We start from the raw sequence: 115,343 nt of genomic DNA on the forward strand, positions 1-115,343 counted from the left end.
CAAATATCAGTTCATAGAGCCTGAATAAGATTTCTAACTTCATGTCGCCTTCAATTTTAAAAGCACCCAAGTTAACACCAATAATCGAAAAATAGCTTGATAGGAGGAAGGCAAGTACAAAATAGTTGAAAATATTGACAATTATATGAAATTTTTTCTTGATGGAAAAAAATAAGATAAGGAAAATCAGGTATACATCAATGACAAATTCCATTGTTCTTTTCATTCCCTTATAAAATGTTCTTTATGATTTCCGGTGGTTCGTTTAGATTTTTCGAGAATTGATCCAAAAAATTTTAATAAAGGATTTATTTTAGATAAAAAAGTTGGCTGAATAACCCGCCAAATACTATAAAGCTTATAGGGTATTTTTTCATTTTTATTCCTATTTTATGCGGAAATAATCCGATAACTTAGTTTTTATGTTTACTTTTGAACAGAAAGAAAAACCACCATATGAACAGGAACAGATACCCTATAATTGAAAAAATAGCCCAACTAGCACCTTTTTGCAATTGACTTACTAAATGTTCAAATTCATTCATTTCTTCTGCTCTTCCAAGACTGTTAATGAAGGCAACTATTGGAATGGTCACAGTGAACACAATGGTTAGAAAGGGCAAAATCTTTCCTTTCTTTTTCACTATGCTGTATATCGCCGTTCCTAATGTTGATAAGAGAAATAAGTAATATAATACCCAGAACCAATTTGGCAAAGTTTCCCAATACATAAATACCCTCCTTAAAAATTTCAAATTCATTTCTGTAAGCTCACTTTAACAGAAATATAACTTAACATAAATGTATATGACAAAAACAATAATCTATTAAAAAGGATCCATTACCTGTCCATGAATGATGAAGGATTAATCAAATAACGAAAATGGAATATGAATGAAAAACGATTATTGATTATACTTGACAGTCGTAGTACTATGGCTTACAATAATTAAAAAGGTGAGGAAAGAATACCTCGCCTAAAAAAAGCAAAAAACCTACGACAGCCGTAGTACTTTGATAAGCGAAAAGATGGTGAGAGTATGGGAGGACAAATATCAAGTGATATGCTGCGCGGACACACGGATACAATTGTGTTAGCGAGTCTCTTGGATCGTGACCGCTACGGGTTTGAAATTTATAATCGTGTGTTGCAGAAAACCAATCATTTGTACGAATTAAAAGAAACAACACTTTATTCCAGTTACAAACGTCTTGAGAAAGAGGGTTACATCGAATCCTATTGGGGTGATGAAACACAAGGCGGTCGCAGAAAGTATTATCATATCACCGAGCGGGGGAGGGAACTATACCGGCAAAAACTCGAGGATTATGAGTTTACCAAGAAGATCTTGGAACGATTATTTATGGAGGTATAAATTATGGAACTAAAAGAATTTATTGATAAAGCATTTGAAAAATATGAAGAGTCACCGGAACTGATTGATTTTAAAGAGGAATTATTAACAAATCTTCAAGATCGTTTGAAGAGTTTAGAAGCGAACGGAATCAAACGTACAGACGCATTAAGACAAATACAAATAGAATTTGCAGATATTAACAAAATTGCTGATGAAATGAGTTTAGAGAAAAAGAAAGAGGTATTTGAAATGCGATACATGTCATTGCGAAATTTTGTTACAAAGACACGTGCCGCCATTTATACCATTCTGGGCGTCCTTACTGTATTTGCAATCATTATTTCCTGCTTTAGTTATCTTTTTTTAGGCAAAGTTGATGCTGTAACAGGTGTTATGATGTTGTTTTTAGCCGTTCCTTTAGCAGGGTTTGTCTATATGGGCTTAACACAGGAAACAGCAACTCGCAACCCAATGCGACCAATGCGTGCCGCAATTTATGCTGTTGCAGTCTTTGTTTTCTTATTTGGAGTCATTCTTGTACCAATCGGCCCAATGTCAATATTCGGTGAAGCTAAATCATTAGAAGGTGCTTTAGCGGTTTTAATTCCTTTTGCCTTACCAAGTCTCGGTGTGATCACATTTTTAGTGATTACAGAACCCGAACATCGGAAGGCATGGGTATTAAAAGAAGCCGAAAAACAAAATGAATGGGCAAAGAACTTTGAAACATCCGGTAATGCGCAAACGTTTGGCATCATGACGGCAGCGCTTTGGATTTTAGCGATTGGTGCCTTTATTCTTTTACTGATTATGAAATTATGGGTTTTCAGCTGGATTCCATTTGTTGTAGCACTGGCTCTGATGATGGTCCTACTCGCATATTATATGAAAAAATAAAAAAACAAGCTGAAGGAAATGAATTTGTCTGAGATTCATTTCCTTTTTACACGTTAATATATAGAAAGCCTGCTGAAATTCGGCTGGATTATTGAAAAGGTATTTCTTATATGCTATATTATGAACATACTTATTAAAGATGTTTAATAAGTTTTTTGCTGGAGACTTTTTAAATACATTTAATAAATGGACGTAAGGTGGTGACAGTTGTGAAAGTTACTCCAAAATCGTTAAGCACGGTTATTCTTCCCGCTATTCGAAAATCTCTTTTAGAACTTGGGAGTGCAACAAAGGTCGAGCTTAGCGAACATTTACAAATTAGTTTCCCGACTATAAGCAAGTTTTTGACCCAGATGGAGAAGAATGGAGAAGTTATTTCAGTTGGTTTAGATAAATCCAGTGGCGGGAGAAGAGCAAAAAGATATCGATATAATCCTGATTACATGCTTGGGCTGGCTATTTTCTTAGAAAGGACCGAGACAATTTATACTATTTTTAATTGTGCGGGAGAAATAAAGAAACAAGGAAAGGCACCAAGTGTATTAATCGATAATGGGATATACACATTAACTAAGTTCATCGAAAAAGTAATAAAGGCTAATTCGTCAAAAATAAGTTCAATTGCCATCGGGGTTCCGGGTTCGGTTGAAAATGGTCGAATTTTTTATATACCGGGATATGAGCAGTTTCAAAATCTTGATCTAAAAGGGTATATTGAAGATTCTTTTTCGATACCTGTCGTTGTTGAGAACGATATGAATGCTGCTGTACTAGGGTTTAGCTATAATAATCGAATTGAGGAGAATCAATCTCTTGTCTATTTGTATTCCGGGCAAAATGGACCGGGTGCAGGATTGATGATTAATGGTGATGTCGTGCGGGGAAGTACCTTTTTTGCAGGAGAAATTTCATTTGTCCCTCAGTATGATGAACGAAATTTTAGTCAGGCGTTAAAAGATGGAAGTAACTCTAGTCAGTTTACTAATTTTGAAAGTAATCAGATTGATGCTATTAGTAGGTTAGTAGCCACATTTACCGCAATTATGAATCCACATACGATTATTTTTTGTAGAGATGAAGTTGAAAAAGAGGTTATAGACAAAATTGCCATTGATAGCGCAAAATATATCCCTTCTGAACATCTTCCCGAGCTAACAATCAGTGATTGGAAACAAGATTACTTGTATGGATTACAAAAGCTTTGCCTTGATCTTATGATGAACAAATAGTGTATATGTTTTCTCAATACTTTTTAATGTCATTTAATAAGTGTATCTCTTTTGGTAGATTTTAAGCAGGAAATAAACGAAATTGGGAAAAGGTGAAAAAATGCATAAGCGAGGGTTACATGATGACAACATTTCTTTTAATCATTATTTATTTGGCTTTTATCAGCCTGGGCTTACCTGATTCCTTGTTGGGAGCAGCATGGCCGGTAATGCAATCGGATTTTGGCGCACCAATTGAGACGGCCGGATACCTGTTTATGACGATTGCAGGGGGTACGATTCTCTCCAGTTTAGTTAGCGGAAAGGTGTTGAAACGATTTGGCACAGGCAAAGTCACATTTGTCAGCGTATTAATGACTGCTTGTGCGTTACTCGGCTTTTACTTTGCTCCATCCATTATTTGGCTTTTTCTTTGTGCCATCCCACTTGGTATGGGAGCGGGTGCTGTTGATTCGGGATTAAATGATTATGTAGCGACCCATTATAAAGCCCATCATATGAGTTGGTTGCATTGTTTTTGGGGAGTCGGTGCAACACTTGGTCCTGTTATCATGGCCCAATATATTTCAAATCAAAATTGGGGTAAAGGGTATCTCACTATATCAGGACTTCAATTCATATTAGTCGTCATCCTTTTGTTCACCTTGCCTTTATGGAACAAAGTAAATAGCCATATTACTATAAATAAAGAGCCGGAAGAGCCAAAGGGAGTTTCTTTTAAGGAAAACGTTGAGAAGGTAAGACCTTTACAAACGAATGGTGTTAAATTAGCCTTGGCATCCTTCTTTTTTTATTGTGCGGTTGAAGCGACAGTGGGTCTGTGGGGAAGCAGTTTCTTGGTAAATGTGAAAGGGTTAACAGCGGCAACTGCTGCCGAATGGGTTTCCTTTTATTATGCAGGAATCACGATTGGTAGATTAATAACGGGCTTTGTCACCTTTAAAATGTCGAACCAGATGCTTATCCGGATGGGGCAAATCATCGCATTAACCGGTGCCATTCTTCTCGTTTTACCACTGCCATCCTTCTTCTCGGTTGCAGGTTTTATTGTTGTGGGATTGGGACTAGCTCCAATCTTTCCGTGCATGTTGCATGAAACACCGGCACGTTTTGGGAAAAAGCATTCACAGGCCATTATGGGTTATCAAATGGCGGTTGCTTATACCGGAAGTACATTTATGCCACCACTCTTTGGGTTCATTGCATCACATACAACAGTCGCACTTTTCCCGATTTGTACGGTTATATTTGTGGTAGCAATGGTTCTCAGTTCCGAAAAATTGAATCGGGTACTGAAAAAGAAACTATTAATAAATAACAAGAATAAAAGTTCAACGGCAATCTAGTCATTGATTGCGAGATGGTTATGAAACACTGAAAAAGTGGTTGCTCTGATTAATGAATTTAGGTTTTAAAAATATAAAGTAAGTAGAAGAAGGGGGTTGTCAACATACAGTAGAAGATTTCCTTCATGATGTTCAATCATTAACTTTTTCAGCTGCTTTGAGGGTTATTTAAAATTTGTCACGGAAGAGGTACTGATATGATTAAATTAGTGCTAACGGATATGGACGGAACATTCTTGAACAATAGCGGTGACTTTAACAGGGAATTATACAAAGATGTCAAAAAAATCATGGAAGAAAAAGGAGTCATTTTTGCCCCGGTTACCGGCAAACAATGCGAGCGTGTAGAAGAGTTATTTGGTGATGATGCAAAGGATTTTTGGATTTTGGGTGATAGTGCAACTCGGATCAAGCATAATGGGAAATTTGTTTATGAATCGTTGCTTAGTAATAAATTAGGACTGGAAATGATTCGTTTGCTTGAGAAAATAAGTTTGGAACATACGATAATTGCATGTACAAGAAACGGTGCGGTCATAAAAGATAATATTCCTCAAGAAGAAGCGGCTATTGTGAGAAGATCCTATGCCCAAGTAATGCAAGTGTCTGATTTGAATGAGGTGACTGAGGACTTTGTTAAGATTACTGTTCATGATCCGGCGCATAGATGTTTTGAAACTAGGGAAAAATTATCTTGCTTTTTTGAGTCAGCTTATATTGTCGCATCAGAAGCCGCTTGGATTGACATAGCCAATGTGAATGTTCATAAGGGCACAACCGTTGCACATTTACAGCAGCTATTGAATGTAACTCCGGAAGAAACAATGGCATTTGGCGATGGTTACAATGATATCGAGCTTATGGAGCGGGCCGTCTATAGCTTTGCAGTCCGAAATGCTGTTCAGGAATTAAAAGATGCTGCAAATTTCATTACCCGTTCCAACGAAGAAGATGCGGTCATGAAAACAATCATGCAAATTTTATCTTTACAGAAATGATAAAAAGGGGGAAATGAATCTTGCTTATTTTACGGATTTGAGAAGGAGGGGGTTGACTTCCCCTCTTTGTCTCGTCGCCATTTTGGGGCGGGGAATGCCCAATTTTGGAGACGAGGCCTGTTCTCGTCACCGTTTTGAGGTGAAAAACACTCAATTTTGACGACGAAACGTATTCTCGTCGCCAATTTGAGGAGAGAAATGCTGTTTTTTGGCGACGAGGCCAGTTCTCGTCACCATTTTGAGGTGAAAAACGCTCAATTTTGACGACGAAAGGCATTCTCGTCGCCAATTTGAGGTGAAAAAAGCACTATTTTGGCGACGAGCCTCTTTCTCGTCACCGTTTTTGGTCGGGAAACTTCATTTTTTGGCGACGAGGCCAGTTCTCGTCACCAATTTGAGGTAAAAAACGCTCAATTTTGACGACGAAACGTATTCTCGTCGCCATTTTTAGGTAAAAAACGCCCAATTTTGACGACGAAACGTATTCTCGTCGCCATTTTGAGGTAAAAAGCGCTCAATTTTGACGACGAAACGCGTTCTCGTCGCCGTTTTGAGGCAGGAAACGCCCAATTTCGACGACGAAACGTATTCTCGTCGCCAATTTGAGGCGGAAAACACTCAATTTTGACGACGAACCCCAATCCCGTCACCATTTTGAGGTGAAAAGCGCTCAATTTTGACGACGAAACGCCTTCTCGTCGCCATTTTGGGGCGGGGAATGCTGTTTTTTGGCGACGAGACCGAATCTCGTCACCAATTTGAGGAGAAGAAAGCCAATTTTTGATGACGAAACCGAATCTCGTCGTCGTTTTGAGGCAGGAAAGGCCCAATTTTGACGACGAAACGTATTCTCGTCGCCAATTTGAGGAGAGAAATGCTGTTTTTTGACGACGAGGCCGAATCTCGTCACCAATTTGAGGTAAAAAACGCTCAATTTTGACGACGAAACGCTTTCTCGTCGCCATTTTGAGGGAAAAAACGGCCAATTTTGACGACGAAACGTATTCTCGTCGCCAATTTGAGGAGAGAAATGCTGTTTTTTGGCGACGAGGTCCAATCTCGTTGCTAATTTTGACCGAGTTTACAACGATAAAGTTTCTTGGTATTAGGTGGCTGAACGTTTTCTAATATGATAAGGTTAAAAATGAAAACAGTTTACCAACTCCCATCAATCACTTCCCCTTTTTAAACCCTTCCTGCTCCAAATAGTTCGTAGCGCCATTATAGGTTGGGAATGTACCGTCCAATAGTTCACCGGCAAAGGTATTCCAAAGGTCCAGTTCTGCGTCATACTGGAGTGTCAACGTATTACCGTGCTCATCTTTCCATATTTCTTCATTAAACGGTTTTGCCGATAGCGATTGTATTGATAAGCGAATGATATTGCGCAGTTCTTCTTCGGTAAAGTCCCGAATATTAACCATTCCCTTGTCATCCATTGGATAATCATGAGGGAAAAGTCCTGCATAAACAAAACCATTGCCGTTCGGATGCAAATGATAAACGACTGTCTTTTTTTCTTGGACACTCTCCTCATAATGGAAATTCACTCGTTTTAGCGAAACATCCTTCCTTGTAAGTTCCGGGAAAGATTCAATAATCGCAAGTTTTTCTTCAAATGTAAACATAGGCCCTCCTGAATTTTTTTCTTTTATCATTCCTGTAAAATATAGCACTTAAACATATATTTTAACAATAAATGGAAAATTAAACTATTTTTCACATTAAACTGTAATTTTAAATCAGGCATAATTTTGCCATAGAATATCCTTTCAAATTATTAACAGTGGCTTTCTTTATTATCAATAGTTAATCATTTATCATTATGTTAAAAAACCAAAAAGTAGTTTAAGCTTTAAGTACCATATGATGTGTCATACAAATCATTCCTTCCGCTGAACAGATGCTTGCAATGAAAATATTATCGGCTAGACCGGAACCATATTAAGATTTTGCGATGCTGAAATTCTTATCCGGTATCTTCAATTGAAACTTTAGAAGAAGTTATTCAAATATTTGATGGAAGGAAGTTTTTAGGTGATCGGCAAAAATGTTTCTCAATTATGTTGGAAAGGATTTGAATAAGCATTGGAGAGAATTTTCAATATAATTCATGCAGAAGACTTCAACCTTGCCCTAACCAATTTGCTATTGACTTTTATTCAAGTAATTACGAAAAGTATTTCGAGGAACTAATATTCACTGAAGAAGAGATAGAAAAATTAAATAAGGAAGAATTAGAGAAATTAACCAAGGTGGTGGCAATTATCGAATATATTGGGAACAGGCAACCAAAGGCAAAATTATATGATTGGATTTATTCGGATAAACTAAAACTGGAAGAACCATATACACCCGGATTGGAAAAAGAAACATTTGAAAGGGTTAGAAGGATTATTCAGCACCGAAAGAATTTGCGTCAAGAAATGTCTTTTATGATGAGAAAACCTTGAACCCATTTTAAAAACGGATGGTGCATTTCGCCCATTTAAGATGAGGAAATGCACCTTTTTTGAACAACTAATTCTGATACTAAAATTCTCTGTTTTTATAGAAGGTTAGTGATAATAAATAGGATAGTACGAAAATGAATATAGTTGGTAAAAGAATCACAAATATGGCTTCTATATTCGATAAACTTGATAAGATAAATAGAGACCTTGGATTATTTTCGGTCATATAAGAAATCAATGCTGAACCGCCAAAAATCAGGAGAAAGAATAGCAGTGAATTAATCATTCTCGATTTCAAAAAACCATATTTAAAAATTACCGGAAATGAAATGGAACAATATAAAACAGAAACGATAATTGAACCTGCCATTCCGGTAAGTGAAAAAGGAATAGGTTGCAGCGGTAACTTTAATATATCAACGACTAGATAGATGAGTAAATTTATCAAGATGGCAAAGGCTGCAAATACAATTACAGATAAATATTTAGCCAATACAATTGTATTTCTTTTAATCGGTAAGCTAATTAACATTTTGTCGCTATTATTTTTATCATCTATTGCACTTGAACCTAAAGCCAACAAATAGGTTACACCAAGTACCCCGATTAAAAGTCCGGGTGCACCTATTTTGGAAAAGAAAAGTGAAAAAAACAGAATAAACACAATGGAAAGCAAAACAGATTTTTTTTGAACAAGAAGGTCCTTTTTAATAAGATGATACATTTTGTCCACTCCCTTTCGTGGAAAATAATAAAATATCTTCTAATGTTGGTTTTTCAATCATCACTTGATTCCCAAATCGGTCCAGTAGTTCTTTTTTATCATTATAGAGCCCTTTAAAGCCAAATTTATTTTGTTCGACTCCGATGAAAGAAAGGTTTGTCGCAGTTTCAAGAAATTCTTTATTCCCTTTGACAATGGCATACTGTTCCAACAATTCATCCATTGGTTTGCTTAAGATTATTTCGCCATTATTTATAATGGTGATATAGTCGGCGATTTTTTCCAGATCGGATGTAATGTGTGTAGAGAAAAATATCGCTTTGTTTTCATCTTCCATTAAAGAGCGTAAAATGTGCAATAATTCACTTCGGATCAGAGGATCGAGGCCGGATGTAGGTTCATCCATAATCAGCAGTTCTGCGTGATGGGACAAGGCGATGGCCAGTGAAAACTTCATCTTCATTCCTTTTGATAATTGTTTTATTTGCTTATTTAACGGTAAACCAAACTTTTTCACATATGTTAAAAACGCATTTTCATCCCAATTTTTATAAAATGGACGAATGATATTTTTCATTTCTTTAACGGTTAACTCTTCGTAAAAATGATTTTCGTCATAAACAAACCCGATTTTTTCTTTAATTTGTAGTTCATCTTTTATATGATCGAACCCAAAAATTTTAATTTCGCCGCTATCTTTTTTAATTAAGTTCATGATTAATCTAATGGTTGTGCTTTTTCCTGCACCGTTCGGACCGATAAAACCCATGACAAAGCCACGATCTAAAGAGATATTTATATTTTTTAATGAAAAATCCTTGTAATGTTTGGAGACATTGTTTATTTCAAGAATCTTATTCAAGTTGTTCACCCCTCGTATAAAAGTTCTAAAATTTTTTTCAATTCTTCCAGCGACATCCCGATTAACTTTGCTTCTGTGATTGTCTCGCTCAGTTTTTGTTCGATCATTTTCATTTTGTTTTCTTTTAAAATATTTGCGTTAACTGGTGCGACATAAGAACCTTTCCCTGCAACAGTCACTATAAATTCATCTTTCTCTAATTCGTCATAAGCGCGTTTTGTCGTAATCACACTGATTTCCAGTTCTTTCGCCAAGCTCCTGATGGATGGTAAAGCCTGGCCTTCTTTTAGGTCGCCGGTAAGAATTTGACTTTTGATTTGGTTGATAATTTGAAGATAGATGGGTTCGTTTGCGGAATTTGAAATAATAATATTCACAAAAGAGATCACTTCTTTCGTTATTACTGTATATGTACAGTATATACAGTTTGAGTTAGTATGTCAAACTAAAAATGATCGAACATTTTTATGCAAAACTTGGAGACCGTAAAAGAGTTTTGATACTTATTTCTAGTTAGTTGCCCCATCAAACAGACCACTTTCCATAAAGCAATATTCAACTGTTATGGTACAATATAATAAAAGAATATAATGGATTTCCAAGGGGATTAAAGTCGATGGATGCAATTAATCAAAGTCCAGAAAAATTAACCTATAAAGAATATGCAACATGAGCGGAAGGAAAAAGATGTGAAGTTTTAGATGGGGTAATTATCAGTATGGATCCATCTGTTTCACCAAAACATCAAGAAGTATCGATGCAACTTTCAATTGAATTTGGTTCTTACCTTCGAGGAAAGTGTTGTAAAGTTTTTGCAGGAGATATTGATGTATACTTATTTGAAGACAAAAAAGGGTAGGATAGTGAAAAAGTAAAGAATTGGGTCATACCTGATATGGTTATTGTATGTGACCCGGATAAAATAAAAAAGCACGGAATTGTTGGTGCCCCCGATTTTGCACTTGAAATTCTTTCCCCGTCTTCAGCAAAAATTGATCATATGGTCAAAAGATGGGCCTATTCAAAAGCGGGCGTGAAAGAATATTGGATTGTAGATCCGGCCAACCAACTGGTCGAAGTCTATCTATTAAAAGAAGCTGTTTTAGAATTAGAAAATGTCTATACAAAAGAGGACTCAGTCCATGTTCACGTCCTGGAAAATTTAAATATTGATTTAGCCAATATTTTCCCTGAAACATAAAACTTCTTAAACATTATACTTGAAAATGAATCAAAATATAGAAGAGAGACACCGCGAATGAAAAGGGGTGTGTTTTCTAACCCCTTAAATGTACCGAAAATTAAAAATGACAAATTTCGTCGATATGATGAGCCAATATCGAGATAATCTGCTCTTTTGTCAGTCTTGTTGGGTTCAAGATGGCGTGAATAGCCAATCCGTCAATTAATGCACACAATCTCTCCGTTTCCAAATCTTTGTCGATCTCTTTTTTTAGAAATTGCGCCCGATCCAGTGAATCCAACAGCTTTTGAATCCCCTCCAAAATCCCATCATTTTGGCTTTCCCTGTTTCCTTTATTGCGGAAAAATAATACAAATTCAAGCCAAACCTCCATTTCAGCTCTTGTCGTTTCATTTGTCGGAACAATTTCCAAAAGCATCTGTAAAACCATTTCCTTTGGCGGCAAGTTTTTTAAAGCAATTTTTTCAACCCGTTCAGACACTCTCTCTTTCACCAAATCCATTGCGTAAATTAACAATTCTTCCTGGGTGGAGAAATAGTGTCTGAGAGCGCCTAATGATAGCCCCGCTTTCCTTGCAATATTTCGTACTGTCGCCCCTTTCATTCCTTGCTCTAAAATAACTTGCCAAGTCGCTTCAGCAATTGCTTTTTTTCTATTATCATGATCAACAATTTTTGGCATACTATCAGTTTACCATAAAAATTTAAATAATACACTTGTATTAAATAAAAATGTTTGTTATGATTTATTTAGCACATCTGTATTAAAAAATGCTCGTGCCCAGTGCTTGGGAAAAATCGATTTCAAAATTTTTCCCCTGTATTTTTATTCTTATTTTGTAAAAAAGGTGATGGAAATGAATTGGATAATTTGGTTAATAATTGCTTGTGAAATCGGCTTTTGGGTTTTTATTTTACTTGGGTTGAGTTTCCGTTATTTATTGAAGAAGGAGAAGCTGGGTTTCATCTTTTTGGCACTAACACCTGTTGTAGACCTGATCTTGTTAATTGCTGCAACTTTCGACCTTTATAGCGGGACGCCGGCAACAAAAGCTCATGCACTCGCAGCTATCTATATTGGTATTTCTGTTGGATTTGGAAAAAGCATGATTCGTTGGGCTGATGAGCATTTTCAGTACTATATCACAAAAACCGGACCAAAACCGGTTAAATTATATGGATTACAATTTGCCAAACAGAATTTGAAAAGCTGGGGGCGTCATCTTCTTTCGTACTTAATTGGGGCAAGTTTAATTGGAATTATTTACTATTTTATTAATGACTATGAACGGACAAAGGCGCTTATTCAAGTACTGGGGATTTGGTCGCTTGTTTTAATCATTGATTTACTTATTTCCCTTTCCTATTTTGTATTCCCAAGACAACCAGGAAAACCAACAATATAAAACTAATCTAATGACACTTTTAGAAAACAAGGAACCCCTCCTAGAGGACAGTTCCTTTTATTTTTGTAACCGTTTTGTCTGCAAATTGTCGGAATGATTTTACGGAATGATAAAATCACAACGTATGAATTACCAAATATATGCACCTTCACAAGTATTTGCCTGTGGTTCGTAATAACAATGTTGTTTATATTGTCCCGTAAATGGCTGATTATACCACGTAGGTGGACATGGGGCATAGGGATTAAAATACCAAAGGGCATATTTGGAAGGATGTTCTCGCCAATAGTCTAAGGTTAGTTTGGCTAATCTCCTTTCTACACTTCTTGCCGGATTATAAAATACATTTCCTTTTTGAACGGCTTCAAAAGAATAATTTCCACCCTGCACTTGAAAAATTACTTGTCGGATTGTTCGCAAACCTCGGAAATCTAAACAGTTTGCTTTTAACCGATTGACAATAACATTACCAACCATCAACATCCCGAGTCGACCTTCCCCCTCTGCTTCCGCCCTCATCATCCTTGCCACTAAATCCACATCACTGCTTGTATACTGTACTCTTGGCACTCTGATCACCTCTAAAAAATTGTATGAAAAAAAACAACAAACATGCGGATTTTCATTTTTTCATAAGGAATGCTTTTTATTTTTGGTGATAATGTGATTTTCAATAAAAATACAATGAAAATTAATAAATATTTATTGAAAAACAATAAATATCATGCTAAAATCAAATTCGATCATAAATATGTGAGGTGTTTTAAATGAATCGAGGATCAACACTCTTTTTAAAGGTAGCGGTTATTCTTATTGGAGTTCCGGTTCTTACTTTGTGTATATTTGGCTTGTCGTGGTTACCAAATCATCCGGTAAATCCGGATTACAACCATATCCTATATCCGATTATTACCGGCATATATGTATCCGTTATACCGTTTTTCATTGCTTTGTATCAGGCTTTAAAACTTTTAGGTCATATTGACAAGAATCAAGCTTTCTCTGAATTATCGGTAAGATCGCTCAAGAATATTAAATTTTGTGCCATGACAATCAGTGGTTTGTATGTAGTTGTCTTGCCATTCGTTTATCTTTTAGCAGAATTAGATGATGCGCCGGGTCTGATACTCATTGATATGGTCATTATTTTTGCTGCAATGGTGATTACTGTCTTTGCAGCGGTTCTCCAAAGACTTTTACAAGAAGCGATTGATATAAAAACAGAAAATGATTTAACGGTCTAGGGGTGAAAACAATGGCGATTATTGTAAATATTGATGTGATGCTGGCGAAGAGGAAAATGAGTGTTACAGAACTTTCAGAGCGGGTTGGAATAACGATGGCAAATCTCTCTATTTTAAAAAATGGAAAAGCAAAGGCGATTCGGTTTTCAACTTTAGAGGCGATTTGTAAGGCTTTAGATTGTCAGCCCGGGGATATTCTCGAATACCGAAGTGATGAAGACACTCAAAATGAATGAAGAAGGAATAGAAAACGAAAAACCTAAGCAGAAACAAGAATTTGACTAGCCACTAGACTTACAGTTATTTACACCATTTTCAATATAGACTTACGATTGTTCGGAAACAGCCAAAGGAGGCACCGGTGATGAGAGCCCTAAAACAATTGATTCGTTTTGGTTGGGAACAAGCCCTATCCTGTATATTTCCTGTTGTCATTTTTTCCTCTTTAGCGATTACCCAAATGCTGCCCTTACCGTTTTTACCACGGTATGACTGGTTGCTGATTATCTGCCTCCTCATGCAATGGTGGATGGTACATTCCGGACTCGAAACAAAGGATGAACTAAAGGTAATTACCATGTTCCACTTGATTGGACTTGCGCTGGAGATTTTCAAGGTACATATGGGCTCGTGGTCTTATCCAGAGGAGGGCTATGTCAAAATTTTTGGCGTACCATTGTATAGCGGATTCATGTATGCCAGTGTAGCAAAGTTATCTTTGTCAAGCGTGGCGGAGATTGAAGGTTGAACTGATTAAGTGGCCGCCGTTTTCGGTCGTTGTCCCTCTTGCTGCTGCGATTTATTTAAATTTTTTTACCCACCATTATTGGGTTGATGTTCGGTGGTGGCTGTCCGGGCTTGTCCTAATCGTCTTTTGGCGGTCATGGGTTATGTTTCAAGTGAACGGAACCCGCTACCGTATGCCACTCACACTTTCTTTTATACTCATCGGATTTTTCATTTGGATTGCTGAGAATATTGCCACGTTCTTTGGCGCTTGGCAATATCCAGACCAAACAGATGCTTGGAGTCTCGTTCACCTGGGAAAAATCAGCTCATGGCTGTTATTAGTAATTGTCAGCTTTCTGATTGTTGCGACGTTAAAGCAGGTGAAAGGAAAAAGCTCCACTAGTATAGGCACAAATCAGTATTTTTAAATCAAAAAAGATATACCTTACTTTTTTGTAAGAAATGGAATGAATATGTAAGGAAAAGCAATGGCTGACTAAGAACGCTACCCCTTATAATCGATATGAAATGATTTGTTCAATCTCATTTAAAGAAGAAAACAAATTCAAGAGATATGTAGGGTGTTCAAAATATAAGACTAACTGCATGAGAATGAGTCAAATTCAAAAATGGTATTCCTTAAAAGAGGTCTGGACCTTATTTTTTAACGTAAATGAAAGATCAGTTGTAAAATTACACCAAAGATTCCATTGATTATAAAATTCCATTCCATTGACAAATCGTTTTTTTAAAATAAAATAGAAAATATGTGGCTTTTGAAAGAGAGCGGGTCGGGCGAGGGAAAACTGAATAGAAGGAGTAAAATGTTTCAATTAAAACAACATGATACGACTGTTAAGCAGGAATTAGCAGCAGGATTAACCGGTTTTTTTACCATTGTTTATATTATTGCTGTGAATTCGCTCATTTTATCAGAGGCTGGTATTCCACTGGAAGGGGCAATGTTGGGTACGATCCTGACCTCATTTGTCGGGTGTTTACTGATGGGGATTTGGGCTAATGCACCGATATTAGTCGTTCCGGGCATGGGGATTAATGCCATGTTTACCTATACACTTGTACAATCCATGGGGCTAAGTTGGCAGGAAGCTCTCGGCGTAACAGTCATCTCTGGACTCATTTTTGCACTGATTTCATTCACTTCCTTAACGACGATTATTAGTAACGGAATTCCCGGAATATTGAAGGAAGCAATTAATATCGGAATCGGTCTTTTCCTCATGCTTATTGGACTGGAAAAAGGTCATTTAGTTGAACGTGGAGACCTGTCAATCATTTCTTTAGGAAACTTGAGTGATCCCAATGTTATTGCTACGATCTTAACATTAATCATTGCGTTAATTTTATTTATTCGCAATGTAAAAGGGAACTTTTTATGGACAATCCTTATTGGAACAGGCATCGCATTCTTATTTGGTATTTTGCCTTCAGGGACTAATGATTCTTTATCATTAGAAGGTTATAGTGAAGTGTTCGGATCATTTTCTTTAGAGCATTGGGCATCTTTTCCGTTTCTAATTGCCGTATTTTCTGTAACGATGGTTGTCATCTTTGAAAATATTGGCTTGATTTCCGGTCATATGAAACTGGCAAATCACCCGGAAAAATTTAAAAAGGCATTTCAGGCAAATGGTATTTCAGTAATGTTGTCTGGAATCTTTGGTTCAAGCCCAACTGTATCGACTGCTGAATCTACTGCAGCTATTGCAGCAGGTGGACGGACAGGTTTAACTGCGATTACAACCGGATTTTTATTTTTGGGAGTAACTTTTTTCATTCCGTACATGAATATGGTTCCTTCCAATGCGATTGCACCTGTACTAATTATCATTGGTGGTCTAATGGTGCAAAATATTCGTAACTTAGACCTTCATGATTTAACGGAGTCTTTTCCGGCAATTTTTATTATGATTATGATTCCTTTCACATACAGTATTGCAGATGGTATTGCCATTGGCTTTATTTTTTATGCGATTTTGAAATTAACTACAGGGAAAGCAAAGCGAGTTTCAGTGACGCTTTATATAATAGCCGGTTTATTTCTTTTAAATTTTATCTTTCAATTTGTAAGTTAGACCTCCGAGATTTCGGAGGTTTTTCTATTTGACAAGAAACCGTACAATCTGTAGTTGGGTATAAATTACTCTCACATCCAAATTTTTATTGAAATCAAAAACTCAGTATGGTAGGATACTAGATGTAGTTTGTTTTCCGTTCGTATAATACTAAATATAGTGATTTGAGTTATGGTGACAGTATTTGTCTGAAAAGGGAATCCAGTTCGAATCTGGAGCTGCCCCCGCAACTGTTCGTGTGGACGAATAAGCAATCCACTGTATCACTCATCTTTTGCGGTGATATGGGAAGGGCTTTAGTAGGAAGAAGCACAAGCCAGGAGACCTGCCGTAACTTGACGTTTCGTTTCTTCGGGGTGTGAGAAGGTGAAACGATGGAGAAGCTTATTTCATGCTGCCTTTCTATCGTTTTTTACCGCCGTTCATCCCGAGCGTGAACGGTTTTTTATTTACCCAAAACTAGCGATAGACAGGAGAGCATAGAAAATGAGTATAAGAAACAAACAAGAGACTGTTTGCGATTTTCCTTTACATTCGTTAAATGAGATTGTTTTTTCACGCAATCATGATCTCATTCAAGAAAATGCAAATATGGACGGTTCTTCACCGATGGGACAAATGTCAAAAATCTCATCTGAGGTCAGTAAGTTTTATGCAAAACAAATGATGCTAAGTGAAGAGGTAACAAAGGCGATTGATGATAATTTTATTTATCCCCATGATCTTGACTTTATGGTGACGGGTACGACCACCTGCTGTCAGATTCCGTTGGGTGAGGTATTAAAGGGTGGATTTAATACCGGTCATGGTTATATGCGTGAACCGAATGATATTAGCAGTGCCATGGCATTAGCGGCGATTATTTTTCAATCAAATCAAAACATGCAGCATGGCGGGCAAAGTTATCCGATGTTTGATTATGACCTTGCGCCTTACATTGATAAAACATTCCAAAAAAATATCAACCGTTTGAAAAGTTATTCCACCTGCTATACAGAAGAAGAGCTTGAAGCATTGGCCTGGAAAGAAACCAACCGAGATGTGTACCAAGCGTGTGAAGCTTTCATCCATAATTGTAATTCAATGCATTCTCGTGGAGGCGGACAAGTTCCGTTTGTATCTATTAATTACGGTACTGATACATCCAGGGCAGGCCGCTTGCTAATAAAAAATATGTTGTTGGCAACGAAAGCCGGACTCGGCAAGGGGGAGACACCAATTTTTCCGATTCAAATTTTTAAAATGAAAAAAGGGATCAATTTCGAGCCCGGAGAACCAAACTATGATTTATACAAATTAGCGCTTGAAACGACAGCAAAACGCTTATTTCCAAACTTTAGTTTTATAGATTCTACGTTCAATTGCCCATACTATGACGGAACCCCGGAATCGGAAATTGCCTATATGGGTTGCCGTACCCGAGTGATGGCAAATCGTCATGGTGATGAAAATAGTATTCGTCGCGGAAATTTATCTTTTACGTCTATTAATCTTGTAAAAATTGCGTTGATTGCTAAAGATGAATGTGATTATTTTAACATACTGGATCACTATATCAATCTCGTAATTAAACAACTGTTAGAGCGGTTTGATTTTCAGGCAAAAAAGCAGGCAAAGCATTTCCCTTTTTTATATGGTCAGCATATTTGGAAGGATAGCGAAAACTTAAAACCTGACGATGAAGTAGGAGAAGTATTAAAGCATGGAACATTAAGTGTAGGTTTCATTGGATTGGCTGAAGCACTGGTTGCATTAACGGGCAAACATCATGGTGAATCAAAGGAATCCTATCAATTAGGGTATCGCATTGTTCAGCATATGCGGGCAAAAGTAGACGAAGCAAGTGAAAAATACAATTTAAATTTCTCCTTAATTGCCACCCCGGCAGAAGGGTTATCAGGGAAATTTACCCGGAATGATCAAAAGGAGTTTGGGAAAATTCCCGGAGTGACGGACCGATCCTATTATACGAATTCATTCCATATCCCTGTTTACTATAAAATCAAGGCGATTGATAAAATAAAAATTGAAGGCTCCTTTCATAAACTATGTAATGGTGGCCATATTACTTATATTGAGTGTGATGGAGATGTATCCAAAAATATTCATGCATTAGATCGATTAGTAAAAGCCATGGCACAATATGATATTGGCTATGGTGCCATTAATCATCCGGTTGACCAGTGCGGCGTCTGCGGTTATTCGGGAATCATTGATAACGAATGTCCGGTTTGCCATAATTCGGATGAAAATAAGATTGGGCGGATTAGACGAATAACCGGTTACTTAGTTGGCGATATGAAAAGATGGAATTCAGCTAAACGGGCAGAAGAAAGCGAAAGGGTTAAACATCAATGAAAGTCATGAATATTATCCATGATTCCGTTGTTGACGGTGAAGGTTTACGGACAGTTATCTTTTTTGCAGGCTGCCCGCACTTCTGCAAGGGATGCCATAATCCGAGAAGTTGGAATATCAATAATGGAACAGAGATGTCAGTTGAAGAAGTAGTTGAGGAAGTGGCCAGTAATCCACTGACCGATGTAACCTTATCCGGCGGGGAACCCTTTTTTCAGGTGGAAGAAGTGTGCAAAGTGGCGAAACGATTAAAGGAATTAGGAAAAAATATATGGATCTATACAGGCTTTACATTCGAACAACTCCTCGCATCGCGTGACCCGTATATACATGAATTACTCGGTTATTGCGATGTTCTTGTTGATGGACCGTTTATTCTGGCAGAAAGGGATTTAACTTTACCATTTCGTGGAAGTAGAAATCAGCGTATCATCGACTTAACAAAGAAGGACGAGAGGAAAAGAAAGTAGTATCGTCATTAGGTTAACATGGGGGCTCCGGGCTCCTATTAAGTTAGCTGTTTTGATTGTAGGTAACTTCCATTTTCCTTGATTGGAGCCCCTCTTTAAATATCTTTTGATTATTTGGGTATATTTTGATTGAGAAAACTAGTTTTAATTATTAAGGTTTAATTCTTTTTTTCATATTGATTATCATGACTTCTTGGTGGTGTTACTTTATATGGACGCATCATTTCATAATCTTCGTGTTCCAAAATATGACAATGCCATACGTAATCACCATCGTATGGGGCAAAACGCATAATGATGCGAGTAATTTGACCTGCTGGGGCCATTACTGTATCTTTCCAGCCTCTTTCATTTGCTGGAGGTGGCACGGCGGGACCTGTGAATTGAATTTCCCCTGTTTGATTGTACAGATTCAAATCAAATGGTCTACGATCAAGAATTTGAAACTGTACTAAATGGATGTGAATAGGGTGAGCAAATGCCGTCAAGTTCATCAATGACCAAATTTCCGTTGCATGAAGATGAGGAAATTCAGTTACAGGATCTGACCATCTTTTATTATTAAGGAGTAGAACTGGACGACCAAATTCATCAGTTTGGGCTGTTAATTTCATCGTTCGGATTTTTGATACATCGAACGGTGAGAATCTTGGAACCCTTGATAAAACTCTTGGAATTTTTGTCTTATCTGGATTGGCTATTGGTTTTGTTACACGAAATTGCATAATCTCATTTGTTTCATCATCTGGATCAGCATCCGGACCAAGGTCATTTTTTAATGTTATGGTTTGTCCTGTAAATTGTGAAAAGTCAATAATTAAATCTGCGCGTTCAGCAGGCTCAAGGGCTAGCACATCAAGACGAACTGGGTTCTGTAATAATCCACCATCCGTACCAATTTGAATCATCGTTGCTCCATTATCGAAATAGAACTGATAGGCCCTTGTATTGGAGGCGTTCAATAGACGAAAACGGTATTTTCTTGGTTCTACTTCAAAATAAGGCCAAACTTTTCCGTTAACTACAATTGTATCACCAACAAAGGCAGGGACAACGGAAGGATTTGGTAAGTTTGCGGAAGGATTATTTGGCTGGATTGGATAAAATAAGGAACCATCTTCATTAAAGGTTCGGTCTGTGACAATAAGCGGAATTTCATATGCTCCTCGTGGTAAATTCAGCCTTTTTTCCTCGTGCCCCCGGAGGATGTACATTCCAACAAGGCCAGCATATACATTGAGTCTGGTAATACCTGAAGCGTGGTCATGGTACCAAAGGGTTGCTCCCCTTTGTTTATTTGGATAATCGTAAATTTTCTTTTTAAAGACAGGACCAACCTCTTGAAAATGGTTTGTAAACCAGGCATCCGGATAGCCATCACTCTCAGGTTCCGTTTCACTTCCGTGTAAATGCACGACCGTCCGCACTTCCGGCATATTTTCATGATGAAGGATGGTTTTATCTACCGGAAGAAAATGCTCGTTAGGTAAGTTATTTTGCCAAAGAATACGTATGTTTTCTCCTTCATAAGCCTCGATAATTGGTCCCGGGAATTGACCATTATAGCCCCATAATCTTGTCGGTGGTAAATCTCGGTGAAGTTTTTGGTAAAATTCTTCCATTGTAATTTCATAATAAAAATGAGCATCTTTTTGCTCCCTTAGTTGCAAAAATTCCGGAACCGATAGCGGATCTACAAATTTTTCTAATCTGCTTGTCATTTCGACACCAGCCTTTACACATTTTTTACATAAATATGTAATGCAATGATAGGTGGACTCCGGCGAATAACTTGGATTGAAGATATTTTTATTTTAGGTCGGATTTAATTTGTAGGTGATTATGAAAATTCCATGGATTGTTTGGTTAATCTCTTGCTAAAAACTGAAAATGGTTACTTTGAATTAAAAATCATTTATAATGTAAGTTATCAAGGTCAAGATTTAGGTGGTGGGAGAAATGGGTATTTGTAAAGAAGTCTTTTATAATTTGTTAGATTCCTTAAATAATAAATATCAGAATTTAGTCGTTTAATCTTTTATTTACAAATGATACCACTTTGACAAACTTTTTGTAAGGGGAGAGTCAAATGAATAGTGTATTCTCAATACTAGCTGCTATAGGCGTAGTAATCCATTTCATATTCAAATATGATGACATACTTTCGAAACTAAGCAAAAGGCAAAAATTTGGCGTTTTTATTTCTTATTTCTCTACGATACTACTTGCAGGAATTTGTATATATTACGGAGGTGCATTTTTAACGGAACCTATTCAAAATGGGGTCATAAAATTTTTCATTCGTCTTACAATCGTTTTGGTTACACTATGGCTGGCCGTCTCCATATTAAACCAGGTATTACATAAGATTACAAAAGGAATTTTTCCGAAAATCACATAAGGGAATTTATGAGTGATGTTTCTATTTTTAGTGGAAACGTTTTACATGATTAAAAAGAGTGAAACCATAATAATTGAAGTTTCGTAGATAAGTAATGAAACATATAGTGAAATTTCCATCAGTGAGGATCTTACTGCCCAAGGTGGGATAAATAAGGGAACATAGGAATCACTTATAAGTCAAAATGCTTGAGAGGGGATATGTAAATGGATGAAAGAATACAAGAATTGATTGATTTTACAAAGGCGAAATTTGGGTTAGATGATTACTACTTAGAACGACATGGCATTTCTCGTAACGTCAATATTTTTAATGAAACAATCTATACATTTGATATGGAGTGGTTTCCGAAACATATAGCCAAACCGGACGACGACTCTAATCCGGATGGGACAGCAGTCATTGAAATTAATTTGAATACAGGTAAGTTTGATAGTGTTATTTTTGTCATGGGAAAAACCTATGCAAGAGACGGAATTGCTTTTCCCAATATGGATTCCAATGAAATCATCAAATGGATTGAAGAGGAAACAGGATTGATATACGGGAAACAATTTCAATTACGAAGGCAACAAGAAAGGGAATTTTATTTTGAAGGATGCATTGATGGTATTGCTGTTTCACCAGGTGCATTTATTGAGGTTAATCTGGATCAGGATGGAAAACTAACCTTGTTCTCTGTTACGGGACCATTTCCTTCCAAAAATATGGTCATTGAAGAGACTTATCACCTTTCCCTTGAAAAAATCGAACATTTGGCAAAAGAACAATTGAAGCTGATTGAATATCCTTCCGACGAACAGAAAAAAATAATCCCTGTTTATGGAGTGGAAGAAATCTTTGTTACGAATGACGGCAGATCAACTATACCATATGGACTGGATGATTCCCCCTATGTAAGGATCGATGAAATTATCGTTTGGGATGAACCAATGAATGAACCGTTTGAAAGAAAAGAAATACGTTGGTTTGAGGATATAACAGCAGAGCAAGCATTTTCAAATGAGCCAAGTCCTGATTCATTCCCAATTACAAAGGAAGAACAAGATAGATGTGTACAGTCTGTAAAGGACTTTTTACGTCAGGTTTACCCGAATGATACGGGAAAATGGCTGCTTAAAACACTTAAACGCAATAAAGGATATATTCATGCAACAGTTAGGGCTAACTACCGGGACGACGGTGTATTTCAAAGAAAATTAGAAATCATCATTGACGCAAATCGTTTTCAAGCCGTCAATTACTTGGATAACGAAATGATGTTGCGAATTTTCGATCAATTTCAGGCACCTGATGAAGTAACGGTCACGAAAGAGGAAGCTTTTGAAAAAATCAAAGAATGGTTTGAGTTAAAGCCTGTTTATATCTATGATTTTGAACAAAAACAATATGTTTTATGTGGGAAAATAGATTGTCAATATGGAGTAAACGCAGCCAGTGGTGAAGTGATATTGTTGGATGAATTGATATGAAGCCAAAGATGAGGCAGTTGAATGATTGATTTGACGGAAGTCCCTCTTGAATAGAGCAAAATGAGCTGGATATTTTTTAAACGAATTGATTTAACCCTGCTACTTGGCAGGGTTTTTGGCGCGGAGCATTTGTTGTCAATAAAAAGTCGATCCTCGATAGTTGTCTTTTTTGCATTCATTCATGTAAAAGAATAAGCCATCAGTATGACTAAAAATTCCGGTTTATTATAAAAATAAGTAATACGAACAAAAATAATTGAAAAGGATCGAATATTTATGAGAGCTGTATCCGCTTTATTTTCAATCCTTATGCCGGGGTTTGGACAAATTTATAATGGTCAAATTAAAAAGGGTATCTTTCTTTTAGTAGTAGAACATTTTGATAATATGTTGGGGAAAATAAATCGTTCTATTCAGCTGGATTTTAACGGTTTTCATCAAGAAGCATTGGCTACAGTCATTTATGATGCTATGCTATTTTATCCGGGTTTTTATGTTTATACCGTTTGGGATGCTTGGTTTTATGCAAAAGAGGGGGCTGATAAGGGGAAAACTGCCATTCCATTTATAATTGGCGGTTTTTTAGGGGAGTTTGGGGCGATTTTTGCATCAAAATTGCCATTCCCAACCCTTATCTGTGGTCTACTTATGATTATTCCTATGCTAATTGGGATGGTCATATTTCGAAATCAATAACAAATCTCATTCAAGAGTTAAATGACATTTATTAATTCAACTTTTAACAGTAAGTCTTATACTTCCATTTTCAAGGTCTTAAGGTAGGTTGCCTTGTTCATCATCTACTGTCTTTCCGTCTGTTTTCATCGAGTTAACGAAGTCCGAATTATTTAAGAGGGAATCTATTGGTTATATGTCAGAATAAAAAAAATTTCTTATATAGGGCGATAAATTTGTAAATGTCCAAAACTAAAAATATTCCTTGACCCAGAGAAATATAGGTACTAAAATTAAATTAATGACCGGTCATAATTTTAGAAGGGGAGGAAATTGAATGAGTCTTAGGAAAAATATTATTCAGTCGTTTTTGTTGTAGCGATGTTAATGTCATTTATTTCAGTCAGTGCATTGGCTAACAATTCCAGTGATACTAGTTTTGTGTTCAATTTTCCAATCGGAACTAGTGTAACCTATACAGATGCAAGAGCAAAGGTAGATAATTCATCAGCTTACATGAAGTTGCAACGACTTGTAGGGGGGACATCGCCGTCATACACTGCCTCTGTCGTACGCGAAAACTATAGTAATTTTTCAAAGGTTTGGTATTACACTTTTAACAAAAATAATATGCTTCCTCGCTATTTAATGTTTAGTTTAAAGCTTCCCAAAGCTGTCTATACTGGGTAATACTACTAAATTACCTGGGGTGATAGTCTTATGAAAAACTTTGAAGAAGAGTATAATGTATTCCAAGATGCGTTAGAAATACCTAAACCTTGGTATGTTTTCCATAATGAATTAGCTAAAGAAGAAAATACCTTACACATTTATATTGAATATCAATCAGGAGCGGAATTTTCTTGTCCTAATTGCGGTAAAACGGGATGTAAAGTTCATGATATACAAGATCAAGACAGGACTTGGAGACATCTAAATTTTTGGCAATATAAGACCATTCTCCATGCCAGAATGCCACGAGTAAAATGTGAGTCATGCGGTAAAATACGTACGGTTGAAAGTGTTAAAGGATGATAAGCAGTTATTCCCGCCATATCAGGGTGCACCATTATTACGCGAGGAAACGGCCGAACGGTATCCGGAAATTGTAAAGGCACTAAACAAATTAGCCGGAAGAATTACCGATGAGGAAATGAGAGAAATGAATTACCAAGTGAATGTTAAAGGGAAAAATCCGTATGAGGTAGCAAGGAGTTACTTGGAAAAAGAAAATCTATTAAAGTAAATACTACAATCCTATAGAAAAGGGTATTCTCATATGGGGGAATTTTTAAGGGCAAGTAGATGAAGAATGTTTACTTGCCTGTGTTTTTTTATTTTGGTTGCCAAAAAATGGTAATTCTCGGCCATAATGATGACGAGAAAGGATCTCATCGCCAGAAAAATGAGTTTCCGGCCAAAAAAAGACGACGAGAACGGGTTTCGTCGCCAAAAATGAGTGTTTCCCGGCTCAAAAAGCCGACGAGAGAGGATCTCGTCGCCAGAAAAATGAGTTTCCAGCCAAAAAAAGCCGACGAGAACGGGTCTCGTCGCCAAAAAAGTGAGTTTCCGGCCAAAAAAAGACGACGAGAACGGGTTTCGTCGCCAAAAATGAGTGTTTCCCGGCTCAAAAAGCCGACGAGAGAGGATCTCGTCGCCAGAAAAATGAGTTTCCAGCCAAAAAAAGCCGACGAGAACGGGTCTCGTCGCCAAAAAAGTGAGTTTCCAGCCAAAAAAAGCCGACGAGAACGGGTTTCGTCGCCAAAAAAAGAAGTTTTCCGAGTAAAAAAGACGACGAGATAAAAAGAGAATTTCTTGCCCAAAATTAGTGATAAGAAGGAATGTTAGTCGCTAAGGATTCAGGACGTACATTTAGTCCACACCATTCTTGCAAAAGGATGGATTTTTTTCCTTGAATAAATAAGTTATTTGGCTCTTTGCTCATAATTAAGCGCATGTACATTATTTTTTCGATGAACTCCATATAAAATGAATAAAAGAATGAACCAGACCGGGGTCAGTAGTAAAGCCATTCGAGTTACTTCGGAAAAATACATGATAACTAAGATGATAGCAAAAAAAGCTAAGACAACGTAATTTATGAATGGTGTTAATGGCGCTTTAAAGATAGACTTATTGTGCAAATCCGGCCGTGATTTCATATAGCGAATATGTGAAATTAAAATGATGCTCCAAACCCAAATAAAACAAATGGCGCTAATCGTTGTTACAATGCTAAATGCTTGTTGAGGGATGAGCTTACTCAGAAGTGCACCGACGGAAAGAACGACTGCAGAGATCCATAAAGCATTACTAGGCACATGATTTTTACTTAATTTTGCAAAGGTAGCCGGTCCTTGTTCATGTCTACTTAAGTTGTACAAAATCCTGCTGGTAGAAAACAACCCACTATTACATGCAGAAGCTGCTGATGTTAATACAACAAAATTAATAACGCCTGCTGCAACCGGAATTCCTACCAAACTGAATACTTGTACAAAAGGGCTGTTCGATGCATTTAACTGTTCCCAAGGGTTAATGGTCAAGATGATAAAAAGGGCACCGACATAGAAGAATAAAATGCGTAACGGGATCTTATTAATAGCCGACGGAATATTTTTTTTCGGATTGCTCGTTTCCGCAGCTGAAACTCCGACTAATTCTACGCCAACAAAGGCGAATACGACCATTTGGAAGGAAAATAGAAATCCGCTGATTCCATTTGGAAATAGGCCGCCATGTTCCCAAAGATTTTTCACGGTAATTGCCCCGTTATCCGATTCAAAACCAACGACGAGCATAACAATACCAATAATAATTAATGCTAAAATTGTAATGACTTTAATTAATGCGAACCAAAACTCCAACTCTCCAAAAAGCTTGACTGTCAATAAATTCAATCCTAGTAAAATGATTAAACAAATTAGTGCAGGAACCCATTGGGGAATATCAAACCAATACCGGATATAGACACCAACCGCAATAATATCCGCCATCGCTGTCATAATCCAACAAAACCAATAGGTCCAACCGGTAACATAACTTGCCCATGGTCCAATATAATCATTGGAGAAATCCGTAAACGATTGATATCCGGCATTTGATAATAGAAGTTCACCCAAAGCTCTCATAACAAAGAATATCGCAATTCCAACAACTAAATAAGCAAAAATGATGGACGGTCCCGCCAATTGAATTGCTTTCCCCGATCCTAAAAATAACCCTGTTCCAATCGTCCCTCCAATTGCAATTAGTTGGACATGTCTGTTTTTCAAGTCTCTCTTTAGTTCTTGTTTTTGTTCAGCCACATTTCATACCTCCTGAAAATTACTTTCGTGAAATAACTCACACCAAAATCTATTAAAAAAATACAATTAAGAGGGTTGCTACAAAAAACAAAAAGAGATTGGATTTCTCCAACCTCTTGGCAAATAGAAAAGAATAACAAATAGTCATTACTCGTTACCCTTCTGTCCTTTTGCCTGAGATTGTGAACCCTTCGGCGCCGCTAATTTAGCGATCTCTCCAGAAGCTGCTCCTGCTTTAGTGTGACCCAAAGCATTCTTCGCTAGCTTACTATTCATTTGTATAAATTTGATTTGACGTTAGCTTTTCACTCAATGCACAAACTTCAAATATACACAGAGCAATTGTTTACCTCTACACCTAAAAATATCTTAATATAATTTAAAATTTTACTAGCAATATATTAATTGTCAATAAAAATGGAAACTTGACACAAAATGTTGCGAAATGGTTATCGGAGGTTAGAGGCTTATGGATAAAATTACATGAACGTTTCACATATTAGCGTTTCAGGCTATTGTTCTATCAGGTTGGAAATGATTTAGAAAAATCATTCTTTATCATGAATAATAATAAACAAACGTTTCAAGATGGGTTACAATTAATTAATGAAAGTAGAGAGATATTTTTTGCATAAAGATTAATATGAAATGTTTGAGGGAGGAATTGTTTTGATTGGTGCGATTATTGGCGATATTGTTGGATCTCGTTTTGAGTTCAATAATCATCGAAACAAGAATTTCAAACTTTTTGCAGAAGATTGCCATGTAACCGATGATAGTATTATGACGCTTGCTATTGCTAAGGCGATTATGGAGACAGAGAGGGCCATTAATAAAGATTATGAAAAAAATGGCTACTACTCTCTCCTTGAGGAAATGTCGGTACGGTATATGCAGGAAATCGGACGGAAGTATCCTGATTGTGGTTATGGATATAGATTTAATCAATGGGTTTTTTGTGCGAATCCTGAACCTTATAACAGTTTTGGAAATGGGGCTGCCATGCGGATAAGTCCGGTGGGATTCATTGCAAGGACAGAAAGTGAAGCGTGCAAGTTATCTGAAATTGTCACAGGTGTAACTCATAACCATGAGGAAGGATTGAAAGGTGCTGAGGCTACAGCAGTGGCAATCTTTATGGCATGGAATGGATGTACTAAAAGTGAAATACGAAATAAAATTAACAGTTCCTATTATCCTTTAAATTTTACTATTGGTGGAATCAGGGACAGCTACCAGTTTAATGAGACATGCCAAGAAACAGTCCCTCAAGCTATCGCAGCTTTTTTAGAATCCGGTTCCTTTGAAGATGCCATTCGTACTGCGATTTCAGTCGGCGGTGATAGTGACACGCTGGCGGCTATTACCGGTGCTATAGCAGAAGCTTATTACGGAGTCCCGGAAATTCTTAGAAAGAAAGCGTTAACTTATTTAGATGATGAATTGCGTGCGATTTATGATGAATGGTGTGAATTTACCGAAGCTGGGCACCCACATAGCAAGTTTAAAATGCTCACGAAATATATCGGGAAACTATCTGATCGTGCGTATTTTGGTGATTGGGTTTTTGATGATGAAAATGATGGGAGTTCTGAACACCCGAAACAAATGCCGTTTGTAAAATATGATGAGCTGGTAAAAATGTTTGTTGATGAATTCTATCAATTTTCACAAAGTCATCCGGAATATAAACTGATGAAATATCATTTAATTTTAGAGGATTACGGGGTTCAACCGAATACAGCGGGTTTGCGAGATGCAAAGGTAGAATTACTAGATGCGCAATGTATCTTAGCAATGATTATGTGTATCATTCGGTTTGAGCGATTTGGTGAAGGATTACTACTTAATTTTTTTAAAGAAGGTATTATATTAAAATGGTTGAAACGTCTCAAAACAATTGACGACTCTGACATTGATTCGAACCCGGCAAATATTCCTAATCAATCTTCCAAGGATAAATGATTTTCGTTATTTTTATAATCGTAGCTAATTTGGTACAATCTGTTTCCGAGAACTGTTCTCATGGGCAAAACCATCTGAAAAAGGGTACGAACAGCCCCCGGAATTTCTCTCTCGAAGACAAAATAAACCTTAATAATCATATCTCCAACACAAATTGCATAATTTAATGTTGTCATCTTAAAAGTATGCTAAGGTTAATATTTATCAATTTCGAAAACTAGGATAATATGATATGATGTTTAGCACCCAAAAAGCTCATTTTTCAAAAACATTTACGCTCAAATGACAATATATTGTGTCTTGATAAAAATTGTTAGTACTATATTTGGCGCAAATCTTTCCTTAAAACCTTTTTGGGTGATAACCATATGATTGGTTTGAAATATTTTTAATTACAACGAAGGGGATAAGGGGGTACTTGTTCTTGGAAAAATTAATAAATAAAGTAGCTGTTGTTACAGGAGCAGCACAAGGAATTGGCGCAAGCATTGTTGAGCGGCTTTTTGCAGATGGTGCTACTGTCGTGTGTCTTGATGTAAACTTGGATAAGTTGAAAGAATCTATTTTAAAAATAGATAAAACGGGTGAACGTGCCATATCGCTAAAATGCGATGTGTCCAATCAGGAAGAAGTTAATCAAGTTTTTGATCAAATTTATGAAAAACTCGGCAAAGTTGATATTCTAGTAAATAATGCCGGCATTGTCAGGGATGCGTTTTTTCATAAAATGACACCGGAGCAATGGCATGCGGTCATCAATGTCAACTTAAATAGTATGTTCTATACATGCCAAGCCGTCATTCCAAAAATGAGGAAACAAGAATATGGAAAGATCGTAAATATTTCATCAACCTCAAGCTGGGGGAATATGGGACAGGCAAATTACAGTGCAGCAAAAGCCGGTGTCATCGGTTTGACAAGAACGCTAGCGAAAGAAAATGGGGCAAAAAATATTACAGTAAATGCAATTGCGCCGGGTCAAATTGATACCGATATGACAAGAAATATTCCGGAAAATATTAAGATGATGGGTATTATGTTGACGCCTGCCGGAAGAATGGGAAATCCATCTGTAGTGGCATCGGTCGTTTCGTTTTTAGCATCGGATGATTCCAGTTTTGTTAACGGAGAATGTATTAGTGTCAGCGGTGGGTTTTTAATGCCGTAATGAGTGAATGTTCACTCATACCAAATGGATGAAAACGCGATATAGGGGCTGATTAGGTTGGTTCAAAAGGGGTTATCTATAAAAGGTGCGGAATTTTTAGTGGCACAAATAGAGGGCGAATCTATCTTTACACCAGAAGACTTAACAGACGAACAGAAGATGATTGCAGCCACGGCAAAACAGTTTGTTGAAGAAAAAGTGATTCCCAAAAATGCAGATATTGAGAGTCAAGATTTTGATTGTGTCGTAAAGTTAATGCGCCAAGCCGGGGAATTGGGGTTGCTGGCTCACAGTGTACCGGAAAAATATGGCGGACTTGGTCTTGATAAAATATCAAAAGGAATTGTCGGAGAATATGTCGGACGGACCGGTGCTTATGGGGTAGCACATTCCAACCATACGTGCATCGCGACTTTACCGATTACCTATTTTGGTACGGAAGAACAAAAGGCAAAATATTTACCAAAGTTGGCGTCCGGTGAATATATTGGTGCGTATTGTTTAACGGAACCTTCCGCCGGGTCCGACGCTTTAAGTGCAAAAACAACAGCCGTACGAAATGAGGCAGGGACGCATTATATTTTAAACGGCAGTAAGCAATTTATTACGAACGCTGCTTTTTCCGATACGTTTATTGTCTACGCAAAGGTGAATGATGAAAAATTTACAGCATTTATTGTTGAAAAGGATTTTCCCGGTTTAATCATTGGTCCTGAGGAAAACAAAATGGGGATAAAAGGCTCCTCAACTTGCTCGGTAATATTCGACAATTGTCTTGTCCCGGTTGAAAATGTACTTGGTGAAATTGGGCGTGGTCATGTAATCGCTTTAAATGTGTTGAATCTTGGCCGTTTCAATCTTGGAGCGGCATGTATGGGTGGCGCCAAATCGACATTGGAGCTGGCTCTTAAATATACAAATGAACGAATTCAGTTTGGTCGGACGCTTTCTTCATTTTCGGCCACACAGGAAAAACTGGCTACGATGGCAGCTCGTATTTATGCTGCGGAATCCGTACAATATCGGACAGCGGGTTTGTTAGAAGATGCACTAGGTGACCTTTATGATGAAACAGACCATAAAGTGATTGAGAAGCGGTTGTCAGAATATGCCGTCGAGTGTGCCGTTTGCAAGGTATTCGGCTCGGAAACATTGGATCAAGTGGCGGATGAAGCACTCCAATTACATGGCGGTTATGGTTTTATAAAAGACTACCACATTGAACAAGTGTACCGCGACTCCAGAATAAACCGGATTTTTGAAGGAACCAATGAAATCAACCGATTGTTAATTCCGGGATTTTTATTTAAAAGAGCAGCTCAAGGCCAGTTCAACCTTGAAGCACTGATTAACCGAGTGATTAAAGAAGCAACAGGCACGAAGAAAAAGCTTGATGGACCTCTTGCCCGTGAAAGAGAAATGATTCAATCGATTCGGCGGGTGTTTTTGCTACTGGCCGGGGGCGTTTATTTGAAATATGGGCTGGAGTTGGAGCGCGAACAAGAGTCGATTATGAAATTGGCCGATATTGCCATCTATTTGTATGCAGCCGAATCAGCGGTACTCAGGACTTTGAAAGCGGTAAAGAAAAATGGTTTGCCAAAAGAACAACTAAAAGAAAGTCTCGCTGTTTGTTTTGTCGATGAAGTGCTTTTGAAAGTAGAATCATTGGCACGGCAACTCATGGGTGGAATCGGGGTTGATGCCGAAAAAACAGCTGAATTGATAAAAAAAGAACTCGCTCAATATCCAATGCAATTAACTTTTGAAAAGAAGCGAGAAATTGCAGCCCGATATATCGAGGCTGAAAAATATATTTCATAAGGGGATGTTTAGTAATGAGTGAACAGGTGACAAACGCTTCACTGGCAGAAATTAAACAGTATATTGAAAAAGAATTAAATGAAAATCCGGCGCCGATTGCTGATGTAAATGTCGTTTATCAGTTTGACCTTACCGGAGATGAAGAGGATTCCTTCCAACTTAAGCTAAACGGAGGACAGGCCATAGTTGTTCCGACAAGCGAAACGACAGCGGATTGTACATTAGTTATGTCAGCGGACAGTTTTCGGAAATTTTTAACCGGGAAGTTAAGCGGAACAGTCGCCTTCATGACAGGTAAATTAAAAATCAAAGGCGAATTAGCCAAAGCGATGAAATTGGAGCAGATTTTAAAACAGTATAATATAAACGGATAAGCTTCTGGTGGAAGTTTCAAAATAAAATCTGTAAACCCAAGGATGAAGTAAAGCCATTCTTGGGATTTTTTACGTTAAGAAATCAATATGGAGGCTTTATCAAAATCAATGTGCTTAGGAAAAAGTACTCGTATTGAAGGGCTCTCTATATATTAAGTGGACATAACCGTGCTATTTCTAGAGACCGCTGAAAAAGTCCTGAATTGCTTAAAACCATATTTAGATGTATTTTTGTGGTCTATCCTACTATTGAGTAAGCGAACTTGTTCGAATCGTTTTTCAGTGGCCTCCAATTTTTAATAGAAATTTTTTTAAAAGCAGAAGGATTTTTGGCGAAATTGGTCGAATAAATCATTAAATCCGCTCTCCATCCGAAATTCCTTGCTCTTTTCTCCTGAATTTGTTTTACTTTCATCCTATTTTGTACCAAATCCAACAATAGAATTTTTCTTCTAAATTAAGTTTTAAAAATTCAGTTAATAGCTTTATTAGATTTTAAAATTCATGTATAATTATATTAGTTGAAAGGAATGGTTGCATTAAAATATGGTACGACAAACGCCATTTAATTGGTTAAAGCCAAAAAATGATTTTGTCTTAAAATTGATACTTGGCAGTGAGAATGATCAATCAAAAGAACTGTTATTAGCGTTTTTAAATGATTTTCTATATGTGCCTGCGTTGCAAAGTTTTACTTCTGTAGAAATATTAAACCCAATCATCAATAAACAAAGTATCTATGATAAAGGCTCTATTTTGGATATTAAGGCGAAAGTTCCCGGCTATGGATATATTAATATTGAAATGCAATTAACGAACCATAATAATATGCATAAACGCTCTCTGTATTATGCGTCCAAATTAATTGAAAATCAATTATTTGTAAGTGATGAGTATACTAAGGTAGAACGGGTTGTGGCAATTAATTTATTGGACTTTCCATTTTTTTCTTCTACTCCTTATCATAGTTGTTTTCGGTTAATGGAAGAAAGACGGCATGAGCTATTCCCTGATCTTTTGCAGTTACATTTTACTGAAATGCCGAAGTTTATTCGACAAGATCAAGCGGGGAAAATCCCAATGAATGATCGAAAGGCAAAATAGATACGCTTTTTGACAAATGAAGATGATACGAGGTGGTTTGAGATGGCAAAACAAGACCCGGTAATGGAAAAGATGGTGGAATCATTAAGAGTAGCAAGCCTGGACCCGGAAGCAAGGGAATTGTATGAAGCCCGTGCAAAAGCATTGAAAGATCTCAACTCAATTCGCGGAGAAGCGAGGCGGGAAGGGATAGCGGAAGGGATAAAAGAAGGACTAGAGAAAGGGCTAAAAGAGGGGAAAAGAGAGGCAAGTCGAGAACTAGCGAAAAAAATGCTAAGAAAAGGATTTGAAGTATCCGACATCATGGAAATGACAGAGTTAACAGAAACGGAAATAGAAAAACTAATGGTTGAGATAAATAATCACTAAGTACGGAAGCAAAGGCGTGTGTAAATGCAAAGCACAGCCGAGGGAATTGAAAAAATGAGCTAAACAGTAATTACAGTGGCGTTAATTTAATGGCTGAATGAAGTCCGGAAGCATAATGAATTGTTTGACATCGGGCTTCTGTGGGTATGTTTCCTAAGTTAAGAATCTACCTGACTTATGGGCTGGCTTCAACCAACCAAGGCTATTTTTTCTTCACCCCGTTGTCAAGCTGTACTTGATATTGGATACCGGAATGATAATGAAAACACAATCAGAAATTAAGGTTGAAGAACGTCTTAATTTCTTTTTCACTCTTTTTCTCCTTTTGATTATTGATGTATCTGAACTTTTAATACAACCGGACATTTAAATAATAGGGAAATTATTGCTCTCGGTGAAAGATAGTTTAGACTCAAATATAGGATACCATATCATCAGGTTAATTTCACGTTTTTTTTGGAATTTTCCAAACAACTTATTTGAGGTATTCCCATTAAAATAAACGCACTTCAATCGGTTACGCATAACAAATAACCGTGGGACCATGATGTTTCAATGAAGTCTTACGGTTACGTTCAATAATTCTCTCCTATCTACTTATAAATCCTTGAAATTAGAAATGAAATTCCGATGATCCACTTTAGCACAAATTTCACGTCAACGACTTAGCTATCTGAGGTTGATTTCCTGTTATACGGAAGGACGTGCAAGATAACTTTATTCAAATAAGTGATTTTGCTCTGCGATTTTTAATCGGTTGTATAAAAGCATTTCGGTTTTTCCATAAAAGAATAGAGAAGTTGCCTAACCAAGTCCAAAGCATAAATTTCGGATAATGTTTATAAAATAAATAGAATAACAGAATAAAGAATCCAACGGTTGTCTGAATCCCGTCCTCATTACTTGATGTTTTCCCGCCTTTTTTTATTATTTTTGTTAGGATAAAAAAGAAGGCTAAGATAAGTGCATAAATGAAGGAGGCACGAAATTGAGTTAAGGCGCTCCATACGCCAAAGGTAACGGCTAAACTTTTCCCGCCGCTAAATTTTAAAAACGGGGAAAATGCATGCCCTAGGATTGGTGCCAATGCAATCGGAATCAGCTCAAACCCTGTTTCGTTGCCCGTTTGTAAAATAAAATAGATCGGTACATAACCCTTGAGAAAATCAAGAGCAATTCCTAACAAACCAAATTGAAAACCGGCCTCTTTCCACAAATTTGCCGCCCCGGGATTACCATCTCCTGTTTCTCGTATATTCATTTTCAATAAACAGCCAATCCAGTAAGAAAACATGAGTGAGCCACTAAAAAATCCGATGAGTGTCCAAACAACTGTCAAGATTGATCACCCCTTCCAACCTGAATGTACCTGCCCTTCCAGATCACTTTTTTACGAAATACAGATTGGTACAGAGAGTAGACAATGACTGCAAGGAAAAAGAGCATCGATAGAAAATGAAAGCATGGATGGACGATGCCAAAGCTTCCAATATAATGGTTGATATAGAATATTTGAATGGCAAAACAAATATAACCGATCAGTAACGGAATGAAATACTTGGATCCGAAAAAAAGGAAACAAAATTGTGATGATACCAGCCCAATAATCCATAGAATAATAGAGGAGAGTGTCAATGGATGAAGAGAAGATGTACTTAAGATAGCCCCCTTGGCAAACCCCTCCAGTTCGCTTTTTATCCCGTTTGGGTACATACGAAAGGAAACAAGATCAGTCCCAATATAGTTGGAAACTTTTATTCTGGCATTTTGAAACAAGGCGCCCAAATTCAAATCGTCCAGCATTTCAGACCGAATCATTTGGTGACCGCCCACTTTCTCATAATCGTCTCGAGTCGTTACAATACAAGCGCCATAGAGTCCTTTTTGAAGATTGTTTTTTTCAAAGGGGGAAGTGAAAGAAAATGCCCCTAATATATTTAGCACCATTGCAAATTTTTCATAAAATTTTTCTGCCCTGTGATAAGGGACAACAGATAAAACACCACTCTGTCTCTTTTGTGCTGATATAAGAGATTGTATGGCGTTTTCAGCAAGTTGAATATCGGCATCAAGAAAAAGTAAAATATCTCCGCTTGATCGTAAATAACCATTCCAAACGGCCCAATTTTTCCCTGTCCAACCCGCTGGCAGAGGAGGTGCTGTAAAGGTAGTGACACCATATTCTTCAGCGATATGTTTAGTCTGATCTTGTGAATGATCATCAATAACGATAATTTCATCCGGTTGAACAGATTGGTTAAATAGAGAATCAAGTAAATTTGGTAGATTCTTTTCCTCGTTTCTGGCAGGAATAATAACGGAAATTTTTCCATGCTCGATATCACTATTCTCGTTGTAGGGAATGGTACTTTTTTTAAATAGAATCATGCCGGATATCATCCCGATTGGAAGGATAAGGATACATAAAATTAGTCCTAACATGTTTTTCCACTTCCTAAAAAGTTAATTTGTATAATAATATTCTACACCATCCAAAAGTTGGCAGCCATTCCGCTTTTCCCCACCATATAGTAAAATAAACCGCTGAGGCAAAAAATGTCCAGCGGTTAAAACTTAGCTCTGATATTTTTTAATTAAATCAACAAAAGCATCGACAAATGATTGAAGAAATTGAATCGTATCTTGCTTGTTTATTTTGCCATTTTCATCAAATAGAGTGGCTACATTAGCGATATAGGCTTCCGGTTGTTGAACAGTCGGCATATTTAAGACAACGAGTGATTGGCGTAAATGATGGTTGGCACCAAATGCACTTAAGTTACCCGGAGATTGACTAATAACAGCAGCCGGTTTTCCGTCCCATACACTTTTGCCATAAGGACGGGAACCAACGTCTAATGCGTTTTTCAATACAGCCGGCACAGAGCGGTTGTATTCAGGAGTTATAAATAAAACTGCATTAATCTCTTTTATTTTATTACGGAATGTCGTATATTCAGCCGGCACATTGTTATAATCGTCAAAATCTTGATTGTACAACGGCAGATTTCCAATTTCAACAATTTCCGTTTCATAACCTTCAGGAAATAGAGCGGACACATTTTCAGCTAATTTCCTGGAGAAAGATTCCTTCCGTAAAGATCCAATTAAAATCCCTATTTTTACCATTTTGTGTTCCTCCTTTTATTTCTATATCGAAATAATTATATTTAAGTTTATCCTAAAATGTCAAAAAACATAACTTATGTAAGAAAAATAAATGCAACCAATTCTAGACAATATAATATCGAAAAATGGTAGAAACCACTTTCAATATTTCTCCTTCATTGGTAAAATAACATTATAGGAAATATTTTTTCAGTAATTTTATTATAAAAAGTAATTTTTTTTCACAAGATTTTGGATAAACTACTTATTATATATGTTCGTAGAGGAGATCGAAAACACATGACAGACACAAATTATTATGTAGGTGTCGATATTGGTACAACAAGTACAAAAGCGGTATTATTCGGTGAGCATGGCAAGGTAATCCAAATGCAACATGTAGAATATCCGCTCTATAGTCCGGCCCCGTCGATTGCCGAACAAGATCCGGATGAGATTTTTCAAGCGGTTCTCCATTCGATTAGAGAAGTCATTCGTCAAGCTGCAATCGATTCTGCAAAAATTCAACTGGTATCCTTTAGTTCCGCCATGCACAGTTTAATTTTAGTTGATGACAAAGGAAAACCATTAACCCGTTGCATTACCTGGGCAGATAGCCGGGCAACCAAATGGGCTGATAAAATCAAAAAAGAGCTGAACGGGCTTGAAATCTATAAAAGGACAGGTACGCCAATCCATCCGATGTCTCCGCTCGCAAAAATTACCTGGCTCAAATCTGACCATCATGAACTTTTTGCAAAGGCAAGCAAATTTATCGGAATCAAGGAGTACGTTTTTTATAAACTTTTTCATGAATATATTATTGATTACTCAATTGCCTCTGCGACCGGTCTTTTTAACTTGGAACAACTGGCTTGGGATAAAGAGGCGTTACAGGTCGCCGGCATTTCAGAAGCACAATTATCCAAACCGGTACCTACCACTTTTGTGAAACGGGGACTTAAACAAGAACTGGCAGCTGAACTGGGCTTATCTTCTGACACGCCATTTATCATTGGAGCAAGTGATGGTGTTCTATCCAATCTCGGTGTTGGTGCGATTGATCGAGGTGTTGTTGCTGTTACAATCGGGACGAGCGGTGCCATTCGGACAGTTACGAATAGGCCGGTGACAGATCCGAAAGGCCGGATTTTCTGTTATGCACTGACGGAAAACCACTGGGTCGTTGGTGGACCGGTCAATAACGGCGGGATGACTTTCCGATGGGTACGTGATGAACTTGCTTCCAGTGAAGTGGAAACTGCGAAACGGCTGGGTATCGACCCGTATGATGTTCTGACGAAAATCGCATCACGGGTCAAACCGGGTGCGGACGGACTTCTCTTCCATCCTTATTTGGCCGGCGAACGTGCACCACTGTGGAATGCCAATGCCAAAGGATCGTTTTTTGGTCTCGGACTTCATCATAAAAAAGAACATATGATAAGAGCTGTCTTGGAAGGAGTTATTTTTAACCTTTACACAGTTATGTTGGCCCTTCAAGAATTAATAGGGGTACCAAATAAAATTCATGCGACAGGGGGTTTTGCCAGATCGGATTTGTGGCGGCAAATGTTGGCAGATATTTTCAACCATGAAGTAATTATTCCGGAAAGCTTTGAAAGCTCTTGCTTAGGGGCCATTGTTCTCGGTATGTATGCGTTAGGTAAAATCGACGACTTCTCGATTATTTCGGAATGGATCGGAACCACCCATGCCCATCAACCAAAGGAAGAGAATGTTGAAATTTATGAGGATCTTATCCCGATTTTTATCCGAGTATCCCGTTTGTTGGAAAGTGAATACGACGAAATAACCAAGTTCCAGCAAAAATGGGTGTAGAAATTAATACGATATGTGCTGTGTTCCTCAATACTTGTCCTTCATCTATACTTAAAGATTTGGTGAAGGACTTTTTGTTTGAGTAATTTTTTTTCGAGAAATGTGTGTCTCCGTTACCTCCACATTGCTATTTTGCTGCAAATATGCATTGAGTAGTCCATTGCAAATACCGGTGGTCGGTGTCGAAAAAGAAGTCAAAACATTTATATTATAAGGGTTTATAAAATCTATGCGTAAAATTTGCGTAAAATGATCAAAAATAAGCAGGTAGACTCTATCTTAGCTGTTTTAAAAATATTAAAATAGTTGAATTCAACAAAATGTCCCATTAAATTCCCTAATTAAAAGCAATATTAATTATGTGACATAATATTTCTCTTTTTCAAAAACCATGATAAAATTTATTATATGATTAGCACCCAAAAAGGTTTTAAGGAAAGATTTGCGCCAAATATAGTACTAACAATTTTTATCAAGACACAATATATTGTCATTTGAGCGTGAATGTTTTTGAAAAATGGGCTTTTTGGGTGATAACCATTATATTGAACAAAGAGAGGGATATCTGTGAATTGGGATATTATTACAACAATTGTAGTACCTTTATTAGTTGGGTTAGTACCTGCAATAATTTCATTTTATTCCGCAAGATATCAAGCAAATAAATCATTAGAAGCAGAAATTAAAAAAATAAAAGAACAACATAATTTTGAAATGCGGAAAATTAAAGCTGATTTGATGCCGAAATAAAAAAATTAAAAATGGAATTAGAAAAGCAAGCGGAACTTTATGAAAAAAATGCTCAATCTGATATTGTAAAAGAAATCTTTACTCAAATGCTTAAAGGCGACAATCCTTTTGAAAATCTTGCTGTTGGATTAAATGAATTCGAAAGGATAAAAAAATTGAAATGGCACCAAATCAAAGTAAAAGTAATGGTAAGTATAAACGTCATTCTAAACGAAGAAAAAATAGACATCTCAAATATGAGAAGTCATTTTTCAAATAATAGTATTTCAATATTTATATTAAATTAGGATAATCTTAAGAATGCTAACCGAAGACCATTTGGGTTTTTCTGTAAAAACTTGAAAGAATTATTTAAATAGAATTTTTCTATTTTATCAATAGGTTCATACTCTACACATACAATTCTCATGCCTATTGTTCTATAAACGATCTTGCAATTTTCTAATGCTAATCTTAAAATTTCAGATCCTGGAATAATACCTTTATACTGATCTGCCCTACCTAGTTGTGCAATTAAAATGGTACTGACTGATAAAGCGTGTTTATTAAAGGCAATCTTTTGTCTTACAGATTTCGAAACACCTTCTGCAAATTCAAACTGCTTATTCATCAAAGTAAAATAACCAATTATGTCGTTGTTATTCTCTTCATCAATTATAATGAATGTTCGAGTCATTCCCCTTTTTTCATTTTCAATAGATTGATTCTTTAAGAAGTTTTCCACCCCAGAGTTTAATGAACACGAAAAAGAGGAGAGATAATCTCGTACCTCGCTCTCCTCACCAGCTTCTATAAGACTTGATAAACTTATTACTTGCATTTTCTGCTTTTAAGTACGTTTGAAGCATGAGCAATTCTGTCTTTATCACTTAAATAAAGATCATTAAACTCATTACTTTTGGGTAATTTTATTGGAGAGGCGGAAATAATTCTTTTAGCTGCTTGTTCATCCAATATATACTGTTCAGTAAGAGCTAAAACAGCCATTTCATTTTCCTCCTTATCATTTTCCATAAACCTCACCACTTCTCAAAATAATGTAGTGGTATAGTATAGGACCATTCTTAATTATATTATACATTCATACAAAGTAATTTACAACAGAGTCATAAAATAGGTATGTGGCAAGTTTTTCTCGATAGTATTTAAATATTGGGTTTTTCAAGACACTCTTTTTTGTACGCTTTTCGGCTACTTCGCTTCGCTTGCTCTCCTGGATAAGTGGCAATAATTTTTCAAATTAATGCCCAGACTGAAATTAAAACCCAAGAATTTTGCTTAAATGCCCCATTGCCGATGATAGGCTAATGCTAATAAAAAATAGAAAACATGCCATTAACTTTTTCATGGTAAATTCCCTTTCTGTCTATATCATACGGGGAAAAGGGGGGAAAGTTTCATGTATCCTATGAACTCCTAAATACAAGGGAGATCTCTTTCCAAAAGAAAGTGTGTATTTCTAACATAATACTATTAATACAATAGCAATACCTTTTCCACTTGTTTTACTATTGAGGTTATGTTAAACTTTAAAAAAGTTTAAACTTCTTTTTGACTAAGTTTAAAGGGGAGACTTCTTTTGGGGGATACACAAACAATAAAAGAAACGATTGAAATGTGTTTTCATTCACTATCAAAAAAGCAGCAAAAGGTTGCAAGTTTTGTACTAAATAATCCGACATATGTTGCTACACACTCAGCAGCTGAGGTTGGTATGAAGGCGGAGACAAGTGAAACAACCGTTATCCGTTTTTGTTACGCACTTGGATTGACAGGTTATGCTCAATTACAAAGGGAAATTACCTTATTTGTTTTTAATCAAACAACGGCTAGTACGCTTGGTAATTACTTTTCATCCAAAAAAGAACTTTTTAATGACCAACAACTAATCGAAAAGGCAATAGGGAAAGATATAGTTAGAATTAACAGAATATTTGAACAGGTCGATAAACAAATGTTTTTTAAAGTAACCAAGCAATTACATGAAGCAAAAAATATTTATGTGATGGGAGTTGGTGCTTCACGATTCGCTGCAGAATGGTTGCATTTTACAATGAGTATTCTTCGGCCAAATGTATCGATAATCCAAGCTAAAACACCTGAATTTACTCGAATCATGCAGGAAATAACGGACGAATCGACTGTCATCGTGATCTCACTACATCGTTATTTTAAAGAACCGCTTCAAATAGCTGAAGTTTTACACAAACGGGGGATTCCGGTTATTGGGATTACTGATTCAAAGTTAGCACCGATTCATGAGCATTGTTCACAAGCTTTCGTATTAGAACAGACAGAAAAATCAACCATTGACTTGATGCCTGCACTAATATCCTTCCTCAATTTATTAGTAACAGGGATGATGTCATTTGATCCTGAATATTATAACGAACAACGATTACATTATGATGATCCTAACAACAGTTTTATCGCAGAATAATGGAGTTGAAAAAAATGTTGGTACAAAAATTAGCGGAAAGGTTACAACCTATTTTTAACCATTTACATGAAAACCCAGAAATCAGTTGGAATGAAGTAGAAACAACAAAATACATTAAGAGTTTTCTCAAATCGGAAAACTTAAAACCAAAAACCTTTGAAAATATGACTGGATTATATGTGGATATTGGTAAAGGAACACCTCGAGTTGGATTCAGAACAGATATGGATGCTCTTTGGCAAGAAGTCGATGGAAAATTTCAAGCAAACCATTCTTGTGGTCATGATGGACATATGACGGTGGCACTTGGCGTAGTTCTTTTATTAAAAGATTTGGCGCCAACACTTCCAGGGGCAGTCCGTATTATTTTCCAACCTGCTGAGGAAAAAGCGCAAGGAGCAAAAGCAATGGTCGAACAAGGTGTTGTTGACTCGTTGCAATTTTTATATGGTGCACATGTCCGTCCTCTTGTTGAACTTAAGGATGGAACGTTTGCACCAGCCTTACATCACGGAGCAGCTAAGCTTTTCTCAGGTAAAATTCAAGGTGTAGAAGCGCATGGGGCACGGCCGGAAGAGGGGAAAAATGCGATTGAAATAGCATCTGCAATCATTGATGGGCTAAAGCGTATTTGGATTAGTCCTACAGAGCAAGCCTCCATCAAAATGACTCAGCTACACGCTGGTGGCACCGCGACAAACATTATCCCAGCAAATGCCACATTCAGCATTGATGCACGTGCACAAACCAATGCCACCATGGAGGTATTAACAAGCGGCTTCGAAAAGGTTATTACTGCAGTAAGCATGATGTATGATGTATCCATTCCTTATCAAGTTGACGCACATGTTGCTGCAGCTCAGGTCGATGACACAGCAAAAATGATTTTAAAGGAAGCCATTATCGATGTAATAGGGGAGGAAAACTGTGCACAAGAAGTAATTACACCTGGTGGAGAAGATTTTCACTTTTATACCTTCTTGAAGCCACAACTAAAAACGACGATGCTAGGGATTGGCTGCGGTGTTACACCAGGACTACATCATCCAAACATGGTGTTTAACCAAGATAGACTATCAACAAGTTCAGTAATTATAACGCGGGCACTTGTGTTAACACTAGAATATTTAGAAAAGGGTGAAAAGTTATGATTAACATTTGCGAACTAAAAACAATGAATGAAATGGAACAAGTTCAGGAACTTGAACGAAAGGTTTGGGGAATGGACCCCGTTTTACCAACGCATCAAACACTGACAGCAGTAAAAAACGGCGGTATAATCATTGGTGCCTTTGACGGAGAGAAATTAGTTGGTTTTAGCTATGGATTTTCCGGATTTCAAAATGGGAAGAGTTATCTATGTTCTCACATGCTTGGGATTGATGAAGCATATCGTTCACAAGGCATTGGTGAAATGCTGAAGCGAAGTCAATGCAAAGTTGCTATAGAAAAGGGCTATTCCTTGATAAAGTGGACTTATGACCCACTTGAGACAAGAAATGCTTTTCTCAATCTAACGAAATTAAATGGTATATGCAATACATATATTGAAAATTGCTATGGAGAAATGAATGATAACCTTAACCAAGGTCTCCCATCCGATCGCTTTGAAGTTCATTGGTATGTAAAAAGCCCGCATGTAGTTGAAAAACATGTTCCAAACATACAAAGTATCTTACCTCTGAATACACTAGCATTTAATGAAAAGGGACAACCTGTCTGTATTACAGAGCAAGAAAACGAATTAACAGGCCAAGCATATTCCATAACTGTCCCAAAGGATTTTCAGGGTTTAAAAGCAGTCAGCGAAGATCTTGCGCTGGATTGGCGACTAAAGACACGCAGACTTTTTCAAAAACTTTTCCATGCTGGCTATGCAGCGGTACAATTAGAAAAGCATGATACAAATGGTAAATATATTTTTATTAAAAAAGACACATTAGAACTTGGAGGAGAATAACTGTGAAAATTACAGATATCACGATTCGTCATTTAAAAATGACGATGAAAAGCCCTTTTACGACTAGCTTTGGAACATTTAAGGATAAGGAATTCTTACTGCTGGAAGCAAAAAATGAAGATGGAACCGTTGGCTGGGGGGAATCTGTTGCATTTAATGCCCCTTGGTATAACGAAGAAACCTTAAAAACAAACTGGCATATGTTGGAGGATTTTTTAATACCACTGATCTTAAATAAGGAAATAAAACATCCAGATGAAGTGAATCAAATGTTTGCTCCGATTCGCAAAAATAACATGGCAAAGTCCACAATTGAAGGTGCCATATGGGATATATACGCTCAACAAACGAACCAATCCCTTGCTCAAGCCCTGGGAGGAACGAAAGATAAAATTGAAGTTGGGATCAGTATTGGTATTCAAAACTCGATTGATGAATTACTGCGTGTTGTCGATGGTTTTTTAAAGGAAGGTTATAAACGGATTAAAGTAAAGATTAAGCCAGGTTGGGATGTAGACGTGATACGTTCCTTACGTGAACACTTCCCAAATGTACCAATTATGGCTGATGCAAACTCTGCTTATCGTTTAAAAGACATCGACCTTTTAAAACAGCTGGATGAATTTGACTTAATGATGATTGAACAACCGTTAGCATCAGACGATATTATCGACCATGCACAGTTGCAAAAGGAATTGAAAACTCCAATTTGTTTAGATGAAAGCATCCATTCTTTGGAAGATGCGCGAAAGGCTATAGAGCTGGGAAGTACAAAAATAATTAATATTAAAATTGGACGAGTTGGAGGACTCACAGAAGCGAAGAAAATTCATGATTATTGTGAAGAAAAGGGTGTTCCCGTTTGGTGCGGTGGTATGCTTGAATCAGGTATTGGGCGTAGCCATAATATTGCTTTAACAACTTTGTCAAACTTTATCCTACCGGGGGATACAGCTGGTTCTAACCGCTATTGGGAAAAAGATATCATTCGCCCTGAAGTTGTTGCAACAGATGGGTATATTGATGTTCCACAAACACCAGGTATCGGTTATGAAGTAGACCGCGAAACGGTTGAAGCCTATACCGTAGCAAAAAAAGAATATAGATCAGGAGGAACCACCGTATGAAAAAAAGCTTTCAAATTGGTAGTGCCTTTGTCGGATTAATCGTTGGGGCTGGATTTGCCTCTGGACAAGAAGTCATGCAATATTTCACAAGTTTTGGTATTTGGGGGACTGTTGGTGGTTTACTTGCCACCCTCCTTTTCATTTTTTTAGGGTATACATTTGCTCAGCTGGGAACAGATTTACAAGCAACTTCACATAAAAGTGTCATTTATCATATTGGCGGTCGCTATCTTGGTCCTATTCTTGATATTTTAATTACATTTTTCTTATTTGGTGTAGCCGTTGTTATGTTTGCTGGATCTGGGTCTACCTTTCAGCAAATCTTCGGTATTGATACAAGGGTTGGTAGTATGATAATGATTGTCCTCACTATTCTAACGCTATTATTAAATACGACAAAAATTATTAATATTATTGCGATGATAACACCATATTTGTTGACGATTATTTTTATCATTTTAATCTATTCGATTTTTACTATGGATCTATCATTTCCTGAGGCAGATACAATGGCAAAAGTTCAAGCTTCTGCAGCACCCAACTGGATTATAGGTGCCTTTCTCTATGTATCTTATAATTTAGCTGCAGGTGCCGCATTACTCATCGTGATGAGCGGCGGAGTTAAAGACAGAAAAGTTGCTGGGATGGGTGGTATTCTTGGTGGTGTGATGTTGGGAGGATTAATTATCCTTATCCATATTGGAATGTTTGCGAAAATAGATGTTATAGCGGGAGCAGATATGCCGACATTGGCACTTGCGGAACAAATTCATCCAGTCGTTGGAATATTAATGGCTATAGCTTTACTAGGCATGATCTATAATACAGCTGTCGGGATGCTCTATTCCTTTATTGTACGATTCATTGCACCTGATAGTAAGATGTATAAACCTAGCGTAGTGATTATCGGTTTACTTGGGTATGTTTTAAGTCTAGTTGGTTTTACAACACTTGTAGGAAAAGTATATGCAACAATGGGGTATTTAGGATTCGCTTTAATGATTGCAGCAGTGATTGCCTGGTTCAAGAAAAGAAAACCAGAAAAGATAGAAACAAGGGTAAGTCAAAATTTCTAAATAATTTAAAACTTCATCTAATTGAAAACTAGTTCTAGTGTCCGGATTACCTAAACTTTTATCCCGCCTTAACGGGCAGTAAGACCCTTAACGAGAAATTTTGAGCGGGGTACTCAGCTGCCTGATTCTGGCGGGTTACTATTTTAGTGGGGAAGGAAAGGAAGCCCCACTAAATGAGACCACTGAAAAAGTATTTGCTTTTCGTAATTAATGAGCACATTTATCGATATATCGTAAATCAAAAAAGTCAATTGTCTACATATAATAGGTAATTGGCTTCTACTTTTCTATATACCAATTTTTTCAGTGGACTCCCACTGAATAGCGTTTCACTTAATTAGATTTTAATGATTTTTTTGTATGTAAGTAAATCTACTTAAAAATAAAATAATTATCAAATTTTACTACCAATATTTTATTTTTCAACTTCATGGCCGCCGAATTCATTTCGTAATGCGGCGACAATTTTTCCTGCGAACGTATCTTCTTCCAACGAACGATAGCGCATCATTAATGCTAGGGTGATAACCGGAGCCGGGACTTGAAGATCAAGGGCTGTTTCCACCGTCCATTTTCCTTCCCCGGATGAATGCACGATTCCTTTTATTTCGTCTAATTTCGCATCTTTTGAAAAAGCATCTTCTATAAGTTCCATTAACCAAGAACGAACAACCGATCCATTATTCCAGTTTTTTGCCACCTTTTCATAATCATAATTAAATTCACTTTTATGCAAAACTTCAAACCCTTCTGCAATAGCCTGCATCATACCGTACTCCACACCGTTATGCACCATTTTTAAGAAATGCCCGCTGCCGTGTTTGCCACAATATAAGTAGCCATCTTTTACACAAGCATCTTTAAAAATTGTTTCAACCGATTGGAAAACTGATTCCTCACCGCCAATCATCATACATGCACCATGTCTTGCACCGGAAATCCCGCCGCTTGTCCCGACATCAAGAAAATGAATGCCAAGCTTCTTTAATTCTTCAGCCCGGGCGATGGAATCTTTGTATTTGGAATTTCCACCATCAATAATGATATCATTCTCCTTCAATAATCCTTTTAATTCATTGATAACATTGGACGTTATTTCACCAGCCGGAACCATTACCCAAACGACTTTTGGGCTGGACAGCAGGGAAACTAGTTCAGAGATCGAGTTTGCCCCCGTTCCACCATCCTTTTTAAAATTTTCAACTGCTTCTGAATGAATATCATAAGCAATCACATCATGATGATGATCTCTTAAATTTAATGCTAAATTATAACCCATTTTTCCTAAACCAACTAAACCAATTTGCATTTTTTATTGCTCCTTTCAATGTTTGTGAGTAAAAATTTTTGTAAAATATAATTACTAAAAGAAATATTTTTTCATTAACAAAATGTGTTATACTATAGGCAAAATATCTTATTGCGAGGGATTATCCATGTCAAAAAATTGTTTAGGACAAATCCGCTCCCATTATGCACGCTTAAGTGAAAAAGAGAAAAAGATTGCGGATTATATTTTAAATAACCCTGAAAACATTATTCATAATACAATCAATGATGTTGCCGAAGATTTAAATGTTGCCGATGCTACAGTCTTTCGCTTTTGTAAACGAATCGGATTTAAAGGCTTTCAAGCAATGAAAATCACACTTGCTGCTGAAATTATTGAACCGATTCAACAAATCCATGAAGAAATTAGTGAATCAGATGATGAAAGAACAGTCATGGAAAAAGTTTTTCAATCAAATATTCATACATTAAAAAGTACGTTAAACTTAATTGATGAAACCGCTATTGAGCAGGCTGTAGATTTACTGCTAAATGCCGGTCGGGTTGACTTTTATGGTACAGGCGGGTCAGCCGTCATTGCCATGGATGCTTACCATAAGTTTATTCGTACCGGTATCAAGGTATTTACCTTTATGGATTCCCATTTTCAAATTATGTCAGCCTCCCAACTGACAAAACATGATGTGGCCGTTGTTATTTCACATTCCGGTACAAATAAAGATACGATCAATATTTTAAAAACAGCAAAGAAAAATGGAGCGAAAATCATCGGGATAACCGGTTACCCGAAATCGCCGCTTGCCAAAAATTCTGATGTCGTTCTATATACGAGCGCTGAAGAAACGGAATACCGGTCAGAAGCCTTGTCTTCACGGATTGCCCAATTGAGTCTAATTGATGCCCTCTACGTCAATGTTATGAAATTAAATAAAGAAAAAGCGAAAAAATCTTTAGACAAAATAAGGGAAGCGATCGTCGTTACAAGATTATAACGGATAGAATCAAGTATTGTTAATACCAAAGTTCCTAGCCTCGCCTTATATACGCTGTAACAAAATTATAATGGATAGAAGTTAATTCCGTTTTTCTTTTACCAGAAAGAAAGCGCAATAGCAATGGACAAAATCCCTTCGTTAACAAGGGATTCTATCATTTTCAAGCGGCTGCTTATGGACTTAAATAAATATGTCTAAAACGAAAGCACCGATAAAAGCGACAAATGAGAGAATTGTTTCTAGGACTGTCCATGTTTTAAACGTTTCTTTAATCGATAAGCCTAAATATTCCTTTACCATCCAGAAACCGGCATCATTGACATGAGAGAACATGAGCGATCCGGCACCGGTAACAATAACAAGTAATTCTAAATTAACACCTGTCATATTAGCGATGATCGGGGAAACAATTCCGGCTGCGGTGGTCAATGCCACGGTAGCTGAACCGGTTGCAATCCGGATTAACCCGGCAATAAGGAAAGCTAACACAAGCGGTGATAAAGAGAGATTTTCTGCCATCTTTCCGATAGTCTCACCTACACCGCTATCAATCAAAACTTGTTTAAATCCACCTCCAGCACCAATAATTAAAATAATTGAGCCAACCGGCAAAATACATTCATCAACAAACTTCTTAATTTGATTACGTCCTATTCCTTGACGAAAACCGAGGAAATAGAAAGCGGCAAAGCATGAAATTAACAAGGCGATTAATGGACTTCCAATGAACTCAAGAAATTTCACACCGTTTTCAGGCAACTCTATGAACGGTGCAAATGTTCCTAATACCATTAAAATGACCGGCATTAAAATGGATAGGAAAGAAATACCGACACCTGGTAATTTTTTTGATTGTGATTCATCCACTTGAATTAAGCCGGATTCACCGGATGGGGTCACCCGTGTACTAATAAATTTTGCATATAAAGGTCCACCGATGATACCTGCCGGAATAGCGATGAATAGGGAATATAACAGAACTCTTCCAAGATTGGCATCATAAATGCCGATAGCTGCCACTGCACCCGGATGTGGCGGGACAAGCCCATGAACGATGGATAATCCCGCAATGGCCGGCAAACTGATTAATAATAGATTTTTCTTTGTTGCTTGTTGAATCGAGATCACTAAAGGGAGCAAAATTAAAATGCCGACTTCAAAAAATACCGGTATCCCAATAATAAATCCTGAAGCGAACATCGCCCATGGCAATTTCTTTTCCCCAAAGATTTTCACAAAATAATTGGCGATTTGCAATCCGGCTCCTGATTCCGACAACATTTTTCCCAGAATGGTTCCAAGTGCCAAAATCCCGACTAAATGGCCTAAAACGCCACCAACCCCGGTTTCGTATGCTTTAACAATTTTATCCCAAGACATTCCGGTAAAAATGGCTAAAAACAAACTGGCAATAGTCAAACTGATAAATGCATGCCATTTAAACCATGAAACCACTAAAATAACGATAACAATCGATAAAAGCGTAATGATTAATATATATGCATCCATGAATAAGCCGCCTTTCTTGTTGAAAAATGTGAAAGCATCTTCAGTACATCCTAAGTATACGAAAAAATATTTCACAAATCAATTACTTTTATGAAAAAAATTTTATTAATTATTAATTGGCATGAGTAGAATGGGTTTTTAGATAGGATGCCCGTTTCAGGCTAAATTATGTCTATGAACTAGTTATTTGGCACAACATATGTATACTATTGTATATAGAAGGGATGGCGAAAATGCGAGTGAAAGGAAAAAAATGAACCTTCTCTCATCGCTAATTTTGGACGAGGGAGCCCTTTTTTTGACGACGGGATTTGTTCTCGTCACCAATTAGAGGCGGGAAATGCAAATTTTTGGGCGAAGAGCCCCAATCTCGCCACCGTTTTTAGGCGAAAAATACTCTATTTTGACGATGAGATCCGTTCTCGTCACCATATAGAGGTGAGTAACCTTCTTTTTTGACGACAAACCAGCCTTCATCACCAATTCGAGGTGAGAGAAAGTAATACTAACGGAATTTGGCAAATCCCCTCCTCCTGACAGCAAGATTTCATATGAACTTGACTGATAGTATCATAAATTTATATAATAAGGTCAATCGGTCTAATTGTCTGAAATTTTGGAAATAAATTGCAGAAAATAGGGGGGATTTGATGAAATATGATGTCATTGTCGTCGGGGCAGGGTTGGCCGGTTTGGTTGCAACCGTAGAAATGGCAGATGCCGGAAAAAAAGTTTTACTACTGGACCAAGAGCCGGAAAATTATTTAGGAGGTCAAGCTTGGTGGTCGTTTGGCGGATTATTCTTAGTAGATTCTCCGGAGCAAAGGCGGCTGGGGATAAAAGATTCCAGAGAACTGGCTTGGCAAGACTGGCTTGGTACTGCCGGATTTGATCGGGAAGATGATCAAGATTATTGGGGGAAAAAATGGGCTGAGGCTTACGTCGATTTTGCCGCTGGAGAAAAAAGGTCTTGGCTTCACAAAATGGGCGTGCGTTTTTTCCCGGTCGTTGGGTGGGCTGAACGTGGTGGACATTTAGCTACCGGTCACGGCAATTCCGTCCCTCGCTTTCATATTGTATGGGGAACCGGACCGGCGTTGGTTGCCCCTTTTGAGAGAAAAGTTCGGGAATATATGAAATCAGGTTCGGTTCATTATTTTCCTCGTCATCAAGTCGATCATCTTTTAAAAGAAAATGGCGCTGTTGTAGGTGTAGCCGGTTCTGTTCTGATTCCGAGCACAACAGAGCGGGGAGAAGACACCGAAAGAGAGATTATTGACTATTTTGAATATCGGGCCCAGGTTGTATTAGTAGCTAGTGGAGGAATTGGCGGGAACCATGATTTAGTTCGTAAAAATTGGCCTGAGCGACTGGGATCTCCGCCTAAACATATGTTATCCGGCGTTCCTGCTCATGTAGACGGAAGAATGCTTGCCATTACGGAAGAAGCGGGGGGACGGATTGTGAACCGGGATCGGATGTGGCATTACACGGAAGGAATAAAAAACTGGAACCCAATTTGGTCCAACCACGGAATTCGAATTTTACCCGGACCTTCCTCCATTTGGCTTGACGCAAAAGGTAAGCGTTTTCCTATCCCTAATTTACCGGGATTTGACACGCTCAGCACACTGGAAGCTATTCAAAAAACCGGCTATGATTATTCGTGGTTTATTTTAACGGAAAAAATTATTGAAAAAGAGTTCGCACTGTCAGGCTCGGAGCAAAATCCGGATCTTACAGATAAAAGTATCCGGAAAGTACTGGCCAGAGCTTTGCCAGGTGCCCCCGAACCCGTCCAAGCTTTCATGGATAAAGGAGAAGATTTTATTATTGCCAATAATTTGCAAGACCTTGTAGCCGGGATGAACCGTTTGACTGGTGAAAATCTATTAAACTACAAGGAAATTGAATATCAAATGAAGGCAAGGGATCGGGAAATGGATAATAAATTTACAAAAGATTTACAGGTAACGGCTATCCGGGGACACCGCAATTATTTTGGCGACAAATTGATTCGAGTAGCTCCACCACACAAAATTCTTGACCCGAAAAATGGCCCGCTCATTGCTGTACGGCTTCATATTTTAAGCAGAAAAACATTAGGCGGCCTGCAAACTGATTTATCTGGAAGGGTTTTAGATTCCTCGGGTCAAGCCATCCCCGGTTTGTATGCAGCAGGGGAGGTCTCCGGATTTGGCGGCGGTGGTGTCCATGGTTATCGTGCTCTTGAGGGGACTTTTCTTGGTGGCTGTCTTTTCACGGGGCGAACGGCTGGCAGGGCGATAGCAGCTGAACTAAATTAATCATGTAAAGTAATATTCCATCGGCCATCAAACTGTATTCAAGGAGCGGCAACATAGCAGCTGACCAAAGTTAATCGTAATTGTGCTAAATAACATTTGATAAAAATAACCTGACCCGGTTCTATTTTTCAGCCGGGTTTCTTTTTGAAAAAATTTACTGTAAGGGGTAATTAGCAAATTATCAATTGGTAAAATTCTAATGCTTTTCGATTATTTTTTTGTTGGTAACCAGAAACATGACGCACAATTTTTTGAAAAAACCAGCTATAAAAATACCAGATTTAAAAGGGTTTTCAGCCGTACATATGGAATATATTTAGTAACTGGGACTTTGAATTAAACTGAAATCAGCGAGAAAATGGAATGGGGGAAGTAACGATGCCGAACAAAGAGATGTTATTAGTACCGGGGCCGACTCCGGTGGTGGATTCAATCTATGAAGCGATGGCGAAAGAAACATGGGGACATACAGATCCGAGGTTTGCACATATTTTTAAGCGGGCCATTGAATCGACAAAAGAAATGCTAAAAACAGATGGGGATGTTTTTATTGTTGCCGGGTCTGGAACCCTCGCAATGGAAATGGCACTCGTAAACACAGTGGCGGCCGGGGAAAAATTATTAGTCATTAGTCACGGTTATTTTGGCGACCGGTTTATCAAACTAGGGCAAGCGTATGGGATTGATATCGATGTGTTACAAAGCGAATGGGGGAAGCAGGTGTCCCCGGAAGCTGTTGAAAAAAAGTTAGCCGGGGCAAATTATAAAGCGGTAACCATTACCCATGCTGACACTTCAACAGGAGTAGCTGCGGATCTGGATACACTGCTGCCGATTATCAAAAAGCATGGAGCACTTGTCATATTGGACGGTGTTTGTGCAACCGGTGCAATGGAGGAGGATATGAGCAAATCCTACGGTGGTCCTGATGACAAAATTGATGTTGTTTTGACCGGTTCGCAAAAAGCAATTGGTGTGCCACCGGGACTTGCCATTGTTGCCTTTAATCAAAGCGCATTAGCCGCACGTGAAAAACTGGCGAAGGTTCCTGCTTATTATTGTGACATCTATAATTGGCTACCAATTATGGCGGATCCGACAAAGTATTTTGCCACACCACCAGTGAATATGATTTATGGTTATGCCGAGGGAATCCGTCTTGTTTTGGAAGAAGGTATGGAAAAGCGGTACGCCCGTCATAAAGCATATGGAAAAGCAGTCCGAGCAGCTTTAACAGCATACGGGATGAAGCCATTAGCCGAGGAAAAAGCGGCTGCCGCAACATTAAGCTGCATCCTTTATCCGGATGGAATAAAAGATAGCGAGTTCCGCTCCAAACTCGCCAGTAAAGGGGTTGTCGTAGCAGGCGCACTGGCTTACCTTTCCGGAAAAGCATTCCGTATTGGCCATATGGGTAATACTACGAAAGATATGTTGGAAGAAGCAATCAAGTTAATTGGAGAAACTTTGATTGACTTAGGTCATCCTGCAAATATAGAAAAAGCGCTAACATTATTTGCAGAGCATTTTTCAACATCTGTGCGATAAGTATTGGTTTAATTTTGCGCTTCCGGTCAGGAAATCTCCGGCCAGGATATGTCCTGTGATATTGAAGATAAACAGGCATTTTCACAGTTTTCTCTACTTATACACATGAAGTATTTAAAAATAGGGAAAACTTTTCTTTGATTATGAAAGGAGGAAGTTTCATGACAAAGAAATACAATAAAGGAAGTAACAATCAAAATTCACCAGAATTACATGGACAAACGCCGGTTAGTGGAGATAATAGCAAGGGAAATAAACGGAATGTAAAAGAACAAATTGATAAAACGGATGATGAAAATTAAATTATATTTGCTTATTTTTTGCTAATAGCAGAAGTAATGCGAAAAGCCGACTTTCGAAATAGGAGTCGGCTCCCTTAGGTTTCAAATAAGAAAAGTAAAATTTTATAGACACTAAGAATAAAAATAACATAACGCCATATTCGTTAGCAGCCTTTTTTTGTATAATAAACTTGATTTTCTAATACATAATGATTGGATAGGTTTGTATCTTTTGTTATCAACTTTCCTCGGTTTCGTGGTTAAAGCAATAACTGGGTTTGGCAATACTTTGTGATGGGGTCGTTGTTTTCCTTCGCTGTGCCTAACCGGGTAACGACTTATTCCAACAAAATTATTTTTACTAGGGAAAAACTTACGAAGCCGATGATTTTATAGGTGGTATGAAAATGAACAAGTTTACCGAAAGAACAATTAAGATTATTCTCTCAATACCTGCAGGCAAAATAATGACATATGGTCAAATTGCCAGACTTGCCGGAAATCCGCGGGCAGCTAGGCAAGTTGTCCGTATTTTGCACGCAATAAGTCATATCCATCATCTCCCATGGCATCGTGTAGTCAATGCAAAAGGTGAAATTGCAATTAAAGATGACGAATCAAGATTTATTCAAGTTGCATTGTTAAAGAAAGAAGGGGTCGAGTTTGATGGGAATGGCCGGATTTTAATGGAAAAATATCTCAACGAACCGGACGAGATTGATTTCAGGGAGAAAGGCTCTTGAAATTAGTTTTGCACATAATTCCATACTCAATGTACTGCCTAGATTGAATTTTTAATATAACCCCAAAATTTAAAGAAGAAACAGCAATGCACCACTTAGATTGACTTTCGAATATAACCCCCATATTCAAAGAGGAAACAGCATTGGACTGCTTGGATTGATTTTTTGAACTTAATCCCACACGCATTAATCACAAACAGAAAAAACCGGGAACAATGCCCGGTTCTTCTTTTGTCAAAAAAACTTCTTTTTCCAAAAAATAACTGCTGTCACTGAAGATAAAACAAAAGACAAGATGATCGCAAATAGGAATGAATGTTGGTAATTTTGGAAGGGAATTGCAACGTTCATCCCATAAAAACTTGCAACCATTGTCGGAATTGCCATGATAATCGTTATGGACGTCAATAATTTCATGACATTATTCACATTATTTGATATGACTGAGGCAAATGCGTCCATCATACTGCTTAAAATATTCGTATACGTATCGGCCATTTCGATCGCCTGTTGATGTTCAATAATGACATCTTCCAACAGTTCTTGATCATCTTCATACATTTTTAAATAATTGCCTCTGAGTATTTTTTGCATTACATAATTGTTTGATTTCAAGGAAGTTGTAAAATAAACTAAGCTTTTTTCTAAGTTTAATAACGAAAAGAGTTCTTTATTTTTCATCGATTCATGCAGTTGTTTTTCAATTGTGTCTGATAGTTTGCTGATTTGTTTTAAATACTTCAGGTAAGAGGTTGCCATGAAATACAGGATTTGTAAGGAAAATCTTGTTTTTTTGTAAGTAAAGAAGTTTTTAAGTTTATTTTTTGTGAAACTTTGTAAAATCGGATTGTCTTTTAAACAAACAGTGATGAAGCAACCTTTTGTAAAAATAATGCCCAATGGAATGGTGTCATAAATCATATTATTATGCTCATCCATGGAAGCGAGGGGAATATTGACAATAATCAAGATGTTTCCTTCATCCTTTTCAATCCGGGAACGTTCCTCTTCATCCAATGGATCCTTTAAAAATTCAATTGGTAAATCTAATTCGTTTGATAGTTTAATAATTTCATCTTCTGTAGGTGAAATTAAATTGACCCAACATCCTCGGGTAATTTCATTTTTTTCCTCCAGAACGCCAAGTTCATCGGATAAATAAATTTTTAACATTTTCTTACCTCCTCATTTTCGAGAAAGTCAAAAAATGCCCCCAAGTATAGTTGAATTTTTATCAGTATTCAACCATGGTTGGACCGGGCAATTCATGACTTTCCCGTTAATCTGTCCGGGTCTGGGGTCGTCGCTTATTTGACTACTCATAAAAATTCAACTCCTTTTTTCATCGATACGAAAGTACTATACTATCATACCCCCATAAATCTTGGTTGTAAACAGTGGGTTTAAAAAGAGGTTTTCAATTACAGAATCGGTAGCGCCTTGCCAAAAATTAACGACGAGAAGGGATCTCGTCGCCAAAAAATGCGGTTTTGCGACTCAAAAAGACGACGAGAAGTGGTCTCGTCGCCAAAATATAGTGTTTTCCGTCTAAAAACGACGACGAGAAAGGGTTTCGTCGCCAAAAAGTGAGGTTTCGTGGCTCAAAACGACGACGAGAAGTGGCCACGTCGCCAAAAAAGAAGGTTTCCCGCCTCCAAACGACGACGAGAAGTGGTCTCGCCGCCAAAAAGTGGAGTTTCTCGACTCAAAATGGTGACGAGAACAGGTGTCATCGCTAAAAATTGCCATTTCACGCCTCAAAAATGCCGACGAGAACTATATTATACTTTTACCGTTCCTCTCATATAGTCAATCGTTTGTTTCAGTCCATCATAATAAGATGTTCGAGGTAGCGGGCCGATTCGTCTTTCAAATTTTTCGCCTGATAACACAACCGGATCTTCATTCAAGTAAAACAATTCAACTACTTCACGCATCATTGGGTTAAATAATCCGAGCATTTGAATCATTGATTTTGTAACCGTAAAGACTTTTTTATTATATCCGGTTAACTCTCGAATAATCTTGACTATTTCCTCTCCTGTAATGACACTGTGTCCGGGAATATTCCACTCTTCCCCATAGCTTGTTTCATTTAAGGCAAGTTCCACCAGCGCTTTAGCACCATCCGGGGTGAAAATGAACTCTCTTGCAATCTTTTGATTCCCTATGTAGATGGACGGTTTATTTGCCAAGGCCCTCTGTAAGGTATAATGAAGAAGTGTATTTTCAGCATTTGGTCCATAAAAATCAGGAAAGTGAGCAATAAAAGATTTATTATTTGCTTGCATGACCATGTTTGCCACTTGAAGTCGAATATTTCCCTTCTTCGTATGTGGATTTTTCGGTGTTTGTTCATTTACCTTTATACCGGGATTCTTCCCATATGCATAAATATTATCAACCAAGGCTAATTTAATGTTCTTCGTTTCGGTAACTTGAACAACTTGACCGATAAAGTTGACAAGTTTTTCTTCCCACTCAGGATAGGGAATATTTGCTGCTTGAAAAATAATGTCCACATTTGCTGCAGCTTCCATCAAATCCTCTAATTTAAAAATATCACCTGTAAAAATCGTCACATTTTGCTTAGCACTGAAAAGTGTCTCTAGCTTCTTTTTTGTCCGTGCAAAAGCGATAACTTCGATTCCCCTGTCAGTCAACTCGTTCACAATAGAATACCCCATACCCCCGGATGCGCCCAAAACTAATGCTCTTTTCATAAAGATTCCTCCTAAAATTTTATTAACCACTGGTCAAATGTTATTAAAAAAATTTGTAATCACCCCAAAAGCCCATTATTCAAAAAAGAACGCTCAATTTACAATGTATTGAAACTCGATAAATCTAAATAACATTATTTTTGACGGAATTTTCCGATAAAATCTTTGGGGGTGCTAATCACAAAATTGATTTCAACAAAAAGTTGACATGAAACTGAGCTAATTGTTCCACTTCATTATAAGAAACAACATGGCGAATATAATGTGTCACAAATCCGTGTAAGGAAAGGAAGATACACCAAATTTCTTGAATCGATAATTTTCCATCACTTAGTAGAGATAATGCTTGGGCAAATTTATCATAACTTTTATTTGGTCCCTGATTAATAAAGTTTAATACATCTTCTTCTTTAATTAAAAACATGATTTCGTAATGATTTTGATAAGTTAATCCAAATTTAATAAACCCTAACATAATTTTTTTCAATTTTTCTGTGGAATGGAGATCTTCATTCATAATATGATCTAAAACCTGGTCTAACATTTGAAAATGTTCTTCGACGAGTGCATAAAATAGCTCTGCTTTATTTTTAAAATGATAGTAAATTGCCCCATGACTGCAATTCAATTCTTTCGCAACTTGTCTCATTGATACATGTTGATAACCTTTTGTCACAAATAATTCCCGTGCCCGGTCCATAATCATTTCCCTTGAAAGCTCTTGTTCAGCGGATTTTCTTGGCGCCATTAGTATCCTCCTTATTAACCACTGGTCAATTAAAGTTTAGTTGAAAATATGAAAATTGTCAATTAAATAAATCGATAACCTTTTACTTTGGTACAGCCAATAAGTAAACAATTTTCTTCTCAACCGCAAAGACTATGCTTTGAAGGACCCAACCAGCTATACGTAAAACCTAAAATATGAACGTATAAGAAAGTCAGCAACTATAGTCATAGATGCTGACAGCCCCATTTCAAGAATCAAATTAGTTACGGACTGATTGTGTTTGGTTTTTTGATTGGAAAAACCATTTCATCATTGGGGGTGTAACAACGGTCGTTATAATAACAACAGCGATGGACGAAGCATATAAATCTTGGGTAATTAAATTTGCTGATAAGCCCATTGTCGCTACGATTAATGCAACTTCACCCCGGGAAACCATTGCCGAACCAATTCCCATTGAGCTATTCCAACCAAATCCGGATAGTTTAGCACCAAGTCCCGCACCTACAAATTTAGTTAAGATCGCCAATATACTAAGGAGAATAATCGTACCTAAATGATCGAGAATACCTATAAACTCCGCCGAAATACCAATATAGGCAAAAAATACGGGAACAAAAATCGAGTAACTAATCGTTTCCACTTTTTCAAAAACTTCATGCTTGAATTTGGTCAGGCTAATGGCTATACCGGCAATATAAGCTCCAATAATATTAGCAACCCCCGTGTATTCAGCTGCAAATGAATAGACAAAACAAATAAACAAAGCAGTTGAAATTACCGTTTCACTAACCGGTAACTTTGTAAAATGATTCATTACCCATGGGACTACTTTCCAAGCAATTACAATAGCTACAGCAAAGAACAATACTTTCTTTATTACTAATGTTGTTAACGATATATCCCCGCCACCAACAAAACTCATTAAGAAGGCTAAAATGATCATGACAACAACATCATCAATAACGGCTGCCCCTAATATAGTCGTACCTTCAGGAGTTTTTAACTGATTCAGTTCTTTTAGGGTTTGAACAGAAATACTTACACTTGTCGCTGATAACATAACACCTAAAAACCAAGATTGTAAGTTCGTTAAATCCATTATTGCTCCTGCAAGATATCCTAAAAATAACGGGACGATAATTCCGCTGAAACCCACAATGGTTGATGACTTACCGGAACGTTTAAATTCATCAAGATCCGTTTCTAGTCCGGCGATGAACATGAGCAGGATAACACCAATTGTACTAAATGTTGATAGTGTATCTGACGCGCTGATTAATCCGAATACAGAAGGCCCTAATAAAATCCCGACAATGATTTCTCCCAATACGGAAGGTTGACCAAACTTTATACTCAGGCTTCCCGCAAGTTTGGCTGCAAAAATAATGAGTGCTAATTGAAGAATAAACATAAGATTCCACCTTTCCCTATTTTATTAAAATTCCCATCTACCTTTTTTGTAAACCCGAAATCTTGCGCAGGGGGCTTAAGATCAGGATAAAAACATACAAAAAGAGCCTGTTACTAAGGGTATACTTATCCCTTGGTGACAGACTCCTCCTAATTGTACTTCTACATATTCAATTGTATTTCTATATTCGTTTCGTTTATATATTGGTATCCTATCATAAAAAATCAAGGAAATAAAGTAAAAAACAATCTCTTTAATGGATGCTCATGAAAAATCTGGATTACAATCGGTATAGTGAAAAACATTGACTAATCAACCAAAGTAATCCTCGTTTAGAACAAAGACAATGGTCCATTATTCGCGGATCTGAACGCCCACCACCTCCTTAAACAATCAGAGGAGTGTAGGAGATAGGCTATTTGTCACTTTTTATATAATTACAACTCATCAAACCCGTTCAAATCCCCGACTTTGGTGTATTGGCGGGATTTTTGTTCAAAAAAGTCGGTTTTTGTATCATCGAAATTGTCAATATAGGCACGGATCCATTTCATCGGATTTTCGGTATGATCCGAAAATAAATCACTTAATCCTAATAAACGAAGCATTTTGTTGGCTCGGTATTTAATATAGCCCTCCATTTCCACTAAATCAATCCCGTCAATGTCGGACAAAACATAACGACTCCAAATCGTTTCTTGCTCAACGGCATATTGAAACTGTTCATAAACCCAGTCGGTAAATTGCTCTGTATTATACGCAGGGTTTTCCGCCAGTGTTGCTCGAAACAGCTCACTTATAAATTTACCGTGCTGCAATTCATCCCGATTTATATAAGAAATCATTGTCGATGTACCGACCATTTTTTGCTGTCTTGCCAAATGATAAAAGAAGGCAAAACCGGAATAAAAGAATAAACCTTCAAGTAAAGAGCTGTAAACCATCGTTTTTAACACATGTATAATGGTCGGTTCAGCCGCAAAGGTATTATATACATCCATAATTCGTTCATTCCGTTTTAATAAAACCGGATCCCGCCGACCGGTTTCAAATGATTCCAATTGCCGGTCAAATGTCGTAACCGATGACAACACATAGGCGTAACTGTGATTATGCTCGCTTTCTTGGTCGGCAATTGTTGCCATAATTGATTTTACCGATGGATCGGTGGCAAAATCGGCAATCCGCATCGCAATATCGGTTTGCGGTCCGTCCAATGTAGCCAATAAGCCAATAATCTTCAAAAAAGCTTCTTGTTCGGCCTCGGAAAGTTGGGGAAATTGTTTAATGTCATGCGTCATATCGACTTCACTTGCCCGCCAGAATAACGCGCGAATTTGTTCCCGATAATCATAGAAATGCGGATAAGCGAGATCATTCCAATTTAATATTCCGCTTGCTTTTCCGCCAAACAAAGCCGTCGATTTATTTGGATTTTCCGGTTCTAAAACTTTTACTTTATTAAGTATTGCTGACAATAGTTGACAACTCCTTCTGTCCATTGGATTACTTTCCCTTCTTGGGTACCCCGCGGACTTTGTTCAATTTTTAACGGAGGCAGGGGGGAAGCATAAAACTTCGCCAATTTGTCCGCAGCTTTACAAAACAAATCATCCCCGCCAAATTGTGTGTCACCGGTGCCAAAAACAAAGACATTTTCCGGTTTATAGCCCAGTTGATAAACAAAGTCCTTAACGATTTTGGGAGTAGCTCCTTTTGCCCATGTAAAACTCCCCAAAAACAGTGCATCAAACATGGAAGGGTCCGGTATCGAGAGGTTTCGATTTGTGATTCGATACATGTCTACCGTTGCCCCTTCTTCCGATAAATTGCCGGAGATTAGTTCAGCCACTTCTTTTGTATTCCCGCTGAAACTTGCATAGCAAACCATAGCGCGCATTCATTGTCATCTCCTTCAATGTTTGTCAATATGATTCAAACAACATTTAGAAATTAAGAGGCACACCATTCGCACTCCTCGATATCCGTGGCAGTTGAACGGACGTAATAGGTTGACTTTATCCCTGATTTCCAAGCTTGTAAGTGTAAGTCCAGTAAAATTTGCGCTTTAATTGTATGTGGTACATAAAAATTAAATGAAATTGATTGATCAATATGGCGAGTGCGCGCTGCATTTTGCTTAATTGACCAGCGTTGATCGACAATATATGCGGATCGCCGATAAATATCATATGTTCGATGGTCCAAGTCAGGGGCAACAACCGGCAATTTATAATCTTTCTTTTCCTCATAGTAAAACGGTTTAAAGATCGGGTCGATACTCGCTGTAGAGCCGGCGATAACCGAAGTACTTGAGTTGGGTGCGACTGCCATCAAGTAACCGTTACGAATGCCGTATTTTTTCACATTAAGCATAATGTCGTTCCATTTCCCGGCGTTGTCTCCGGTCAGATAGCCTCGATCTTGGAAATAAGCTCCTGTCTGCCAATCACTACCTTCAAAAAGTGGATACGCTCCTTTTTCTTTTGCTAAGTCTGCGCTGGCCTTTATTGTCAACATGGCAATTTTTTCATATAATTGATCAGCCAATTGAACAGCTTCATCTGATTCCCAATGAATCCCTTTAAGCGCCAATAAATGATGCCAGCCAAATGTACCGAGTCCGATAGAACGATATTTTTTATTCGTGGCCGTGGCCTGTTTGACTTCAATTGTGTTCAAATCAATGACATTATCAAGCATCCGAACTTGAATCGGAATGAGTCGATCAAGTACATCGTCCGGAACGGCTTTTCCCAAATTGACTGAGGATAGATTACATACAACCATATCGCCAACTTTTTTATAGGTAATGATTGTATCGCCGTCAATCGTTTCATTATATTGAACGGTTGGTGACATATTTTGCATAATTTCGGTACAAAGATTGCTGGAATAAATCATGCCGGCATGTTTATTTGGGTTTTTTCGGTTTACCTCATCCCGATAAAACATAAACGGCGTACCGGTCTCAAGTTGTGACTTCATCATTCGTATCATAATTTGGATCGCCGGAACTTTTGTTTTCGAAAGGGCATCATTTTCTACACACTGAAAATATTTTTTTCGGAATGAACCTTCTCCTTTTTTCTCATCATAAAAATCTTCCATGCGAAATCCCATGACTTTTTCCACTTCAAGCGGATCAAATAAGTACCAGTCTCCTCTTTTCTCCACTTGTTCCATAAAAAGGTCAGGAATACAAACACCGATAAAAATATCGTGGGCACGCTGTCTTTCGTCACCATTATTTAATTTCAGGTCTAAAAAGGAAAGAATATCGGCATGCCAAACATCAAGGTAAACGGCAACAGCTCCTTTTCGCCGCCCAAGCTGATCGACACTAACCGCTGTGTTATTCAGCTGTTTAATCCAAGGAATAACACCGGACGATGCTCCTTTAAACCCTTTAATGGAACTTCCTCGACTCCGTACTTTCCCAATATAAACGCCAATTCCACCACCACTTTTTGAAAGTCTTGCTACATCGGTGTTTGAGTTATAAATATCAATCAATGAATCTTCTACGGTATCAATAAAACAACTGGATAATTGACCGTAAGAGAGTCCGGCGTTTGCCAAAGTCGGGGTTGCCACAGTCATATACAGATTCGATAATGCCCAGTAAGCTTCACGTACGAGTACAGAGCGTAATTCTTTCGGTTCGTCTTGCATAAGAAATAAAGCAATCGTAAGCCAACGTTCCTGAGGTAATTCATACGTATTTTTCTCATGGTCCGTGACTAAATATCTCGTAGCTAATGTGTGTAAACCAATATAGTCAAAAAGAAAATCACGTTCCGGCTCAATGATTTTTGCTAATTCCATGATTTCTTGTTTTGTATATTTTTCTAGTATTTTTGGAGAATAAATGCCTTTATCAACGAGTATTTTTTGTAAATGGTAATAGTCTCCATATTTTTGTTCTGCCGGATAGCCGCGGTTCTTGCTTGCTTTTTTATACAGCTGGTCAAGATAAAATCGTGCAGCTATATAGGACCAGGCACGATTTGCTTCATCAACGTTTTCAAGCGCAGTGGTAATGAATAATTTCGTTAATTGATCGGAGTTTATATTTTTCTTGAATTCAACACTTCGAAAAATTTTTTCTTTATACTCGGTTGTGTCAATGGCGGGAAAAGGGTTTGTCATTTGATCAATGATGGCCGCCAATTCTTTTTGATTGATTCCTTCATGTTCTAGTGTAGTTGTTGCCATAAAATCATCCTCCAATTAAACTAAAAAAATCCGCTCAAGGGAAGCGGATTAAACGATAGAAAGAAGCATACATAAAGTATCTTACTATCGTTTCATCTCCTTATCCCCCGAAGAATTGAAACTTGAACAAGTTATGGCAGGTCTCCTGACTTATGCTTCATCCTACTTAGATTCCTTCCCGCATCAAAGGAGATGCAGTGGTTTATATCCTTTCGTCGCAGTTACAGTTGCGGGGACAGTTCCGGATTTTCACCGGATTCCCTATTAAGCTTCTAAAAGCACCTTAACTTGCTAGTTTTCAATATATTGTGTATTTAATGGACTGGTTAATACTTTATATAGTATTGTAATGATAATAACATGAATTTGAATTGAAGGCAACAACTGGAAAACGAATGATAGAAAAATTCTTTTCCTGATTGATGGGCAGTCTTTCGCATACATAATATTTGTATTTAAGATAAGCTACACTAATTTCGAGTCATAGTTTTTACAGACAAAACAATTATTCGAACGGAGACCACTGAAAAAGTGCGTAATAATCTTGCTAAACACCGTATTTAGATATATTATCGGGTTTTATCATACTATATATGTTAGTATATCTTTTTAAATAGTTTTTCAATGGCCTTATTCGAACGTCTCTTCCGGCTTTAAATACTTGGCAAGCAAACCATGTTTTGGCGATAATAAGTAACTGGCTAAAAAGATAAGCCCGGTTGCAAATGCCATAGACCCGGAAATTGAAGTATCAATCCAAGCAGCAATAAAATATCCGATGACGGCGGAAGCGACTCCAAATAATCCGCTGATAACAAGCATCATGTGCAGTCGATCGGTCCAAAGATATGCGGAGGCTGCCGGGGTAATTAACATCGCAACGACCATAATCGCCCCAACCGCGTCAAAGGAAGCCACCGTTGTAATTGAAACCAGACTCATAAACAGATAGTGCATAAAAAGAACCGGTATCCCGACACTTGCGGCAAGTCCGGGATCGAAAGTGGTAATTTTCCATTCTTTATAGAAAGCGATAATAAATAATAAAACAACAAAAAACACGAGAGTTAAGATGGCTGCAGCTTTTGGAATGCTTCCCACGATTGGCAACGTAATTCTATTCCAGGGAATAAATGTGATTTCCCCCATTAAAGCATGCTGGACATCCAAATGGGCATTTCCGACAAAAGCTTCAATTAAAATAACCCCGATGGCAAAAAGGGTTGTGAATACAATTCCAATGGCCGCCTCTTGCTGCACATCTAAAGAGTTGAGCCATTGGACAAACAAGGCGGTCATAAGTCCTGCAATAATGGCACCGATGAGCATATGGACTCCGGTCAGTTCTTGCGTAATAATAAATGCAACAACAATACCAAGTAAAACGGTATGGCTAATAGCGTCAGCCATCATGGCCATTTTCCGTAAAATTAAAAAGACACCGATCAAACCGCATGATAAACCGACTAAAGATGCTGTCAAAATAATCCAGGCGGTGTATGTCATTCTATTGAACCTCCTTTTTCAAAACAGAGGTGGGGATTGATTGGATGATTTCCTGTTTTTTATGGTGCTTCATTTGCCAATATTGAACAAGAATTCCTTTTTCTTTTCCAAAAATTAACGAGATGATAAAAAAGCTCGCTGCCAAAACAACAATAAATGGTCCTGTTGGCCAACCGTTGCCGATTGCACTAATAAGCGTACCAATCGTACCGGATGCACCGCCAAATAGGGCTGAAATGATAACCATCGCTTGAAAAGAATGTGTCCAATAACGGGCACTGACTGCCGGAATAATAAGAAGTGCTGCGATAAGGATAACACCGACTGCTTGAATACCAACGACAATGGTTGTTACCAGAAGAATCGTATACACAACATCCATTCCTTTTAACGGCAAACCGAGCCCACTGGCAAACTGGCGATCAAATAAATAGATTTTCCATTCCTTAAATCCAATAACAACAATTGAAACAACCAAAATGGCAAGAATGGACATTGTCCACACATCTGATTGCACCATGGAAGCGGATTGACCCAGGATAAAGTTATTTAAGCCGCTTTGGTTCCCGCTTGTTCGGTTAGCGATCGTTAAAAGCATAATCCCAAAGCCGTAAAAGATTGATAAAATCATCCCCATTGCCGTATCTTCTTTAATTCTTGTTGAAGAGCGAATGCCTTGGATAAAAAATGCTCCGATAACTGCACTAATCGCTGCCCCGGTAATTAGAACAAATAAATGTTTTACTTTAAACAAGAGAAAGGCAATGATAACACCGGGAAGGGCGGCATGGGCAAGGGCGTCGCTCATTAAACTTTGCCGTTTCCAATAAGCAAGGGAGCCGATCGTCCCGGCTGCAATCCCTAATATTGCTGTACTCAATAAAACCCATTGTGTATTACTGTTTAACAGGATGGACCACATTTCCTATTCTCCCCCCGATCAAACGGATACTGCCGCCATAAGTAGTGGCTATATTATCCTCTGTATAAACGTCATTTGTTTTGCCATGCTTAATGACCGTGCGATTTAAGAAAAGTACATGGTCAAAATAATCTGCAACAGTCTGTAAATCATGATGAACAACCATCACTGTTTTCCCTGCCGCTTTAAGTTCATCCAGTATTTTCATAATGGCCCGTTCGGTAGCGGCGTCGACTCCGGCTAACGGTTCATCCATGAAATAGATGTCTGCATTTTGTACTAACGCACGGGCTAAAAATACCCGCTGCTGTTGTCCCCCGGAAAGTTGGCTGATTTGCCGGTTGGCATAATCAGCCATGCCCATTTTGTCCAAAGCCTCAAAAGCCATTCTTTGATGGGTTTTCGTCGGGCGTCGCAGCCAACCGATTTGACCGTATAATCCCATCATCACTACATCAAGTGCAATGGTCGGGAAATCCCAATCAACAGACCCTCTTTGCGGGACATAGCCAATCCGTTTTTTCATTTTTTTATAAGTGGAACCAAAAAAATGAACTTCGCCGGATAAAACCGGATGGAGCGCTAACATCGTTTTTATTAAAGTCGATTTCCCGGCTCCGTTTGGCCCAACAATACCCGTTAATGAACCCGCCTCTACTTGAAAATTGACATCTCGTAAAACCGTATTTTTTTGATAAGCGGCCGTTAAATTTTTGACTTCAAGGACGACTTCATTCATTTGTATTTGAGCCTCCTTTTAATGCGGTGTAAATTGTATCGATATTATGGCGATACATTCCTAGATACGTTCCTTCTTCCGTACCGGCTTTCCCCATCGCATCCGAGAAAAGTTCTCCTCCTAATTGAATAGGAACTCCTTGTTTTTTGGCTCCTTCAATAACAGCTTTGATGGAGCTCTCATTAATACTACTTTCAACAAAAACTGCCGGTACTTTATACTTAACAATGGTATCGATGGTATTTTGAATATCGGATATCCCGATTTCTCCATCTGTGCTAAGCCCTTGCAAGCCGACCACTTTCATATGATGCATACGTCCGAAATACCCGAAAGCATCATGTGCGGTCACAAGAATGCGCTGCTCTTCAGGAATTTCCGTAAGTTTCTTAGCGTCCTCTTTCAATTGCTGCAGTTTTTCAAAATACTTCACCTTATTTTCCTCAAAATAACTTGCATTTTCAGGAGAATATTCCTTTAATTGATCCACTGCTGCATCTAAAGCTTGTTGCCAAAGATCAATGTCAAACCAAATATGTGGGTCCACAGCATTATTTTCATCATGCAAAAGTTTCGATTTATCAATTGTTTCTCCGATGGCCAGTACAGATTTGGATTTTTCAATTTCTTCAAATATGTCAACCATATTTGCTTCCAGATGAAGACCGTTATAAAAGACGACATCGGCATTCTCAAGCGTCTGAATATCCCCGTGGGTTGCCTGGTATAAGTGAGGGTCAACAGAAGGCCCCATCAAACTTTTGACTTCCACGCGGTCTCCGCCAATAACGGAAAGTGGCTCACCAATTTGTGCAATCGTTGTGACAACAGTAATTTTTTTATTGTTATCCTTCCCTGCATTTTTTTGTTCGTTGTTTGTTGCTGACTTGTCGTTACAAGCAGCAAGTAAAAATGTGCAACATAATAAAATAATCCCCCAAAATTTTTTAGAAAAAGTAATCATGTTTCCTTCCTCCCCATTTTTTGCATTAGGCAAACTTTATTTATTATATACAATATATATGTGTACAACCAATTTTGTCAACGCTTATTTTTATTAATTCAAATATTTTTACCATAGGAAACTTGTAAAACAGTTTCATTCAAGGGTTAAACGAGAATAATCATTGACCTTGAACATATATTTTTGATCGAAACAAGATTGAGGCCTATTTTTTACCATCTTACTTGGAACCGGATCAATTAGCGACAGCAGGGAAAAAATTTGTGAAAAAACCGGTGTTTGGACGGGAAGGAAACACGGTGGAAATTTATGGGCCGAACGGAACGAAGATAATGGAGGATGCCGGGAAGGATTATACAAATTATCCAAGTTTGTATCAGGAATTTGTTGAACTGCCTGTGCGGGAGTTTCAATCGCTGAAAGGAAGACAGCTGGGACATTATATCATCGGCAGTTTCCTATTGAACGGCAGGGCAGGAGCTCTCGGGATTCGTATTGGGAATGCCATTACCGATAACCTGTCCTACTTTTTGCCGGTGGGGATGGGAACCTAAAAGTTATGGTTATTTAAGCGACTGGATACAAATAATATGGTTTCCTTTTATTCGTACTCCTATAAACATTTTGCAAAAAGTAATTTCAATTCGACATTTTAAAACACCCCAGAGGCTGGTTATAGATAAAATTAATATAAATTTAACTTTGCGTTTATGGTAAAATTGAACTATCAAAACAGTCGTGGTAGGAGCGCTCAGTATAATGTCTAAAGGAATTATTGATAACAAACAAACCGGTTTAGTCGGTACAATCCAAAAGAAAATTTTTTAAATAAAGTAGAGTTGCTGTATAAAGAAAATTCACCGGAATTTATATATTGCGTAACCCTTTATAATCTATTCAAGGATTTTTTGGATGGTAACCGGGATTTTCGTGCGTTACAGGGAAAAACCGGATTTGAAAATACTATCATTTGGAATAAATTCTATAACTTCCAAAAAGATGGTGTAGTAAGGGCTATAAATAAAATTGAAACATATGGTGGTTGCATAATTGCGGGTAGTGTAGGTCTCGGGAAAACATTCGAAGCCTTGGTAGTACATGAAGCAGCTGAAGAATTATTGAATTATATGCATTATTCAATAAGGAAACAAACAAAGGAAGAAAAATGGAGTATTATAAAGAACTACTTGTTTGGGGTAAACCTATCGTTTCTGATTTCCTTCAATCCATACAATACAACTAATCAAATTAAATTTCAACAACTTTTATGAATTCTATAAAGACATTGATATAGCCGTAGAGGCATTTGAAAACACGAAAACGATTGGAACCTTCAAGATCATTAAAGATGCTAAACAAAGAAAAGCCCAACAAGCATTAATCCAGCAAATCCAAGAAATTGAACAAACAATAACACGATTAAAAACTGCAATAAAAAAGGAATCGCAATTTAATAAAAAGGTTGAGTTAAATATTAACGTTCAACAATTAATAAAAGAGTTGGAACAGATAAAGAAGCAATTATTGAGGTAAAGGAGAAATGAGGCATGGAAAAGCTTGACGGTAAATCACTTGATCTTACAAAAGAAAATATCAATGCATTAAAGCAACTGTTTCCTGAAGTGATCACAGAAGGGAAGGTTGATTTTGATAAGTTGAAGCTAGTTTTAGGGGAAGAAATTGAAACGAATAATGAAAGATACGAATTCACATGGCACGGTAAAGCACAAAGCTTGAAATTAGCGCAAACACCTTCAACTGGAACATTACGACCAGATAAGGAATCAAGTAAGAATTGGGATACAACAGAAAATCTTTACATTGAAGGGGATAATTTGGAAGTATTAAAACTTCTTCAGAAATCCTATTTTGGTAAGGTTAAATTGATATACATTGACCCTCCATACAATACAGGAAATGATTTTATTTACCCAGATGATTTCCGAGATAATATTCAAAATTATAAAGAAATAACCAAACAAAATATGAAAGCAAATACAGAATCTAATGGTAGGTACCATACTGATTGGTTGAATATGATGTATCCCCGTTTAAAGTTAGCACGAAATTTGCTTTCAGAAGATGGAGTTATTTTTATAAGCATCGACGATAGTGAATAAGAAAAGTTAAAAATGATATGTAATGAAATTATTGGAGAAGATAACTTTCTTGCTCAAGTCATTTGGGAAAGAGCATATGCACCTGTAAATTTAAAAAAGAATTTTTCAGTAAGTCATGACTATATACTTGTCTATGCCAAAAAGGCTCGGACGCACGAGTTTTTTAATGGAAAAAATATCTAATGCAATTCCGCAATTAGTTTTGCGGAAAATTGCAAATAAGTTTGCGGTGAAATTTATGGAAAAATATGCAAGAATTTAGTATACGACCAAGAACCCTCTTGATACTCCATCATAGAACTTTTCTGTCTCCCATCACTTTAATAAACCGAGGAATAGGCCACACAAATGGAGGAAATCGAATGGATTCACAGTTAAAAGAACTAATTGATTTGGCAAAAACAACATTTGGATTAAATCACTATTATTTACAAAGATATGAGTTCTATCGGAGTGTAAATACCATTAATGAGACGGTTTATACATTATCCATGGAGTGGTTTCCTAATCATATAACTGTACATGAGGATGATGAGACGAACCCAAATGGTGCAGCCGGTATTGAAATAAATGTGAAAAGTCGTAAATTTACGCGTGCCATTTTTGCAGGAGGTATTTCATATGCAGAGGATGGAGTTAAGTTTAGCCATCTTAATATGGAAGCCATCATAAAATGGATTGAGGATAAAACAGGACTCATGTACGGAATACAATTCCAATTGAAAAGAGAACAAGAAGGCGAACTTACTTTTATGGCATGCCTTGATGGTGTTGATGTTTCACCGCCAGGATATATTGACATCAAATTTAATGAAGAAGGAAAGCTCACTTTATTTTCTATAAATGGTCAATTTCCTTCAAAAGAGCCGGTAAAAGAAGAAAACTACTCCCTTTCTCTTGATCAATTAGAAGATTTGAAAATGGAACAATTGAAATTGATTGAATACCCCTCCTATGAACAAAAAAAATTATATCCTATATATGGATTGGAAGAGATTTTTGTTACAAATGATGGGGGAGCTACGATTCCATTTGAATTTTTTGCGGATGAAAGATATTTTTTGACAATGGAACAAACGATTTTTTGGGATGAACCTATTAATGAACCTTTTCAAGCGAAAGAGATAAAATGGATTGAAGATATTTTAGCAGAACAAGCATTTTCATGTGAGCCTTCTCCCGATTCATTCCCCATTACTGGGGAAGAACAAGAGAAATGTATAAAGGCAGTTACAGATTTTTTGCGGCAGGAGTATCCAAGTGATTCAGGAAATTGGGTACTAAAACATCTTTATCGGGATAAAGGGTATATTCACGCTACACTGAAAGCCGTTAAACAAGAATATCAAGTGTTTCAACGGAAAATAAAGGTTTGGATTGATCCAAAGAGCTTTCAAGCTGTAAATTATATGGATAGCGAACTGATGCTAAAACCCCTTGACGACTTTCAACGGCCTGATAAAGTAACGATTTCAAAAGAAGAAGCGTTTGAAAAACTGAGAGACTTATTTGAGCTGAAACCTTACTATGTATATGACTTTAAACAAAAACAATATGTTTTATGTGGAAAATTAGATTGTAAGTACGGAGTGAATGCAGCGAACGGTGAAGTCATTGCATTAGATGATTTATAGTTAATTTTGGGGCTTTTTCTCCAGCGCGTTAACACGTTAAAACTTAATACATTGGGAGACAGGCACTTGTTAAAGTTTAATGTTGATATTAACGATAAAATAAGAACTCCAATTATCTGGAAGTTTTGTTTTGTAGTAGTGTCTTATTCGACTAAAGCCCCGTTAGTTCAGTAAAGTTATTAAATGATTCCACTATTTTTCCCGAATTCTATAAGTGCACCATATGGGTCTCATTCCAACCCTAATGCTTTACAACACCATGTTCCGTTTTCACTCTTTTTTTGAGAAAATATCTGAAGTAATTCCACAATTAGTTTTGCGGAAAGTTGCAAATAAGTTTGCGGTGAAATCTATGAAAAAATATGTAAGAATTATAGTATACGGGCAAGATTTCTCTTGATACTCCATCATAGAACTTTTTAAAAGAAGATTAGTGGTAAAGTTTAATAATTGAACTGTTACCGATCCACAAACCGTTAAGCAAGGGCTGCTGAATAAACAAAAAAATAATAGGTGAAAGATTTTCGGGGTTTTTGTCGAATAGAATAGTGTAAGAATTTAACTAAAGGCCTTTGGAGGTTATTATGGTGTTTTAAAAGAGCCAAAGTCAACGAACATGATTTTTTTACCAAAAACTTAATATAAAGGAGCGAATTAAATGATTATAAAGGCACTGGATTATTTAACACCTATTTTTCTTATTGGTGTTGGTGTTTATCTATTGATCAAAAACGAATCTACAGCGAGTTCGTTAATGGTCATTGCTGGAGGTGTAATATGTTTAGCACTGGCAATATATAGAAATAATTCGAAAAATAAAGGATGACCGTTTACACACTGTTTTAAAAATTAGTGTCACTGAATTTATTTTAATTAAAAAATCAATGAGATATAACTCAGAACCATGTATGAAACACGTTTCACAATATCTGAACTGACGGAGAAAGAAAACACATAAGAAAGAGTGTGAAAATGAGCAAGCTTTTTAATTTTAATAAATCCATTATATTTGAAAATAATAATTTCAGAAATTTGTGGTTTGCGCGAACAATTTCTTACTTTGGTGATTCGCTATATAATATCGCGCTTATGTGGCTGGTCTACGAGAAAACATGATCTGCCTTCCACGTAGGACTAATATTAGTTGCAAAGTTTCTACCACAATTATTATTCAGTATGATATTTGGCGTATGGATTGATAAATAGAATCGAAAATGGTTAATGCAAATCTCGGACTTCATCCAAGCTTTCACAACTGGTGTCTTTGCGGTTTTACTATTCGTAGATGTTTTCGAATTACAATATATTTATTTTATTACAATTATCTTATCCTTATGTAATAACTTGTTTGGCATTTCAAATACATCCATACTTCCGGAATTGGTCAAAAAGGATTTGTTAATTACCGCGAATTCTTTACTGTCAACTTCTCAACAAGTAGCAAGACTTGTCGGTTCCACAGTTGGCGGTATATTAATTGCGTATACAGGTGAAGCTACCGTCATTGCCATTAATGCCATAACATTTTTTGTATCACTCGCTTTTATTCAATTCATTCGATATGAATATACGCCAAATCAACAAGAGGGAGTGAAGCATTCATTAATTAACGATATTGTCGAAGGGTTCACTTGGCTCAAGAAAGAAAGAGCGCTAGTGACTTTAATTCTAATAGGTATGCTAAGTAATGTTGCGTTAGGCCCGACCAATGTACTCCCTCCAATGTTAATAAAAGAAGACTTTAATGGAACGGCTGCCGCTCTTGGGGTATTTGATTCATTTATCGGAATTGGATTGCTGGCTGGGGCTGTATTTGTTGGTATCGTTTCTCCTAAAAAAATCGGGATGTGGTTTTCTTTCGGTTTGGGTATGCAAAGTATAGGGATGTTCGTTATATCTTTTTCTCCCAATTTAATTTTTGCTAATTTAGGCAATTTGATATTGGGTATCGCTATCATTATAACCAACATACCGATGAGTACATTTTTTCAAGTTATGGTACCGACAAATATGCGTGGTCGTATCAATAGTATAAGTTCTGTTTCATTCAATTTTTCAATACCTATTACATATGGGGTCGTAGGTATTTTGGCTGATAAAATAGGTGCTCAAGAAGTTTATGCAATTGGAACAGCTATTCTATTTATATGTGTTGTTTTGGCATTTACAAACAAAGAGCTGGTGAAATCATTTATTGGTGCGGATGAAGGAAAGAAGCAGGAACAGGTTGAAAGGAATCTATAAAAATTTTATCCTGATAAATTAAACAAGGTTATTCATCATTTTAAGAAGGCGTATTTTTAAGGCAAAAGAATGGTGTTTCGTGGCTATTCAGAAAATGAAGCTTTTCCTATATGGGTTCGCCGTAAATCAACGCAAACCAGGCGCTTTTTGGTGTATAAAATTTTCGTGTCAGCTAATTATCACTATCTATAAGGCTGATATATCCCTGGCAACCAGCTTGAAAGTGAAAAGCAATAGATTTAAAATTAAGAATAATATATACTTATGAATAAATGAAAAGGAGGGGGACGCAATGGAAGATCTTTATCGGTTTCGTCACCGGCTGCGTGTTCGTTATTCCGAAATTGACGGTCAAAAGATTGTTTTTAACGCACATTACTTAACGTACCTAGATATTGCGATTGCTGCGTATTTTGAAGAAGGTTTAGGACTTGATTTACATGGTATGGCAGAGGAAGGCAAGTTTGATTTTGTTGTAGCAAAAACAACATTGGAGTATAAAGACTCTGCTAGGCTGGGTGATTGGCTTAATATTTGGGTTCGGTTAAAAAAACTTGGCCGCACCAGTTTCACAATGGAATTTAAAATTACGAGAGAAGGGGAAAATAATCCGATTGTTTTAGCAGAAATTATTTATGTCAGTTATAATCCGGAAACAAAAACTTCGCAGCCTGTCCCAACATTTTTACGGGAAAAAATGGAAGCATTTGAAAGCGGTGTTATAGCCGACTAGGAAAAAACAAAATAGAAAAAATTGTCTTTCATGAATGATTTGCACATTATCATCTTTTATAAATTTTGGACTATCGTATCATCATAGAATTATTGGCTTTTGTTAGGGTTACCGGTTCATTTTATCTCATTGAGCAAGGAGTTCCCATAAAGGATTATTGGCTTTTGTTAAGTTGACCTTTCTATCCAAATGTGGAGGAGATTCTACCGGTATGGGCTTTTGTCAGGGATTTGCCACGGGGATTCAAAGTTTCATCTTGGGTGGTGCCGAGTTAGAAGCAGCAAGGACGGCTAATGAATCTATCTTAAGTGCATAAAAATTAAGAAGGCTGCCACCATTATTTTCTGCTGTTTAATGCAGTATGAATGGGTAAGCCTTCTTATGAGTCATTATAAGTTGGTTAGTCGATCGGGCAAGTTGTTGATTGATTGGATGACTTGATCGAGCTTTGTTTCAATTCGGTAAAGGAGAATCAAGGTCACAACAATCGGAAAACCGACTTCCCCGATTAATGAATACCATTCAGTCATTCTCTTTCCCTCCAAAATTTAATAGAAAGGAAAGCCGAGGAAGTACGCAATGTACTAGACCCGGCTTCCGTCAGATTATAGATTCCAGGCTGTTTATAAACTGAATACTTCTGTGTTCTTGCTAATTTTTCTTGCTTCTTTAATCGATGCTAAAGAGGCACCGCTTGATGTTTCAAAAACATTGGCTGTCAAAATTTGATTCATAACATTGCGAATGATTTCCTCGTTTAAATCGTCTTTCGGGTCATTTACTGTAATGCGAACCGTTTTTCCATCAGTCGCCAAAAAAACAAGTTCTAAATTTGTCTCCATCTACTTTCCTCCTCGCTATTTTGTTGTTTTTTACTATTAAGCGTAAATTTCCTTTTTGTCGTCGCGTTCAACGGTATAAAACGGCAAATTTGACAGGGAAGCTAAGGCTGTTGCTGCTTGGTGAATTTGATCATCCGTGCTGGTTGTTTTCACGTTATTATAGCTTTTTGCTTTATATACCGGTTCCCCTTTTTGATTCAGGCCATTTTCATAAAGGACACGGAAGCTTGTTTTTACAATATTTGCTTTTGCCATCTCTATCACCTCCTCCCTTCATTTTTGTTATAGAAGGTTTTGCAAAAAATGGTCATCGTTTTTAAAAAATTTTTTTGAAGTAGCATAAAACTTTGATTAGTGGGAGGTAATGCTTGTAGTAGTACGAACGGCATGTTTAGAGGTTGATCGGTACCGATTGTTCTTGAGAGCGAATCTCGTGGCCGCTTTTTCATCACCGCTTAATTATATTTTTACAGTAAAAAAAGCCGGCTCAATAGAACCGACTTCCAACAAACTTAATCAAAATTATCCTTTTAAAAATCCCGGTTGGGCAAAACTGGGGTTCGGATACTTATAAAAGCCTTCTCCTGTTTCGCGCCCAAGTTTTCCTTTATCAATGTATTCCCTCTTTAATAATTCAGCAAGCTTCATAAACTCTTCATTACCCGTTGCTTCGGCTTTTGCCAATGTAATATTATACGCTGTTCTTATTCCTACTACATCGAGGATCGCAAATGGTCCAAGTGGAGCTCCGGTGGCAATCATCCATGTTTTGTCAATTGTTTCAGGATCGGAAACTTCTTTTACCAATAACATTTGAGCAGCTTCCAAAAATGGAACTAATAAAGAATTTAAAATATAACCCGGTTGTTCCTTATATAAAGGTAAAGCGACCATTCCAATTGCTTTAGCAAATTCAATTATTTGATCAAAATATTGCATGTCTGTACCGGGATGTTTCATAACTTCTGCGGTATTATTTTTCCAAATTTCATTGGCAAAGTGCAGAGCCAAGAATTTTTCCGGACGTCCTGTTGCTTCAGCAAATTGGCTCGGTAATAAGGTTGAAGAGTTTGTCACAAAGACAGTTTTATCGGGTGCAACCGCCGCCAATTTTTTATAAAAATCGACTTTAATTTCAACTCGTTCCGGAACAGCTTCAATGACAAGATCAGCATCTTTAACCGCTTCAGCTAAATCACTATAAAATGAAAGACGATCGTAAGCAGCATCGACTTCTTCTTGAGTTGCCTTTAAATCTTCTTGATAACGAGGTTTTAGTTTCTTGATTCTCTCTTTTGCCAGTTCCAATGCTTCATCGTTAATATCGTAGACAGAAACTTGAAATCCGTGAAAAGCAGTTTGGTAGGCAATTTGGCTGCCCAATACTCCACTTCCGGCGACTGTAATATTTTTGTAGTTCATCAGAATGCCCCTTTCTGTATAGCCGAGATTTGTATATTACTAGAATTGCAAGTGCTTACAATTATGTGATTAAATGGAATCAACCACTATAAACATTGTACAACTTTCACATTCTTTTTGTCTATTATTCTGTTTGGCGATAAAAATGAATAGGGAATCTGGAAAAATTCGGCAACGGGAACAGCCTCCAATATAATGAAACCTTGAAGAGATTTAACCGTATATATGTTAAGAATTGATGATTGAGGTGGGGACCTGTGTCTAACTTTCAACGTCCAAAAATACGTATTCCGAAAACAAAAAGTGAGTGGGTTTGGGATGTCATCGGTTATACTGCTTACATTGGTTCAATCGTATTTTTGTTGACCATCTGGAATCGGCTTCCGGATCAAGTGCCGGCTCATTTTAATTTAGCCGGTGAAGTGGATCGGTGGGGGTCAAAATGGGAGTTAATTATCTTACCGATTATTGGCGGGATAACACTGATTATTATGCAATTTTTGGAAAAACATCCGGAAGTGCATAATTATCCGAGCCGGTTAAATGAATCCAACGCACCGCAATTTTATTTACTAAGCAGAAAAATGTTGAATCAGGTTAAGAATATGTGTTCGCTTATTTTTACTGCGATTATATTAGAATCTGTAACCATCGCATTAAAATGGGGTAAGGGATTTGGTGTATGGTTTTTGCCCGTTCTTATCATTGCTGCCTTCATCCCGCTCATTATCGGGTTAATACAACAGCGTAAGATTAAGTAGGACTATCTTCTTGGCTAATCAAGAAGATAGTCCGACAAGAGGTGGATTATGAGAATAGTTTGCGAATTTCCTAGCTGTCTCGAACATAGCGCCACTTGAATGAACAGAATAGTTTGCGAATGTCCTAGCTGTCTCGAACAGCGTCACTTGAATGAACAGAGCAGTTTTGGAAATGGCCATTCCTTCTCGACCATAGCGTCAATTGAATGAACAGAACAGTTTTCGAAACGCTCTTGCCGCCTCAACCATAGCCTCACTTGAGTAGTTTCCGATAGGCTTTTGCCACTTCGAACGGGTCATTTGCTTTCATAATCCCGGAAACGACCGCAATGCCGGCAATGTTTTTACCGCCTAGCATTGAGACATTTTCTAAGTTGATTCCGCCAATGGCTACTGCCGGAATTTGAATTGTTTCTAAGATTTTGTCCAGCATTCCGGGTGGGAGCACCTTTGCATCTGCTTTTGAAGTAGTTGGAAATACAGCGCCAACTCCGACATAGTTCGCCCCGTTTAATTCTGCTTCACGAGCTTCCTCAGGATTGCCGACAGATACGCCAACAATCATTGATAAGGGAATGATTTTTCTTATCGCCGGAGCGGGGAGGTCGCTCTGTCCGACATGTACCCCATCTGCTCCGACAGCCAAGGCAATATCAACGCGATCATTTATAATTAGCGGTATTTGATATTTTTCCGTTAACTCCCTCAGTTTTACAGCCTTTTCATAAAAGACTTTACCGTTCCCGGATTTTTCCCTCAGTTGGACAATGGTTACCCCGCCTTGAATAGCCAACTCCACTTTCTTAAGCAGTTCATCTTTGGGCAGTGTTTCATCGGTTACTAAATAGAGACGATAATCGATAGTCATAAGATCACCCCGGTTAATTTGGAAAGATTCATATGTTTATATAATGAAAGATTTTCAAAATTAGAGACGGCATCGATTAAGTTTACTCGAAAAGTACCTAGTCCCAAATGACCCTCCAAGTTATTTTTTGCTACCTCTCCTGCAATCCCCATAACTGCCATCCCGGCGATACTTGCAGCTAACCAATCATCGGTAACGGCTGCAAAAGAGGCAATGAGCGCAGTACTCATACAACCCGTTCCGGTAACTTTTGTCAATAAAAGATCGCCATTACGTAACCCGTAAGTCGTTTTTCCATCAGAAATAATATCTGTTTCGCCGCTAATCACAGTAGTCACGGAATACATATTAGCGGTAGTTTCTGCGATTACCTGTTTACTTTCGGCGACATCCCCGGCATCGACGCCCCTTGTTTTGACCTCGTCATTTATAAGGGCATTGATTTCTGAAACATTTCCGCGAACGATGGCGACATCAACTTTTTCAAAAAAATCACGAATCACTCGGGTTCGGTATGGCGTCGCACCCGCTCCAACGGGATCAACAACAACCGGAATTCCTTTCTTGTTTGCTGTTTTTCCTGCTATTAACATGGCTTCATACATTCCATCATTAATTGTGCCAAAGTTAATCACAACCGCATCTGCTAAGTTTGCCATATCACGAACATCGTTTTTTCCTGTTGTCATAACAGGTGATGCCCCAATTGCCAATGTCACATTTGCACAGTCGTTAATTGTTACATTATTTGTCATTTGGTGGATTAGCGGATTTTTTTGCTGAACCTTGGTTAATAATGCTTGAAATTTTGATATGTCCATTAAAAAACCACTCCTCGTATAAGTAATAAGGGTTGCTTCACTGAATATTTGGTGAACACCAATTAATCTATGAATAAGTTGCGCCACCTCGCTAACGTTCCATACCTTTACCGCGGTGAACACTTTGAATAAGGCCGGCTACCTAAGTTTTATTGGTTCATAAGATGGGCTCGTTTATATAATTCATAAAAATGGTTGGTTGGTCCATGCCCGTTTCCGAGATCCAAACTATGCTCAATTGCCACTTCAATATAGGCTTTTGCCAATTGCACAGACGTTAATAATGTGTTCCCTTTGGCAAGGTTGGCAGCGATGGCACTGGACAAAGTACAACCGGTTCCGTGCGTATTTTTTGTATGGACACGTTTGCCTTTCACCCAATAGAAATTTTCTCCGTCATAAAAGAGGTCATTCGGGTCGGTGCTTAAGTGTCCGCCTTTTAGCAACACCGACTTTACGCCCAGTTTTTTAAAGGAAATACAAGCACTCTTCATATCCAGTTCGTTTAAAATTTTTTGCTCTGTTAAGATTTCCGCCTCCGGAATATTTGGTGTGATGATATCGGCAAGCGGCATCAGTTCTTCCTTGAGAGCAGAAATTGCATCTTCCGCCAGTAATCGATGTCCACCTTTTGAAACCATGACCGGATCGAGAACAATATGGTTTGGTTGATATTTGGCAAGTGTCTCAGCAACCGTTGTAACAATCGATGGGCTGGACAACATCCCAATTTTGACCGCATCCACTTTAAAATCATCAAAAACAGCCTCAATTTGATCTTGAATGATTTGTTCATCAATATTTTGGACAGAGCGGACTTCAACCGTGTTCTGTGCGGTTATTGCAGTAATGACGGACATTCCGTATACACCGTGTGCGGCAAATGTCTTTAAATCGGCTTGAATTCCCGCCCCGCCGCCTGAATCAGAGCCGGCGATGGTTAATGCTGTTTTCATGGATGATTCCTCCCCATGCTTTATTTTTTTGCAATGCTTTTAATAATACATAGCCGAAGAACGCCCCTGCAAAAGAACTTAACGTGAAGGCAGGGATAAAACCGAAAAGAGTTGCCTCTTGACCGAGTAAGAAAACGGCGATGGGATAACAAGCCAAGGCCCCGAGAATCCCTGTGCCAATAACCTCACCGGCTGCGGCAAAGATAAGCTTATTTGTTTTCGTATAAATATAAGCTGCCAAAAATGCCCCGATCATACTTCCCGGAAAGGCGAAAATACTTCCCGTTCCAAGCAAATTTCGTAAAAGTGAGGAAATAAAGGCTTGTGCAACCGCATAACCGGGCCCGAGCAAAACTGCCGATAGTAAGTTTGCAAAATGTTGTATCGGAAAAATTTTTGCAAAACCTACCGGAATATAAACTAGGCTACTTGAAACAGTTGTCACAGCTGCAATTATTGCGGTTATCGTCATTTTTTGTGTTTTTCTCATGGAATCATCCTTCCCGTTTTTTAGGACGCGAATAAAAAATCAGATTGGCCAGTCTTGTTTTTTCTCATTCATTTCCCAAAATAAATATTCATATTTTGAGGTGATTTGAAAATGCTGCTCTATCGTATGAAGTTCCTCTTCTGATTTTTCGATTGTCAATTCATCGATTAAGTCAATTAACCACTGGGTCCCAGCGCCGAACGTTTCCGAAGAGTAGGTTTCAATCCATTTTTTATAAGGATTTGTCGCCAGCGTTTCTCCATAAGTTGATTTTAATAGTTTCCCAATTTCCCAATAATCCCAAGCACACGGCAATAGACAGGCAACGAGTTCAGCAAGGCTTCCATTGGCTGCCACTTTTCGCATATAACTCGTATAGGCAAGGTTAATTGGTGTTGGTTCAGTTGCTTCTAAATCAGCGCGGGTAATTCCAAACTCGGCAGCGTATTGACGGTGTAGTTCCATTTCGAAATGCAAAGTTTCATGGAGAACCGCAGCAAATTTTGTCATGATTTTAAGGTTATTTGCCTTCTCTACCCCGATAGCAAACAACTTCGCATAGTCAATTAAATATACATAGTCCTGCTTCAGATAAAAGATAAATTTTTCCCGGTCTAATGTTCCGGTTCCCAACCCAACGACAAAAGGATGCTGATGGTTTTTCTCCCAAATCGGTTGAACGTTTTGATAGAGTCGGTTTGAAAAATTTTGCTTCAACAATAATTCCTCCTTGTTTACCGAGGAACCGATTGCTTTGAACCAGCGATCTGTAGGGTCAGTGTAAGTAATGATAAAAATATTGGTAATGAGCTTTATTGTTTAGTTTCCGGTGTCCCTCACTTTTTTAATGAAAAAGGGTCCTGGAAAACTAATCGATCTGAAGGGGAAATAAAAAACCGCCCTCCATGATCGGAAAGCGGTTTGGTAAATTACAAAAATATGTAGATTGTAATTTATTAACCTACTTCCCTCCGCTAGTACGAACTAGATCAGGTTCAAAGGGTACTTCTCAGCCAACCGGCGCCCCTAGTAGAGTTTTATGAATATTCATTTTCATTACTTTTAACATATCATAGTCGGGGACTTTGTGCAACAGGAGATTTATTTTTGATTTCTTGATTTAGGTCAATTTTTTTTGAAAAGGGACATCTTATAATCAACTTGTAAGTAAAATACAGGAGGTAAGAGAAATGAGTATCTTAAGTCCCGAAGAAGCATTGAAAAAAGAATTAGAACAAGATCAAGTGGAACATGATCATCATCATCCGACTGCTGCAGCTATGACGAATCATGTCGTTGCAAATTTGGCCATATTGTGGACAAAGCTTCATCAATATCATTGGTATGTGAAAGGTTCAGAGTTCTTAACACTTCATGAAAAATTTGAACAATTGTATCGTGAAGCGGCAAACTGGTATGATAAAATTGCAGAAACCTTACTTGCAATTGATGCCAAACCTTTTTCGACAACGGAACAAAATATGAAGTACACTTTTTTAGAAGAAAGTGCGGCAAATAAATACTTACCGGCACATGATATGGTTGCTAATATTGTGGATGATTTCCGCATGACCCGGGATGTTGTTCAACGTGCGATCAAATTAGCTAAGGAACAAGACCAACCGGTTTTGGAAGATGTATTAATTGATTTTAAAGGTTATCTCGAAAAAGAAATCTGGATGTTGCAAGCTTTTCTGGGTAAAACGGCCTTAGAAGATGAAGAAGAGTAATCTTATTTTTTATGGGAAATTATGGTAATGATGTTATTATGTGCGACGAGGGAGCCTGTTTTTCACTGGGAACATATTAAACCGGGCTTCCTGTGCGATGAGGAACAGTGAGTTTATTTTTCACGAGGAACAGGTTAATGATGTTATTAAATCAAGCTTTTTGTGCGACGAAGAAGAGTAATCTTATCATTCATGAGAAAGAGGGGATTCAATGGCACATGAACACTGTCATAACCACGCCTCTTGTATCCGGCTCGTGCCCATATTCAACCATTTAGATGACGAACAAATGGATAAAATTGCCGAATCAGCGAAAAAACTGGACTTGAAAAAGGGAGAAATGCTTTTCCATGCCGGTGATGAAGACGACACCTTGTACATCGTCAATAGTGGGAAAATTAGGGTATACCGCCTATCCGACACGGGTAAGGAACAGCTGGTAAGAATTTTGAATCCGGGTGACTTTACCGGGGAGTGGGCCCTTTTTCATCCGGGAGAGGTACATGAAAATTATGCCGAGGCCGTTCAAGATTCATCCGTATGCTTGATTAAACAAAAAGATTTGCAACGGTACTTAACGGAATATCCGCAAATATCTTTAAAAATTATTTCGGAAATGTCGGAGCGGCTAATGAATTCCGAAAAACAAACGATGCAAGTGGCCATTGAAAAGGTAGAATCGCGAATTCTTTCATTTTTAGCTGATTGTGTGGAAAAAGGGGCAGGAAATAGTCCGGTGATCACACTACCAATGGCAAAAAAAGATCTGGCCTCCTATTTAGGTACAACACCGGAAACGATAAGCCGAAAGTTTACTGAGTTGGAGAAACAAGGTTTGATTGAGCAATTGCCAAAGCGGAAAATTAAAATCAATGACTTAGATCAACTTTTGTTATATGGGGAATAGAGGTCCTAAGAACAAATCTTAGGGCTTTTTTCTATATAAAAAACCATTTTCAGTCTCTGCGGTGTGGCCTGACGCTACATGAGGGACCTCAATCGTGCCCTATCCGAATTCAACAGTCCCCCCAGTAATTCACCAATTCCCCCTTGAAATCAACAGTAAAAAAGGAAAATTCAACAGTACTCGGGTATAAATTCAACAATAAAATTGAAAAATTCAACAGCTCACCCAGTGAATTCAACAGTAGAAAAGGAGAAATCACCAGTGTACCCAGCGAATTCAACAGTAGAACCCCTGAATTCACCAGCCCTCCCCTCAAATTCACCAGTCGCCACTTTTAGGCAAGAAGCCTCATTTTTATCGACGAAACATGTTTCACCAATATTGATGAAGGTCAATTTTTTTTCGTCGCCGATTCTTTAAAATAAAGACAAAGATAAATATTGGAGGGATTAAAATGACCGCAAAAATAAATCAACATAAAAACCAGATTACGTGGATTTCGGGAACTTTGATTATCGCCGCAATTCTATCCAAGTTATTTCACTTGAGTGGATTAAGTAACAGTTTCCTCATTATTGCAACTGTAATCGCCATTGTACCTATAGCGATTAAAGCATGGCAGGCAATGATAATGAGAACTTTTAGTATCGAATTACTTGTCTTCATAGCAGTAATTGGAGCGGTTTTTATTCAGGAATATACAGAGTCAGCCGTCGTTACATTCCTATTCTTATTAGGCGACTATCTGGAAGCAAGAACTTTAGAAAAAACACGTTCATCATTAAAAGAACTTGTAGATATGGCACCGCAAGAAGCAATTTTACTACATGCAGACGGTTCTCGGGAGGAAATAGATATTGACTTGGTTGAGGAAGGAAATCGCTTAGTCGTTTTACCCGGCGGAAAAATTCCGGTGGACGGACGTATTGTAAAGGGACATGCACTTATTAATGAAGCTGCGATCACCGGTGAATCCATACCGGCGAATAAAGCGGAAAATGATCGTGTGTATAGCGGTTCTATTCTCGATAACGGGTATATCGAAATCATTGCTGAGAAAGTCGGTGAAGATACGACTTTTGCAAAAATTATTGAACTCGTTGAAGAAGCACAAGAATCAAAATCGAGTGCAGAACGTTTCTTGGATCGTTTTGCCAATTACTATACACCGGCCGTTGTTATTTTATCATTATTTGTTTTCGCATTTACTCGTGACTTACATTTGGCCATTACTTTTCTTGTTATCGCATGCCCGGGTGCTTTAGTAATCGGGGCACCGGTGTCAGCCGTTGCAGGAATCGGGAACGGTGCAAAAAATGGTGTCCTCATAAAGGGCGGTGACATTATGGAGAAATTTGCCAAAGTTGATACCCTTGTCTTTGATAAAACCGGTACCTTAACAAAAGGAAAACCGACAGTAACCGATTTTCACAATTTGACCTCAATGCCGACAAGGAAACTATTAGCGCTTATTGCAAAAGCAGAAACCATTTCTGAACACCATTTAGGTCAGACAATTGTTAAAGAAGCAGAAAAAAACGGAATTGATTTGTCTCGTTTTCAAATAACGGAAAGTGAAGCAATTAAAGGGAACGGGATTACGGCAACCGTAGACGGGTATTCAATTGTTGCCGGGAACCGTAAATTGATGAATGGAAAAGGAATCAAAATTAATTACGGGGCTAGTCTCTATGCAATTGAACGGGAAAAAGCAGGGAATACCGCTATCTTTATCGGAATAAACGGAGAACTGGCTGCCATTATCTCTATTGCGGATCAAATTCGTGATGATGCAAAGGCGGCATTAGCAGATATGCGAGCCAATGGTGTGAAACGAATCATTATGTTAACCGGTGATAACCGCCATACCGCAGAGGCCGTAGCAAATGAACTTGGGATGGATGAATTTCATGCGGAACTGTTGCCAAATGAAAAAGTTGAGTATGTAAAAAAATTGAAGGATCAGGGGGCAATTGTTGCGATGGCCGGAGATGGAATCAATGATGCGCCGGCAATTGCTACAGCAGATATTGGACTGGCGATGGGGGAAGGGGGAACTGATGTCTCAATGGAAACTGCTGATGTTGTATTAATGGCCGATAAGCTCTCCCAATATGCCCATGCTTTTGCCTTATCGAAAGCGACCATTCGGAATATGCGGCAAAACATCTTTATTGCTTTAGCGGTTGTTGTCATCCTTTTACTGGGCGTCTTGGCGGACCAAGTACACCTTGCCGGGGGAATGTTTATTCATGAAGGAAGTGTCCTTGTCGTCATTTTAAATGCCATGCGGTTAATCGGCTTTAAAACAAAAATAGCAAGTGAAGCTGGGAAAACAGACGGCAGGCAGAGAGAAAAATTAGTGGCTTAAGAGAAAACTTGATACCCGTCAATTTTTTTACAAGGGAATTCATATAAAATAAAAGTACAAAATAACAAGGAGGAATGAACATGGCAAAAGCAGTTATGCAATTAGAAACCTTAACTTGTCCATCTTGTATGAAAAAAATTCAAGGGACGCTAGAAAAAATGGACGGGGTTAATCGTGCAAAAGTTCTTTTCAATTCCAGCAAGGCCAAAGTCGAATTCGATGAAAGCATAGTAACCAAAGAAGACCTGAAAAAAATTGTTGAAAAATTAGGGTACCAAGTTTTAAATGTAAAAACAGCGTGATTTCGTGTCGCAAAAAAGCCGGGAAGGAGAAAACCTCTATCCCGGCTTTTGTTTATACATAAAAATTAAGGACTGGCATGTTTAATAAGAAATGATCTTTTTCACATCATCTAAATGATTATAATTAAAAATATTACTCAAAATTAATTCCAATGTTATGACATCAAGTTTCTTTATATCTTCTTTCATTTCCTCTGGCAAACAGCCGAATTTTACTGTCAACAATTGAAGAGCGGTTTTAGATAATGCTTTTGCTTCCCCTCTTTCCATCAGTTCTATACCCTATATTATACAATTTTATCTGGTTCTTCGCCATCATTTCGTGTAACCGTTCGCATAACAGTGGGGTTGAAATGAATTTTATACCTATCTAATCCTAACTGCATGATCTCGTAGTTCAAGAGTTGATAGGGAAATTTGGTAGGGGAGTACACCATAGTGGAGAACCCTCAAAATAAATTGAATTTCACTATTTTTTCATATACTATTAGGTAGATAAAGAAAACTCGGGCGTCCGAGCCTTTAGGCGATGGCAAAGACGCAAGAGCACTTATACTTAATTCTTAAAATTTCCAACTACGTTGAATTCGCTTCTTTGCTGGAAATTTATACTTTCTTAACGTAAAAAATAGAAAAGACAGGTGAATGAATGTGGCTGAGTTTACCCATTTTAATGAAGAGGGCCGGGCAAAAATGGTTGACATTTCGGTTAAAGAAAAAACATCACGAAGAGCGGTTGCAATATCCAGTGTATTAATGAGTAAAGCCGTATACGAAAATATTACCGAAATGAAGAACAAGAAGGGGGATGTGTTGGCGGTTGCTCAAGTTGCCGGTATTATGGGGGCAAAACAAACATCAGCGCTAATCCCGATGTGCCACCCAATCTCCATTACCGGTGTAGATCTTTCGTTTGAGTGGGAACCGGTTGAAGGTGAGCAGTACAAACTGTTAATCCAAGCCGAGGTTAAGACGGTAGGAAGTACAGGGGTGGAAATGGAGGCACTCACTGCCGCTTCGGTTACCGCATTAACCGTCTATGATATGTGTAAAGCGGTAGATAAAGGTATGGTCATCGGCCCGACCTATCTACTAGAAAAAAGCGGCGGCAAAAGTGGAGACTTCAAACGAGGAGAATAATTTAACTAATAAACTGCCCTTAATCAACAAGGGCCGGTTTTTTCACTTTATTTGAGTCAATTTCTGGTCTTGCTTCGATCATTCGTAAAAAACAATAGAATAAAAGAAAATAAGATACTGATTACACAATAGTACCAAGCAGCCGTCATGTTACCAGTTTCAATTGCAAAAAAGATGGCTGTCGGGATTGTTTGCGTGTGGCCCGGAATATTGCCGGCAAACATAAGGGTAGCGCCAAACTCGCCAAATGCCCGTGTAAAACTTAACGCAATTCCCGAAAAAATTGCCCGCGCCGATAAAGGAATTAACTGCCATTTTAACAATTGCCAATTTGATGCCCCGTCGACTTTGGCCGCATCAATAATCGTACGGTCAATGGAGAGAAAGCCGGTTTTCATGGACTGATACATTAATGGAAAAGCAATGACGGAAGCTGCAAGGACGGCTGCCGGGATGGTAAAAATGATACTTCGGCCAATTAGCCATTCAAGAGCTTGACCTATCGGGCTGTTTTTCCCGAAAATGACAATTAAAAGAAATCCGATAACCGTTGGGGGTAGGACTAACGGCAAAAAAATTATCGTTTCGACAGCGGCTCTCCCGCGGAAGTTTTTAAAAATCAGCCAATAGACAGCGATAATTCCGATAAAAAATGTAATGATTGTTGCGACCGTTGCAACAAAAATTGATAATTGCACCGGATACCAAGAAAAACTCATTTTTTATTCACCTAATTTCTGGCAATGGCGAAAAATACAAGGTAAAAATAGATCCCGGGGGCTGCCAACCGTCAAACGTAGTAAGAAAACAAGGACATAACTTTCAATCTCCAACTCTATCAAATCCGTATTTTTTAAATAATTCCATGCTCTCATCACGAAATATAAAGTGGTAAAAATTTTCGGTTGCCTTTTTTTTCGCATTATCGTGCTTATTTCCATCAATAATGCCAAAATAATACTTAATTGGATCATGGGTTGAATCATCAATCCGCTCAACGACCTCAATATGATCTTCACCTAATGTATCACTTACATAAACAATGCCGGCATCGACCGACCTTTCTTTAACAAACGTAAGAACTTGCCGAACGTCCTTTGTATAAACTAAGCGCTCCTGTACATCGCCCCAAATACCAAGATTTTCTAGTGATTGTTTCCCGTAGGTGCCGGCCGGGACCGCATCCGGCGTACCAAGGGCAATTTTTCCATTGGAGTCAAGTAAATCATTGATGGAAGTCAGCTCACCATTTACCGGTTGAATCAATACTAAATGATTTTGCAAAATGGCTTGCCCCTTTTTAATAAATCCAGCTTCATCCAACAGCTTGTAATCTTGTTCTGAGGCTGAAAAAAAGATATCTATCGGTGCTCCTTGTTCAATTTGTTTTCGTAAAGTACCACTGCCGCCAAAGTTATAATTAATTTTAATGTTTGGATATTGATGTTCAAATCCTTCCTTGAGCTCTAAAAGGCTATCGGTCATACTCGCTGCTGCAGATATGGTCAATTCAACTTGATTTCCGCTATCAGCTTTTGGGCTTGTACAACCGGTAAGAATAATCAACAAACTTAATAAAAGTAAATATACTTTCTTAGCCAAAATGATTTACCCCTTTATAAATCTTTATGAATTTCATTAACCGCATGTTTTATTTCCGGTAAAATCAGCTTTTCCATCGCTAATTTCACTGCTCCTGTTGAACCGGGCACCGAGAAGACAATGCGATTATTGGCTATTCCTGCTATGGCACGGGAAAGAATGCTTGCAGAACCGATATCAAATTGATAACTTAAATAACGAAAAATTTCCCCAAAACCGGGCAACTCTTTTTTAAAATATGGACGAATCGCTTCTATTGTTACATCACGCTGAGAAATTCCGGTTCCACCGTTAAAAATGACGGCATCAATCGCATCTTCATGGATGGCAGTCTCCAATGTTTTTTGAATTGACGCAACATCATCCGGAATGATTTCATACATGCCAATATGATGGTTATCAGTTTTCAGCAGTTCAATAATGGTTTGACCGCTTTTATCGGTGTCTTTATTACGCGTGTCACTAACGGTTATCACCGCACAAGTGACCGTTTTGAGCTTGCCTCTGTCATGACAATGTCCCATACGTTTACCTCCAATCTACTTGAGTTCTTCTCCAAATATTGAAACTTCCGGCTGGATATATTGAAAGAAATCAGTTTTCCGGTTAATATTGATGAAAGGTTGTTCTATGTTCATCGGAATGTACCGAATATTGAACTTTCCAAGTAGTTGCTGAACCGATCGTTCTCCATTCTCAAGCATATGTCTGATTTCGTCCTTAATTGAGTAGTTATAGATGGCAATCAATGGTTGCTTTTTCCCTGAAACAATGGGTACAATGCCGTCTATATTTTTATCAATGAATTTTATTAACTGTCCAAAAATCGAAGCTTCTACAAAAGGGACATCAATGGGTGTTACCATATACCATGGGGACGCCCGGTACTCCATCGCAGAATAAAGACCAGCAAGTGGTCCTTGACCTCGAAATTCTTTTACATCATTAATAACTGCCACATTATGTCTATCCCTTTTAAACTTTTCTTGCAAATTCGGTTTGGTAACGATCACAATGGATGAACAGAACGGTTGGATGGCATTGATGGAACACTGGTAAAAAGGTATACCGTCAATTTCAGCAAATGCCTTAGGTGAGCCGAATCGACGTGACTCTCCGCCTGCAAGTACAACGCCTTGGTATATATCGTTCATAACTGTTGCCCCATTTCTGTTGTATTTTTTACTATGACAATATTGTTAACATCCCGAAAGAATTCTACCCGTTGTGATACAATATAGTTATGTTTGTAAACTATCATAGTAAAGGGGGGAGAACCTTTGCAAACTTTGTCCAATAAAAGAGAACGGTTATCTGATGAATTACGGCAATTGTTAAAATCGATCGGAACCGTTCGATCAATCCATGAAGATTCTTATCTCTTCCATCAAGGGATGGATGCGAAAGAAATGTATTTAATCAAATCCGGTTTGATCCAAATTAGTATGCTCTCTTCAGAAGGGGAAGAGATGGTGCTCCGGATTTGTAGAACGGACGACATCGTAGGCGAACTGACCCTCTTTTGTGATGATCCGAAGTATTTACTGAATGCAAAAATCATCGAATCCGGAGAAGTATTTGTCATCAACATTGATAAATTACAAAAAGAATTAATGATCAATCACCATTTGTCCATTGAGACGATGAAATGGGTAAGCAACCATATGAGAAAGTTTCAAACTAAATTACGGGACTTACTGCTCAACGGTAAAAAGGGTGCACTGTATTCAACGCTCATCCGCTTATCTAACAGTTATGGTGTTCAAAGGAATGATGGTATTTTGATTGATATGGCCTTCACCAACCAGGAACTTGCCAGATTTTGCGGTGCAACTAGAGAATATATCAACCGGATGCTTGGCGAGTTAAGAAAAAAAGGAATTCTATCCATCGATTCATCCGGTAAAATCTTGATTAAAAATCTACAATATTTAAAGGAAAAGAATCGTTGTGAAAACTGTCCGGTAGAAATTTGCAATATTGACTGATTGCTGGATTTAGCACTTTGGATGGCTTTTGCCACTGGTCATCAGATAGAATGTAAAACGCCCTCCTCAAACCAGGGTGTCTTTTTATTTATTTTGAAAAATTGTTTCGCTAATCCAATGGCATAGTTTCTTTTCCTCACCTTTCAGAAAAGTCGGTAGAGATGGATGATCCATTGGAAACCAAGTCATCACCGCTAAAATATTTGTTAAAGATTTTAATAGATGCTGATCGTTTTTATTTTTTAGTAAAACAATTTTCGGATAGTTTTCATTTTTAAAGCCTTCCACCACTAAAACTTCCGCACCCAATCGTTGGTAAAAGGGGAGGATTTGCGAAAGTTCCCAACGGCCTTGGTTTGCCAGTTGTAAAATATGTTCGCCGGTTACGCCCGAAACAAAGGCACCTGATGTACGATGTTGTTCACTATCCGTATTGGAAATTCCGGCAGGTTCGCCGCCATGTCCGTGATGTTTTAAGGAAGCAACACGAATACCTTTTGTTGTGAATGTTTCGATAAGGTGACTTGCAAGTGTAGTTTTTCCACTGTTTTTATAACCGACAATTTGAATGATGTTCATCCCGGTTACCCCCCACTGACAGGAGGAATTAAAGCTACAACGTCACCTGCACGGATGACGTCATGATCCAATGCATATTCTTCATTGACCGCAACCATGGTTGTCTCCATTTGCGATAAATGGTAGGATTCTGTCAGAGTTTGCTTTAAATCCTTCACCGTTACTTCTGTAATAGCGAGTTTAAGCTCTCTTTGGCCGATTTCATCTTGCAGGTGGGCAAAAAGTAAAACTGTAATCATTCATTATCACCTTCCATTTTCGGTTTTCCTGTTGGGTAAGCGACATTTTCCAATTGATCACCAATCCATGTTTCACCGTTTTCCCAATGTTCTTTTTTCCAAATAGGGACGATTTGCTTAATACGTTCAATGGCATATTCGTTAGCTTCATAGGCAGCTTTCCGGTGTGGAGAAGAAACGGCGATACATACGGCAATATCGGAAATATCCAGGCGCCCAATGCGATGGGTGATTGCGATCTTTGTATCCGGCCATTTCCTTTGAATCTCGTCTCCAATGGTCTTTAGCATTTTTTCTGCCATCGGGATGTATGCTTGATATTCCAAGTAAAGCGTCCGTTTGCCTTTCGTCCATTCCCGTACCGTCCCGATAAAAGTTGTCATTGCACCGGCGTTTCGGCTTTCGACTTTTTTTATTAATTGGTCAACCTTGATTGGCTCACTCGTGATTTCAAACAATTTTTCTTTCATCACGATTCTCCTTCTTGATCTTCCAGTAATAAACAGGAAACTTCCATTCCTTTTGTAAAACCTCTTGTACCCCCGGGCAAGTTGATAAGCACATTTGCTTCCGCTAAAGAAGAGACGACATTTGATTTGTCCAAACCAATAGGATAAGCAATGATTTTTCCGTTTTCAAAAGATAAGCGGCCTCGGACAAAGCGGTCGAACGGGTTTGGTTTTGGAAAATCGGAACCGAGAGTTGCAATCGTCTTTTTCACTATTGGATTTACACAATGTAGATAGGCACGTATCATCGGACGGGTAAATAATTCGAAGCCGACATAACAGGCCGATGGGTTCCCGGATAGGCCAAATAAGAGTTTCCCGTCCTTCACTGCAACGGTTGTCACACTGCCCGGACGCATACCTACTTTATTGAACAAAACTTCCGCACCAAGTTTTTGATAAATGGCTGGTAAATAGTCATAATCACCGACTGATACGCCGCCTGTTGTAATTAAAAAGTCTACTTTATTTAAGGCGTCGGCCACTTGCCTAAAACAAGTATCAAAATCATCATTGAATTGGCCAAAGTTAACAGGTTTCCCGCCGGCCCGTTCGATTTGGGCTGCGACCATATAGGTATTGCTGTTACGGATTTTCCCGGGTTGGAGTGGTTCATCTACCTTTAATAATTCACTGCCGGTTGCAATAATGCCAATCGCCGGTTTCGTGCTGACCGGAACTTGTTTATAACCGAATGTGGCAAGCAAGGCGACAACACCCGGATTTATATACGTTCCTTTTGGGGCAAGGACGGTGCCTTTTTTTGTATCCTCCCCGATTAAGGAAATATTGTCGCCCGATTTTACTTTCCGTCTCACTTGAATGAAAGGTTTTCCGTCTGTTTCAATTTCGCGCACTAACTCGAGCATGATGACCGCATCGGCACCTTGGGGAATAGCTGCACCGGTCATAATTCGTACCGCTTGCCCCGGTTGCAGCATATAAGGAAATACACTGCCTGCCCCAATTTCACCGACCACTTCCAATTGAACGGGATTTGTGCTTGATGCATGTTCCGTATCCGCTGCAATGATCGCAAATCCGTCATACGGGGAGCGGTTAAAGAAAGGGACATCATGCGTAGCAATCAAATCGTCACCAAGAAACCGGCCAAAACTTTCTTCTATTGGAAGGAATTCGATTGAGCCGCTTTTTTGATAGGCCATTACTCGTTTGATCGCTTCATCCACTTTAATAGGTTTTCGTTTTTCTACCATTTTTGTTCCCACCTAACCGACTAATTGATAGTAAATAGTTTTTGCAATTTCTTTTGAGTTTGTGCCATGGATTAAAGCCCGTCCATCGCGGAAAAATACAATCCGGTATCCTTTATATTCAACAGAAACAAGATATGGATTGGTTTTTACCGGTCCAACCGTTTGTAGACGACCGGCTAAAGTTTCGAATTCATATGCTCGGTTCGAACGGATCTGGACCGTATTTCTGCCGCAAAGCACTTCTGATTTTGTTTGAAACTCATAGTTTAGATGTGGATAGCTTGGTTCATTTCCGCAAGTCGGACAGGTATCTTTTTTTGCACGTGCAACATTGATCATCTGGTACTGGTTATTCCATAAATCAAAGGTGACCAGTTTTGTCCGTAATGCTTCTGTATCTTCAACGAAAAGTTTAAGGGCTTCCGTTGTTTGATGGGCAGCTACCATTTGTACTGCCGGGGAGATGATTCCAACTGAGTCACAGGTGGCGTTCATCGCCGGTGTTATGTCCAGTAAACATTGGAGGCATGGGGTTTCATTGGGGAGAATCGTATAGCTCATCCCCGTACTGCCGACGCATGACCCCATAATCCAAGGAATATTCATTTTGTGGGTAAGATCGTTCAGGGTAAGGCGAATATCAAAATTATCGGTAGCATCCATGATAAGATCAACATTATCCAAGAGCGGGAAAAGGGACTCGCTTGTCGCATCCATTACATATGCATCAATTTTGACCATTGAATTGATGGCATGTAGCCGATTTTTTGCCGCTACTGCTTTTGGTATTTGGTCAAGGCAATCTTGTTCCGTGAATAAGGTTTGCCTTTGCAGATTGCTATATTCGACATAATCGCGGTCGATGATGGTAAGCTTGCCAATGCCGGCTCGAACTAACATTTCCGCATTCGCCGATCCTAATGCCCCGCAACCGACCATGAGCACATGTTTTTCACTAATTTTCTTTTGCCCGGCATCACCAATTGGTTTGAACTGTTTTTGCCGAGAATACCGATCTATCATAGCCGATGCTCCTTTCTGTTGCTGTCCTTTTGTTAATTAACCGCCGATATAGGACATTTCAATTTTTTTCCGGTTTCTTGCCGTCTCTTCTGTTCGTTCATCGGAGTATCTGTCCGTTCTCGCACCCCAAATCTGCATGATCGTTTCAGTCAGCTTATGATCGTCTGCACCGGATCTGAGTAATTGTTTTAAATCAAAGCCGTCTGTGGCAAACAGGCAAGTGTACATTTTTCCATCTGCCGCAAGTCTAGCTCTCGTACAAGTTGAGCAAAATGATTCAGAAACCGAGGTGATAAAACCGACTTCCGTATTTGTCCCTTTGTAACGATATCTTTTTGCCACTTCGCCTATATAGGACGGGTCGACAGGTTCCAATTCATAATGCGCTGAGAGAAGGGTGTAAATTTCTTTTTTCGCCATAACGTTTTTGAGGTCCCAGCCATTTGTAGAGCCAACGTCCATAAATTCAATATATCTTAAAGGGATGTCGTGCTGTTTGAAATATTCAGCCATAGGGAAAATTTCTTGTTCGTTCATTCCTTTTTTCACGACCATGTTTATTTTGATGTTGAGACCGACTTCTTTTGCTTTATGAATTCCTTTTAAAATATGAGTGGAAGGCACACCACTATCATTAATTTGCTGACATAATTTTTCATCAAGGGCATCGAGACTAACATTTATTCGCTTAAGACCGGCATTTTTTAAGTCGCCGGCTAATTTTTCAAGCAGAACGCCATTCGTAGTCAGTCCGATATCTTCCAATCCATCAATTTGTGTCAGCCGCTCGATTAAAAATGTGATGTTTTTTCTTAGAAGCGGTTCGCCACCGGTCAGACGGATTTTTTTTACCCCAAGAGAGACAAAAATTTTTGCCAAACGTTCAATTTCTTCAAAACTAAGGAGTTGTTCTTTCGGCATAAAGGCAAAGTCCCGTCCAAAAACCTCTCTTGGCATGCAATAGCGGCAGCGGAAATTACAACGATCCGTAACAGATATTCGTAAATCATGCATTGGCCTGCCTAATCTATCAGTTAACACCGTCATACGATGATCTCCTTTAATATGACTTCATATATTCATTTTATCTTTTTTTGGGAGTTTCTCTGTAAACTACATCACAATGTCACGAAAAATATGGATAAGCTCTTTTAAAGCATAATCCTTTTTATGATTAGTTTATTTTGGAATGGATAAAGTATGAGTGGGAAATAGAAAAAATCATTTATTTATAAGGATGAATTAAAAAAATTAATCTGTAAGTATAAACTGATTTTTTTGTTTATAATGAAATAATAGTGATATAGATTGAAAGTTTAACATTTATATTTTTTGGGTTTTGAAAGGCAGGTGTATCACTTGCATATGCTTCAAAATAAAAACTTTTTTTAATCTGGATGGCACGAATGATTTCAGGCTTGGGCGATTGGATCTTTCTCATAGCCATGCCACTATATATTTTTGATATTACTAAATCAACTATTGCCACAGGTTCCATGTTTATTATTCAAATGTTACCCCGATTATTATTTGGTTCTATCGCGGGTACATTCGTTGACAAACGAAATAAAAAATGGACTTTAGTTATTGTGGATGTTGTTCGCGCAGTTGCTTTAGCGCTTTTATTTTTTGTTCCTTCAGGTCAATTATGGGCATTTTTAGTTATTGCATTTATTCAAAATCTAGTTGGAACCCTATTCATTCCGGCCCACCGTTCATTATTAGTGGCAACAATTAGCCGGGAAAGATTGGTGGTGGCCAATTCTATTACGGTTGTTAGTGATAATATTATACGTATAATTGGTCCATCAATTGGAGGCGCTTTACTGGGCATTGCCGGGGTAGAGATAGCCATTGCAACAGAAATTTTTTCATATATGATCTCTTCAGTGTTATTATCTTTGGTGGCAGTTAAATCATCTCAACAAAAAGGTGTAGAAACTTCATTAAAACAAAAATGGCTGGAGTTTTGGGGAAATTGGTGGAATGGCTTGAAAGTAGTTGGGACAAATCAATTATATTCCACAATTTTTTTGATGTTTTCCTTCATTTGGTTGGCTCAAGGAATGATTAATGTGCTGTTTGTCCCGTATGTTATAAATGAAATGGGTCAAACATCCGTTGAGTTCGGCTGGATTGAGTCAGTTCAAGGAATTGGCGGATTGATTGGCGGTTATTTGTTGCTAAAGTTAAACAAAAAAGTAGCCCCCTTTCCTCTTATTATTAGTAGCTTACTGGCAAGCGGCGGATTTGCTCTTTTACAATTTAATATTCCCATTTTATTTTTTGTTTTTATCATGAATGCTTTCCTAGGTATTACGGACGTCATTTCCAGTGTTCGGTTGGAAACATTATTGCAAGAACAAGTACCTGAAAACTATATGGGGAGAATCTTTGGTGCTTATAATACTTTAATGGCTTTGACCATGTTAATTGGTATGAGTATCGCAAGTTTTTTAGGTGAAATGATGGGAACGGTCATGTTATTAAATATAAGCGCACTCCTCTTTTTCCTAACTGGAATCGTGGGCTATCGAGCATTAAAACAAAATATGAAAGTGTCGCGACATGGAAAAAACGATTAATCCACAAGACGTTTGGATAAATCGTTTAACGAGTCAAAAACTGATATCTTCCATTTTCTGTGTCGTCCATTGCTTTTTTCATTCTTTGTTTGCCATTTCTCTGTCCAAAAATACGACTTTTTATCAAATGCAACAGGGCGTATAATAATTGGGCCGTTTTGCACTTCCAATGAATATAATTCCGGATAAATGTAAAAAAGGAGTACCCTGAGAAAATCTTCTTTGTACAGACATTCGTTTTAAACAGTGAAGAAGCAATAAACTAGATTCAGTTTTTAAAACCAAATCTAGTTTATCTATTTTTCTTCACTAGTGTTGCATAAATAATGTCATAATTTTCAGATTAATTATTTTCCCAACTTAGGGCCAAAAAAGTAAATACCCAACTAAAGGTGGCTCTATCCATTCAGAATTTATATACAATTAAGACTTGTGCAACAACGGCATTTTAATGATTAAGGGACAGTTTTTCCTTCGATTTTTCGAATCCAAATATGCGCTGGTTTCCACAATGCAGCCCTTAAATAACGACTAATTTGCAAGATTTTACGCTTACTTTTTGTTTCGATTTGTGCGAGGATATGTAAGCAATAAACAATCAGTGCAATAAACACTTGATTTTGAATCGCCCATTCGCTTTGACCGTAAAATTTTTTGATATTGAGATGTTGTTTGATCCATTTAAAAAATAGTTCGATAGTCCAACGTGATTTATACATCTCTGAAATTTCTTCGGCACTCAAATCAAAACGATTCGTGATCAAATGGAGTACATTTCCTTTTGAATCCATTACTTTTAGAAGGCGAAAGTAGTTTTCAGCTCGGTTTTGTGTCGTTCCAATCAAGACCATTTGATCCGATAAAACAGATGAACCCTCGGGTAGTTTAAAATCATAAACCTCCCGTACAACTGCGTTTTTTCGTAGCCTTGAAAGAAAAAAGTAACCATCGTCTGTCAAACGGTCAAATCTTTCGTAGTCTAGATAACCACGGTCAAACACATACATGCATTCCTTGTCGTCCACCATAATCTCAAGCTGACCACGATCGTGTTCGTTTGCCGTTGTTATCACGGCCTTTTCAGGGTAAGAAGTTCCTTTTTCCATAAATACCAGGCGTAAATGTAACTTTACCCCCGCCTTTGTTTTACGGAACTTTGCCCACCTATGATTGGTCAAATTGAGTGGTAATGTGCTTGAATCAATAATTTTTAACGGCATGATTCGTTTTGTGTAGTGTGTTTTAGCGTGAATTTGTCCGACTAGATCAAGGAAAAGCGACTGAAACAGATCTGGATTCATGCCATTTAATCGGCGAGATAGCTGAGAAATACTTATAGAATCAAGGTTTACTGCCTTTTGAAGTTGGTCATCGAAAAGGCAATCGCCCAATGCATGAAGACTTTCAACTTCCTTAAGTTGTGCAAAAAGTAATAATTTAAGAAATGACTCTGTCGTTAATTTTTTTGTATAGAAATCTAATTTCATTGTTTTCACGTTTTCTTCTAAAACTCTCAGATTTATCGGTGAAAACCATTGTCCAAATGAATTTTTTCGTGTAATCTTATCCATGAGCGTTGTCCTTTTTAATGGATTTGGACGGATTACCACCAACTATTTCCATTATAAAGGACTTTTTCTTTGTTTGAAATAATAAAATTGAAGATTTTGGGTATTTTTAATAGTTAATTTAAATTAATGCAACACTAGTGATTTTTCTTTTATAATTATAAATTAACTACTCAACTTTCGCAGACTGAAATTGGCAAATAAGCCTTGATATAGCTAGGAAGGTTGGATATCCACTGTTCTAGTTGACTTTGAATTAATTTTTTGATTTTCTTGTTGGTCTGTTTTATTACATCTTGAAGAAGCTCGATTAACTGCTGCAATGCGACAGCCCAATCAAGTTCATTTACTTCATCACATAGTTCATAAAACAGACCACCAATTGTTCGTTCATCCGTATGACAACGATTCTGCCAAGAGAGTACAATAAAACGTGTAAATACAATCGTTGTATGGGCAATAAGCGCATCATATGAACGACTTTGGAACTCTTTTTCAAGTTTTAAAAGGGATTTGGTTGTCTTAAAGAAAACCTCGATATCCCAGCGCATTCCGTAGATTCGCACAATTTCTTGTTCGGAGAGCGTGCAATCGGTACTAAGGATGGCAAGCCACTCACTTTTCTTATTTCTATTTTGAATGAATACCACTTTAACGGGTGTCCCGTTAGCCATTGTTGTATGAATTGAACGAAGAACTCCTTTCCCGGATGGAACAGGTACAGCTAAGCGATAAAGTTGCTTTAGTGAAACCATTTTATCGTTTACGTTATAGCGTTGTTTTGTTTCTTTAACCATCCCTATGACATCTAATCCTTGATCGACAATCGCTTTAACAAGTGGTGGCAAGGTAAACCAAGAATCCATAAGAACATAGCTGGCTTCGATTCCACTCGTTAATGCACGCTTAATCATATCAGGAATCTGTTCAGGCTCTGTTTGAAGTGCATTTTGTCTACGTTTATAGCCACATGTGCGTTTATCAATGTGATCAGAAATACCATTGATTTGTGACTTTCTCGAACTGACTAAAGAAAAGTCAATTGGCATAAATGTATGGCCATCTGACCAACCCAAAGTAAGCATACGAAAACCTTTATAAAAGCGCATTTTAAGTGAAGCATGATCAAAACAACGAGCGAGCAATTCGACCTTTTTACTGCGATTTCGATCATAGGAAGAATCATCAATAATGAACACTTTTGGTCGTGTTCGATTCGTAAGACTTGCCACTTTTCGAATGGTAAAAGTGCTCAATAGTAATAAAAAGCGGCGCCAGTTGAACGTTGCTTGGTTTAAAAAACGATAAACAGCGTCCTTAGCTGGAAATTGATCTGCTTTCTTTGAATCCAGTAGGGAAAACCAATTTCTATGTTGAAAAATCAAACAAAAAATAAGTTGAAATAAGTAAGAACAGCTAAAGCCAAACGATTTTTTAATTCCTGCTTGGCGTAGATGCTTATTTATTTCAAGCTCAGAAAAAACAGAGTCAAGTTCTTTTGGTAGTTGATTAAATTGGCTATTTTGGTTTATCATATAGGGGACACCTCTTCTGTATGGTAGTGTTTTTCATCAATTACACTATACCAAAGAACGAGGTGTTTTTTCATGATTATTTAAATTTGTCAACGAATATATTTGATAAACTCTGGTTTCAATAAAACCAATGATTAATGCTTATTTTTTAGGTGCGAAAGTTGAGTTAACTATTATATGTTTTATTTAAATATAATACGGCATCATCATCAACTGTATAAAAATCTATGTTACCCAAAGGAGCAACAGCTGTTCCTGATAAATGGAATTCATATTCACCTGCATACATATATGGTAATTCGATGGTGTCCGATAATGTAGATCCGAGAGCTCCTCCACCGGATAAGTCATAAGATCTCCAATAACGATCGTTATAATAGATGGTTAATTTTCCTGTAAAAACCCATGGTTCTAATGTTGCTGGCTTTATTCTCCATGTAATTGTTCGTCCTGCTGCTCCCCAATCAAGTCCAGATGTTCCACCATTTCCATAAAAAGTTTGTAGCGGTTGAATTGTCGGTTCTTCTAATGATTTTTCCGATTCTTCTTTTCCCACTTTAACTTGAAGTGGAAATTCAACTGAGATATCATATGAATTAGATGAATCAGAATTATTTTCGTCTGTGTTTGCAAATGCTGTTAAAGGAATAAATAAAAAGACTAATAATAATAGAGAAAATCTTTTCAAATTTGGCATCCCCCTTAATAGTTGAATTTTATTACAATATAATTGTATCATATTAAACAAGGAGATGATAGTGAATTATGAAAAAAGTGAAAAAAGGGGACTATTTTCCTACAATTATAGCACCTATTGAACTGAATTTTCTTTTATTTGTAAACAAAATATATAATAAGACTTGGTATTCTGTTATAAGCAAGGAAGAATTTATTGACGATTTTGAGAATCATCTTTTAATCTTATGGGATAAAAGGGTAGAAGCTTTAATAAATGACGGAAAATATATAATCAATGAAAGAGTGATTAAAGAAGATATTGAACGATTAGTAAGAAAAAAAGAAACAGCCGAGATTATTATTAAGGAGTTTGAAAACTTTTGGTATAGAATCCCACCTTATGGATTCGGAAGTCTCTTGGAGAGAATTTGTGGAACATTGCAAGTGAGTCAAATTCAAAATCTAATAGGTGATGAGTACAGTAAAATATTATTCATTGTTTTTGATTGTTTGCCAAAGGAATATAGAGCCCAAAACAGTGTGAAAGTGGTTCCATATTCAGAATTTCTTAGATATATATAGGATGGTAAACGTATTTCCGTCTTTTGATTCAATCAAAACCACCCGTGAGAACGGATGGTTTGTTCTGCGGCTGAAAGCCTTCGTTACTGGCCAGCCCTAAAAAGGCACTGACGGTTCGCCAACCGCACTACTCCCACAACTAACCCTTAAAGGGTTTCTTCTATCTCCTCTTGTTCTTCTTCTTTCTCTCTTCACCAGTGATCGGATCAATAAATTCCTCCATACTTAATTGATCCGCAACTATATCATCTTGTATTTGATTTCGTATATATTCTTCTATTACCTTCTTGTTTCTACCTACTGTATCCACATAAAATCCTCTACACCAAAATTTCATATTCCCATACCTATATTTTAAGTTTGCATGCCTATCAAATATCATTAAGCTACTTTTTCCTTTTAGATACCCAACAAATGATGACACACTTATTTTTGGTGGTATACTTACCAACATATGGATATGATCTTTACAAGCTGTTGCCTCGATTATTTCAACACCTTTTGTTTCACATAGTTGCCTTAAGATTTGACCTATATCCTGTTTAATTTTCCCATATATTATCTGCCTTCTATATTTTGGTGCAAAAACTATATGATACTTACAATTCCATTTCGTATGTGCTAAACTATTTAAGTCGGAAGACATAAATGGTCCCTCCTTGGTGCTTAAATTTGGTTGGCGAACCAAAATTTATTTTAACACCAAGAGGGCATACCTCGCTGAAAGCTTTCCTGAACCCTACGCCTAGCGTAGGGTTTTCTTTTATACAAAAAAATTTTTCCTGCATATCGTGGACAGCTTCTAATTTATTACCAACTGTGAAAGTTTAACATTATATTTCATAGATCTTGAAAGGTAGGCGTGTCCTCTCCATATGTTAATCAATGTGCTTTTTGTCCCGTATGTTATTTGCGACATGGAAAAAACGATTAATCCACAAGACGTTTGGATAAACGCTTAACGAGTCAAGAACTGATATCTTCCATTTTCTGTGTCGTCCATTGCTTTTTTCATTCTTTGTTTGCCATTTCTCTGTCCAAAAATACGACTTTTTAGGTTCATCGCAGTTTAGTATGGAAAAAAACTGTCAACAATAATACTACCAATAAAATTGACAAGGTGGTAGTTTGAAAATGACAGAGAATGAATTATTACAAATGGCACTAAATCTCGGTTCTGGATGGAAAGTAGATTATGTTGAATTTAATCCTGATGAAAAAAAATTAAACATATTCATCTCTACGGTAAAAGGAAGTACATTTGAGTGTCCTACCTGCGGGAATCAGGCTCCTATTTACGATCACGGACGTGAACGGATATGGAGGCATTTAAACTTCTTTCAATTTGAAACCTATATTCACGGTAGATTACCTCGTACCTACTGTTCACAATGTAATGGATCACCTAAAACAATAAGACCTAATTGGACACGTGAACGCTCAGGCTTTTCAGTTTACTTTGAAGCATTTGTCATCCTTTTAATGAAAGCCATGCCTGTTAAAAAGGTAGCTAACCTGATAAATGAACATGATACAACCCTTTGGCCAATACTACATCACTATGTGGAAGAAGCTCGTGAAAGAGAAGATTTTTCTTCTGTACAACATGTTGGTTTTGATGAAACATCAAGAAGAAAAGGCCACGAGTATGTCTCTATTTTCATGGATCTTGAAAAACGTAAAGTTATTTCTGTTACAGAAGGCAAAGATCAACATACTTTAAAAGGTTTTAAACAGGATTTAATGGTTCATGGCGGTCACCCGGATAACATAAAAGAATTCAGTATTGATATGTCTCCAGCTTTTATTAAAGGTGTTGAAGAACAATTTCCAAATGCTTCACTGACTTTCGATAAATTTCATGTTATGAAAATGATTAATGAAGCACTAGACGAGACACGGCGTAAAGAGCAAAGAAGCAATCCTGAGTTAAAAAACAGCCGCTATTCATGGATAAAAAATGAAAGCAATTTAAATCCTAAACAAAAAGAAACATTGTTAAAATTAAAAGATCAAGACTTAAAGACAGCGAAAGCATATCAGCTGAAAGTCGCATTTCAACGCTTTTTGGGAGAAGGATATCTCTGAAGCAGAAGCTTATTTGGACGAATGGCTTTCTTGGGCAAGACGTTCCCAGATTCCTGATATGGTTAAAGTAGCCAAAAGCATACACAAGCATCGTGACGGCATCCTTCAATGGTTTAAAAGCCGTATCAATAATGGAATCCTCGAAGCAACAAACGGATTAATTCAAACGGCAAAACGACAAGCAAGAGGATACCGCTCAACCAAAAACTTAATAACGATGATCTATCTTATTGCAGGTGGATTGGATTTAAAGGTAACTGAGTTATCACAGTAACTCCTTCATTTGACTTACAGACCACCTAGTAGTTTCTATTTGGTTTGTCAAGTGCTTTCCTTGACAAGCCAAATAGAAACTACTACCCTTGTAAGTCATCAAATGAAGGTGGTTTCCACTCAAAAATGCGAATACCCACTTTTTATCAAATGCAACAGGGCGTATAATAATTGGGCCGTTTTTAATATGAAATTATTAAATTTAAATGATACCTAAACTTTTGAAAAAATAGTTAATTATTTTAATTTCCTATTGACGGATATTGTTGGAAAAAATATAATATTTTTAAATAAAGTTGTTGGGCAAAACGCAAATTGCATTTGTTAATTTTTTTGGAAAGGAGAGTAGTCTAATCCGGACCACTCTTTTTTATACGTTAAGAAAGTATAAATTTCCAGCAAAGAAGCGAATTCGACGTAGTTGGAAATTTTAAGAATTAAGTATAAGTGCAACTACGGCTCTGCTTTCGCCTAAAGGCTCGGCAATCGCCAAGTTTTCTTTAAAGGAGAAATGAGCATTATGGGAATTTTGGCAAATAAAGCCTTTATGCGGTTTTATACAGGTTTTATAATTTCTGAAATCGGTACGAAAATGTTCTATTTATCGATATTTTGGTTTGTACAAGAAAAAACACAAGAACCATCTTATACAGCTTGGCTTGGACTAGCGATTACAATTCCACAATTATTTATGTTTATATTTGGAGTGTTTGCCGATCGATATAATCGAAGAAAAATTATGATTATAACAGATATTTGCTCTGCCTTAATTCTACTAATGATTACCACTTACACATATGTTATAGAGTTTTCTATTTTATTTATAGCTGTAATGTTCTCTCTTCTGAATATTTGTAATAACATATTTTTTCCAACTTCAAGGGCTTTTATGCCCTCGACTTTACCTGAAGAAAAATTGGTTCTTGGCAATAGTTTATTTGCTACCGGAACCCAAATTTCTACTATTATAGCAAGTACGATAGGTGCCTTTTTATTAAGTAAAGTAAATATTTATCTTTTTTTTATTTTTAACACAATCACCTTTTTGTTTTCTGCTTTTAATTTATTTCTATTACGCTTCGTTTTGCCAAAGGAATCTGTAAATAAGACAGTCCAACCTAAAAACCGTAAAAAAGAAAAGAAATTATTTGCTGTTAAACAGTTCATTAATGATGTAGTTGAGGGTTTTCGTGTGATCAAAAGTTCAAAAATACTATTATTTATGATACCAGGTGTTTTTTTTACGAATATTTTCTTTGTAACATTTATTTATTTAACGCCCGGTTGGTCACAAAAGATCCTCCAATCTGGTCCTGAAGGTTATAGTTTGCTTGAGTTGGGGTTAGGTATAGGGACGTTTTTAGGGGCTTTCGCATCTGGATGGTTTTCAAAATTTATCAATATTAAGCGTGGACAAATTCTTGCTTTTTTATTTCAAAGTACAATCGTTCTTTTCCCGGTATTCCCAATTCTTATCGTCAATGTTTTTATACTCTTTTTATACGGAATTGGTTCAGGTCTGGCAAATGCATATACAATGACTTTAATTCAACATATTATCCCGGACCACCAGAGGGGAAGAGCTTTTGGTACATTGATGTCAATAATGGGAGGCGTTGTTCCAATTGGGACATTTATATGTGGTCTTTTAGTAAATTATATCGGATTAGTTGGAGTTTTTTGGATGTCAGGAATCGTTTGCTCAATCGGTGCATTGATACTAGCATTAACATTTAAGTTTATTCCTATAAAAGAGCAAGATAATAAAAACTTACTCACACAAGTTGAATGAACATCATAATAATTAATAAAAGATATTGGAGGGGATGGCTTACAAGGTTTCTAATAAAGAGAAAGGAACCGTTGAAGGATCCCCCTTATTAAAAACTATTTCGATTTAAATTTCCTTCATTATATTTTTTCGGTGCCTGTCCCCGAACACGTTAATATTTTTATGTGTTGAGGGGTAGGCGCCGTTTATTTTTTCCGGGATATTCTAAAATGAGTCAATGGAGCTGTTCCCTCCCCATTAAAAATTTTTGACAATCTTATGTTCATTTTGCAAAAGGGAATCTATAACACTAATAAAAGGATAATTACAAGGGGGAGTCGAAAATGAGCAAGCTATTAATCAATGAAAGTCCAATTTTAGTTCTACCGACATTAGCGAAAAAGATTGGACTGAATCAGGCGCTGTTTATCCAACAACTTCACTACTGGCTGGCAGATAGCAAGCATACATATGATGGGTATCAATGGGTGTATAACACATACGAGGATTGGCACAGGCAGTTTCCATTTTGGTCCACGAGTACAATCCGGAGAATTATTGGGAAGCTTGAAAGGGAAGGCTTAATCGTTTCCGGAAATTATAATCGTTTTAAGATGGACAAAACCAAATGGTATCGGATTAATTACGAGTATTTGGAGTCGCTGATGGATGAGGATGCGCAACTTTCCGACCTTTGCAGCAAGCGGACTGACACAAGCGACCCAACCGAGCAGCATAACGGCACACACACAGACGCTTCGAACAGTCAAAAAGGAATAAATTTAGGCAAGGCATCGAGCCACCAAACGCAGAACAATCTGACGGGTCAAAACAAACCTAATATAGGCAAGGATGAACAAACGAATGCAAATGTAAGCAAACCGACGAACCAATCGGATACCAACTTAAGCAAACGGACAAACCAATCAGATACCAACTTAAGCAAGCCCACGAACCAAAATGGTGCTAACTTAGGCAATCCGACAAATCAAACTGGCACCAATTTAACCAATCACACTGACCAAACGGTGACCAAATTGACTAAACACAACGACCAAAATAATTCCAACTTGACCACATCGGGTGAGCAAGCTGGTCAGTACGTGGGTGCAAGCTTGGCACTAGCACGAACAAACATAACCAAAGCAATACCAGAGACTACTTCAGAGACTACCCCAGAGAAAAAAAGCGTAGTAATAGTTACGCATGCGCGCGCAGAAGAACAAAACCCATTTACATTTTTCGAACAAAACGGGTTTGGAACCATCAGTGGGTATCTTTTTGAAAAAATACAAGCGTGGTGTGAGGATTTGTCCCAAGAACTTGTTTTAGAAGCGATGAAAATAGCTGTCGAAAGCGGGAATAAAAATTGGAGTTACGTGGAAGGAATTCTTCGCCGGTGGTTTGATAAAGGCTATCAAACCATCAATGAGGTTCGTGCCGCACAAAAGGAATATCGAGAACGACTGGACAAGAGCGCAAAACAAAAACCCCGAATGGAACGGGATATTCCAAGAAACTTTATCCTCGACATGGATGCCGGGGAAGACGAATAGATAGACAGGTCCCGCAGCCTACCTTAACAACATCGACTAAAAATGGGACAAGGGACCTGCCCCTTTGGAGGTGAGCGGATGCATGAGAAAGTGTTTATGGGTTGTTTTAGAATTTTAAACATAAATCTGAAAAGTTATATTCTATTCAATTCTTCTACCAATTCCTTAACTACGAATTTATTTAATATCTCAAAATATTAATCTTTACAAAACCAATCGGAATTTATATAATTAAAGGCACTATTACAATAGCATCAATACTATTTAGATCTTAGGAGGTGATCGTGTGAATAAGAAAAATAGGTGGTATAACAATCAAGCAGTTCCGTGGGTTCTTCCTGTTGTGGTGATTATTCTCTGGCAGGTACTTGGCCAATATAAAATTATTGCATCATCTATTCTTCCAACTCCATTGGAAGTTATCGATGCATCTATTCGACTATGGGAGTCGGGCGAATTACAACAACATATTCTCATTAGTACGCAGCGGGCTTTAACCGGTTTTATCATCGGCGGTTTAATTGGATTTATCCTTGGGTTATTAAATGGAACGGTACTATTTTTTGAAAAAACAACCGATACAACTGTTCAAATGATACGAACCATTCCTCACTTGGCATTAATTCCTCTTGTGATTTTATGGTTTGGGATTGGTGAAAGTGCAAAAGTATTTTTAGTTGCTCTTGGGGTAATGTTCCCAATCTACATAAATACTTTTAACGGGATAAAAAATGTTGATCGAAAATTGATTGAAATGGGTTCGATATACGGACTAACAAAGTGGAAATTATTTTCAAACATTATTTTACCTGGAGCATTGGCATCGATACTCGTCGGAGTCCGTTATGCACTTGGCGTCATGTGGACTTCCTTGATTGTGGCAGAAACGATTGGTACAGATGCCGGAATCGGGTATTTGGCCACAAATGCTCGCGAGTTTATGCAAATGGATATCGTCGTTTTAACCATTGTTGTTTATGCTATATTGGGAAAATTATCTGATGTGATTGCAAAACTCTTTGAACATCAACTACTAAAATGGAATCCTGCTTACAGAAAATAAGCAACCTTTTAATAGACTAAGGGGGTGAAAGAATGTTCACTATTACACTGAAAGATGTGGGTAAAAGCTTCGGTGATAATGAAGTATTGAAAGATATTAATTTATCAATTGAAAGTGGTAGCTTTACAGCGATTGTCGGACGAAGCGGTTGTGGGAAAAGTACATTGCTCCGGATTATCGCTAAATTGGAGGAGATTTCTAAAGGGAGCTTATCGTTTTCAAAAAAGCAAGAAAAAGAACCGAAAATCCGAATTATGTTCCAAGATGACCGACTCATACCTTGGAAAAACATTTTAAAAAACATTGAACTTGGTGCTGTTAATCAAACAGTTGCGAAAGAATCGTTAGAAAAAGTTGGGTTAATTGATAAACAGCGTGACTGGCCGGACCAATTATCTGGCGGGCAAAAACAACGGGTTGCACTCGCCCGTGCACTGGCAAGTAATCCGGATATTTTATTGTTTGATGAACCGCTTGGAGCCCTTGATGCTTTGACGCGGATTGAAATGCAAAATTTGATAGAAAACCTGTGGCACGAGCAACAATTCACCTCCCTTCTTGTTACCCATGATGTAACAGAAGCGGTTCGGTTGGCAGACAGAGTCATTGTTATCGATAAAGGGACAATTCAATTAGATGAAAAAATCAACTTACCACGCCCGCGGGAACGGGATGACAAATTTACATATTACGAACAAAAAATATTAAATCAAATACTAGGGGTGTAAACAGATGAAGAAAACCTTTTTAACCATACTACTAGCTTTATTTGCTACTATTCTAGTGGCATGTGGCAATGATTCTGCTTCAAAAGAAAGTGAAAGTACAAGCGGTGAAAGTAATAATGGTAGTGAAAAAGAAGTTATCACCATAGGTTATCAAAAAGGAAACACATTAAATATTTTAAAAGAACACGGGAACTTGGACGAAGCTTTAAGCGAGGCCGGTTATCAAGTCGAATGGAAGGTCTTCCCTACCGGAACTGTTTTGTTAGAGGCATTAAATACGAATAATATTGATTTTGGTCATGCCTCCGATGGAAATGCAGTATTCATGCAAGCAGGCGGACATCCATTGCACTATGTTGCATCTGAGTCACCTTATCCAGAAGGTGTTGCCTTAGTCGTTAAAGCTGATTCTGATATAAAATCTGTAGAAGACTTTAAAGGAAAAACGATTGGTGTCACGAAAGGCGGAAACCAACACTACTTATTATTGGTTGCTTTAGAACAAGCAGGTATTTCCCAAGATGAAGTCGATATTAAGTTTTATAAAGATGCCGCAGAAGGACTAGCTGCGTTTACAAAAGGTGAATTTGATGTATACGGAACTTGGGATCCATATTTGGCAATTGTAGAAAACACAGTGGAAACACGGACGATTGTGAATGGGTCTGACTTAACTGAAAACCGCACATTCTATTTTGCTACCGAAGAGCTTTTATCTGAAAAAACAGATGTAGTCTCTATTATTCTTGAAGAATTGCAAAATGCTGATCAATGGGCAAACGAAAATAAAGAAGAAATATCTAAAATACTTGCAAAAGAATTAGGCCTAGATGTCGAGCCTATACAACAAGCGAATGAACGCCGGTCATTTGGTGTACAGAAAATTGATGACACCATCACTTTAAGTCAACAACAATTGGCAGATACGTTCTACAAAGCTGGACTTTTAGAAAGTGAAATCAGTGTACAAGAAGCCGTCCAAATTGATGACGCAATAATTCCAGATAATATTCAGTAATTGGGAGGGATTTCAATGACAAAAGAAATAGAAAACACATTTTTATGTTATGGTAATGTCGATGCACCGGTCAAAGTAGAGGTATTTTTGAATCTCGCTTGCCCGTATTGCGCAACGTTTTTCCAAGCAGCAGATGAAATATTGACACCTTATATTGATAACGGGCAAGTTCAATATGTGATTAAACATTATGATAAACCGCGGGAAATGCTGATTTATGGCACATTGGCAAATGCCTTCCTTGACTATAAAGATCCAGTCCGCGTATATGAGTTAATGAAAGAGTTATTTGCAAATCAAAGCAACTGGAGCGAAGCCGATAGCAACTCTATTAAAAAAATGCTCACTGAACAATATGGACTCAAGGAAGAGCCCGATAATATCGAAACAAGCTTAAAAATAACGGCAGAAGCTATTAAACGGAATGTAAAGATGGTTCCAACTGTATTCATCAACGATAAAGAATTCCAATTTCCGGTTGAATTGGATGCAGCACAGTTGAAAAATGAAGTAGTAAAAATATTAAATTAAACAGGCATAATTTTATAACCCGAATATCGACAGTCGAACAGGTTGAAAAATATAATTTACAGGCAATGGGACATCCAAATTTTCTGGATGTCCATTTTTTAAAAAATAAGAAAGTATAAAAATTCAGGTTAAACACTGTGGATTAGTTTTATTGTCTAGCTCCTTTGACTTGCGCTTTTCTTAAGTATGAGCAAGGATTATTATTTTGAAATAAAAAGGCCTAAACTTGTAAAGTGTCCAAAAAATTATTTAAAAAAATTGAAGGATTTTTTGTCTTTTTGTCGAATAAAAATTAAGATAAACATAAAATTCCCCAAAGATTTTCCTTCCTTCATCGTTTTTTTACTGTACTAAGCATCCTAATTTTTTTCAAAGTGACCGAAAATTCCGCTATATTCATTGAAGCCAAAATTTTGTATAATAAATAATGAAAGGAACGAGTTAAGTTACGTATGGTTTATAAACTTCCAATTTTTTGGCTCAAACCAAAAAATGATTTTGTTTTTAAATTCATTTTTGGTCGGGGCACGAAACAATCAAATAAGTTGCTATTGGCATTATTGAATGATGTTTTCAATGTACCAAAAGGCCTGAGTTTAGGAACCGTAGAAATTACTAATCCATTAACGTTTCAAACAAACGTAACAGATCAGTATGCGATTTTGGATATTCGGGCAAAGGTAGCCGGTTTTGGCCATGTCAATCTTGAAATGCAAAGAGTAAATCAAAGAAATATCGACAAAAGGACGTTGTACTACGGAGCAAAATTATTCGAGGAACAATTGGATAAAGGGAATGAATATCGTGACTTAAAAAAAGTGGTAACGATTAATTTTCTTGATTTTTCTTACTTTACGACGGATATGTATCATAGCTGTTACCGGTTAATGGAAAAGCGGACGTTTGAGCCGTATCCGGATTTACTGCAACTTCATTTTATTGAAATGCCGAAGTTTGTCAAGCAAGATAAGGAAAATCTGATTCATACGAATGACCGAATGGCAAAATGGATACGCTTTTTAACAAATGAAGATGATGCGAGGTGGGAAGAGATGGCAAATCAAGACCCGATAATAGAAAATGCGGTAGATATGTTGCGCACAGTAAGTATGGACAGGGAAGCCCGGATGTTAGCGGAAGCCCGTGAAAAAGCATTAAAGGATATAAATTCCATTCGTGGGGAAGCAATGAGAGAAGGAAAAGAGGAAGGAAGAAGAGAAGGAAGAAGAGAAGGAAGAAGAGAAGGAAAAGAGGAAGGCATAAGAGAAGGCATAAAAGAAGGCAAACGGGAAATTGCAAAAAAGATGTTAATGGAAGGTGCAGACATTAATTTTATCGTTAAGATTACAGAGTTAACGGAATCTGAGGTTTTGGAATTGAAGGATGAGTTAAATTGAAAATTAAATGAAAGGAAAACATAGACGAGTAAATGGTTAGAAAAAACTATCATATTACTCGTCTTTTTTATACGTTAAGAAAGTATAAATTTCCAGCAAAGAAGCGAATTCGACGTAGTTGGAAATTTTAAGAATTAAGTATAAGTGCATAAGGAAAGCTTCACTGGAATACATCGCAGCCGAAAAAATTTTATATTTTTTCGGTGAACTACGGCTCTGCTTTCGCCGAGTTTTCTTTATAAGAACATCTGAAAAGGATCCCATGTGTATATGCTAATGTCGGTACCAATTGTGGAAAAAATCGCTTAACGAGTCAAAAACTACTTGCTATACTCATTCAACATACATTCTTCAAGTACCAATAGTTGTTTTACCTCATGAATTAGAAATTTTGGTTGTTCTTTAACTAATTTTTCTTTTTTGTGACTTCCCCATGTAACACCGCAAGAGGCAACACCGGCTGCATGGGCCATCTGCAAATCAAATATTGCATCACCAATCATAACTGTTTCTTCTTTTTTTAAATGATGCAATTTAACCAGTTTTAAAATGCCTTCAGGATGCGGTTTATAATTTGTTACATTATCGGATCCGATGATGTCTTTAAAGTATGTATTAATTTTTAGAGTTTCTAAGTTTCGTAATAAAACATTTGTTTTTTTACTAGAAACAACAAACAATTGTTTCCCTTTTGATTTTAAGTTATTTAGCACTTCAGGAACATTTGGGAAAACCGTAAGTGTATCATTTTCAAAGGCTTTATATTTTTCTCGGAAAATTTGGAGTAGCGATTCGAATGATTCTTCTGTAAATTTGTAATCTGTCATTTCCTTAAATGATACCTCAATAGGAATTCCCATAAAATGTTCAATTTGTTCTGAGCTTGGAACATCCAAACCAAATTCTTTAAAAGCCTCTTGTGTAGCAAGTACACTGCATTTCTTAGAATCAGCCAGTGTACCGTCAAAATCAAAAATATAATTTCTCAAATTTTTCCACCTTCACTTTAACGTATGATATGATTTCTTTTATCATTAAAAAACAAGTATATTATAAAGTATAGTCATTAAAATAAAAAAATTCAATCAACAATTAAACTATTCTCGAGTTTGTAATTTTACCAGCTTATCCTTATAAATCTTCCTCTTTTTCGGTTGATTCGTACGGTTATAGAAGTCAATCATGGCGGCGAGCGCTTCTTCTAAAAGCCCGGTGTCATTTACTTTATCAAGAATCCGAAAGCCTTTTTCATAGGATTGTTCTGCTTTCTTTAAGTCCTTTTCCTCAATATGTTCATAACAATAGCCAAGACGGATATATGCTAACCCTTTTTCTTCCCGGCAGCTTGTAGATACGAGTTTTTCATAAATGGACAAAGCCTCACAATAGTGTTTTAAGGCTTCGTTCAGTTTTTGTTGTTCAAGGTCGTTAAAGGCGATGGCCTGCAACGTGTTTGCATAACTTTTACAATATTTGTGCCCACTAGCTTCCAGACGCTGTAAAAATTCCCGGAAGATCACAAAGGCGGCATCATAATTTTTTTCAAAAGAGTAAATTTTCCCTAAGCCGTAAAGGAACTGCAACCGGATATTCGGAAAGTTTTCCGAAAGCGCCAATCCTTCTTCTAAATAAGACTTTGCCTCAGCTAATTTATCCATTTTGATCAAGATCATCCCGATTTTTGCATACGTGTAAACCACGATGGCATCTGTATTTTGTCTACTTGTTAAAATTTGTCCAAGTGCTTTTTGATAGTAGTTGACTGCTCGTGGGTAATTACCTATATTTTCATCAATTTCACCAAGCATCATAAGCGCCTTGATTATATCTTCATGCCCCGCTTCAAACGTTTCTTCAAATATTTTGAGCGCCTTCATGATTGACGAACGGGCTTGTTTCAGGTTTGTATAATAATAAATTTCTCCAATCTTTAATAATGTGCTGGCAACTTCAGCTTGGTCATTCCTCTTTTGATATTCTTGCAAAAGTTTTTCGTAGGGGAGACGAGCATTTTCAAAATTCTCTATTTTTATATAAGCATTCGAGATGATGTTGATTACATCAAGGGTGACCGGGTGGGTGACCGGATAAATTTTATAAAAATAAGCCAGTGCCTTTTCCATTTGTTTGATACCGCCTTGAATATCATCATCAGCAAAAAAAATATTCCCGAGGCTACGGTAAGTAAGTCCATAGGCTAGGTGGTCATCCGGCCGATTTTTATCAAGCCAATCCAACAGTTTTGCTACGGTCGTCCGTGCTTTTTTCAATTGATTATATTCCGTTTCAAGGGTGATATAAACTAGGTGAGCATCAATGATCACCTTTGCCAGTTCCTTCTGGTCGATAGCGCTAACCATGTTCAACGCTTTTCGGAAACGGCCGGCTGACTCGTCGTAGTTACGGATGCGCCGGTAATATTTTGCGATTGTTACATAGGCTTGGAATTGCAAGTTGACATCAAGGGTGTTTTGACTTAGGGCTTCTAATTGGGCAATCCATTCTTTAGCAGTACGTATGTCGCCATTTGTCAGTTGCTTTTTTACAGCTTCAATGATAGATGAAATTTGGTTGAGGTCCTTTTGCATAATCATGGGAAATATTCCTCCTTATCTGTCAGGTCCAAAGATAAAAAGGGAGCCATATGTTTCCATAGGGCACCCTAATCTTTAAATTTCTCTGACACGCCTTTTGTAAATGACATAATTTCTTGTTAAATAACGGAGCGGGAAGCTAAATGCATGAACCAATCTTGTAAATGGCCAAACGGTATACAGGACAAAGGTAGATAAAATATGAATCTTAAACCAGATTGGAATTCCCGCCATTAATTCCGGTTGAAAGTGAAAGGTAAAGATTCCACGAAACCATGGTGCAATTGTTGTTCGATAATCAAATCCGTGTCCGTCAACATTTAAAGAAGTTGCAGTTAAACCTGTTGCAAGGCACAAGATGACAACCAATAGTGCAACCCAATCACCGGTTGTTGTCGTTTTGAAAATTCGTTTGACACTAATTCTCCTATGTAGCAATAAGAGAATCCCGATGAAGGCAACAATCCCTGCAGGCATCCCTAAAATAATGGCTATCTTATGGTATATATGTTCCGGGATACCAAGTGCTTCGTAAAATTGAATCGGCACTAGAATTCCTGCGACATGTCCACCAAAAACGAAAATAAGACCCCAATGGAACATGAGGGAACCAACGCGTAATCTTTTCTTCTCTAAAATTTCACTCGATTTTG

116 protein-coding genes, 5 pseudogenes and 4 riboswitches (1 of these 125 only partly in view) are annotated in these 115,343 nt (G+C 37.6%); of the genes and pseudogenes, 64 read left to right on the forward strand and 57 right to left on the reverse strand.

The features are described from left to right. Positions 1-413: 413 nt before the first annotated feature. Positions 414-731, reverse strand: a complete 318-nt coding sequence (locus NSQ14_RS01230) for a hypothetical protein (protein ID WP_034767213.1) — start codon at positions 729-731, stop codon at positions 414-416. 309 nt (positions 732-1,040) lie between these two features. On the opposite strand from NSQ14_RS01230, the gene NSQ14_RS01235 reads away from it, so the two are divergent. The 5 genes from NSQ14_RS01235 (at position 1,041) to NSQ14_RS01255 (ending at position 5,828) form a co-directional block, all read left to right on the forward strand. Next, a complete protein-coding gene (locus NSQ14_RS01235) occupies positions 1,041-1,376 on the forward strand; it encodes a PadR family transcriptional regulator (protein ID WP_034767216.1) in 336 nt (111 codons plus the stop codon). Between the two features lie 3 nt (positions 1,377-1,379). Beyond that, entirely contained in the window at positions 1,380-2,255 is an 876-nt protein-coding gene (locus NSQ14_RS01240) for a hypothetical protein (protein WP_041847429.1), read from the forward strand. Positions 2,256-2,464: 209 nt separating this feature from the next. Then, entirely contained in the window at positions 2,465-3,484 is a 1,020-nt protein-coding gene (locus NSQ14_RS01245; protein ID WP_095142073.1) for an ROK family transcriptional regulator, read from the forward strand. A 122-nt stretch (positions 3,485-3,606) separates the two neighbouring features. Next, the gene (locus NSQ14_RS01250; protein ID WP_095142074.1) at positions 3,607-4,830 is read left to right on the forward strand and encodes an MFS transporter; all 1,224 of its coding nucleotides are present in this window, start codon (positions 3,607-3,609) and stop codon (positions 4,828-4,830) included. A gap of 197 nt (positions 4,831-5,027) precedes the next feature. Continuing rightward, the gene (locus NSQ14_RS01255) at positions 5,028-5,828 is read left to right on the forward strand and encodes an HAD family hydrolase (protein ID WP_346216772.1); all 801 of its coding nucleotides are present in this window, start codon (positions 5,028-5,030) and stop codon (positions 5,826-5,828) included. A gap of 410 nt (positions 5,829-6,238) precedes the next feature. Here the strand turns inward: NSQ14_RS01255 and NSQ14_RS01260 are convergent, their stop codons facing one another. Further along, positions 6,239-6,793, reverse strand: a complete 555-nt coding sequence (locus tag NSQ14_RS01260; protein ID WP_346216773.1) for a hypothetical protein — start codon at positions 6,791-6,793, stop codon at positions 6,239-6,241. Between NSQ14_RS01260 and NSQ14_RS01265 the strand changes: the two genes are divergently transcribed. Then, complete coding sequence (locus NSQ14_RS01265) at positions 6,765-6,956, forward strand: hypothetical protein (protein ID WP_346216774.1); 192 nt, start codon at positions 6,765-6,767, stop codon at positions 6,954-6,956. The two genes, NSQ14_RS01260 and NSQ14_RS01265, sit on opposite strands and share 29 nt — an antisense overlap. 44 nt (positions 6,957-7,000) lie before the next feature. Here NSQ14_RS01265 and NSQ14_RS01270 read toward each other — a convergent pair whose 3' ends face one another. The 4 genes from NSQ14_RS01270 to NSQ14_RS01285 form a co-directional block, all read right to left on the reverse strand. Further along, a complete protein-coding gene (locus NSQ14_RS01270) occupies positions 7,001-7,456 on the reverse strand; it encodes a hypothetical protein (protein WP_034767230.1) in 456 nt (151 codons plus the stop codon). A 904-nt stretch (positions 7,457-8,360) separates the two neighbouring features. After that, entirely contained in the window at positions 8,361-9,005 is a 645-nt protein-coding gene (locus tag NSQ14_RS01275; RefSeq protein ID WP_041847425.1) for an ABC-2 transporter permease, read from the reverse strand. Then, positions 8,989-9,858 carry an ABC transporter ATP-binding protein gene (locus NSQ14_RS01280; RefSeq protein ID WP_200890340.1) on the reverse strand — a complete coding sequence of 290 codons (870 nt, stop codon included), beginning with the start codon at positions 9,856-9,858 and terminating at the stop codon, positions 8,989-8,991. The genes NSQ14_RS01275 and NSQ14_RS01280 overlap by 17 nt, the downstream gene beginning before the upstream one ends. Before the next feature lie 14 nt (positions 9,859-9,872). Then, the gene (locus tag NSQ14_RS01285) at positions 9,873-10,244 is read right to left on the reverse strand and encodes a GntR family transcriptional regulator (protein WP_269920075.1); all 372 of its coding nucleotides are present in this window, start codon (positions 10,242-10,244) and stop codon (positions 9,873-9,875) included. A 311-nt stretch (positions 10,245-10,555) separates the two neighbouring features. Here NSQ14_RS01285 and NSQ14_RS01290 point away from each other — a divergent pair. After that, positions 10,556-11,068, forward strand: a pseudogene (locus tag NSQ14_RS01290) (Uma2 family endonuclease); the annotation flags it as partial. Between the two features lie 100 nt (positions 11,069-11,168). Here the strand turns inward: NSQ14_RS01290 and NSQ14_RS01295 are convergent. After that, complete coding sequence (locus NSQ14_RS01295; protein WP_346216775.1) at positions 11,169-11,753, reverse strand: TetR/AcrR family transcriptional regulator; 585 nt, start codon at positions 11,751-11,753, stop codon at positions 11,169-11,171. A gap of 175 nt (positions 11,754-11,928) precedes the next feature. Here NSQ14_RS01295 and NSQ14_RS01300 point away from each other — a divergent pair, with 175 nt between their 5' ends. Further along, positions 11,929-12,477 carry a hypothetical protein gene (locus NSQ14_RS01300; RefSeq protein ID WP_251246168.1) on the forward strand — a complete coding sequence of 183 codons (549 nt, stop codon included), beginning with the start codon at positions 11,929-11,931 and terminating at the stop codon, positions 12,475-12,477. 129 nt (positions 12,478-12,606) lie between these two features. Here the strand turns inward: NSQ14_RS01300 and NSQ14_RS01305 are convergent, their stop codons facing one another. Beyond that, positions 12,607-13,047 (reverse strand): cell wall hydrolase, encoded by a 441-nt coding sequence (locus NSQ14_RS01305; protein ID WP_034767256.1) that lies wholly within the window; start codon positions 13,045-13,047, stop codon positions 12,607-12,609. A 197-nt stretch (positions 13,048-13,244) separates the two neighbouring features. Between NSQ14_RS01305 and NSQ14_RS01310 the strand changes: the two genes are divergently transcribed. The 6 genes and pseudogenes from NSQ14_RS01310 (at position 13,245) to nrdG (ending at position 19,374) form a co-directional block, all read left to right on the forward strand. Beyond that, positions 13,245-13,721: a DUF2975 domain-containing protein gene (locus NSQ14_RS01310; RefSeq protein WP_346216776.1), complete on the forward strand. Its 477-nt coding sequence runs from the start codon at positions 13,245-13,247 to the stop codon at positions 13,719-13,721. 11 nt (positions 13,722-13,732) lie between these two features. Then, on the forward strand, positions 13,733-13,957 hold the full coding sequence (locus NSQ14_RS01315; RefSeq protein ID WP_034767260.1) for a helix-turn-helix domain-containing protein: 225 nt from the start codon (positions 13,733-13,735) through the stop codon (positions 13,955-13,957). Between the two features lie 128 nt (positions 13,958-14,085). Further along, a pseudogene (locus tag NSQ14_RS01320) lies at positions 14,086-14,878 on the forward strand (DUF817 domain-containing protein). 396 nt (positions 14,879-15,274) lie between these two features. Next, positions 15,275-16,546: an NCS2 family permease gene (locus NSQ14_RS01325; RefSeq protein WP_341286962.1), complete on the forward strand. Its 1,272-nt coding sequence runs from the start codon at positions 15,275-15,277 to the stop codon at positions 16,544-16,546. Positions 16,547-16,701: 155 nt separating this feature from the next. Beyond that, positions 16,702-16,893, forward strand: a riboswitch (cobalamin riboswitch). Between the two features lie 139 nt (positions 16,894-17,032). Further along, positions 17,033-18,904 (forward strand): anaerobic ribonucleoside triphosphate reductase, encoded by a 1,872-nt coding sequence (locus NSQ14_RS01330; RefSeq protein WP_343155513.1) that lies wholly within the window; start codon positions 17,033-17,035, stop codon positions 18,902-18,904. Continuing rightward, positions 18,901-19,374 carry an anaerobic ribonucleoside-triphosphate reductase activating protein gene (gene nrdG / locus NSQ14_RS01335; RefSeq protein ID WP_341286964.1) on the forward strand — a complete coding sequence of 158 codons (474 nt, stop codon included), beginning with the start codon at positions 18,901-18,903 and terminating at the stop codon, positions 19,372-19,374. The genes NSQ14_RS01330 and nrdG overlap by 4 nt, the downstream gene beginning before the upstream one ends. 158 nt (positions 19,375-19,532) lie before the next feature. On the opposite strand, the gene NSQ14_RS01340 is transcribed toward nrdG, so the two are convergent. Next, on the reverse strand, positions 19,533-21,095 hold the full coding sequence (locus NSQ14_RS01340) for a multicopper oxidase (protein ID WP_341286965.1): 1,563 nt from the start codon (positions 21,093-21,095) through the stop codon (positions 19,533-19,535). Between the two features lie 368 nt (positions 21,096-21,463). On the opposite strand from NSQ14_RS01340, the gene NSQ14_RS01345 reads away from it, so the two are divergent. From NSQ14_RS01345 to NSQ14_RS01370, 6 genes and pseudogenes are all read left to right on the forward strand, one after another. Continuing rightward, positions 21,464-21,775 carry a hypothetical protein gene (locus tag NSQ14_RS01345; RefSeq protein WP_343155517.1) on the forward strand — a complete coding sequence of 104 codons (312 nt, stop codon included), beginning with the start codon at positions 21,464-21,466 and terminating at the stop codon, positions 21,773-21,775. Between the two features lie 206 nt (positions 21,776-21,981). Beyond that, on the forward strand, positions 21,982-23,247 hold the full coding sequence (locus tag NSQ14_RS01350; RefSeq protein ID WP_341286967.1) for a hypothetical protein: 1,266 nt from the start codon (positions 21,982-21,984) through the stop codon (positions 23,245-23,247). Positions 23,248-23,523: 276 nt separating this feature from the next. Continuing rightward, entirely contained in the window at positions 23,524-23,943 is a 420-nt protein-coding gene (locus NSQ14_RS01355) for a hypothetical protein (protein WP_341286968.1), read from the forward strand. Positions 23,944-24,642: 699 nt separating this feature from the next. Next, positions 24,643-24,957 (forward strand): transposase family protein, encoded by a 315-nt coding sequence (locus tag NSQ14_RS01360; RefSeq protein ID WP_341286969.1) that lies wholly within the window; start codon positions 24,643-24,645, stop codon positions 24,955-24,957. After that, positions 24,938-25,168, forward strand: a pseudogene (locus tag NSQ14_RS01365) (glycine betaine ABC transporter substrate-binding protein); the annotation flags it as partial. The gene NSQ14_RS01360 and the pseudogene NSQ14_RS01365, both read left to right, overlap by 20 nt. Positions 25,169-25,275: 107 nt before the next feature. After that, positions 25,276-25,725, forward strand: coding sequence for a hypothetical protein (locus tag NSQ14_RS01370; RefSeq protein WP_346216777.1), 450 nt, complete (start codon positions 25,276-25,278; stop codon positions 25,723-25,725). Positions 25,726-25,847: 122 nt separating this feature from the next. On the opposite strand, the gene NSQ14_RS01375 is transcribed toward NSQ14_RS01370, so the two are convergent. Then, positions 25,848-27,230 (reverse strand): amino acid permease, encoded by a 1,383-nt coding sequence (locus NSQ14_RS01375; protein WP_343190587.1) that lies wholly within the window; start codon positions 27,228-27,230, stop codon positions 25,848-25,850. Between the two features lie 152 nt (positions 27,231-27,382). Then, positions 27,383-27,461, reverse strand: a riboswitch (glycine riboswitch). Positions 27,462-27,899: 438 nt separating this feature from the next. Here NSQ14_RS01375 and NSQ14_RS01380 point away from each other — a divergent pair. The 5 genes and pseudogenes from NSQ14_RS01380 (at position 27,900) to NSQ14_RS01400 (ending at position 34,034) form a co-directional block, all read left to right on the forward strand. Beyond that, a complete protein-coding gene (locus NSQ14_RS01380; RefSeq protein WP_095142093.1) occupies positions 27,900-29,195 on the forward strand; it encodes an ADP-ribosylglycohydrolase family protein in 1,296 nt (431 codons plus the stop codon). 424 nt (positions 29,196-29,619) lie between these two features. Next, positions 29,620-30,363, forward strand: a complete 744-nt coding sequence (fabG, locus tag NSQ14_RS01385) for a 3-oxoacyl-ACP reductase FabG (protein ID WP_340500366.1) — start codon at positions 29,620-29,622, stop codon at positions 30,361-30,363. Positions 30,364-30,420: 57 nt separating this feature from the next. Further along, a complete protein-coding gene (locus NSQ14_RS01390) occupies positions 30,421-32,187 on the forward strand; it encodes an acyl-CoA dehydrogenase family protein (RefSeq protein WP_346216778.1) in 1,767 nt (588 codons plus the stop codon). A 14-nt stretch (positions 32,188-32,201) separates the two neighbouring features. Beyond that, positions 32,202-32,561: an SCP2 sterol-binding domain-containing protein gene (locus NSQ14_RS01395; RefSeq protein ID WP_227092848.1), complete on the forward strand. Its 360-nt coding sequence runs from the start codon at positions 32,202-32,204 to the stop codon at positions 32,559-32,561. Between the two features lie 546 nt (positions 32,562-33,107). Beyond that, a pseudogene (locus NSQ14_RS01400) lies at positions 33,108-34,034 on the forward strand (Rpn family recombination-promoting nuclease/putative transposase). A gap of 721 nt (positions 34,035-34,755) precedes the next feature. Here the strand turns inward: NSQ14_RS01400 and NSQ14_RS01405 are convergent. The 3 genes from NSQ14_RS01405 to NSQ14_RS01415 form a co-directional block, all read right to left on the reverse strand. Next, positions 34,756-35,373: a glycerol-3-phosphate acyltransferase gene (locus NSQ14_RS01405; protein ID WP_034767307.1), complete on the reverse strand. Its 618-nt coding sequence runs from the start codon at positions 35,371-35,373 to the stop codon at positions 34,756-34,758. Continuing rightward, on the reverse strand, positions 35,370-36,476 hold the full coding sequence (locus tag NSQ14_RS01410) for a glycosyltransferase (protein WP_034767309.1): 1,107 nt from the start codon (positions 36,474-36,476) through the stop codon (positions 35,370-35,372). Before NSQ14_RS01410 ends, NSQ14_RS01405 begins: the two co-directional genes overlap by 4 nt. Positions 36,477-36,608: 132 nt before the next feature. After that, on the reverse strand, positions 36,609-37,163 hold the full coding sequence (locus tag NSQ14_RS01415) for an NADPH-dependent FMN reductase (protein ID WP_034767311.1): 555 nt from the start codon (positions 37,161-37,163) through the stop codon (positions 36,609-36,611). 279 nt (positions 37,164-37,442) lie between these two features. Between NSQ14_RS01415 and gntK the strand changes: the two genes are divergently transcribed. The 3 genes from gntK (at position 37,443) to NSQ14_RS01430 (ending at position 40,021) form a co-directional block, all read left to right on the forward strand. Beyond that, positions 37,443-38,984 (forward strand): gluconokinase, encoded by a 1,542-nt coding sequence (gene gntK / locus NSQ14_RS01420; RefSeq protein ID WP_034767313.1) that lies wholly within the window; start codon positions 37,443-37,445, stop codon positions 38,982-38,984. A gap of 567 nt (positions 38,985-39,551) precedes the next feature. Then, positions 39,552-39,734, forward strand: a complete 183-nt coding sequence (locus NSQ14_RS01425; protein WP_052514508.1) for a hypothetical protein — start codon at positions 39,552-39,554, stop codon at positions 39,732-39,734. An 11-nt stretch (positions 39,735-39,745) separates the two neighbouring features. After that, positions 39,746-40,021 (forward strand): hypothetical protein, encoded by a 276-nt coding sequence (locus NSQ14_RS01430; RefSeq protein ID WP_346216779.1) that lies wholly within the window; start codon positions 39,746-39,748, stop codon positions 40,019-40,021. Here NSQ14_RS01430 and NSQ14_RS01435 read toward each other — a convergent pair. After that, entirely contained in the window at positions 40,018-40,554 is a 537-nt protein-coding gene (locus tag NSQ14_RS01435; protein ID WP_346216780.1) for a hypothetical protein, read from the reverse strand. The two genes, NSQ14_RS01430 and NSQ14_RS01435, sit on opposite strands and share 4 nt — an antisense overlap. Further along, the gene (locus NSQ14_RS01440; RefSeq protein ID WP_034767316.1) at positions 40,545-40,748 is read right to left on the reverse strand and encodes a hypothetical protein; all 204 of its coding nucleotides are present in this window, start codon (positions 40,746-40,748) and stop codon (positions 40,545-40,547) included. The genes NSQ14_RS01435 and NSQ14_RS01440 overlap by 10 nt, the downstream gene beginning before the upstream one ends. A gap of 565 nt (positions 40,749-41,313) precedes the next feature. On the opposite strand from NSQ14_RS01440, the gene NSQ14_RS01445 reads away from it, so the two are divergent. The 5 genes from NSQ14_RS01445 to NSQ14_RS01465 are packed head-to-tail and all read left to right on the forward strand — an operon-like array spanning position 41,314 to position 46,337. Further along, a complete protein-coding gene (locus NSQ14_RS01445) occupies positions 41,314-42,174 on the forward strand; it encodes a MurR/RpiR family transcriptional regulator (protein WP_095141762.1) in 861 nt (286 codons plus the stop codon). Between the two features lie 14 nt (positions 42,175-42,188). Beyond that, positions 42,189-43,325 carry an amidohydrolase gene (locus tag NSQ14_RS01450; RefSeq protein ID WP_034767321.1) on the forward strand — a complete coding sequence of 379 codons (1,137 nt, stop codon included), beginning with the start codon at positions 42,189-42,191 and terminating at the stop codon, positions 43,323-43,325. 23 nt (positions 43,326-43,348) lie between these two features. Next, positions 43,349-44,134 (forward strand): GNAT family N-acetyltransferase, encoded by a 786-nt coding sequence (locus NSQ14_RS01455; protein WP_227092939.1) that lies wholly within the window; start codon positions 43,349-43,351, stop codon positions 44,132-44,134. 2 nt (positions 44,135-44,136) lie between these two features. Beyond that, entirely contained in the window at positions 44,137-45,261 is a 1,125-nt protein-coding gene (menC, locus tag NSQ14_RS01460) for an o-succinylbenzoate synthase (RefSeq protein WP_029143114.1), read from the forward strand. Then, on the forward strand, positions 45,258-46,337 hold the full coding sequence (locus tag NSQ14_RS01465) for a YkvI family membrane protein (RefSeq protein ID WP_227092938.1): 1,080 nt from the start codon (positions 45,258-45,260) through the stop codon (positions 46,335-46,337). Before menC ends, NSQ14_RS01465 begins: the two co-directional genes overlap by 4 nt. Before the next feature lie 415 nt (positions 46,338-46,752). Here NSQ14_RS01465 and gnd read toward each other — a convergent pair whose 3' ends face one another. Then, complete coding sequence (gnd, locus tag NSQ14_RS01470; protein ID WP_041845385.1) at positions 46,753-47,646, reverse strand: phosphogluconate dehydrogenase (NAD(+)-dependent, decarboxylating); 894 nt, start codon at positions 47,644-47,646, stop codon at positions 46,753-46,755. 127 nt (positions 47,647-47,773) lie between these two features. Between gnd and NSQ14_RS01475 the strand changes: the two genes are divergently transcribed. Beyond that, positions 47,774-48,619: a MurR/RpiR family transcriptional regulator gene (locus NSQ14_RS01475; protein WP_343127269.1), complete on the forward strand. Its 846-nt coding sequence runs from the start codon at positions 47,774-47,776 to the stop codon at positions 48,617-48,619. Between the two features lie 183 nt (positions 48,620-48,802). On the opposite strand, the gene NSQ14_RS01480 is transcribed toward NSQ14_RS01475, so the two are convergent. Continuing rightward, entirely contained in the window at positions 48,803-50,131 is a 1,329-nt protein-coding gene (locus NSQ14_RS01480) for a gluconate:H+ symporter (RefSeq protein ID WP_346216781.1), read from the reverse strand. A 327-nt stretch (positions 50,132-50,458) separates the two neighbouring features. Next, positions 50,459-50,653, reverse strand: a complete 195-nt coding sequence (locus tag NSQ14_RS01485) for a hypothetical protein (protein WP_034767333.1) — start codon at positions 50,651-50,653, stop codon at positions 50,459-50,461. 128 nt (positions 50,654-50,781) lie between these two features. On the opposite strand from NSQ14_RS01485, the gene NSQ14_RS01490 reads away from it, so the two are divergent. The 4 genes from NSQ14_RS01490 to NSQ14_RS01505 all read left to right on the forward strand — a co-directional run bounded on the left by NSQ14_RS01490 (position 50,782) and on the right by NSQ14_RS01505 (position 55,009). Next, the gene (locus NSQ14_RS01490; protein ID WP_034767336.1) at positions 50,782-52,437 is read left to right on the forward strand and encodes an FAD-binding dehydrogenase; all 1,656 of its coding nucleotides are present in this window, start codon (positions 50,782-50,784) and stop codon (positions 52,435-52,437) included. Between the two features lie 378 nt (positions 52,438-52,815). Continuing rightward, a complete protein-coding gene (locus NSQ14_RS01495) occupies positions 52,816-53,985 on the forward strand; it encodes a pyridoxal-phosphate-dependent aminotransferase family protein (protein ID WP_034767339.1) in 1,170 nt (389 codons plus the stop codon). 161 nt (positions 53,986-54,146) lie between these two features. After that, a complete protein-coding gene (locus tag NSQ14_RS01500) occupies positions 54,147-54,287 on the forward strand; it encodes a hypothetical protein (protein ID WP_227139684.1) in 141 nt (46 codons plus the stop codon). A gap of 386 nt (positions 54,288-54,673) precedes the next feature. After that, positions 54,674-55,009 carry an MGMT family protein gene (locus tag NSQ14_RS01505; protein ID WP_034767340.1) on the forward strand — a complete coding sequence of 112 codons (336 nt, stop codon included), beginning with the start codon at positions 54,674-54,676 and terminating at the stop codon, positions 55,007-55,009. Between the two features lie 234 nt (positions 55,010-55,243). Here NSQ14_RS01505 and NSQ14_RS01510 read toward each other — a convergent pair whose 3' ends face one another. From NSQ14_RS01510 to NSQ14_RS01565, 12 genes are all read right to left on the reverse strand, one after another. Next, positions 55,244-56,182, reverse strand: coding sequence for a magnesium transporter CorA family protein (locus NSQ14_RS01510; RefSeq protein WP_269919761.1), 939 nt, complete (start codon positions 56,180-56,182; stop codon positions 55,244-55,246). Between the two features lie 277 nt (positions 56,183-56,459). Further along, positions 56,460-56,696: a hypothetical protein gene (locus NSQ14_RS01515; protein ID WP_346216782.1), complete on the reverse strand. Its 237-nt coding sequence runs from the start codon at positions 56,694-56,696 to the stop codon at positions 56,460-56,462. A gap of 94 nt (positions 56,697-56,790) precedes the next feature. After that, positions 56,791-57,732 carry an SDR family NAD(P)-dependent oxidoreductase gene (locus NSQ14_RS01520; RefSeq protein ID WP_346216783.1) on the reverse strand — a complete coding sequence of 314 codons (942 nt, stop codon included), beginning with the start codon at positions 57,730-57,732 and terminating at the stop codon, positions 56,791-56,793. 178 nt (positions 57,733-57,910) lie between these two features. Continuing rightward, positions 57,911-58,480 carry a TetR/AcrR family transcriptional regulator gene (locus NSQ14_RS01525; RefSeq protein ID WP_034767346.1) on the reverse strand — a complete coding sequence of 190 codons (570 nt, stop codon included), beginning with the start codon at positions 58,478-58,480 and terminating at the stop codon, positions 57,911-57,913. 241 nt (positions 58,481-58,721) lie between these two features. Next, on the reverse strand, positions 58,722-59,876 hold the full coding sequence (locus NSQ14_RS01530) for a cation:proton antiporter (protein WP_034767349.1): 1,155 nt from the start codon (positions 59,874-59,876) through the stop codon (positions 58,722-58,724). 437 nt (positions 59,877-60,313) lie between these two features. Further along, positions 60,314-61,378 carry a ribonucleotide-diphosphate reductase subunit beta gene (locus NSQ14_RS01535; RefSeq protein ID WP_343155570.1) on the reverse strand — a complete coding sequence of 355 codons (1,065 nt, stop codon included), beginning with the start codon at positions 61,376-61,378 and terminating at the stop codon, positions 60,314-60,316. Then, entirely contained in the window at positions 61,330-61,776 is a 447-nt protein-coding gene (locus NSQ14_RS01540) for a flavodoxin (protein ID WP_034767354.1), read from the reverse strand. The genes NSQ14_RS01535 and NSQ14_RS01540 overlap by 49 nt, the downstream gene beginning before the upstream one ends. Positions 61,777-61,829: 53 nt before the next feature. Next, entirely contained in the window at positions 61,830-64,094 is a 2,265-nt protein-coding gene (locus NSQ14_RS01545; RefSeq protein ID WP_346216784.1) for a ribonucleoside-diphosphate reductase subunit alpha, read from the reverse strand. A 118-nt stretch (positions 64,095-64,212) separates the two neighbouring features. After that, a riboswitch (cobalamin riboswitch) is annotated at positions 64,213-64,395 on the reverse strand. 329 nt (positions 64,396-64,724) lie between these two features. Then, positions 64,725-65,600 (reverse strand): metal ABC transporter permease, encoded by an 876-nt coding sequence (locus NSQ14_RS01550; RefSeq protein WP_346216785.1) that lies wholly within the window; start codon positions 65,598-65,600, stop codon positions 64,725-64,727. Position 65,601: 1 nt separating this feature from the next. Next, the gene (locus NSQ14_RS01555) at positions 65,602-66,522 is read right to left on the reverse strand and encodes a metal ABC transporter permease (protein ID WP_346216786.1); all 921 of its coding nucleotides are present in this window, start codon (positions 66,520-66,522) and stop codon (positions 65,602-65,604) included. Continuing rightward, positions 66,497-67,261 carry a metal ABC transporter ATP-binding protein gene (locus tag NSQ14_RS01560; RefSeq protein ID WP_041848761.1) on the reverse strand — a complete coding sequence of 255 codons (765 nt, stop codon included), beginning with the start codon at positions 67,259-67,261 and terminating at the stop codon, positions 66,497-66,499. Before NSQ14_RS01560 ends, NSQ14_RS01555 begins: the two co-directional genes overlap by 26 nt. Then, the gene (locus NSQ14_RS01565; RefSeq protein ID WP_346216787.1) at positions 67,254-68,225 is read right to left on the reverse strand and encodes a metal ABC transporter solute-binding protein, Zn/Mn family; all 972 of its coding nucleotides are present in this window, start codon (positions 68,223-68,225) and stop codon (positions 67,254-67,256) included. The genes NSQ14_RS01560 and NSQ14_RS01565 overlap by 8 nt, the downstream gene beginning before the upstream one ends. Positions 68,226-68,422: 197 nt before the next feature. On the opposite strand from NSQ14_RS01565, the gene NSQ14_RS01570 reads away from it, so the two are divergent. The 8 genes and pseudogenes from NSQ14_RS01570 (at position 68,423) to NSQ14_RS01600 (ending at position 74,956) form a co-directional block, all read left to right on the forward strand. Continuing rightward, complete coding sequence (locus NSQ14_RS01570) at positions 68,423-68,779, forward strand: glutathionylspermidine synthase family protein (RefSeq protein WP_346217102.1); 357 nt, start codon at positions 68,423-68,425, stop codon at positions 68,777-68,779. 285 nt (positions 68,780-69,064) lie between these two features. Continuing rightward, complete coding sequence (locus NSQ14_RS01575; protein ID WP_346216788.1) at positions 69,065-69,496, forward strand: hypothetical protein; 432 nt, start codon at positions 69,065-69,067, stop codon at positions 69,494-69,496. A gap of 19 nt (positions 69,497-69,515) precedes the next feature. Then, on the forward strand, positions 69,516-69,758 hold the full coding sequence (locus NSQ14_RS18845) for a DUF4391 domain-containing protein (RefSeq protein WP_396234625.1): 243 nt from the start codon (positions 69,516-69,518) through the stop codon (positions 69,756-69,758). A 14-nt stretch (positions 69,759-69,772) separates the two neighbouring features. Beyond that, positions 69,773-70,480 (forward strand): annotated as a pseudogene (locus NSQ14_RS01580) (site-specific DNA-methyltransferase); the annotation flags it as partial. Positions 70,481-70,707: 227 nt separating this feature from the next. Next, positions 70,708-71,979 carry a hypothetical protein gene (locus NSQ14_RS01585; protein ID WP_034767371.1) on the forward strand — a complete coding sequence of 424 codons (1,272 nt, stop codon included), beginning with the start codon at positions 70,708-70,710 and terminating at the stop codon, positions 71,977-71,979. 658 nt (positions 71,980-72,637) lie between these two features. Continuing rightward, positions 72,638-72,805: a hypothetical protein gene (locus NSQ14_RS01590; protein WP_156103138.1), complete on the forward strand. Its 168-nt coding sequence runs from the start codon at positions 72,638-72,640 to the stop codon at positions 72,803-72,805. Positions 72,806-73,200: 395 nt separating this feature from the next. Beyond that, a complete protein-coding gene (locus NSQ14_RS01595; RefSeq protein ID WP_034767373.1) occupies positions 73,201-74,223 on the forward strand; it encodes an MFS transporter in 1,023 nt (340 codons plus the stop codon). A gap of 292 nt (positions 74,224-74,515) precedes the next feature. Continuing rightward, complete coding sequence (locus NSQ14_RS01600; protein ID WP_041845402.1) at positions 74,516-74,956, forward strand: acyl-CoA thioesterase; 441 nt, start codon at positions 74,516-74,518, stop codon at positions 74,954-74,956. A gap of 389 nt (positions 74,957-75,345) precedes the next feature. On the opposite strand, the gene NSQ14_RS01605 is transcribed toward NSQ14_RS01600, so the two are convergent. The 4 genes from NSQ14_RS01605 to NSQ14_RS01620 all read right to left on the reverse strand — a co-directional run bounded on the left by NSQ14_RS01605 (position 75,346) and on the right by NSQ14_RS01620 (position 77,220). After that, the gene (locus NSQ14_RS01605; protein ID WP_034767376.1) at positions 75,346-75,486 is read right to left on the reverse strand and encodes a YvrJ family protein; all 141 of its coding nucleotides are present in this window, start codon (positions 75,484-75,486) and stop codon (positions 75,346-75,348) included. 93 nt (positions 75,487-75,579) lie between these two features. Next, a complete protein-coding gene (locus NSQ14_RS01610) occupies positions 75,580-75,798 on the reverse strand; it encodes a DUF2922 domain-containing protein (RefSeq protein ID WP_034767378.1) in 219 nt (72 codons plus the stop codon). Positions 75,799-75,834: 36 nt separating this feature from the next. Then, entirely contained in the window at positions 75,835-76,053 is a 219-nt protein-coding gene (locus tag NSQ14_RS01615; RefSeq protein WP_034767381.1) for a DUF1659 domain-containing protein, read from the reverse strand. Between the two features lie 267 nt (positions 76,054-76,320). Further along, a complete protein-coding gene (locus NSQ14_RS01620; protein WP_041847962.1) occupies positions 76,321-77,220 on the reverse strand; it encodes a 3-hydroxyacyl-CoA dehydrogenase in 900 nt (299 codons plus the stop codon). Between the two features lie 257 nt (positions 77,221-77,477). On the opposite strand from NSQ14_RS01620, the gene NSQ14_RS01625 reads away from it, so the two are divergent. After that, the gene (locus NSQ14_RS01625; RefSeq protein ID WP_343127282.1) at positions 77,478-77,981 is read left to right on the forward strand and encodes a DUF1648 domain-containing protein; all 504 of its coding nucleotides are present in this window, start codon (positions 77,478-77,480) and stop codon (positions 77,979-77,981) included. A 253-nt stretch (positions 77,982-78,234) separates the two neighbouring features. Here NSQ14_RS01625 and thiE read toward each other — a convergent pair whose 3' ends face one another. The 5 genes from thiE to tenA all read right to left on the reverse strand — a co-directional run bounded on the left by thiE (position 78,235) and on the right by tenA (position 81,866). Next, a complete protein-coding gene (gene thiE / locus NSQ14_RS01630) occupies positions 78,235-78,849 on the reverse strand; it encodes a thiamine phosphate synthase (protein WP_034767388.1) in 615 nt (204 codons plus the stop codon). Then, positions 78,846-79,670, reverse strand: coding sequence for a hydroxyethylthiazole kinase (thiM, locus tag NSQ14_RS01635; RefSeq protein ID WP_346216789.1), 825 nt, complete (start codon positions 79,668-79,670; stop codon positions 78,846-78,848). The genes thiE and thiM overlap by 4 nt, the downstream gene beginning before the upstream one ends. 149 nt (positions 79,671-79,819) lie before the next feature. Beyond that, positions 79,820-80,626 carry a bifunctional hydroxymethylpyrimidine kinase/phosphomethylpyrimidine kinase gene (gene thiD / locus NSQ14_RS01640; RefSeq protein ID WP_346216790.1) on the reverse strand — a complete coding sequence of 269 codons (807 nt, stop codon included), beginning with the start codon at positions 80,624-80,626 and terminating at the stop codon, positions 79,820-79,822. Beyond that, positions 80,595-81,116 (reverse strand): energy coupling factor transporter S component ThiW, encoded by a 522-nt coding sequence (gene thiW / locus NSQ14_RS01645; RefSeq protein WP_034767395.1) that lies wholly within the window; start codon positions 81,114-81,116, stop codon positions 80,595-80,597. Before thiW ends, thiD begins: the two co-directional genes overlap by 32 nt. A gap of 39 nt (positions 81,117-81,155) precedes the next feature. Next, positions 81,156-81,866 (reverse strand): thiaminase II, encoded by a 711-nt coding sequence (gene tenA / locus NSQ14_RS01650; RefSeq protein ID WP_231553258.1) that lies wholly within the window; start codon positions 81,864-81,866, stop codon positions 81,156-81,158. 199 nt (positions 81,867-82,065) lie between these two features. Then, a riboswitch (TPP riboswitch) is annotated at positions 82,066-82,154 on the reverse strand. Between the two features lie 152 nt (positions 82,155-82,306). Here tenA and NSQ14_RS01655 point away from each other — a divergent pair. From NSQ14_RS01655 to NSQ14_RS01670, 4 genes are all read left to right on the forward strand, one after another. Then, entirely contained in the window at positions 82,307-82,846 is a 540-nt protein-coding gene (locus tag NSQ14_RS01655) for a Dps family protein (RefSeq protein ID WP_034767400.1), read from the forward strand. Between the two features lie 211 nt (positions 82,847-83,057). Further along, positions 83,058-83,753: a Crp/Fnr family transcriptional regulator gene (locus tag NSQ14_RS01660; protein WP_161792846.1), complete on the forward strand. Its 696-nt coding sequence runs from the start codon at positions 83,058-83,060 to the stop codon at positions 83,751-83,753. Positions 83,754-84,207: 454 nt separating this feature from the next. Beyond that, positions 84,208-86,124, forward strand: coding sequence for a cation-translocating P-type ATPase (locus NSQ14_RS01665; protein WP_346216791.1), 1,917 nt, complete (start codon positions 84,208-84,210; stop codon positions 86,122-86,124). 80 nt (positions 86,125-86,204) lie between these two features. Continuing rightward, positions 86,205-86,426 carry a heavy-metal-associated domain-containing protein gene (locus NSQ14_RS01670; RefSeq protein ID WP_034767410.1) on the forward strand — a complete coding sequence of 74 codons (222 nt, stop codon included), beginning with the start codon at positions 86,205-86,207 and terminating at the stop codon, positions 86,424-86,426. Between the two features lie 81 nt (positions 86,427-86,507). On the opposite strand, the gene NSQ14_RS01675 is transcribed toward NSQ14_RS01670, so the two are convergent. After that, on the reverse strand, positions 86,508-86,696 hold the full coding sequence (locus NSQ14_RS01675; protein ID WP_346216792.1) for a DUF4351 domain-containing protein: 189 nt from the start codon (positions 86,694-86,696) through the stop codon (positions 86,508-86,510). 381 nt (positions 86,697-87,077) lie between these two features. Between NSQ14_RS01675 and moaC the strand changes: the two genes are divergently transcribed. Then, the gene (gene moaC, locus NSQ14_RS01680; RefSeq protein WP_108897370.1) at positions 87,078-87,566 is read left to right on the forward strand and encodes a cyclic pyranopterin monophosphate synthase MoaC; all 489 of its coding nucleotides are present in this window, start codon (positions 87,078-87,080) and stop codon (positions 87,564-87,566) included. A 56-nt stretch (positions 87,567-87,622) separates the two neighbouring features. Here moaC and modB read toward each other — a convergent pair whose 3' ends face one another. From modB to mobA, 4 genes are all read right to left on the reverse strand, one after another. After that, the gene (modB, locus tag NSQ14_RS01685; RefSeq protein ID WP_034767414.1) at positions 87,623-88,285 is read right to left on the reverse strand and encodes a molybdate ABC transporter permease subunit; all 663 of its coding nucleotides are present in this window, start codon (positions 88,283-88,285) and stop codon (positions 87,623-87,625) included. A gap of 103 nt (positions 88,286-88,388) precedes the next feature. Beyond that, positions 88,389-89,168 carry a molybdate ABC transporter substrate-binding protein gene (gene modA, locus NSQ14_RS01690; RefSeq protein WP_346216793.1) on the reverse strand — a complete coding sequence of 260 codons (780 nt, stop codon included), beginning with the start codon at positions 89,166-89,168 and terminating at the stop codon, positions 88,389-88,391. A 14-nt stretch (positions 89,169-89,182) separates the two neighbouring features. Continuing rightward, the gene (locus NSQ14_RS01695; protein WP_034767418.1) at positions 89,183-89,692 is read right to left on the reverse strand and encodes a MogA/MoaB family molybdenum cofactor biosynthesis protein; all 510 of its coding nucleotides are present in this window, start codon (positions 89,690-89,692) and stop codon (positions 89,183-89,185) included. 15 nt (positions 89,693-89,707) lie between these two features. After that, positions 89,708-90,322: a molybdenum cofactor guanylyltransferase gene (mobA, locus tag NSQ14_RS01700; protein WP_346216794.1), complete on the reverse strand. Its 615-nt coding sequence runs from the start codon at positions 90,320-90,322 to the stop codon at positions 89,708-89,710. A gap of 126 nt (positions 90,323-90,448) precedes the next feature. On the opposite strand from mobA, the gene NSQ14_RS01705 reads away from it, so the two are divergent. Next, a complete protein-coding gene (locus NSQ14_RS01705) occupies positions 90,449-91,156 on the forward strand; it encodes a Crp/Fnr family transcriptional regulator (protein ID WP_244910476.1) in 708 nt (235 codons plus the stop codon). Between the two features lie 84 nt (positions 91,157-91,240). Here the strand turns inward: NSQ14_RS01705 and mobB are convergent, their stop codons facing one another. The 6 genes from mobB to moaA are packed head-to-tail and all read right to left on the reverse strand — an operon-like array spanning position 91,241 to position 95,770. Next, positions 91,241-91,735: a molybdopterin-guanine dinucleotide biosynthesis protein B gene (gene mobB, locus NSQ14_RS01710; protein WP_346216795.1), complete on the reverse strand. Its 495-nt coding sequence runs from the start codon at positions 91,733-91,735 to the stop codon at positions 91,241-91,243. 5 nt (positions 91,736-91,740) lie between these two features. Then, positions 91,741-91,974 carry a molybdopterin converting factor subunit 1 gene (gene moaD, locus NSQ14_RS01715; RefSeq protein ID WP_034767424.1) on the reverse strand — a complete coding sequence of 78 codons (234 nt, stop codon included), beginning with the start codon at positions 91,972-91,974 and terminating at the stop codon, positions 91,741-91,743. Beyond that, positions 91,971-92,444, reverse strand: a complete 474-nt coding sequence (locus tag NSQ14_RS01720; protein WP_034767426.1) for a molybdenum cofactor biosynthesis protein MoaE — start codon at positions 92,442-92,444, stop codon at positions 91,971-91,973. Before NSQ14_RS01720 ends, moaD begins: the two co-directional genes overlap by 4 nt. Next, the gene (locus NSQ14_RS01725; RefSeq protein WP_095141831.1) at positions 92,444-93,700 is read right to left on the reverse strand and encodes a molybdopterin molybdotransferase MoeA; all 1,257 of its coding nucleotides are present in this window, start codon (positions 93,698-93,700) and stop codon (positions 92,444-92,446) included. Before NSQ14_RS01725 ends, NSQ14_RS01720 begins: the two co-directional genes overlap by 1 nt. Positions 93,701-93,712: 12 nt before the next feature. Further along, positions 93,713-94,723: a MoeB/ThiF family adenylyltransferase gene (locus tag NSQ14_RS01730; RefSeq protein ID WP_346216796.1), complete on the reverse strand. Its 1,011-nt coding sequence runs from the start codon at positions 94,721-94,723 to the stop codon at positions 93,713-93,715. A gap of 36 nt (positions 94,724-94,759) precedes the next feature. Continuing rightward, on the reverse strand, positions 94,760-95,770 hold the full coding sequence (gene moaA, locus NSQ14_RS01735; protein ID WP_346216797.1) for a GTP 3',8-cyclase MoaA: 1,011 nt from the start codon (positions 95,768-95,770) through the stop codon (positions 94,760-94,762). 350 nt (positions 95,771-96,120) lie between these two features. Here moaA and NSQ14_RS01740 point away from each other — a divergent pair, with 350 nt between their 5' ends. Then, positions 96,121-97,308 (forward strand): MFS transporter, encoded by a 1,188-nt coding sequence (locus NSQ14_RS01740; protein ID WP_326974027.1) that lies wholly within the window; start codon positions 96,121-96,123, stop codon positions 97,306-97,308. Positions 97,309-97,763: 455 nt separating this feature from the next. Here the strand turns inward: NSQ14_RS01740 and NSQ14_RS01745 are convergent, their stop codons facing one another. The 3 genes from NSQ14_RS01745 to NSQ14_RS01755 all read right to left on the reverse strand — a co-directional run bounded on the left by NSQ14_RS01745 (position 97,764) and on the right by NSQ14_RS01755 (position 101,099). Beyond that, positions 97,764-98,879, reverse strand: coding sequence for an IS4 family transposase (locus NSQ14_RS01745; protein ID WP_227130542.1), 1,116 nt, complete (start codon positions 98,877-98,879; stop codon positions 97,764-97,766). 170 nt (positions 98,880-99,049) lie between these two features. Then, positions 99,050-100,411: an IS4 family transposase gene (locus tag NSQ14_RS01750; protein ID WP_251246122.1), complete on the reverse strand. Its 1,362-nt coding sequence runs from the start codon at positions 100,409-100,411 to the stop codon at positions 99,050-99,052. A gap of 166 nt (positions 100,412-100,577) precedes the next feature. Further along, entirely contained in the window at positions 100,578-101,099 is a 522-nt protein-coding gene (locus NSQ14_RS01755; protein WP_251246121.1) for a hypothetical protein, read from the reverse strand. 77 nt (positions 101,100-101,176) lie between these two features. Between NSQ14_RS01755 and NSQ14_RS01760 the strand changes: the two genes are divergently transcribed. Next, complete coding sequence (locus NSQ14_RS01760) at positions 101,177-101,671, forward strand: hypothetical protein (protein ID WP_251246120.1); 495 nt, start codon at positions 101,177-101,179, stop codon at positions 101,669-101,671. Positions 101,672-101,831: 160 nt separating this feature from the next. Here NSQ14_RS01760 and tnpA read toward each other — a convergent pair whose 3' ends face one another. Next, positions 101,832-102,317 (reverse strand): IS200/IS605 family transposase, encoded by a 486-nt coding sequence (gene tnpA / locus NSQ14_RS01765; RefSeq protein WP_251246119.1) that lies wholly within the window; start codon positions 102,315-102,317, stop codon positions 101,832-101,834. A 488-nt stretch (positions 102,318-102,805) separates the two neighbouring features. On the opposite strand from tnpA, the gene NSQ14_RS01770 reads away from it, so the two are divergent. From NSQ14_RS01770 to NSQ14_RS01810, 9 genes are all read left to right on the forward strand, one after another. Beyond that, positions 102,806-103,759, forward strand: a complete 954-nt coding sequence (locus tag NSQ14_RS01770; protein ID WP_251246118.1) for an ISL3 family transposase — start codon at positions 102,806-102,808, stop codon at positions 103,757-103,759. Between the two features lie 13 nt (positions 103,760-103,772). Beyond that, entirely contained in the window at positions 103,773-104,033 is a 261-nt protein-coding gene (locus NSQ14_RS01775) for a transposase (RefSeq protein ID WP_251241615.1), read from the forward strand. Positions 104,034-104,552: 519 nt separating this feature from the next. Continuing rightward, positions 104,553-105,824 (forward strand): MFS transporter, encoded by a 1,272-nt coding sequence (locus NSQ14_RS01780; RefSeq protein WP_251246117.1) that lies wholly within the window; start codon positions 104,553-104,555, stop codon positions 105,822-105,824. Positions 105,825-106,147: 323 nt separating this feature from the next. Continuing rightward, positions 106,148-107,359 (forward strand): DnaD domain-containing protein, encoded by a 1,212-nt coding sequence (locus NSQ14_RS01785; RefSeq protein WP_311315791.1) that lies wholly within the window; start codon positions 106,148-106,150, stop codon positions 107,357-107,359. A 286-nt stretch (positions 107,360-107,645) separates the two neighbouring features. Further along, a complete protein-coding gene (locus tag NSQ14_RS01790; protein WP_251246116.1) occupies positions 107,646-108,422 on the forward strand; it encodes an ABC transporter permease subunit in 777 nt (258 codons plus the stop codon). A 32-nt stretch (positions 108,423-108,454) separates the two neighbouring features. Continuing rightward, on the forward strand, positions 108,455-109,150 hold the full coding sequence (locus NSQ14_RS01795) for an ABC transporter ATP-binding protein (protein ID WP_251246115.1): 696 nt from the start codon (positions 108,455-108,457) through the stop codon (positions 109,148-109,150). Between the two features lie 4 nt (positions 109,151-109,154). After that, on the forward strand, positions 109,155-110,168 hold the full coding sequence (locus NSQ14_RS01800) for an aliphatic sulfonate ABC transporter substrate-binding protein (protein ID WP_251246114.1): 1,014 nt from the start codon (positions 109,155-109,157) through the stop codon (positions 110,166-110,168). Between the two features lie 15 nt (positions 110,169-110,183). After that, positions 110,184-110,699: a thioredoxin domain-containing protein gene (locus NSQ14_RS01805; RefSeq protein ID WP_251246113.1), complete on the forward strand. Its 516-nt coding sequence runs from the start codon at positions 110,184-110,186 to the stop codon at positions 110,697-110,699. A gap of 452 nt (positions 110,700-111,151) precedes the next feature. Then, the gene (locus tag NSQ14_RS01810; protein WP_251246112.1) at positions 111,152-112,096 is read left to right on the forward strand and encodes an Rpn family recombination-promoting nuclease/putative transposase; all 945 of its coding nucleotides are present in this window, start codon (positions 111,152-111,154) and stop codon (positions 112,094-112,096) included. Positions 112,097-112,416: 320 nt separating this feature from the next. Here the strand turns inward: NSQ14_RS01810 and NSQ14_RS01815 are convergent, their stop codons facing one another. The 3 genes from NSQ14_RS01815 to narI form a co-directional block, all read right to left on the reverse strand. Then, positions 112,417-113,085: an HAD family hydrolase gene (locus tag NSQ14_RS01815; RefSeq protein WP_251246111.1), complete on the reverse strand. Its 669-nt coding sequence runs from the start codon at positions 113,083-113,085 to the stop codon at positions 112,417-112,419. 108 nt (positions 113,086-113,193) lie between these two features. Beyond that, complete coding sequence (locus NSQ14_RS01820; protein ID WP_251246110.1) at positions 113,194-114,690, reverse strand: tetratricopeptide repeat protein; 1,497 nt, start codon at positions 114,688-114,690, stop codon at positions 113,194-113,196. Between the two features lie 75 nt (positions 114,691-114,765). Continuing rightward, a protein-coding gene (gene narI, locus NSQ14_RS01825) for a respiratory nitrate reductase subunit gamma (RefSeq protein WP_251241651.1) crosses the window boundary here: on the reverse strand, positions 114,766-115,343 show its 3' portion. Its footprint extends 112 nt past the window's final position; the window shows 578 of its 690 coding nt (coding positions 113-690); the start codon falls outside the window, past its right edge; the stop codon is at positions 114,766-114,768.

This window comes from Caldifermentibacillus hisashii (genome assembly GCF_039654145.1).
In the GTDB taxonomy this organism is placed as follows: Bacteria; Bacillota; Bacilli; order Bacillales; family Caldibacillaceae; genus Caldifermentibacillus; species Caldifermentibacillus hisashii.

What these genes read in the sequence shown, in the direction of transcription:
- NSQ14_RS01610 (WP_034767378.1), bottom strand. Translation starts at nt 75,798, where the DNA reads ATGGAGACAAATTTAGAACTTGTTTTTTTGGCGACTGATGGAAAAACG.
- NSQ14_RS01725 (WP_095141831.1), bottom strand. Translation starts at nt 93,700, where the DNA reads ATGGTAGAAAAACGAAAACCTATTAAAGTGGATGAAGCGATCAAACGA.
- NSQ14_RS01430 (WP_346216779.1), top strand. Translation starts at nt 39,746, where the DNA reads ATGGAATTAGAAAAGCAAGCGGAACTTTATGAAAAAAATGCTCAATCT.
- mobA (WP_346216794.1), bottom strand. Translation starts at nt 90,322, where the DNA reads ATGAACGATATATACCAAGGCGTTGTACTTGCAGGCGGAGAGTCACGT.
- NSQ14_RS01560 (WP_041848761.1), bottom strand. Translation starts at nt 67,261, where the DNA reads ATGAATGAAGTCGTCCTTGAAGTCAAAAATTTAACGGCCGCTTATCAA.
- thiE (WP_034767388.1), bottom strand. Translation starts at nt 78,849, where the DNA reads ATGACTATCGATTATCGTCTCTATTTAGTAACCGATGAAACACTGCCC.
- NSQ14_RS01315 (WP_034767260.1), top strand. Translation starts at nt 13,733, where the DNA reads ATGGCGATTATTGTAAATATTGATGTGATGCTGGCGAAGAGGAAAATG.
- NSQ14_RS01480 (WP_346216781.1), bottom strand. Translation starts at nt 50,131, where the DNA reads ATGGATGCATATATATTAATCATTACGCTTTTATCGATTGTTATCGTT.
- NSQ14_RS01795 (WP_251246115.1), top strand. Translation starts at nt 108,455, where the DNA reads ATGTTCACTATTACACTGAAAGATGTGGGTAAAAGCTTCGGTGATAAT.
- NSQ14_RS01820 (WP_251246110.1), bottom strand. Translation starts at nt 114,690, where the DNA reads ATGATTATGCAAAAGGACCTCAACCAAATTTCATCTATCATTGAAGCT.
- NSQ14_RS01590 (WP_156103138.1), top strand. Translation starts at nt 72,638, where the DNA reads ATGATTATAAAGGCACTGGATTATTTAACACCTATTTTTCTTATTGGT.
- nrdG (WP_341286964.1), top strand. Translation starts at nt 18,901, where the DNA reads ATGAAAGTCATGAATATTATCCATGATTCCGTTGTTGACGGTGAAGGT.
- thiW (WP_034767395.1), bottom strand. Translation starts at nt 81,116, where the DNA reads ATGAGAAAAACACAAAAAATGACGATAACCGCAATAATTGCAGCTGTG.
- NSQ14_RS01530 (WP_034767349.1), bottom strand. Translation starts at nt 59,876, where the DNA reads ATGTTTATTCTTCAATTAGCACTCATTATTTTTGCAGCCAAACTTGCG.
- NSQ14_RS01325 (WP_341286962.1), top strand. Translation starts at nt 15,275, where the DNA reads ATGTTTCAATTAAAACAACATGATACGACTGTTAAGCAGGAATTAGCA.
- NSQ14_RS01510 (WP_269919761.1), bottom strand. Translation starts at nt 56,182, where the DNA reads ATGTTAAAAATTTATTTATCCGATGAACTTGGCGTTCTGGAGGAAAAA.
- NSQ14_RS01270 (WP_034767230.1), bottom strand. Translation starts at nt 7,456, where the DNA reads ATGTTTACATTTGAAGAAAAACTTGCGATTATTGAATCTTTCCCGGAA.
- NSQ14_RS01595 (WP_034767373.1), top strand. Translation starts at nt 73,201, where the DNA reads ATGCAAATCTCGGACTTCATCCAAGCTTTCACAACTGGTGTCTTTGCG.
- NSQ14_RS01250 (WP_095142074.1), top strand. Translation starts at nt 3,607, where the DNA reads ATGACAACATTTCTTTTAATCATTATTTATTTGGCTTTTATCAGCCTG.
- NSQ14_RS01540 (WP_034767354.1), bottom strand. Translation starts at nt 61,776, where the DNA reads ATGCGCGCTATGGTTTGCTATGCAAGTTTCAGCGGGAATACAAAAGAA.
- NSQ14_RS01600 (WP_041845402.1), top strand. Translation starts at nt 74,516, where the DNA reads ATGGAAGATCTTTATCGGTTTCGTCACCGGCTGCGTGTTCGTTATTCC.
- NSQ14_RS01615 (WP_034767381.1), bottom strand. Translation starts at nt 76,053, where the DNA reads ATGGCAAAAGCAAATATTGTAAAAACAAGCTTCCGTGTCCTTTATGAA.
- NSQ14_RS01450 (WP_034767321.1), top strand. Translation starts at nt 42,189, where the DNA reads ATGTTGGTACAAAAATTAGCGGAAAGGTTACAACCTATTTTTAACCAT.
- NSQ14_RS01810 (WP_251246112.1), top strand. Translation starts at nt 111,152, where the DNA reads ATGGTTTATAAACTTCCAATTTTTTGGCTCAAACCAAAAAATGATTTT.
- NSQ14_RS01255 (WP_346216772.1), top strand. Translation starts at nt 5,028, where the DNA reads ATGATTAAATTAGTGCTAACGGATATGGACGGAACATTCTTGAACAAT.
- gntK (WP_034767313.1), top strand. Translation starts at nt 37,443, where the DNA reads ATGACAGACACAAATTATTATGTAGGTGTCGATATTGGTACAACAAGT.
- tnpA (WP_251246119.1), bottom strand. Translation starts at nt 102,317, where the DNA reads ATGTCTTCCGACTTAAATAGTTTAGCACATACGAAATGGAATTGTAAG.
- NSQ14_RS01665 (WP_346216791.1), top strand. Translation starts at nt 84,208, where the DNA reads ATGACCGCAAAAATAAATCAACATAAAAACCAGATTACGTGGATTTCG.
- NSQ14_RS01800 (WP_251246114.1), top strand. Translation starts at nt 109,155, where the DNA reads ATGAAGAAAACCTTTTTAACCATACTACTAGCTTTATTTGCTACTATT.
- NSQ14_RS01655 (WP_034767400.1), top strand. Translation starts at nt 82,307, where the DNA reads ATGAGTATCTTAAGTCCCGAAGAAGCATTGAAAAAAGAATTAGAACAA.
- thiM (WP_346216789.1), bottom strand. Translation starts at nt 79,670, where the DNA reads ATGGACATATCAAAATTTCAAGCATTATTAACCAAGGTTCAGCAAAAA.
- NSQ14_RS01720 (WP_034767426.1), bottom strand. Translation starts at nt 92,444, where the DNA reads ATGAAAGAAAAATTGTTTGAAATCACGAGTGAGCCAATCAAGGTTGAC.
- moaA (WP_346216797.1), bottom strand. Translation starts at nt 95,770, where the DNA reads ATGACGGTGTTAACTGATAGATTAGGCAGGCCAATGCATGATTTACGA.
- moaD (WP_034767424.1), bottom strand. Translation starts at nt 91,974, where the DNA reads ATGATTACAGTTTTACTTTTTGCCCACCTGCAAGATGAAATCGGCCAA.
- NSQ14_RS01585 (WP_034767371.1), top strand. Translation starts at nt 70,708, where the DNA reads ATGGATTCACAGTTAAAAGAACTAATTGATTTGGCAAAAACAACATTT.
- NSQ14_RS01620 (WP_041847962.1), bottom strand. Translation starts at nt 77,220, where the DNA reads ATGAACTACAAAAATATTACAGTCGCCGGAAGTGGAGTATTGGGCAGC.
- NSQ14_RS01770 (WP_251246118.1), top strand. Translation starts at nt 102,806, where the DNA reads ATGACAGAGAATGAATTATTACAAATGGCACTAAATCTCGGTTCTGGA.
- NSQ14_RS01260 (WP_346216773.1), bottom strand. Translation starts at nt 6,793, where the DNA reads ATGGCGACGAGAAAGCGTTTCGTCGTCAAAATTGAGCGTTTTTTACCT.
- NSQ14_RS01295 (WP_346216775.1), bottom strand. Translation starts at nt 11,753, where the DNA reads ATGCCAAAAATTGTTGATCATGATAATAGAAAAAAAGCAATTGCTGAA.
- NSQ14_RS01780 (WP_251246117.1), top strand. Translation starts at nt 104,553, where the DNA reads ATGGGAATTTTGGCAAATAAAGCCTTTATGCGGTTTTATACAGGTTTT.
- NSQ14_RS01370 (WP_346216777.1), top strand. Translation starts at nt 25,276, where the DNA reads ATGGTAATTCTCGGCCATAATGATGACGAGAAAGGATCTCATCGCCAG.
- NSQ14_RS01235 (WP_034767216.1), top strand. Translation starts at nt 1,041, where the DNA reads ATGGGAGGACAAATATCAAGTGATATGCTGCGCGGACACACGGATACA.
- NSQ14_RS01360 (WP_341286969.1), top strand. Translation starts at nt 24,643, where the DNA reads ATGAAAAACTTTGAAGAAGAGTATAATGTATTCCAAGATGCGTTAGAA.
- NSQ14_RS01675 (WP_346216792.1), bottom strand. Translation starts at nt 86,696, where the DNA reads ATGGAAAGAGGGGAAGCAAAAGCATTATCTAAAACCGCTCTTCAATTG.
- NSQ14_RS01475 (WP_343127269.1), top strand. Translation starts at nt 47,774, where the DNA reads ATGTCAAAAAATTGTTTAGGACAAATCCGCTCCCATTATGCACGCTTA.
- NSQ14_RS01465 (WP_227092938.1), top strand. Translation starts at nt 45,258, where the DNA reads ATGAAAAAAAGCTTTCAAATTGGTAGTGCCTTTGTCGGATTAATCGTT.
- thiD (WP_346216790.1), bottom strand. Translation starts at nt 80,626, where the DNA reads ATGAAAACAGCATTAACCATCGCCGGCTCTGATTCAGGCGGCGGGGCG.
- NSQ14_RS01495 (WP_034767339.1), top strand. Translation starts at nt 52,816, where the DNA reads ATGCCGAACAAAGAGATGTTATTAGTACCGGGGCCGACTCCGGTGGTG.
- NSQ14_RS01310 (WP_346216776.1), top strand. Translation starts at nt 13,245, where the DNA reads ATGAATCGAGGATCAACACTCTTTTTAAAGGTAGCGGTTATTCTTATT.
- NSQ14_RS01415 (WP_034767311.1), bottom strand. Translation starts at nt 37,163, where the DNA reads ATGGTAAAAATAGGGATTTTAATTGGATCTTTACGGAAGGAATCTTTC.
- mobB (WP_346216795.1), bottom strand. Translation starts at nt 91,735, where the DNA reads ATGAACATCATTCAAATTGTCGGTTATAAAAACAGTGGAAAAACTACA.
- NSQ14_RS01345 (WP_343155517.1), top strand. Translation starts at nt 21,464, where the DNA reads ATGAATAGTGTATTCTCAATACTAGCTGCTATAGGCGTAGTAATCCAT.
- NSQ14_RS01750 (WP_251246122.1), bottom strand. Translation starts at nt 100,411, where the DNA reads ATGATAAACCAAAATAGCCAATTTAATCAACTACCAAAAGAACTTGAC.
- NSQ14_RS01230 (WP_034767213.1), bottom strand. Translation starts at nt 731, where the DNA reads ATGTATTGGGAAACTTTGCCAAATTGGTTCTGGGTATTATATTACTTA.
- NSQ14_RS01695 (WP_034767418.1), bottom strand. Translation starts at nt 89,692, where the DNA reads ATGGGACATTGTCATGACAGAGGCAAGCTCAAAACGGTCACTTGTGCG.
- NSQ14_RS01660 (WP_161792846.1), top strand. Translation starts at nt 83,058, where the DNA reads ATGGCACATGAACACTGTCATAACCACGCCTCTTGTATCCGGCTCGTG.
- NSQ14_RS01330 (WP_343155513.1), top strand. Translation starts at nt 17,033, where the DNA reads ATGAGTATAAGAAACAAACAAGAGACTGTTTGCGATTTTCCTTTACAT.
- NSQ14_RS01500 (WP_227139684.1), top strand. Translation starts at nt 54,147, where the DNA reads ATGACAAAGAAATACAATAAAGGAAGTAACAATCAAAATTCACCAGAA.
- NSQ14_RS01520 (WP_346216783.1), bottom strand. Translation starts at nt 57,732, where the DNA reads ATGAAAAGAGCATTAGTTTTGGGCGCATCCGGGGGTATGGGGTATTCT.
- NSQ14_RS01740 (WP_326974027.1), top strand. Translation starts at nt 96,121, where the DNA reads ATGGCACGAATGATTTCAGGCTTGGGCGATTGGATCTTTCTCATAGCC.
- NSQ14_RS01275 (WP_041847425.1), bottom strand. Translation starts at nt 9,005, where the DNA reads ATGTATCATCTTATTAAAAAGGACCTTCTTGTTCAAAAAAAATCTGTT.
- NSQ14_RS01760 (WP_251246120.1), top strand. Translation starts at nt 101,177, where the DNA reads ATGAAAAAAGTGAAAAAAGGGGACTATTTTCCTACAATTATAGCACCT.
- NSQ14_RS01395 (WP_227092848.1), top strand. Translation starts at nt 32,202, where the DNA reads ATGAGTGAACAGGTGACAAACGCTTCACTGGCAGAAATTAAACAGTAT.
- NSQ14_RS01550 (WP_346216785.1), bottom strand. Translation starts at nt 65,600, where the DNA reads ATGACATACACCGCCTGGATTATTTTGACAGCATCTTTAGTCGGTTTA.
- NSQ14_RS01525 (WP_034767346.1), bottom strand. Translation starts at nt 58,480, where the DNA reads ATGGCGCCAAGAAAATCCGCTGAACAAGAGCTTTCAAGGGAAATGATT.
- NSQ14_RS01340 (WP_341286965.1), bottom strand. Translation starts at nt 21,095, where the DNA reads ATGACAAGCAGATTAGAAAAATTTGTAGATCCGCTATCGGTTCCGGAA.
- NSQ14_RS01730 (WP_346216796.1), bottom strand. Translation starts at nt 94,723, where the DNA reads ATGATAGATCGGTATTCTCGGCAAAAACAGTTCAAACCAATTGGTGAT.
- NSQ14_RS01410 (WP_034767309.1), bottom strand. Translation starts at nt 36,476, where the DNA reads ATGTTAGGACTAATTTTATGTATCCTTATCCTTCCAATCGGGATGATA.
- NSQ14_RS01455 (WP_227092939.1), top strand. Translation starts at nt 43,349, where the DNA reads ATGAATGAAATGGAACAAGTTCAGGAACTTGAACGAAAGGTTTGGGGA.
- NSQ14_RS01805 (WP_251246113.1), top strand. Translation starts at nt 110,184, where the DNA reads ATGACAAAAGAAATAGAAAACACATTTTTATGTTATGGTAATGTCGAT.
- NSQ14_RS01605 (WP_034767376.1), bottom strand. Translation starts at nt 75,486, where the DNA reads ATGACTGAATGGTATTCATTAATCGGGGAAGTCGGTTTTCCGATTGTT.
- modB (WP_034767414.1), bottom strand. Translation starts at nt 88,285, where the DNA reads ATGAGTTTTTCTTGGTATCCGGTGCAATTATCAATTTTTGTTGCAACG.
- NSQ14_RS01555 (WP_346216786.1), bottom strand. Translation starts at nt 66,522, where the DNA reads ATGTGGTCCATCCTGTTAAACAGTAATACACAATGGGTTTTATTGAGT.
- NSQ14_RS01350 (WP_341286967.1), top strand. Translation starts at nt 21,982, where the DNA reads ATGGATGAAAGAATACAAGAATTGATTGATTTTACAAAGGCGAAATTT.
- NSQ14_RS01355 (WP_341286968.1), top strand. Translation starts at nt 23,524, where the DNA reads ATGAGAGCTGTATCCGCTTTATTTTCAATCCTTATGCCGGGGTTTGGA.
- NSQ14_RS01565 (WP_346216787.1), bottom strand. Translation starts at nt 68,225, where the DNA reads ATGATTACTTTTTCTAAAAAATTTTGGGGGATTATTTTATTATGTTGC.
- NSQ14_RS01490 (WP_034767336.1), top strand. Translation starts at nt 50,782, where the DNA reads ATGAAATATGATGTCATTGTCGTCGGGGCAGGGTTGGCCGGTTTGGTT.
- NSQ14_RS01300 (WP_251246168.1), top strand. Translation starts at nt 11,929, where the DNA reads ATGAATTGGATAATTTGGTTAATAATTGCTTGTGAAATCGGCTTTTGG.
- NSQ14_RS01745 (WP_227130542.1), bottom strand. Translation starts at nt 98,879, where the DNA reads ATGGATAAGATTACACGAAAAAATTCATTTGGACAATGGTTTTCACCG.
- NSQ14_RS01505 (WP_034767340.1), top strand. Translation starts at nt 54,674, where the DNA reads ATGAACAAGTTTACCGAAAGAACAATTAAGATTATTCTCTCAATACCT.
- NSQ14_RS01440 (WP_034767316.1), bottom strand. Translation starts at nt 40,748, where the DNA reads ATGGAAAATGATAAGGAGGAAAATGAAATGGCTGTTTTAGCTCTTACT.
- NSQ14_RS01535 (WP_343155570.1), bottom strand. Translation starts at nt 61,378, where the DNA reads ATGGACAGAAGGAGTTGTCAACTATTGTCAGCAATACTTAATAAAGTA.
- NSQ14_RS01435 (WP_346216780.1), bottom strand. Translation starts at nt 40,554, where the DNA reads ATGCAAGTAATAAGTTTATCAAGTCTTATAGAAGCTGGTGAGGAGAGC.
- NSQ14_RS01670 (WP_034767410.1), top strand. Translation starts at nt 86,205, where the DNA reads ATGGCAAAAGCAGTTATGCAATTAGAAACCTTAACTTGTCCATCTTGT.
- NSQ14_RS01240 (WP_041847429.1), top strand. Translation starts at nt 1,380, where the DNA reads ATGGAACTAAAAGAATTTATTGATAAAGCATTTGAAAAATATGAAGAG.
- NSQ14_RS01785 (WP_311315791.1), top strand. Translation starts at nt 106,148, where the DNA reads ATGAGCAAGCTATTAATCAATGAAAGTCCAATTTTAGTTCTACCGACA.
- NSQ14_RS01545 (WP_346216784.1), bottom strand. Translation starts at nt 64,094, where the DNA reads ATGGCAACAACTACACTAGAACATGAAGGAATCAATCAAAAAGAATTG.
- gnd (WP_041845385.1), bottom strand. Translation starts at nt 47,646, where the DNA reads ATGCAAATTGGTTTAGTTGGTTTAGGAAAAATGGGTTATAATTTAGCA.